Origin of the sequence: Corynebacterium sp. ACRPJ (assembly GCF_022347345.1) — a bacterium.
Classification (GTDB): domain Bacteria; phylum Actinomycetota; class Actinomycetes; order Mycobacteriales; family Mycobacteriaceae; genus Corynebacterium; species Corynebacterium tuberculostearicum_D.
In genome coordinates this window covers 1-115,343 of record NZ_JAKRNC010000006.1, presented here as the reverse complement: position 1 = coordinate 115,343, position 115,343 = coordinate 1, and the positions used below count along the sequence as shown (strand labels likewise).

The following is a 115,343-nucleotide window of genomic DNA, read 5'->3' as shown; positions in this document are numbered from 1 at the left end:
CCGGCATCGAGGGCCTTATCCACGGCGTCGGCAGCCGCGAGGGCTTCTTCCGCCCCCACGTGCAGGAAGGAATTAAGCTCCCCATTGGTCTCTGCAATGCGATCCAGGAAGGCCTGGGTGACCTCGCGGGAGGTAATTTCGCGGGAATGAATCTTTTCCGCCAGCTCGGCGGCAGTCAGGGAGGTCAAGCCCTCCGCGGGAACGGTCAGGTTAGACATTTATTCTCCTCCCAAAATCTGTGGCACGACAAAGCGCTCATCTTCTACGGCCGGCGCCTGGTCCAAGGCCTGTTCTGCAGTAAGGGTGCGCACAATAGCGTCCTCGCGCATCGGGGCGTCCACGGAGTGCGGGTGGCTCATCGGCTCCACACCCTCAGCATCCACGTTTCCTACCGCGGAAACGGAATCAACAATTTCATCAATCTGCGTTGCAAACTGGGCTAGCTCTTCCTCACTGAGGGCCAGGCGGGAAAGCTTGGCGAGGTGGGCTACCTCATCACGCGAAATCTCAGACACGCGAACTCCATCCTTTATCTGCATAATCGACATGCGGGTGAAAAATATTCACACAATGCATGTACTATGTGAATTGCTAACGACCCATGGTACTGCACCTAACGCGACGGCTGCCGCGTCACCCCAAATTTGCGTTGCTTGAAGCCCGCATTGTGACGCACGTATCATGTTTGGGACTACAAACTACCGAAAGCGTGCGAGACCATGTCCTTTTTGATCCGTGTACTGCTCCCCGATGCCCCTGGCAGCCTGGGCCAGCTTGCCGACGCCTTTGGACTCGTCGACGGCAATATCCAATCGGTCGACATCGTAGAAAACTTCCCCGATGGCACCGTTATGGACGACATCGTCATTGAGCTGCCCCAAGGCACAATGGCCGATGTCCTCATCACCGCCGCCTCCTCCGTGGACGGCGTGGAAATTGATTCCATCCGCCCGTTTAGCGGCCGAGTAGACCGCCGCGGCCAGATCGAGCTGCTCGCGCGTGTAGCTAACGCCACCAATGTCACTGCGGCCATGGAAGAGGTTGTCGCGGCGATCCCGAAGGCACTCACATCCACCTGGTGCATCGTCATTGACAATAACGAGCCCATCCGCCGCTTGGCCTCCTCCAATGCGGCGCCGGAAGATGACGGCACCGTTCCCCACGACATTGAGGTGGAAAGCGCCCGCGTCCTCAGCCCCGAACGCGACGAGTGGGTGCCCGAAAGCTGGTCGCTGCTTGACTCCGCACTCGCCGCCGCCCCACTCGGCGATACCGGATTAGTCATCGCCATGGGTCGAACCGGCGGCCCTGACTACCTCGCCTCCGAGGTCGAGCACCTGGGCCACATCGGCACTATCTTGGGCAGCTTCCTCAAATAGCCACTGCGAACTAGGCTTCGCCGGTCTCTAGTAGTTGCTGGAATTGCGCCTCGTTGAGGATCGGGATGTCTAGCTCGCGAGCTTTATCCTCCTTCGATCCGGCGTTTGCACCTGCTACTAGATACGAGGTTTTCTTCGACACCGAACCGGTGGCCTTGCCGCCGCGAGAGACAATAGCCTCTTTCGCGGAATCCCTAGTGAAGTTCTCCAAGCTGCCGGTAACCACAATGGTCAAGCCCTCGAGGGTCTGCTCTTTGTGGTCCTCGGCCGCTACCTCCATGGCCACGCCCGCAGCAGCCCATTTGTCCACAATCGTGCGGTGCCAATCCACCTCGAACCAATCGTGGAAGGATTGCGCGATGGTCATGCCGACGCCATCGACCTCTGCAAGCTCCTCCGTCTTCGCAGCGCGCAGCTTGTCCATGGATCCATAGCGGGAGGCAAGCGCCCGAGCCGCAATCGGGCCTACATGACGTATGGACAGCGAGACCAAGACTCGCCAAAAGTCGCGACCCTTGACCTCCTCCAGGTTGTTCAGCAAGTTCTGGCCGGCCGTATTGACCTTGACGTTGCCCTCCTTCTTGGAGCGCTTGTCTTTGGTGTCCTTCTTTGCGGTATAGACATCTGAGGCCAAGAGCTTTTCCGCCGTGAGCTCAAAAAGCTCCGACTCATCGACGAGGATGCCGTTGTCGATCAGGTCCATCGCACCCTTCTCCCCCAAAGCCTCAATATCCAGCGCCTTGCGGGAGGCCAGATACTCCAATCGTGCCGAGAGCTGCGCCGGACAGGACTGCGTATTGGGACAACGCCAATCCGCGTCACCGTCCTTCTGCGGGGCCAATTTCGTACCGCATGCGGGACAGTTCTCCGGGAAGGTCCACTCGTACTCGCTACCATCGCGCTGCTCGCGCACCGGCCCAAGGACCTCCGGAATAATTTCGCCCGCCTTGCGGATAATGACGGTATCCCCAATGAGCACGCCCTTGCGCTTGACCTCGGATTGGTTGTGCAGGGTAGCCATCTCCACCGTAGATCCAGAAACGAAGACTGGCTCCATCACTGCGTACGGGGTTACTCGCCCGGTGCGACCAACACCCACCTCAATGTTTTTGAGCTTCGTGGTCACTTCCTCCGGCGGATACTTGTAGGCAATGGCCCAGCGCGGCGCGCGGGAAGTCGCACCCAGCGCTCGCTGCGACGCCAAATCATCCACCTTGACCACGAGACCATCCATTTCAAAGATGGCGTCGTGGCGGTGTTCTGCCCAATGCGCCACCTCGTCCTGAACCTCTTTGGCTGAGTGCACCTGCTTGGTATACGGGGAAACGGGCAGCCCCCAGGCCGCAATCGCCTTATAGGCATCGTGCTGTGAGGTGGGCGAGAATCCCTCGCGCGCACCCAAGCCGTGGCACACCATCTTCAGGCGGCGCTTTTTCACCTCGGCGGGGTCCTTCATGCGAAGTCCACCGGCCGCGGCATTGCGCGGATTAGCAAATTTATCCTTGCCATCAGCCGCGCGTTCCTCATTGATCTCCTCGAAATCCTCGGGTCGCATATATACCTCGCCACGGATCTCGATAAGCTCCGGGACAGGGTATTCAGCAGTTCCCGTCAACCCATGCGGAATATCCTCGATTACGCGGGCATTGGCAGTGATCTCCTCGCCCACCGTGCCGTCGCCACGAGTAGCAGCGGTGGTCAAGCGCCCATTGCGATAAACCAAGTCGATAGACAAGCCATCAATCTTCAGCTCGGTGAGATAGGTCTTAGCCGGTGTTCTATCCAGCCAATCCTGCATCTCGCCAGCGCTAAAAACATTGTCCAAGCTCATCATGCGCTCAAGGTGCTCAATATCCTCGCCGGCGCTCGGGGCAGCACCCACCTGCTGGGTGGGCGAATCAGGCACGGCAAGCTCTGGGTGCTCTTCTTCTAGCGCAAGTAGGCGCTGGAAAAGTGCATCAAAGTCGGCGTCGGGAATAGCCGGCTCACCGTTGTAGTACAGGTTGCGGTGGCGGCGCACTTCCTGCGCGAGGTCATTCCATTCACGGTGCAGATCAACTGGATTAGTCACGCTGCCCAAGTGTAGCTATCCCTCGTGTCGGGGCTAGCTACTAAGGTATGGATCATGAATTTCGACGCCTCCCGCATGCTCGCCTTCGACCTTGAGACCACCTCGGCTAACCCTAAAGAAGCCCGCATTGTTACCTCCGCCCTAGTCCGCATTGACGGCCGCGATGTGCAAAAAATTGAGCACCTAGCCGATCCCGGAATCGAAATTCCGCAGGAAGCAACCAATGTCCATGGAATTACTACGGAAAAGGCCCGCGCCGAGGGCCGCCCGCACGAGGAGGTGCTAAAAGACACGGTCGAAGCCATCAAGGCCGCATGGGAGGATGGCCTGACGCTGATCGTCTACAACGCAGCATTTGATCTCACCGTATTGCGCAGCCTCACCGGCGATTTTACGGTGACCGGCCCAGTCTACGACCCCTACGTGATTGACCGCGTCAGCGATAAGTGGCGCAAGGGAAAGCGCACCCTTGGCGCCGTGTGCGAGCACTACGGCGTCGAGTTGGGTAATGCCCACGAAGCTACTGCCGACGCCCTCGCGGCCGCCCGCGTGGCCTGGAAGCAGGTTCGCCAGCACTACCCCAACCTGGCACAGATGGAGGAAAACGAACTCATGGAGTTCCAGGCCGTCAAGTGGTACGAGGACCGCGTCGCCTTCAAGAAGTACCTAGAAGGCAAGGGCCGCGATGCCTCGGATGTCTCGACGGCGTGGCCGCTGATTTCTTAAACCCATTGCCATAGTTCTAGAGTTTTGGAATTCTAGAACTATGGAATCTTTAGAATCCCGAGTTTCAGCTCTCGAGGAGCGCGTCGCCAAGCTCGAAAACCCCACACCAACTCAGGCGGAAGCTCCCACAGGCGAGTCCACCATGTGGCTTGCGGACACCCTCGAGCCTTCTGAAGAGCTTCCCGAGGGGTCCGTAATCTTTGGCGGCAACCTCACTATCGGCGAGAGCTCTTATACCTACCAATGGCAGCGACCAACAAGGGCAGTAACCAATGGAGACTGGTCCGAAAACCTCGACCGCCTTGCTGCTCTGGCCCACCCCATTCGTGGCGAGATCCTGCGCCGACTCCTTACCGCACCGGCCAGCGCCACAGAACTTGCCGAAGAAGAAATCGTCACGTCTACCGGCACGGCCTATCACCACCTCAGCGCCCTCACTAGCGCGGGCTGGACCACCAAAACAGGCGGAAAATACGCACTTCGCCCCGCCCGAGTGGTGCCCCTCCTGACCATCATTACCGCAAGCGAGGCCCACTAATGCGCAAATTAGCCCTCGCCGCCGTCGTAACCGTGGTATCGGCCACCTTCTTACTCATTGTTGGACCCCAGCGAATCTCGATGGCCGATACCGCAACCGGAGATCTAGGACTCTCCACGCACCTACGGGAACACTCAGAAGCTGGTTTCAACAACCTCACCGCCTTCACACTTGATCAGGGAAAGGCCACCTTCGCCGGACTCGGCGCCAATGAACACACCGAGGTAGAGATCGGTTCTGTCACCAAGATGTTCACCGGAGAAATTGCCCACCAACTGGTAGAAGAGGGAAAAATTCGCCTCGACACCACGATGGGTGAAATCCTCGAGGTTGGTGACTCACCAGTCTCCGACGTAACAGTTCGGGAGCTACTCGATCACACCTCGGGCTTACCCAGACAGGCAAAAGCCATGACTTTCTCATCTGCTGTCTCTAGCATCACCGGTTCAAACCCGTACGCAGGTGTATCCACACAAGATATCGTCGATTCAGCAACCGAATCGGAGCTTGCAGATCGTGGCACAGAATCCTATTCCAACTTGGGCTACGCGCTGCTCGGCCACGCCTTAGAAACGGCTGCCGATACGCCATACGAACAATTACTCCACGAGAGAATCCTAAAGCCCGCCGGAATGAAGGAAACCTACCTCATGACACCAGGTTCCGTCCCCGACGAAGCCCCTCGCGGACTCACAGCCGCAGGCCGAACTGCTGAGCCTTGGGAAATGGAAGGCTGTTCCGCCGCAGCTGGAGCCATTCGGTCCACCGCTCATGACATGGCAGCTTTCGCTACATGGTTTATGGAACATGGCGACACTAGCTATGGATGGCAGGAGAATGATGACGGCAAGAGCTTTTGGCACAACGGCGGCACCTACGGCTACTCCACAATGCTCATCATTGATCCGAAGGAAAATCGCGCAGCCTTCGCAAATAATGACTCGCCGGCGGGAACTGAAGACCTCGCAGAAGCACTTTTCGAGAGGATTTAGGAAACCACAATGCTCCTCACATTAATCCCTGCCGCTATCACTGCGTTCGAGCTCTGGTCTGCATGGAAGACCCTAAAGAAGCCAGTTTCTTCCCCTATGCTGGTTATAGACGCAATCTTCACGGTCGCCATCATTGCTCTTGTCGGCATCGCAATGCCGTGGTACCGAGCAGTAGATTTTGGATGGTGGTACGCGATTGTTACCGCTGGCTCCCTGCACATCGGTGCCATCGCTTGGCGCCTAGACTCTCTCCACAGTAAGAAACCTACAAACCACAGTAAGAAATCTACAAAGTCTCCCAAATCTCCACATTGAGCCGAAAGTCTCCCAAATCTCCGGCAAACGGGTTACACTAGCCGCATGGACAACCCATTCCGCCCGACATTCGGCGCCCCTCCTTTGTTCTGGGTCGGCCGCGGCGTCGTGCTCGATAGTTTCCGCACCGCCCTCGATGGTTCAGCAGGCAATGCCTCCCGTTCCATGGTGCTAAGCGGCGCTAGGGGCATCGGCAAAACGGTCCTCATCAACGAGTTGGAAGATATTGCTGAAGCGCGCGGTTGGGTAACGCTACGCGCATCCGGGCGCTCCACCATGGTGGAGGAACTGGTCAACACCACGATTCCGAGGCTTCTCGAGCGGCTTTCGCCCAGCGATAAGAAGAAGGTCAGCCGCATCGGCATCGGCGGCGTAGGATCGATTGGCTTCGACCACCAGAAGGAAGACCGCTTCACCCCCACGTTGAATACCCGCCTACGCGAGCTTTCCGCCGAGCTAAAGGGAACCGGAATCCTCCTCACCATCGACGAGGTCCAAGACGCCGACGTCGAAGAGCTCACCACCATCGCCGTGGCCTACCAGGACTTAGTGCGCGATGAAATCGACATCGCCTTGGTGGCCGCTGGCCTGCCGCAGGGAGTCAACCACTTGCTAGACCTGCCCGGGGTAACCTTCCTGCGCCGGGCCCAGAAATTCGTGCTCGGACCCTTGTCGCCGGCCAATGCCGAGCAGGCGCTCGAGCATACTGCCTCGGGCTCAGGGCTGGAGTTTAGCCAGGACGCGATTACGGACGCCGCCGCGCTCACCCGCGGCTACCCATACCTCGTGCAATTGGTCGGCTCACTGGCGTGGGAGCGCAGTCGCCGGAACCAAGAAAGCGGGATTTCCCAGCAGACAATTGCCTCCATCGCCCCGGATGCAATATCTATCATGGGCGCGCAGGTGCACCAGCCTGCGACGCTAGCCCTGCCGCCGGCGCAGCGGGAGTTCTTGGAAGCGATGGCCGCAGTCGAAGTCAATGGCATCGCCACCATCGCAGACATCGCGGGCCACATGGACCGCACGGTGCGCTCCTTGTCGGCCACCCGCCAGCGGCTTATCGACGCCGACCTCATCGAACCCACCGCACACGGCAAGCTGCGCTATGTCATTCCCTATATGGGCGAATACTTCACCACCACGGATAGCCGCGGGCGCGTCGATTAAAGATCGCCGGCGTCGCGAATGAGGATGCCCGCCACCTCAGCGGCAAAAGAATAGCTGGGCGCGGCCTTTTCCACCGGCCACGGGAAGATATCAACCTGTTCTGGAATTCGCTCCCGCGACAATCCCATGCGGTCGAAGTGCTGTGCAATAGAAATAGCCTCCGTGCGAGCATCGTGCCCTGCCACGCCCAATCCGATGCGAGCGCCGCCATCAATCCACTGCCCCAAGCCATCGAGGTGCTCGGGCGAGGCTAGACCAGCAAAATCGAGCAGCACCGTCTTCGCCGCCACTTCCCATAGTGGCTCGCGAAGCCGTAAGTAGTCCGCGCCAAACTCCGCCAACGTCGCATTGACCTGGTCCGCGGGAACAGCCCTAATCGTATCGAAGTCGGTGGTGCCTGGAAGGGTGCCAGAAAGGACGTCGGCAAGCAGGGGCTCGTCCAGCTGGACCCGCACTTCTGCCCCAAAGCGCTGTGCCACCTGCGCCGTGTGTTCCTGAATTCCGGCCAACAGCGCACCACACAAGTCCCGGAACGCACCCGAATCAGTAATCGCGCGGTGCCCGTTTCCTAGCTCCACAGCGGCCGCCAAACTCCACGGGCCTACCGCTTGGACCTTAACGCGCGGAACAGACTCGCCCCACACCTCCTGAATCTCGTCCAGGTCCCGGCTCATCTGGTCACCAATCCGATGCGAGATGAGTTGCGGCCGATCACTGAGCACCCACGAGCGCGGACCGCGGTCAATGGAGACTGCTTCCAACAAGCCCGCGGTTCGTCCAATAGCCCCGGCATGAATCCCGCGGTCCGGCAACTGCGGAAGGTGCGGGAGATCACCCGTCTCGCCCATCACGATGTCTGCCGCCTCACCCATGGAGTACCCCGGCATGGGCCCTAAGCCAAAAGCGTCCATATTCACCTCGGCGCTACTATTATTTCTCAAAATTTTCTATTCGATACGCGACGTATCACTTGGAAAGGAACCTTACTATGGGCGTGGAAAAATACTCCGGCTGGACCTTCTACAACGAATGCGAAATCCCTCAGGACATTTCCACCGTCTTGGCCGAACAGGAATACCCCGTATGCGCTTTCAAGACCGTCCGTGATGCCGCCGTATTTACCAATAGGCGCCTCATCATCCGAGACGCGCAAGGCCTTACAGGCAAAAAGGTAGAGATGTACTCCCTGCCCTATTCCTCCATCACCATGTGGTCCACGGAGAACGCAGGAAAGCTCCTGGACGTCAATGCGGAACTGCAGCTGTGGACTAGGGCCGGCGAGTTCAAAATCAACATTGGCCCCAATATCGATGTCCGAGCGCTAGATCGGCTCATTGCCAACTGCGTGCTTAATTAGTTCCGCAGATGGTGCCGGAGCCAATGACGATGTCTCCCAGCTCGTCCGGCGAAGGCAAGTACAGCACCGCCGCTTGGCCGCGCGCGACACCAGATAGCGGCTCCTTGAGCTCGAGGCGCATCTCGTCCGCCTCGCGGTCAACATGGGCGATACAGGGCACTACGGAACCGTGCGCGCGCACCTGAACCTCGCACTCGAAATCCCCATCCATGCCCGGGTGGAGGTACTTCAGGCGATCGGCCTGAATCGAGGTTACGGCCAAGTCCTCGCGGGCGCCGACGGTAACCGTGCCGGTAGCAGCATCAATATCGGTGACGTAGCGAGGGCGGCCGTCGGCAGCCGGCGCCTTAATGTCCAGGCCCTTGCGCTGGCCGATGGTGTAGTTCCACGCGCCATCGTGCTCCTTGAGCTCCGTACCCTCTTGGTCCACGATCATGCCGGGGCGCAGCCCAATGCGGGCACCCAAAAAGGCCTGCGTATTGCCGTCTGGAATGAAGCAGATATCGTAGGAATCTGGCTTCTTCGCGGTGGAAAAGCCATGTGCCGCAGCCTCTTCGCGGATCTGTGGCTTGGGAGTATCGCCGATGGGGAAAAAGCAGTGCTCCAACTCTTCGGCAGAAATCACGCCGAGCACATAAGACTGATCCTTATTCTCGTCCAAGGACCGGCGCATATATCCGTCCTCATCGAGGGTGGCGTAGTGGCCCGTCGCAACCGCATCGAAGCCAAGCGCCATGCCCTTTTGCAGCAGCGCCCGGAACTTAATCTTCTCGTTGCAGCGCAGGCAGGGATTGGGTGTCTCACCGCGGGCGTAGGAATCCACGAAGTCCGTGATGACCTCTTCTTTGAATTCTTCCGAAAAGTCCCAGACATAAAATGGAATTCCCAGCTTATCGCAGATACGACGGGCGTCGGCCGAATCCTCCAACGAACAGCAACCGCGGGCCTTTTCCCTGGTCTGCTGTGCGTCTTTGTGCAGGGCGAGGTGAACGCCAATCACCTCGTGGCCGGCTTCTACTGCGCGGGCGGCGGCAACCGATGAGTCCACGCCGCCGGACATGGCAACCAATACTCGCATTGTGCTCCCCATTTCACCTTGACTACAGGCCCGAAAGTCTACTCCCTAGCCCCAACGCGGTTTAAATCGAATCCATTCCCTAAGCTTGTGTGACATGGGCAGAAAGCGAGCTTCCACCGATCCGGGAATCACCGGCACCTACGACATTTCTACCGGCACGGCCGAGGTTGTGCCGGATGAGTTCCGCGATGGTGCCTATATCCTCAACGTTAATGGCGTGCCAAGCAGCCACATTGTGCTCGGCGAACCGGAGGAGCTCGAGTTCGAGTACATGCGCTGGATTGCGGCGGCGGTTGAGCACCTCAATACTCGGCCCGCGAATAAGCTCCGCGTCACCCACCTAGGCGGCGCGGGTTGCTCCCTTCCGCGCTACTTCGCTAGCAGGCTCCCAGGCAGCCGTCACACAGTGGTGGAGCTGGATGCCAAGCTGGGCGAATTGGTGCGTACGCTTTTCGACGTCCCCCGTTCCCCTACCGTCAAAATCCGCGCCGGCGAAGCACGCAAAGAAACCGAGGGGTTCCTGCCGTCCAGCCGCGACATCATCATCCGCGATGTCTTTGCTGGCGACAAGACCCCGGCTAACCTCACCACCGTGGAGTTCTTTCAGGCGGCAAAACAGTCGCTGGCGTCGGGTGGCCTCTACGTAGCCAACTGCGGAGACCATTCCGATCTACAGCTGGCAAAGAGCGAGCTGGCGGGACTGGATAAAGTATTTGACCACCTCGCCGTCATTGCGGACCCACCGATGCTCAAGGGCCGGCGCTACGGGAACATCATTTTGGTGGCCTCAGATCAAGAAATGCCAGCCGAGGGCTCCGTCGAAGCCGCCCAGCTGGCAAAGGCACTCCTTGGCGGGGCAGTGCCCGCCCATTACAAAGACGAGGCCTGGACCCGCGCGTTTTTCACCGGCGCTACTGCAGCACGCGATTAAGCAGCGTAGCTACCTGCGCCGCGTCGAAATCAGGCACGTCAGCGCCGGCGTTCTTGGCGGCATTCTTAGCTTCCGATACCTCCGACTCGGAGACGTTGCCTGACTTAACGTTGTTCACGTGACCGGCATTGTCCAGCAGGATAGCTAGGTCGCTGACGGAGAAGTTGCCCTTGGCCATATCGCCCAGGTCCTCCACTGGAAGGGCGTCCTTGTCTTGCAGGGTCTTTACGAAGCCAGCCAAGCCCTCCGCCGCTTGGGGATCGAGGCCGGACTTTTCGGCGGCGTCGGCAAGCTGCGGAATCGCAATCAGCCCCGCCGCCAGGGCCAAAATAGCACCGATGAGCGGCGTACTATCGGAGCTCAAATCAAGCCCATCGCTCACAACCAGCTGCTCGAGCGCACCGCCCACGTCTACGTAGTTGCCGTCGCTGAAGGACTGCAGTTGCTGCTTGGAACCATTAAACAGGTTCATGTCGACATCGGTAGAAATGCCTGCTACCTTGCCAGAACCAGAACGCTGCCAGAAAGATAGCTCGTTCCATCCGCCCACCGCTTCAGGCGCTTGATCCTGGTATGCCGCGAGCCACAGTGGCATATCCGAGAACTTCTGGGAGTTATTCATCTGGCCCATCCAGAAGTACTTGTAGGTGTAGATCATGGGCGTGCGACCAGTAAGACGCTTGAGCTCGCTAGTAAATTCTTCAATCCATTGCTCCAGCTGTGCCGCAGACTTTCCTTCCGCCACCTCGATATCAAGTGCAGGAGGCAATGTCTGATCCGGGGCTAGGGCGATCTGCGCGGCAAAATTGGCCGCCTGAGTCTTGGCGTCGCCAGCCGGACGTGCGTAGTGGTATGCACCGGTCTTGAGTCCAGCAGCATTAGCCGCCTGAATATCCTCTACATAGTGGGGGTTTACCCAATCACCGCCCTCGGTAGCCTTCACGAATGCAAAGGACTGACCGTCGGTACGCACCTTTGACCAATCGATAGGTGTACCGCCTGGATGCTGGTGCGCTGCAACGTCAATGCCCTTAGGTGCACCGAGGCTCACCGCCTGGGCGACGGCGGTACCACTTACGGCTAGTGCAGCCACAGTAACCACCGCAGTAATGCTCTTTCGGAGTGCCTTCTTTGATGTCATGCGCGTGAGTCTAGCAACGCCTTCACTCGTGCCACATCTTTAACACGCGCCACTTGAAATAATTTTCTTTACCTCCATTTCACCCCCTCTTGGAATACATCTCTTTAGAACATATTTTTGCCCACACCCCTTGCAAAGGGGCAGGGCACGCCTTAAAATATTCACCATGGAGTTAAGTACACATGTTCTACAAATCGGGGGATTTCATCTTGGACGCCTACTACATAGTCAATGACCCCAACGATCCGCTTGCAGTTAAAGCCACAGAAATCAGAAAACAAGATTACCTATTCTGGAATGAGGTGAAGCCAGACCTAGAAGAAGATTTCGACATATCTTGCCACACACTTTCCACCCGCACGGGCTTAAGCGAGCGGCGCATGCGAGACATAACAATGGCCCTTTATCGACTCGCAGAGCTACCACTGACAAAGGCGCTCCAGGAAACCTATTACTTCCTGGATTTCTCTCGTCTTATTACTATCGACGCCGTGCTTAGCAAGCTGGGCGACATCCCGACCGAAATTCTCGAGCGGATAGACCAAGAGCTTGCGCGTTACCTGACCCCCACGAAGCCCGGCCAGGTACTGCCTTCGAATACCAATTTGCGGCGAAAGCTAAATGGCCTCATCGCTATGGAGGACCCACACCCCAATGAAGATAAGGAGCCTGATGCAGGGAACGACTCCTATTTCACCTACCACAGTTTCGGCGGGAAGGCTGGGCTAGCAGTGGAATTCGATGAAGCTACCATGCTAGCCATCGATGAACACGTTAGTAAGGCAGCCGAAGAGCATAACCTCACGAAAGCTGAAGCCCTAGCCAAGCTAATTCTGGGCGAAATTGAGTCGCGGGCAAAAGTGGTTCTTCATATGTACCGCGCCCACGACCAGGAGGCTGCTCCCGCATTTATCCGGGGATTCGGATGGGTAAGCCCTGAGACCGCTGACAGCCTGCGTCCCACCCAAACGCGGGATATGGACCTTGCAAAAAGGATGGAGAGCGAAAGCTACGTTACTCCCCCACTCGTTGGCGCCTACGTGGAAGGCCGCGATGGCGTGTGCCGCTGGCCAGGTTGTAATCGCCCCGCAGAGAACTGCCAAAAGGACCACCGGATTGACCATGCACAGGGAGGGAAAACGGCGGGGAGCAACTTGGCATCACTCTGCCAGCATCACCACAACATCAAAACCGATGGTGGTGCCTTCTACATCATGGATCCGCATACTGGAGACATAGTATGGCTCTTTGACGATGGCCGCTGGGAATATGATGAGCCCCAAGGACCGTTAGCGCCCAAGAACAAGAACTGGGCGCTTACGGTAGGCCAAGCTATCGCCGCCCGGCGAGCTGCGGCGAAAGAAAGGAATGATAGCTAGACGGAACGGGCTCGTGAAATAACCTCCGGAAGATGAGCCAAAACGTAGTCAACATCCTCTGCCGAAGTAAGCCTGCCGAGAGTAAACCGCAGGGAACCGATTCCTTCCGCCTCACTTACGCCCATTGCCTCGAGGACATGAGACATGCGGTTTACGCCAGCGCTGCAAGCACTGCCGGTAGAGGCCTCGATCTGCAAGGAATCCAGTAGCATGATGAGGCTATCGCCATCAGCACCGGGAAATGAGACGTGCAGGTGGGAAGGCAAGCACGGCTCGGCAGAGTTGACCACTACGTCGTCGATGGTGGCGAGAATTCCGTCGCGCAGTTTATTGCGGAGAGCGGCAATTCGCTCACCCTGGGCGGCGATTTCGGAGACGGATTCCTCCAATGCCGCAGCTAGACCGGAAGCGCCCGCCACGTCCACGGTGCCAGGGCGGATGCCCCGTTCTTGGCCACCGCCGTAAGCAATCGGCTGGGGCGCAGGACTGCGCTTGGCCAAAAGCAGACCGATGCCGCGGGGGCCGCCGAACTTGTGGGCGCTGGCGGCGAGGCTGGCGATCCCTAGATCAGAAAAATTGATGGGAACTTTGCCCACGGCCTGCACCGCATCCACGTGCACGGGTGTGCCTGTCGCATTCGCACGTGTGGCTATCTCTTCGATGGGCTGAATGGCGCCGGTTTCGTTGTTGGCCCACATGCAGGTAGCGACGTCGGCAAGCGTGTCTAGAGCCGACAGATCTGCAATGTGCCCGGAACGGTCGACGGGAAGGATATCGACAGCTGCTCCGGTTTTCTCCAGCTTAGAGACGGTATCGCGCACGGCCGGGTGCTCAATCTCGGTAGAAATAATGCGGTTTGTGTGCCCAGCCGCGTAGAGACCCTGAATGGCGATATTATCCGACTCGGTGCCAGAAGAGGTAAAGATGACCTCGATGGGCTCGCAGCCAAGGAGGGAAGCCACCTTTTCACGGGCATCGTCCAGCACGGACCGAGCCTTGCGGCCAGAACCATACTGCGCGCCGGAGTTGAGGGAGCCGGCCGCCGCCACCCACGCGTCAATCGCGCTCTGGCGCATCGGCTGGGTAGCGGCATAGTCGAAGTAGTGCGGCATTACTGGCGCGCCTTCAGTTCCTCGGTCAGGGCCGGTGCGATTTCATGCAGGTCACCCACGACGCCGAGATCGGCGATCTGGAAGAAGGGCTCATCCTGGTCTTGGTTGACCACCACAATGGTGCCGGAAGTCTGCATGCCGGAGGTGTGCTGGATAGCGCCAGAGATACCCAAGCCGATGTAGAGGTCGGGCGAGACGGTAACACCGGTCTGGCCGATCTGATAGGCGGCGTCATAAAAGCCTTCATCGACGGCGTCGCGGGTGGCGCCGACTGCGGCTCCGAGGGCGTCGGCAAGCGGCTCGACGACGGCGCCGAACTCGTCGCCCACGCCACGGCCACCTGCGACGACTGCCTTGGCCTCGGTAATTTCCGGTCGTGCGGACTTCTGTGCCGGAGTAAAGGAAGTTACCTTGACGTCTTTGCCCGTGGCGGCCGGCAACGGCATCGGCGCCGGCTGCGCCTCCACTTGCTGTGGCGCAGCCTCAACCGCGCCTGGGCGGAGGGTGTAGATCGGGCACTGGCCAGCGGCGGTGGAGGTGGTCTCATAAGAACCACCGAAAATACTCATCTTGGCGGAGCCATCAGCGGCGATGCCATTGACATTGACCAGCGCGCCAGAGGCGAGGCGAGCCGCGAGGCGGCCGGCAATCTCATTATTGGCCGGAGTTGCGGCCAGCACGATGGGCGCTGGGTTTGCAGCGCCAAGCGCATGCAGGGCATCGACCTCCGGGGTAAGGAACCGCTGGTCATAATCCTCGGCCGTTGCCTGAACTACCTGTGCGGCGCCGAGGGCGGCAAGGTCGGCATCGAACTTATCGGCCTGCTTGCCGACGACCACTGCGGACACCGTACCCAATTCCCGCGCGGCCGTAATCAGCTCGCCGGTAACGGGAAGGAGGTTGTCCGCGTCGTGCTCAACTAGTACGTAAACGTGCGACATATCTACTCCTAAATCAAGTTCTTTGCGGACAGGAAGTCAACGATCTTCTTCGCTGCGTCCTGCGGGTTGGGCTCCGAAATAACTTCGCCGGCGGTGCGCGGTGGGCGCTTCTCAGCGGCCGACACGGAGGTTGTCGGCGCGATGGCCTCGATGCCCAGATCAGCCAGGGTGAAGGTGGTGATTTCCGCCTTCTTAGCTGCCATAAGACCCTTGAAGTTGGGGAATCGTGGCTTGTCGCTCTTATCGTTCACCGTAACGATCGCTGGCAGCGGCGCCTCGAGTTCCCAGGTGCCGCGCGCATCATCGCGGGTGCCCTGCAGAGTGCCGTCAGCTAGCTCTACCTTGTGCAGGCCGGTAAGGGCCGGCAGCTGGCGGTATTCGGCGAGCAGGCCGGCAAGCAGGCCGGTGGAGGCGTCGGAAGCTTCGGTGCCGGCGGTGATCAGCTGGACGTCGTCAAGCTGATTGAGCGCAGCATTGAGGGTCCAAGCGGTCGATAGCGCGTCCGCTCCGGCCAAGGAAACATCGGAGACGAGCACGGCATCGTCGGCGCCCATAGCCAAAGCCTTACGCAGTGCCTCGTCGGCCTGGGCCGGCCCCATCGTCAGTGCTACGACTTTGTAGCCCGCATCGGGGTTATTGTCGCGCAGTCGCAGGGCTTGTTCCACGGAGTACTCATTAACCTCATCAATGACGTTATCCACGGAAGTGCGATCCAGGGTGTGGTCATCGTTCAAAGACTTGGTAGACCACGTATCCGGCACGTGTTTGACCAGAGCCACGATAGTTGGCATTGGGCACTCACCTTTCCGATATATTTATGTTGCGTAATTATCCTCGGACGATGATACTCGGGGTTGACACAGCAAGGCGATTCCCTGTGAGCCAATTCGCGTAATGATGACCGCAAAAGGTTTCTTTCCCTTCAGCTTCATCTTCTTCCGCAGCTGGTCAGGGTCCACTTCTACCCCGCGTACGAGGATTTCGAGACTTCCCGCGTCATAGGATTTAAGTACGGATTTTAATCTCTTTAGGGGGACTTTTTCTATGAATGGAAATCCCGAAGTTCCCTCGGGAATCCGCTCGCCCGTTAGATACGCGATGCGCGGATCGATTTGGTGAAGCCCTTCCCGTGCCGCGTAATGCTGAACCAAACCAGCGCGAACGATGGCTCCATCGGGGTCAATGAGATAGCTCCCGATATCTCCGGCCTCAGGCAGGTTGCTTTCTTGGTCATCTAGGACATCTAGCTTGTGTCCGCGAATCATTACTGCCCTTCGGCCGGTTCCTAAGCCTTGGGTATAAAGGCAGGCTTCTTTTACTGCCCCATCCACGCTCGCGACGGTGACAAGGCCGCTCCATTCGCTGAAATCCAGACCCGGTGCGCACTTGATGGCCAATTCCTTGTCGCGTTGCTTGTCGACGACCTCTGGGAGCGGCGGCACCAAATCCTCCGGCCGCGTGATTCTTCTACCACCGGCCCGACGCGCGGGGTCCGCTAAAAGGACCTCGGCAGTCGTAGTTGTTGTGAGCGCATCCGCCCGGAAAATCTTGGCCGATGAGAGGTTGTACCGCGCCATTTTCACCCGTGATTCATCCAGATCCGAGCCGAAGTAGTCGAGCGGATTATTATATCCTTCTGTGCCGATGGAACAGGTGATGTCATGGACGCTACCTACTCCCTGTTCCGCCAGAAATGCCGCCCGGTATGCCGCAACCTCGACGGGGGTTGCTTGTTGAGCTGAGTCTGCATCCATTAGCCAGCCACTGGGAAGTTTGCCCGAACTGCGGGCCGTCACCAGCTCCATGACCGCGCGGCCAAACTCGCCGAACTTCTCCTTCAAGATTTCGGTATCTTTGAGCCGCGAAGACTTAGTTAAGGCAAGGTCGAGGCTGGCTATTTCCTCTTGGTGTTCGGCAAGGAAGCTAACTTCTGCGGGGGTATAACTCATATGCGGTCTAAAGGGGTGGTGGAAAAGAATTCTCGGTAGCGGGGATCCTCGCGCGGATCCCCAATGACGGGGCGCAGGTCCGAAAAGGAGGCATCATCTATGACCTCTTGAACCGAGGTATATCTGCTCAGCCTTTGCATCTGCGCCCAAGTGGGAATGACTAGGCGCACCAGCCCGGCGCGCCAGCCGTCCAAGATTAGTTGTGGGGAGAACCATCCAGCATCGTCTGCTTCATCAGTATCCCCATCTGGTTCTTGGCCGGAGGGCAGCACCCCTACGAAGAAAAAGGTATCGAACCAGTGGCTCTTTCCTTTTCCTACCCACCGCGCCCAGGGAAGGAGCATATCGGCGTCGACACGCATGCCGTTATTACTCAGGAACTCAGTAAAGGAAATGGTGTGGTTTTCGAGTAGTTTTCGCTCCTTGTGATAGCGCCGCGCATTGGAGACGATGCCGTCTTCACGGATAGCGAAGAGGGTGCCGGCCTCCTCGAAGAGCTCGCGTGCCGCGGCGAATACAAGGGCATGGGCTTTGTACTTTGTTACGCCCATCCGCCGGGCCAGGGAGATGACGGATTTGCCGGCCCATAGTTCGCCCGAGTCCCAGGAACGCGGTGGAAAGTCGCGAGGGTCTACACCGCCGCCGGGAAACACTGAGTGCCCTGGGTAGTTGTGCATGGTGTGGACGCGCTCTTGAACCCAGACTTCAAGACCGTCGGCGCCATCCCGTAAAAGCAGGACGGTTGCCGCCAAGCGCCCACCGTTGAAACCGGTGGTATCGCTGGCGTCAACGGCATCGATACGGTCATGAAAAGGGTTGGTCATAAAGAAGCTCGGCGGGCGAAGTATCGCTGTCCAATGCGGTCCACCTGAATGGGCTGGTGGAAGGCGCGAGTCAAGTTTTCTGAGGTGAGAACGGAATTAATCAGTCCTTTTGCCACTACCTTACCCTCATCCAGCAGCATGGCGTGGGTGAAACCGTAGGGGATCTCTTCCACGTGGTGGGTGATCATGACAATCGCTGGGGCATCTGGATCCATTGCTAAATCACCGAGATATCCCACCAGGTCTTCGCGACCTCCCAGGTCCATTCCGGCAGAAGGCTCATCCAAGATGAGCAACTCTGGGTTAGTCATGAGAGCGCGGGCGAGGACGACGCGCTTCTTTTCTCCCTCAGACAGGGTTCCCCACGTGCGCTCTTTGAGGTGGGTGGCACCGACCTGTGCCAAAATCTCGTCGGCGCGAGAGAAATCCATGTCTTGGTATTCCTCCCGCCAGCGGCCGAGCACAGCATAGCCGGCAGATACGACAAGATCGTCCACACGTTCATTTTCTGGGATTCGCGATTGCACTGCCGCGGAGGAGATGCCGATGAGTGCGCGCAGATCTCGCATATCAGTTTTGCCAATTTGCTCCCCCATCAAAAAGGCGGTGCCTTTCGAAGGGAACTCTTCGGCCGCGGCCATACGCACTAGCGAGGTCTTGCCCGCACCATTGGGGCCAATAATGACCCAGCGCTCATCGAGTTCTACTTGCCAGTCCACAGGACCGACAAGGGTCTTGCCGCCGCGGCGCAGCTCGACGCCGCGAAAATCTACAAGCCAATCTTGATCAGTGGGAGTTACGTCGTTCACGCCTTCCATTGTGACTGATTTGTTCTTTGCCCGGTGAAATTGACACAGCTGCATTAGTCTTATGGGCATGACTACTCGCCTTGGTATTGATGATGTCCGCCCGCTGATCTCCGCCGGTTCTGCAGCCTCCAAAGCCGTTGTAGGCGAGGTAATTCCTGTCACCGCCCTAGTGTGGCGCGAGGGGCACGACGCGGTCTCTGCCACCTTGTCCGCTTGGGCGGCACGGTCCACGGCTACCTCCTCCGTTACCATGCAGGTCGACCCTAACGATCAGGATCGTGTGCATGGTGTGTTTACCCCCGGCACCCAAGGCACCTGGTATTTTCGTGTCGATGCTTGGTCCAATCCCATAGCTACGTGGAAGAACGCAATAACCAAGAAGATGGCGGCCGGGCAATCCGCTGCCGAATTGGCCAATGACCTCCAGCATGGCGCGGACCTATTTTCTCGCGTGGCGCTGCAGACTCCTTCAGATTTTGTGACGCCCCTCTTTGCTGCCGCACGGGACTTGGAGGATAAGTCCCTAGACGTCGATAAGCGCGTGCAAGTAGCGCTTTCGGACGAGGTTGCAGACATCCTGCACTCGCATCCCCTGCGCGATCTCTTGGTGGAGGGTTCAATCCACGAAGTATATGTGGAGCGTCCAGCCGCGCTCTATAACTCGTGGTACGAGCTTTTCCCGCGTTCCACGGGCGGCTGGGACGAAGAGGGCAATCCTGTTCACGGCACGTTCGAAACCACAGCCAAAGAACTCGAGCGCGTGGCCGATATGGGCTTCGATACGGTGTATTTTCCGCCCATCCATCCCATCGGTGAGGTGCACCGCAAGGGCAAAAATAACTCGGTCGTTGCTGAGCCCGGCGATGTAGGAAGTCCGTGGGCTATCCAGGACCACTCCACCACCCACCCCGACTTGGGCACAATAGAGGATTTCAAGAAGCTGGTCTCTCACGCCGAGGAACTGGGCCTAGAAGTAGCGCTTGATTTCGCGCTGCAGGCATCGCCCGATCACCCGTGGGCCACCAGCCACCCAGAATTTTTCACTGTCCTTCCAGATGGCACCATCGCCTACGCTGAGAACCCACCTAAGAAGTATCAGGATATCTATCCACTCAACTTCGATAACGCGCCGGATGCCATCTATCACGAAATCTATGAAACGCTCATGATTTGGGTAGAAGCAGGGGTAAGCACGTTCCGCGTGGATAACCCTCACACCAAGCCGGCTAACTTCTGGGATTGGTTGATTACCCGCGTACACGCCACCCACCCAGATGTCATCTTCTTGGCAGAGGCCTTTACCCGCGCCCCTCGCCTTTTCGGACTAGCAAAAGCGGGCTTTTCGCAGTCCTATACCTACTTCACCTGGCAGACCACTAAGCATGAGCTTACCCAATTTGGCCAAATGCACGTAGAGCAAGCAGATATCTGCCGCCCCAACCTCTTCGTCAATACGCCGGATATCCTGCATGAATCTTTACAAACCGGGGGGCGCGCCATGTTCGCCATACGCGCTGTCCTCGCTGCCACCATTTCGCCGCTATGGGGCGTGTATTCCGGCTTTGAGCTCTATGAGCACACTCCGGTAGCTCCGGGGTCCGAGGAATATCTCGACTCCGAAAAGTACGAGCTGCGCCCGCGCGATTTTGCTGCTGCGGCAGCGTCTGGTGATTCCCTCGAATCCTATATCCGGCTGCTTAACCAGATACGCCGGAATAACCCCGCATTGCAGCAATTGCGCACCTTGCGTTTCCATGACACCGACAATGAAGCCATCATTGCCTATTCCAAAGCGGATCCGACCACCGGCAACGTCGTCCTCGTCGTGGTTAACCTAGATCCGCGCAATGCGCAGGAAGCTACCGTCACGGTAGATATGCACGCTATCGGTCGCCACCCTGGCGAGTCCTATACCGTCCAGGACACGATCACCGGCTCTGCCTACCACTGGTCCGAGCGCAACTTTGTGCGTTTAGAGCCGCTTCGCGATGTCGCCCATGTCTTCGTTCTCCCCCCTGCCGACCACGCCCTCCAAGAACAGCTCACCTGGCGCAAGGTCACCGACTATCGCCCATAAACATTCGCCCACAGGACTGCACCCAATCTAGGTACTCTGATTGTATGAACATCCCGGCCACTGATCTCGCTCGCCTCAATGACTGCCGCCACCATGACCCCCACGGCTTCTACGGCTGGCACGAAGGTACCGTCCGTACCCGCCAGCCGGGTGCTACCGCGGTACGGCTTCATACCCCCACGCAATCCTTGTCCATGGATTTGGTGGGCGACGACATCTGGGAGGCGGAGGTAGGCGATAACTGCGATTACCGCCTAGAAATCTCCTACCCCGAGGCCCCTATCCGCACCGTGGCTGATGGATATCACTTCCTTCCCACCATCGGCTCGCTGGATCTGCACCTTATCGGCGAAGGCCGCCACGAGCGCCTCTGGGATATCCTTGGTGCTAATCTGCGCTCTTATGACACAGAGATGGGGCCCGTAAGCGGCGTGTCCTTTGCTGTGTGGGCCCCCAATGCCCAAGGTGTAGCCGTCGTGGGCGATTTCTGCGGCTGGAACCCAACCCAATATCCAATGCGCTCGCTCGGCTCTACCGGCGTATGGGAGGTCTTTGTTCCGGGCATCGGTGCTGGCGAGCACTATAAATTCGCCATCTTTAGCCAGGAAGGACGCAAAGACAAGGCCGACCCCTTAGCCAAGCGCACCGCCTGCCCTCCGGAAACTGACTCGATCGTGGATTCCACCAGCTTCGCCTGGTCCGATTCCGCCTGGATGGACAAGCGCACCGGCAACCTCGATGTCCCGATGAGCATCTATGAGGTCCACGTTGGCTCGTGGAAGGTCGGGGCGAATTATAACCGCCTTCGCGAGGAGCTCATTCCTTATCTCAAGGAGCACGGCTTCACCCACGTCGAGCTCTTACCCGTGGCCGAGCACCCCTTCGGCGGATCCTGGGGATACCAAGTCTCCGGCTACTACTCGCCGTCTGCGCGTTGGGGCTCGCCGGATGAATTCCGAGAGCTGGTCAATGCCCTGCACGAGAATGGCATCGGCGTCATCGTGGACTGGGTGCCAGCACACTTCCCCAAGGACGATTGGGCACTCGGCCGCTTTGATGGTCAGGCTCTCTACGAGCATCCCGATCCCCGCCGCGGCGAACAGGCCGATTGGGGAACTTACGTCTTTGATTTTGGCCGCAATGAGGTGCGCAATTTCCTCGTGGCCAACGCCCTGTATTGGGCCGAAGAGTTCCACATTGACGGCCTGCGTGTAGACGCCGTCGCTTCCATGCTTTACCTGGATTATTCCCGCGATGAATGGCTACCGAACCAGTTTGGCGGTCGCGAGAATCTCGAAGCCGTGCAATTTTTGCAGGAGACCAACGCCACCCTCAACCGCACTCATCCAGGCGTACTCACCATCGCTGAAGAATCCACCTCCTGGCCGGGCGTTACCGCCCCAACCGCCGAGAATGGTCTGGGCTTTTCCCTGAAGTGGAATATGGGCTGGATGAATGACACCTTGGAGTACTTCAAGCACGAACCCATCCACCGCTCATATCACCATGGCGAGCTCACCTTCTCCATGGTTTACGCCTATTCTGAGCGCTACGTGTTGCCCTTTAGCCATGACGAGGTAGTTCACGGCAAGGGTTCGCTGTGGCAGCGCATGCCGGGCGACGACTGGAATAAGGCCGCCGGCCTACGCGCGCTCTACGGCTACATGTTCTCTCACCCCGGCAAGAACCTCCTCTTCATGGGCCAGGAATTTGGCCAGACTACCGAGTGGGCCGAGGGACATTCAGTAGACTGGGGCAACCTCGATGGGTGGGGCAACGAATGGCACCGCGGTATCAAGAGGCTCGTGCGCGATATCAACCTCATCTACCGTGGCACCCCAGCTTTGTGGAGCCAAGATTTCAGCCAGGACGGCTTCCAATGGGTCAAGGCCGATGACTCGACGAATAATGTCCTTGGTTACGTCCGCTACGGCGCAGACGGGTCTGCCTTGCTCGCCGTGTGCAACCTTTCGGGTTCTTCCATTCCAAACTACGGCCTCTGGGTTCCGCATGACGGCGAGTGGCAGATGGTGCTCAACACTGATGATGCCGTGTATGAGGGCGCTGGGAATCCGCTTCCCCTGCACATTCACGTGGCGGATAATTCCGTCACGCTTCACCTACCGGCCAACTCGGTGCAGTGGTACGTACTGCAGCGATAGATGCCTATCGCTGCGCGCGTAGGAACTCCACCACGCGCGCTTCAATATCATCGCGAAGCGCATCCATGCGCTCTTCACCCTCCAGACCACGCAGCGAGGGATCCTCGATGTCCCACCGCTGCGCTGGCCCCTCATATGTCGCATCACCAACCACGATGACGTGGTCGACAGCGGCCGCAACGTGGGGATCCACTAGAGCAGGAGTACCAGTCATCTCTGCTCCCACCTTCGCCAGGGAGGCTTTAGCCTCTTGATTGATGCCCTGCTGGGTATGCTCCGGTGTAGTTTGCACTCCAGCCGAGTAGATTTCCCATTCGGGGGCATACTTGGCGGCTAACGCCGCAGCCATCTGCGACTTGCCGCGATTTGTATTGCACAGGAAAAGCACTGAAGTCATGCTTTCCCATCCTACCCAAACTAGTACAGGGCACTCGCCAGCTTGGTGCGTGCTTCCAGGACACGCGGGTCATTGGCGTCGAAGAGGCCGAAAAGCTCTAGCAAGCGTTCTCGGACCTGTGCCTTCTTGTCACCTGCTGTTGCCTTCATCGTTTCAATGAGACGTTCAAATGCTTTCTCCGGTGCTCCCGCCACTACCTCGGCATCCGCAGCACGCATTTGCTTATCGACGTCCTCCTTATCCCCTTCCGCGGCCGCAATCGGATCCTCGGTTTGGTTGGCGGGGTCGAGGCGCTTGAGCAAGACCGTGGTGTCACGCGCCTGCTTGATCTGCACATTATCGGGCTCAGATTCCAAGATGGAGTTGTAGACGTTGAGAGCGCCATCAAAGTCGCCGGCGTTCAAGAAGCTTTCTGCTTCCTGGAGCCGCGGATCCTCTTCTTCCTCCTGTGGCTGTTCCGATGCCTCATTGCCTTGCAAGCCCTTCAGCTGTGGACCAACATTCTGCACCAAGGTATCGACCCATTGCTTTAGGGCTTCTTTGGGTTGCGCGCCCTCAAAATTGGTCAGCGGCTGTCCAGCGCCCAAGGCCACGACTGTCGGCAGATTCTTAACGCCAAAGGCCTGCGCAACCTGCGGAGTAGCATCCGCATCCACGTAAGCAACCAAGAAGCTCAAGTTTCCTTGCGCGGCCAAATCCGCAAGGTCAGTCTTCAACTGCTCCGACTGGGTAGAGCGAGCAGTACCGATGAGGACCACGACCGGAACTTCCGTAGACCGGCGAACCACATCTTGGTCGAAGTTGGCCTCGGTTACCGCGAAGAAGGGTTGGATGCCGCCCGCATTTGCCTGCGGCGACTCCTGTGCCTTTTGCCGGGCCTCGGCTCGCGCCTTGACTTGGCTGAGGTCGAGCGCTCCTCCTACATAAGCATTATTTGGTGAAGTCATCTAGTCCTCCTTTGCAAGGCGGCGATTAACCGCATCTACCTTATCCGTTAGCTGGTTAGTTACGCCTTCGCGAATATCGGCCTTAACCACCAAAGAAGTGCGCGGGGAAACCGCACGCACTGCATCGGTGGCCTTCTTAATCGTGTCAAAGACCTCGTCCCATTCGCCTTCGAGCAAGGTGAACATGGCATTGGTCTCGTTGGGCAGGCCGGATTCGCGGACCACGCGCACGGCCTCGGACACAGCATCGGCCATTTCTTGGGAGTCATTATTGACCACCGCAGGGGCTACAGAAAATGCAACAATCATGCCCGCCAGTCTACCTACGCTCCCAGCAGTGGCGGTGCCAGTGCCGGCGATCGTCGCCCTGGCGGCCCACGTCCCGCGGCCAGGCAACGATGTGTGCCACCCCGGGTGGGATGTTCTGGTTACACCCCGGGCACACGTAATACTTCTGGGCCCGAGCAGAACCGATATGCCGCATGACATAGGGTTCGCCGTGCGTCCAGCTTGGCCCCTCGACCGTTTGCGAGCCGAGGAAAGTTGAGCCGTCCTTAGGCAGGGATCGGATCTCTACGGGTTTGCGCCTATTTCGCCGTGGCATTAGAACAGCCGCAATTCATTCGACTCGAGCCCACGCAGCTCTTGGTAATCCAGTACGACGCACCGAATCCCGCGGTCCTCAGCCAAGGTACGTGCCTGCGGCTTGATTTCCTGGGCCGCGAATACACCGGACACAGGGGCGAGAAGCTCATCGCGGTTAAGCAGCTCCAGATACCGCGTCAGCTGCTCTACGCCATCGATGCCACCCCGGCGCTTTACCTCAATCGCCACATTATTGTTGTTTTCATCCTTCGCCATAATGTCTACGGGGCCGATGGCGGTGGGATATTCGCGGCGCACCAGGGTGTAGCGCTCGCCCAAGGTATCGATCTGATCTGCCAAGAGCTCTTGTAGGTGAGCCTCGACGCCATCCTTGACTAAGCCTGGATCCTCGCCCATGTCATAGGAGATTTCTTCATGAATCTCAGCAATGGTGATGCGCAACTGTTCGCCCTTAGGGTTTTCCACCAGCCACAAGACCTCGCCCGTATCTTCACCGTCGAGGTCCTCAATCGCGGACTCCTTCAGGGTGCACGGGGGTGTCATCCAGTTGAGCGGCTTATAAGCGCGGTCGTCGGCATGCACGGACACGGAACCGTCCGCTTTGACGATGAGCAGGCGGTCTGCCATCGGCAGGTGGGCATCCAAGCGGCCCACGTAATCTACTGAGCATCGGGCGATTACTAAACGCATGCTCTCTACCCTAGCGGGTGGGCCTATCGCTTGGATTGACGGGTAGCGCGCTCGCGCAATTGCCGGAAGTCAAAGCGCTGCTGGCGCTTGGATGGAGCGGCCTCGACCCACGCCCCGAAGGCCATGATGCCGTGGGCGTCGGAAGCCAGCTCGTACTCCCTGCCCTTGACACGAAAGCGAACGACCTCAGTGGCGGCAGACATAAAAGAAGCCTCGGCATCATCGAGCGAGCGGGTGCTTACTACTTCGATGTCGAGGCGGTTGATACGCAGATCACAGCGCGGAGAAACGGAGCGGAGCTTAAAATACTCCACAAATTCGCCTTCATAACGCAACGAACCATGGCGCCAAGAAAGAGAATTTCTAGCGGGTACTCGGCGCAGGAGAACGGAAGTGCCGCGTGCACGCACGGTAAAAAAGCGAAGCGCAGCCAAAAAGATAACCAGCAATAGGGCCACCCCAAGGGCCCACAGAAGCACTGCAACCACTGTTGAATTCATGGGCCTTTCACGCCATCCTCGCTTTGTGGAGAAACTGATTGCTTGAATTGTAGCGCCTTGAAGGTCCTGCACGCCAATAAGAATAGGCAAAGAAAACATGAAGAAGGCGCCCCGGCCATAAACCGGAGCGCCTTAAGAGAGCAGGAAGGGCGGCTATTGCTGCCCTCTCCTACCAATCCAAGGTATTAAGCCTTGGCGCGGCGAACTGCACGCTGTGCGGCCTCGCCACGGGACTTGGTGAGCTCGTGCTCAGAAGCAAAGTCCTTCTGAGCCTTCTCCTCATCCACCTCATCGGACCAAATGGCCCAATCAGCGAGGACGGTGATCTTGTCCTGGGTAACGGAGAGGAAACCACCCTGAACGGCGGCGACGCGGCGCTCGCCGTCCACCGGGTGGATGGTCACCACGCCATTGTCGATCAGCTGACCGATCATTGGCTCGTGACCGGGAAGCACGCCGATCTCACCCTCGGTGGTCTCAGCCGTGACCATGGAGGCCTGTCCAGACCACAGCAGGCGCTCGACAGAAACCAGTTCGGCGGTGATGTCAGCCATGTGCCTCTCCCTACTTCTCGTTCAACTTCTTGTATGCAGCCTCGACGTCGTCCAAGCCACCCAAGCCGTTGAAGGCCTGCTCTGGGTAGTGGTCAAACTCGCCATCGCAGATTCGCTCGAAGGCATCGATGGTCTCAGACAGCGGCACGTAAGAGCCCGGCAGGCCGGTGAACTTCTGTGCGACGAAGAAGTTCTGGCCCAAGAAGCGCTCGATACGGCGGGCACGCTGAACGGTGACCTTATCTTCCTCAGACAGCTCGTCCATACCAAGGATGGCGATGATGTCCTGGAGCTCCTTGTTCTTCTGCAGAATACCGATGACGCGCTGTGCAACCTCGTAGTGCTTCTCGCCAACGATACCCGGCTCGAGGATACGAGAGGTAGAGGTCAGCGGGTTCACTGCTGGGTAAATACCCTTGGAAGCAATAGCACGGTCCAGCTCGGTAGTGGCGTCCAAGTGAGCGAACGTCGTTGCCGGGGCCGGGTCGGTGTAGTCATCGGCAGGAACGTAAACGGCCTGCAGGGACGTAATGGAACGGCCCTTGGTCGAGGTAATGCGCTCCTGCAGAACACCCATCTCATCTGCCAGGGTTGGCTGGTAGCCCACGGCGGAAGGCATACGACCCAGCAGGGTCGAAACCTCAGAGCCGGCCTGGGTGAAGCGGAAGATGTTGTCGATGAACAGCAGCACGTCCTGGTTCTGCACATCGCGGAAGTACTCCGCCATGGTCAGGCCGGACAGAGCCACGCGCATACGGACTCCTGGCGGCTCATCCATCTGGCCGAAGACAAGTGCGGTATCTTGCAGCACGCCCATCTCTTCCATCTCCAGGAAGAGGTCGGTGCCCTCACGGGTGCGCTCGCCGACGCCAGCGAAGACGGAGGTACCGGAGAACTCACGGGCGATACGGGTAATCATCTCCTGAATGAGAACGGTCTTACCCACACCTGCGCCGCCGAACAGGCCAATCTTGCCGCCCTTAACGTACGGGGTCAGCAGGTCAATGACCTTAATGCCGGTCTCCAGAATCTCGGTCTTACCCTCGAGCTGGTCGAACGCTGGCGGTTCGCGGTGGATGCCCCACTGCTCACCATCGCGGCCGAGACCCGGCTCGTCGAGGCAGTCACCGAGGGCGTTGAAGACGTGGCCCTTGACGACGTCGCCGACCGGCACGGAAATTGGCTTTCCGGAGTCGATGACCTCGGCACCGCGGACGAGGCCGTCGGTCGGTGCCATGGAGACGGTACGGACAAGGTTGTCACCGAGGTGCTGAGCGACCTCGAGGGTGACGGTCTTTGCAACAGCTTCGAGCTTAATGTCGACGTGCAGTGCGTTGTACAGGGCCGGCAGTGCCTCACGTGGGAATTCCACGTCCACAACCGGACCGATGACGCGCACGACACGACCGGCGACTGCCGAAGACTGTGCATTCTGCTCTTGCAGAGCTGTAGTCATAATCTAGTCACTTTCTGCGCTGTCAGATAGCGCGCCAGCGCCACCGACGATCTCTGAAATTTCCTGGGTAATCTGTGCCTGACGGGCCTGGTTAGCCACGCGAGAGAGGTCCTCGACCATCTCGGTTGCGTTGTCAGTAGCAGACTTCATAGCTGTACGGCGTGCAGCGGACTCGGAAGCGGAAGCCTCCAAGAACATAGCAAACAGGATACGCGAGACGTACTGCGGAAGCAGGGCTTCCATGAGCGTATCTGCGTCTGGCTCGAACTCGAATCCTGCGGCAACGTCGTCCGCAGACTCGGAGTCAGACAGAGCGGAGTCACCGAGGTGGTACTCCTCATCCTGAATAACCGGCTGAACTGGCAACAGCTGCTGAGCACGCGCGGTCTGGGTCAGCATGGACTCAAACTCGGTGTAGACAACGTGTACCTGGTCAAAGCCACGTACACCGGCGCCCTCACCCTGCGCATGCAGGCCGTCGCGGCCCTTGGTAGTGCCATGGGAACCAGCAATAAAGCCATCAATCAAGTGACGGCGCACATCGTGGGTGGTCTCCCAGGTTGGATCCTGAGAGAAACCGCCCCAGCTGCCAACTACCTCGTCCTCGCGGAACTTGTAGTGGCCGATGCCCTTATTACCAGTAACGTAGCGAACTACCTCGTAGCCCTTGCTTTCCAGGAGAGCTTGCAGCTGTGCAGCCTTCTTGAAGACGTTGTTGTTATAGCCACCGCACATACCGCGGTCAGAAGTGACCACGAGAATGGCGGCGACGTTTCCGTCTTCACGCTCACGCAGCATGTCATGCTCCAATGTAGAGGCGGCAGCCAGCTTGTTCATCATGCTGGTCATCTCAGCCGCGTACGGCTGAGAGGCCTCTACCCTAGCCTGCGCCTTGGTAATGCGCGAGGTAGCAATGAGCTCCTGGGCCTTGGTGATCTTCTTAGTCGAATTAACGGACCGGATGCGGTCACGTAGTTCGCGAAGATTAGCCATCGTTTCTCCTCCCTTCTTTAATCTAGACGGTTAGTTGTGAGTTCTGAACTCTACTTAGCCGTCTTACGGGAGACGTTGAGCTCGGTGTTCTTTACGTCGCTTTCATCCAAAGGCTCTACCGGCGCCTCGGAGCCCAAGTTGTGGCCCTCGGAGGTGCGGAAGGTCGGCTGGAAGTCCTTAGCTGCCGCAACCAATGCGTCCTTGGACTCATCGGTCAACGGCTTGCCGCCGGAAATCTGCTCAAAGACCTCTGGGGTATTGGCATTGAGGTACTCGTGCACCTCGTCCTCGAAGCGGCGGACGTCTTCAACGGGAACGACGTCGAAGATGCCAGCCTCGGCGAGGTAGATGGACACCATCTGGTACTCCACCGGCTGCGGGGAGGACTCCGACTGCTTGAGCAGCTCGACCAGACGGGAACCGCGCTCCAGCTGAGCCTTGGAAGCAGCATCCAGGTCAGATGCGAATGCCGCGAAGGCCTGCAGGTCACGGTAGGAAGCCAGGTCCAGACGCAGGTTACCGGCGACCTTCTTCATGCCCTTGGTCTGTGCAGCGCCACCGACACGGGAGACGGAAACACCGACGTTAATAGCCGGGCGAACGCCCTGGTTGAACAGGTCGGACTCCAAGAAGACCTGGCCGTCAGTAATGGAAATGACGTTGGTCGGAATGAAGGCGCCGACGTCGTTTGCCTTGGTCTCGATGATCGGCAGGGCGGTCATGGAGCCAGCACCCATGTCGTCGGAAAGCTTTGCAGCACGCTCCAGCAGGCGGGAGTGCAGGTAGAACACGTCGCCTGGGTATGCCTCGCGTCCCGGCGGACGGCGCAGCAGCAAGGAAATGGCACGGTAGGCCTCAGCCTGCTTGGTCAGGTCATCGTAGATAACCAGGACGTGGTTGCCCTGGTACATCCAGTGCTGACCCAGCGCTGCACCGGAGAACGGTGCCAGCCACTTGAAGCCGGCGGAATCGGAAGCCGGTGCGGCCACGATGGTGGTGTAATCCAGTGCGCCGTGCTCCTCAAGGGTGCGGCGCACGCCAGCGATGGTCGAGCCCTTCTGGCCGATAGCGACGTAGATGCAGCGTACCTGCTTGTCCTTGTCGCCGGACTCCCAGTTAGCCTTCTGGTTCAAAATGGTATCGATGCAGACCGCGGTCTTACCGGTCTTACGGTCACCGATGACCAGCTGGCGCTGGCCGCGGCCGATCGGGGTCATTGCGTCGATAGCCTTAATGCCGGTCTGCATTGGCTCTTCAACCGGCTGGCGCTGCAGCACGGATGGTGCCTGCAGCTCGAGGACACGCTCCTCTTCAGCGTTGATTGGGCCCATGCCGTCAATCGGCTGACCCAATGGGTTAATTACGCGGCCGAGGAATTCCTCGCCCACTGGGATGGAGAGAACCTCGCCGGTCCTCTTAACCTCGTCGCCCTCCTTGAGGGACTCGAAGTTGCCCAGGACCACGACACCGATGGAGTTAGTGTCAAGGTTCTGTGCGACGCCAATCACGCCGCCTGGGAACTCGAGCAGCTCATTCGCCATAACGGACGGCAGGCCAGAAACCTGCGCAATACCGTCAGCTGCCGAAATGACCACGCCGACCTCCTCACGGGAGGCCTCCGCGGAGTAGCTCGAGGTGTAGTTCGCAATCGCACTACGGATCTCGTCGGAGGAGATCGTCAGCTCCGCCATGTTCTTCCTGCTCTCGGTAGTATCTTCCAGCACTTACTTAAATCGTTTCTGTCGTTTCGGCTACGCCATCTGGGCACGCAGGCGGGCAATCTTGCCTGCCGTGGAGCCATCAATGACTTCATCGCCGACGCGGATGCGCATGCCACCGAGGAGGCTGGTGTCAACCTCAGAGTGAATGGACATCGCACGACCATAAATTTTGCCCAGCTTCTCAGCGAGTACTGCTTGCTGGCCTTCGTTTAGTTCACCCGCCGCGGTAACGCGCGCAATGGTGCGGTCCTGCAGGTCAGCTGCAGAATCAGCCAGAGCGGCTACGTCATCGGTCGGGTTCTGCTCTGGGCGGGAGATGGCCTGAAGCACGAGGGCCTCAGTAAACATCGTGACCTTGCCGTAGAGCACGTTTGCCAGCAATCCGCGCTTGCGGGCGGAATCAGCAGTTCGGTCGGAAAGCAGCTGGGTGAGCTCGCCCTCACGGTCAAGGATCTGGGACAGGCGGAAGAGCTCGTCTTCTACCTGGCCCAGCTGACCCTGCGCCTCAGCACCGCGCAAAAGTGCGCGGCGACCCAGGGACACCAAGCCCTTGACAAAGTCCTTCGGGGTGGACCACTGTACGGCCGCAGCTTCCTGGATGATGCGCAATGCGCCATCGGAAATCTTGGAACCAAACAGGGTCTCAGCCAGGGACTTGCGTGCCTCGCTCGGGGCGGCGATATCGGTGAATGCGACGCGCAATTCGCGGTCTGCATCCAAGACATCGACAACCTCGAAGATATCCAGGCCCGCCTGCGCGGCGGTCGCGACATTGTTGTCGCCTGCCAGGATCTCATCCAAGCGGGTTTGCGAGGTTGCGAGTGCTTCGCGGCTAGCTGCCTTCATAGTTGCCTACTTTCCGGCCGGTGCCACAGAGTCGAGCTCGGACAAGAAGCCATCAATGGTGGAGGACTTCTTAGAGGCGTCGGAAAGCTCGCCGCCCAGAATCTTCTCCGCCAGGTTGATGGAGTTCTGGCCCATTTCGGAACGCAGCTCAGTAACAACCTGCGAGCGGGAAGCCTCCAGCTGCTTCTCGCCATTGGCGACGATGCGGCGGGACTCTTCTTCCGCGTTGGTCTTAGCCTCGGCCTCAATCTGCTTACCGCGCTCGCGCGCCTGCTCGCGGATCTCGGCTGCCTCTGCACGGGCATCGGCCAGCTGAGCATTGTACTTTTCCAGAGCGGCCTTAGCCTCGGCCTGCTGGGCCTTGGCACGCTTCAAGCCGCCCTCGATCCGGTCTTCACGCTCCTGCAGCATCTTGTTGTACGCCGGAAGAACAAACTTCCAGAACACAATCAGGATGATGGCGAACGGAATGATCGACCAGACCAAGTCGTACATCTTGGGCAGGAGGATGGAGTTGCCGCTCTCCAGCGGCAGGTGCTCACTTCCTTCTGCTGCAAGGTAGTAAATGACGTTGTTCATGGGTCTCCGTTCTTAAAGTTCGATTTACTTGTGTAAAGCGTTCTTTAGAACAGGAAGCCTGCAACGAGGCCGATGAGGGCAAGTGCCTCAACGAAGGCGATACCCAGGAACATGGTGGTACGCAGCTGGCCGGCCATCTCAGGCTGGCGTGCCATGCCCTCAACGGTCTTGCCAACGAGGATGCCGATGCCCAGGCCCGGGCCGATGGTGGCCAGGCCGTAGCCGAGGGACTGAAGGCCGTCGAAGGAGGTGGTTGCTGCGTCCTGAGCCAGGATGATCTCGTTCATGTGAAAGTCGTTCCCTTTCAATGTATATCCCGCGGGAGTGTCCTGCGGGGCGGTGTTGGTTTGCTTTTGGGGTATTTAGTTAACCGCGAGGTTCGCGTTGTTGTTAGTGCGAATCTGCATGCAACGACAATTCGATGTATACCGCCGTCAGCAGGGCAAAGATGTATGCCTGCAAGAAGATGACGATAAGCTCGTAAAGCGTGAACAGAACCGCTGCGACCAGGGTCAAGCCACCCACTGCGGTCCAGGCGTTGAACTGGAAGAAGAAGAAGTTCGTAGCCGAGTACAACAGGACCAAAATGAGGTGACCAGCCAGGAAGTTCGCCATAAGACGAAGAGCCAGGGTGACTGGGCGCATAACAAACGTAGAGAATGCCTCAATCGGCACGACAAGAATGTGCAAGGCCGGCGGCAGGTTAGGAATAACCACCGAGGACTTGATGAACTTGCCAAAGCCATAGCGCTTAGCGCCGGCGTAAATCATGGCGATATACGCGACAGCTGCCAAGACGATTGGCATACCGATACGGGCGTTCGGAGAAATGTTCAGGCCCGGCACAATAGTTGTGAGGTTCCAGAACAAAACTGCAAAGAAGATAGAGGCCAAAAGTGGAAGGAAGCGACGTCCTTCCTTCTTGCCCAAGATGTCTTCTGCGATCTGAACTCGCACGAAGTCAATCGCATGCTCGCCTACGTTTTGAATTCCTTTAGGAACCAGCTTGGGGTTCCTGAAGGCGACAACAAATAGGAGCACCAGCACGGCCGCCATCAGAAGGCGAACGAGCATGATGCGATCCAAAGCGAACCAACCGTTGGCAAAGTCGCTCAACCAGAGGTCAACGACTCCGCCATCATCGGTTACGTGCCCCGGGAAAAATTCTGGGTCCAGTTCGGGTGCGTGGAAGCTACCCTTCATGGCCAATGTTGTAACGCTCAGCGTTCTCTCCCGTGTTCGGGCCACACAGCTTGTCGAAGGCCGTGTGGTGCGATGGACGTCTCAAACTCTCTGCCTCACACACGGACTCCGTCGCACATCAGCGTGCGCAAGACAGGGATTCACCGCTGCGAAAGCCAGCTTTTGTGCTAGCCCGCGGTAACCCGAAGAAAAGCGTATCAGTTAGATCAAGAGTTTTCGCACGTGGGGGACCACTAACGCCCCTAGTTTCACCGCTGCGGGCTCAATTCCGCCACAAATTCACAACAAAAAGGCCACATTCTGCCTAAATCCTGCTACGTGGAGTTCATCACACTTGCCTATTTCCCCACCTTGACGGGGGTAACCACAACAGAAACGATTGCATGCACGCAAAGCAAAAGGGCCCACCACCTTTCCTTCCAGAAAAGCGGTGGGCCCTTTAAGAGGCCACTTCCCTACTACGAGACGTAGGTGACGCGCGAGGTTACTACAGCCCACACCTCCGTACCCAAGGTGGCAAAAAGGGCCAGCATGACGGTTACGAACAGCGCCACGGTGTCATAAAAATCCATATCCCGGATTACGAGAAGCACCATGACCAAGACGATGACCTTAAGTAGCCAACCGCCCAGCACCACGGCCATGGTGTTGGCAGGAGTGGTATTGGCGGTCAGCAAAACCGACAAAGCGGTGAACAAGACGAAGCCGCCACCGATAGCGGCACCGACCAGGACTCCCCAAATGCCTGGGAGACCACTGATACCGCCCCAGACGGCTAAGGAGACCACCGTGATAACCAGCAGGGCAAGACCACCCAGCTTGACCGCCCTTTGCATGGGACGGCGGTGGTCATCAAATTCCGAGGGTTGCGTAGTCGCTTGTGCTTCACTCACGGCTACACACCCTACCTCACGAGGGCTCAGATTCCTTCACCACGACGGTCTCTCGCGCGGCAGGCCCAATCTTTCCTTGGCGCAAAGGCACGAGGGTCGCCGCGAACGCGAGGAGCAAGGCAACGATGGTGACGCCAATGGCCACCGGCGCGGGCACGATGGAAAAGGACACCGCGCCGAAGGCTACGGCGGAGACCCACAGGTAAAGAACCAGCACGGTCCGGCGGTGGGTATGGCCGAGCGAGAGTAGGCGGTGATGGATGTGCGCCTTATCCGCAGAAAACGGTGAGCGGCCCTGGGACAGACGGCGAATGACGGCCCAGACAAGGTCTAGGACTGGAATAAACACCGCTGCGGCCACCACGATGATGGGAGACATCAAAGCGACAATGTCCACCGTGCCGTAAAGCGACATGTTGATCTTGCCAGACGCGGAAGTCGAGGCCGCAGCGAGCAAGAGACCAATAAGCATCGAGCCAGAATCGCCCATGAAGATGCGCGACGGTTCGAAGTTATGCGGCAAGAATCCAGCGCACATTCCCACCAAGGCAGCGCTGATGATGGCCGGTGGGTAGGCCGAGACTGCACCGCCCTGGTCATGGAGAACGGTCAAGGAAAAGACCAGAATTGCCCCGCCCGCAATCATGCCAAGGCCTGCCGCTAGGCCATCGAGTCCGTCGACAAAGTTGATGGCATTGATCAGCAGAACGGTAAAGAATGCGGTAAGCAGGGTGCTTTGCAATTGGTCCAGGACGACCGTGGTGCCGCCGCCAAAGGGGATGAAAAGCAGCGTCCAGGTAAGCCCCAGCCCGCTCATCAAGGTGGCCGCGAAGAGCTGGCCAAAAAGCTTCACTATGGCACTGAGTTCCACCAGGTCATCGACCACTCCGACAAGCACGAGCGCCAGGGCCGCCCACAACACCGCATTCATCTCCGGAGTGACGGGCATAAAGCCCCGAGTCAAGGCTGGAAGCTGGGCCGCGAGGAATATCGCCGCCGCGAAGCCGGTAAACATGGCTACCCCACCCATGCGCGGGGTGGGCTGCGTGTGGGCGTCGCGCAGGCGAATCTCCGCCACCCGGCCGGTGCGCACCAAAAAGGAGCGCACCACACCGGTGGTGAGATACGTAAATGCTGCTGCAACGAGGATGACGAGGGCCAGCTCGCGCAGCGGGACACCACTGCCGCTCACGCGAATTCCCCCTTAAGCCTGTGGGCGGGTGCGCAGGGTCTGCGCGTCGACGCCGATAACCTCGCCGATTTCCTCGGCCGAAAGCGCGCCTTCGCGCAGGAGGTATGGGCGCTCACCGGAGAGGTCAATGATGGTCGAGGGCTTGCCGACGGCCGTCTCTCCCCCATCCAAGTAAACCGTCACGGCTTTACCTAGCTGCTGCTTGGCCATAAGCGCCGTGGTTGGTGGCTGATGGCCAGAAATATTGGCGGAGGAGACTGCCATGGGGCCAACCTCGCGCAGCAACTCGATGGCGATGGGATGCAAAGGCATGCGCAACATCACGGTGCCGCGGGTATCGCCAAGGTTCCACGGCAGGGACGGCGCTTGCGGGACGACGATGGACAGGCCACCGGGCCAGAAGGCCTCCACCAAGTCACGCGCGGTATCGGTATAGGAAGCAACCAGACCGCGAACGGTATCCCAGGAACCCACCAAAACCGGCACCGGCATATCCGGGCCGCGATGCTTGGTGGCCAAGAGGTTGGCTACAGCATCGTTATCGAAGGCATCGCAACCGAGGCCGTAGAGCGTATCGGTGGGCATGACCACAAGGCGACCGGATTGCGCAGCCTTGACCGCAATGTTCATGCCCTCTTCGCGCTCGGCATCATCGGCGCAGTTAAAAATCTTTCCTTGCATATTCTTTTCCCCTTCTTGCCCTCAATGGTGTCTTAGTCTACTCCGCGCACCGCAGTGACAAAGCGGGGCGTTCCCGTCAGATCCTGCAGCGCGGCGATCTGTTCGAAGCCGCCGTGGCGGGCCAATGCGGCTTGGACGGCCTCGCTCGTGGAGTCGTCGTGTTCGATGGCCAGCTTGCCGCCCGGGCGCACAAGGCGCGCAATGGTCGGGATAAGGCCGGTAATGACCCCCATCCCATCCGCTCCGGCAAAAACCGCGTTATGCGGGTCGTGATAGACCTCCGGATCAAGATCCGGGGTTTCTGGCACGTAGGGCGGGTTAGTCACGAGCAGGTCCACGGTCCCATTCCATTCCGCCAAAGTATCGTCGGCCGTGGCATCAGCCTGGATGACTTCTACCCCGGTATTACGAGCATTGGCTTGGGTGTAGGCCAGGGCGGCGTCGGCAAGCTCCACTGCCTTCACCAGCGCGTCAGGCAGATAGTGGTGCAGGTAGAGCGCTAGCGCGCCCGTGCCGGTGCACAGATCTACCAGCCGCGGGCCGTCCGCATTGCGCACCGCCCAGTCCGCCATAACCTCGGTTTCCGGCCGCGGGATAAACACGCCCGGGCCCACCTTGAGCTCCAGCGGGCCGAACCAGGCGCTGCCAAGGACGTACTGCAAAGGCTCGCGGGCCTCCCGGCGGCGCAGCAGCGCATCGAAGGCCACGTCGAAGCCGGGCATAGGAGCCTGATCGAGCGGGATATCCATGTGTCCGCAGTGGATGAGGTGCGCGGCCATGATGCGTGCATCCCATTCAGGGCTGGCCACCCCGGCAGCACGAAGGCGCTGCACCCCGCGGCGCAGCGCCTGTCCATACGTGTTATCCACGCTGGTTTAGCCCTCGGCCTCGAGGCGCTCGGCGCGCTCTTGATCCTGCAGGGCCTTAATAAGGTCATTCATGTCACCGTTCAACACGGAGTCCAAGTTATTGGCCTTATAACCAATACGGTGGTCCGTGATGCGGTTTTCCGGCCAGTTATAGGTGCGGATGCGCTCGGAACGGTCCATCGTGCGCACCTGGGAGGCGCGCTGCTCGCCAGCCTCGGCCTCGCGGGCCTCGCGCTCCCTCTGATCCAGGCGGGCCTGCAGAACCTGCAGCGCACGCGCCTTATTCTGAATCTGGGAACGCTCCTTCTGGCAGGTCACGATAAGCCCGGTGGGCAGGTGGGTAATACGCACCGCGGAGTCGGTGGTGTTAACGCCCTGTCCGCCCTTACCGGAAGAGCGGTAGACGTCGACGCGAATATCCTTGTCATCGATATTGACGGACTCGACCTCTTCCGGCTCCGGGTAGACCAGCACGCCGGCCGCAGAGGTCTGAATGCGGCCCTGGGACTCGGTTACCGGAACGCGCTGCACGCGGTGCACGCCGCCTTCAAACTTGAATACGGACCATGCCCCATCGCGCGACGGGGACTTGGAACGGAAGGAAATGGTCATATCCTTCACACCGCCCAGATCGGACTCATTGAGGCCCAAGACCTCCCAATTAAAGCCCGTCTTATCCGCATAGCGCTCGTACATGCGGGCCAGATCGCCGGCAAAGAGGGCTGCTTCTTCGCCGCCCGCGCCGGCCTTGATTTCCATAATGATGTCCTCGGAATCCTGCTCATCACGCGGCGCGAGCAGATCAGCGAGCTTTTCTTCCAAGCTCTCCACGGACTTTTCTAGGCGGTCCGCTTCCTCCTGGAAGTCATGGTCCTCATAAGCCATCTCCTTGGCGTCAGCGAGATCCTCGCGCGCCTGGGTCAGCTCATCATTGACCATGATGATGGGGCGCAGTTCCGCGTAGCGCTTGGAAAGCTTGCGGAATTGCTTCTGGTCGCCGGCTACTTCCGGATCGGCCATCTGCATCTCAATGCCCTGGTACTCGGACACGATGTCATCAACGAGTGAAACCTGATTAGACATAATCTTCTTCATCCTTATCCGCAGCCATCGGGGCCGAGGAGGCCACCTGCATCAAGAACTCGCCATTGGAGCGGGTCTTCTTCAGCTGCTTAATGAGCAGGTCAATGGCCTGGTGGGAATCCAGGGCGGAGAGGATGCGACGCAGCTTGGTCATGATGCGTGCCTCCTCTGGAACGAGCAGCAGCTCGTCCTTACGGGTGCCGGACGGGTTGACATCCACGGCCGGGAAGACGCGGCGCTCGGAGATGCCACGATCCAGCTTCAGCTCGGCGTTGCCCGTGCCCTTGAATTCCTCGAAGATGACTGTATCGCCGGTAGAGCCGGTCTCCACCATGGCGGTGGCGATAATCGTCAGCGAACCGCCCTCTTCGATATTGCGGGCGGCACCCAGGAAGCGCTTTGGTGGGTAGAGCGCATTGGAGTCCACACCGCCGGAGAGAATGCGGCCAGAAGCCGGGGAAGAATTGTTATAAGCGCGGCCCAGGCGGGTAATGGAATCCAGCAGGACCACGACGTCCTTGCCCTGCTCCACCAGGCGCTTGGCGCGCTCGATAGCCAGCTCCGCCACGGAGGTGTGCTCTGATGGCGGGCGGTCAAAGGTGGAGGCAATTACCTCACCGTTGACGGAGCGCTGCATGTCCGTAACTTCCTCAGGACGCTCGTCTACGAGGACGACCATGAGGTAGCACTCCGGGTTATTGGTAGAAATCGCGTTGGCGATATTCTGCAGAATCGTCGTCTTACCGGCCTTTGGCGGGGAGACAATAAGCGCGCGCTGGCCCTTACCAATCGGCATGATGAGGTCAATGACGCGGGTGGTGAGGATCTTCGGATCCGTTTCCAAACGCAAGCGCTTATTCGGGTACAGCGGGGTGAGCTTATTAAAGTGCGGGCGCTGCTTTGCGCCTTCCGGATCGATGCCGTTGACGGTATCGACCTGTACCAGCTGGTTGTACTTGCGGCGGTTGCGGCCATTGCCGTGCGTATGCGTCGGGCCGGAGACCTTGACCTGGCCGGTGATAGCGTCACCAGAGCGCAAGCCCAGGCGGCGGACGATGCCGTTGTTCACAAAGACGTCGGAAGCCGCGGCACGGTAGCCCGTGGTGCGCAGGAAGGCGACATTATTGTCTACGACGTCCAAGATGCCGCCGACGGCTTGCAGCTCATCGCCCTCGCGGACCTGCAAATCGTTGCCGCCGTTATTGTCATTGTTATTTCCGCGGCCGCGGCGGTTGCGGCGGTTGCGGCGCCCACGGCGGTTGCCGCGCTCGTGGTTATTGTTGTCCTCATGGCGGTTGCCGCGCTGCTTATTATCGCCGCGGTCATTCTTCTCGCCCTGACTATCGGAGCCGTCCTGGGAGTTTTTGTCGCGGCTGTCCTTAGTGCCGCCCTGCTCCTCGTTGCGGTTGCGCTCCTCGCGCTCTTGGCGTTCCTGGCGCTCCTGACGCTCTTGGCGGCGGGCGCGGTTGCGGCGAGCGCGGCGGGCCTGGGAGCGCGACTCATAGCGCTGCTCCTCACCAGAGCCCTGCTGGCGATTATCCTTCTTCTCGCTGGATTCTTCCTGCTTTTCCGCCTTGTGCGGCGCTTCATCCTGCGCCTTATTGCGCGGCTTATCTGCCTTCTCAGGCTTCTCTGCCTTGTCCGCCTTTTCTACCTGAGCGGCCTTTTCCACCTTGGCCTTGGCCTTGGGCGGAACCTGTCCGGTCTTGATGGCGGTGATGAGATCCCCCTTGCGCAGGGCAGAGACACCACGTAGGCCGCGCTCTGCGGCCATTTTGCGCAATTCCGGCAGCTTCAGGGATGCAAGATCCTGTGCTGCGGTGTTGTCCGTTTCGCTCACGGATATCCTTTCGTTGCTTGACCAGGTCCGATTATGCGGGAGCCGCCGCAGCCTATGCTCGCGGCGTTGCACTGGAAGCCAATGTGTATTTTTCTAGGACTTCTCGCCCTCGTGCCAAGGCGCATGTGCGTCCTGCCGGGCAATAAGTATGAGGCCTCTTCCGTGTCCTCGAGGAGCCTTCGCACAGCTAGTGCGCGAACCGGAAGAAATCAAGAAACGACTGCGGGCAAAAATACTTCTCTGGGCCCGAATGCATAGGAAAGGGGAGCTAAAACTTTCCGGTTTCCTACCAGTCGCGAACAAGTATAACGCATAGGGCGCAACGCCCGCACCATGACACCGCTACAGTAGAGGCATGCTTTCCACGATGATGGATATCCCCCTCTCCCTGACCCGCATTTTGGAATACGGTGCCTCGGTACACGGGGACACCACGGTTACCACCTGGCACGGTGAGGGCACCGGCTCGGAATTCGATCCGGCCGAGGAAGTTACCTTCCGCGATATCGCCGCCCGCGCCGCCGCGTTCGCCCACGCCATTCACGATGAATTGGGTATCACCAGCGATGAGCGCGTGGGCAGCTTTATGTGGAATTGCGCCGAGCACTTAGAGGTAATGTTCGGCACCGCCTGCAAGGGCGCGATTTTTGCCCCGCTGAATAAGCAGCTGATGAATGACCAGATTCGCCACATTATTAACCATGCGGAAATCTCCGCCATCGTGTGCGATCCCCGCCTGGCGCAGCAGCTAGGCAAGGTGCTCGTGGGCACCAACTCCGTGGGAAGCGTCATCATCACCGGCGCCCAACCAGCGCAGCAATTTGCCCACCTTTTCCCCCGCGGGGTTGAGGTGTATTCCTATGAGGCTCTTATCGACGGCCGCTCAACCGTCTATGACTGGCCCGAACTAGATGAGCGCACGGCCGCGGCGCTGTGCTATTCCACGGGCACCACGGGCGCTCCCAAGGGAGTGCTGTATTCGCACCGGTCCCTCTACCTGGAGGCCATGCAGCTGCGTTCCTCGGACTCGCTGTGTATTACCCACGGCGAGACCTTCCTGTGCTGCATTCCTATCTGCCACGTGCTCAGCTGGGGCGTTCCCTTCACCTGCTTCATGACGGGCACCCCGCTGGTGCTTCCCGACGCCGACGTGTCCGCCCCCACCCTAGCCAAGGCCATCGCCGCTACCTCTCCGCGCGTGGCACACGGCGTGCCCACCATCTGGATCCAGCTCTTTGTCCACTACATGCACCATCCACCAGAGCGCATGACGCTCACCGAGATCTACGCCGGCGGCTCCCCCGTCCCGCCGACGCTGATCAAGATGTGGGAGGAGCGCTACGGCGTCGATGTGGTCCACGTGTGGGGCATGGTGGAAACCTCCACCGTAGGCAGCGTTGCCCGCCCGCCCCAGGGCGCCTCCGGCGATACCCGCTGGGCCTACCGCGTGTCCCAGGGCCGCATCCCCGCCTCGCTGGAATACCGCGTGGTCAATGATGGGCAAGTCGTCGCTCGCACCGACCGCAATGCCGGCGAGCTGCAGGTGCGCGGCAACCTGGTCACCGGTTCCTACTACCACTCGCCCACCGCTGAGCCGGGCGAAATCGCCTCCGAATTCCGCGGCAGACAAGTCGAGGCCGCGGAGGATAAGTTCACCGCCGATGGCTGGCTGCGCACTGGCGACGTCGGCTCTGTGACCAAGGATGGCTTCCTTACCGTGGAGGACCGCGCCCGCGATGTCATTCGCTCCGGCGGCGAATGGATCTATTCCGTGCAGCTAGAAAACCTCATCATGTCTGACGAGCTTGTCGTCGAGGCCGCCGTGATTGGCTATCCCGATAAGCAATGGGTCGAGCGCCCACTCGCCGTCACAGTATTGGCCGAGGGCGCCTCGCCCACCATCGAGACCGCGGAGCGCCTGCGCGCCAGCATGCGCAAGGAGCTGCCAAGCTGGATGCTGCCGGAGTATTGGACCTTTGTGAAGTCCATCGATAAGACATCCGTGGGCAAGTTCGATAAGAAAGATTTGCGCGCCCACCTGGCAGAGGGCGAGTACAACATCATCCGGCTCAAAGGACCGGGTGAATCCCAGCGCCTCGATGCCACCAACGCCGCCGATTTAAGCCGGGAAAACTAGGAATAAATTGGCGTCAGTCGCCGTAGCAGCTTGGTGTACCTCGTCCCCTCTCTTAGACTGGCACCAATGACCCCTTCCTCCCAGCAGCCCGTGGTTTCCCTGCCCCTGCCTACCGTGGGCCGAGCGAAACCGCCGGCGGATCTGCCTACACCGGCCGCTGATGGCACGCGCGCACTGTTGGATCGCTATGGACGCCAGGCCCGTGACCTGCGCGTCTCGCTCACGGATCGCTGCAACCTGCGCTGCACCTATTGCATGCCGGCCGAAGGCTTGGAGTGGATGCCCACAGAGCAAACCTTGAGCGATGAGGAAACTATCCGGCTGATCCGGATAGGCGTCGGCAAGCTAGGCATCCGCCAAGTGCGCTTTACCGGCGGCGAACCCCTGCTGCGCAAGTCGCTGGAGAAAATTATTGCCGCGACCAAGGAGCTGCGCACCGACCAGGGCCGCTCCCCGTCCACCGCGCTGACCACCAACGGGCTTGGCCTAGAAAAGCGCGCCGGCGCCCTCGCCGCGGCCGGGCTCGACCGCATCAATATCTCGCTCGACACCATCGACCGCGAGCGCTACGCCGCACTCACCCGCCGCGACCGGCTCGACCACGTGTTGCAGGCCATCGGCGCCGCGGATGCCGCGGGCCTGCATCCCATCAAGATCAACGCCGTGGTCATGCCCGGGGTCAACGAAGAAGACATCGTTCCGCTGGCGGACTATGCCGTCCACCACGGCGCCCAGCTCCGTTTCATCGAGCAGATGCCGCTGGGTCCCCGCGAGCAGTGGCGCCGCGAGGACATGGTCACGGCCGAAGATATCCTCGCCCGCCTGCGCACCCACTTTTCCATGGCGCCGGCACGCGAACCTCGCGGTTCCGCCCCCGCCGCTCTGTGGGAGGTCAGCGCTCCGGATGGCACGCGCGGCACGCTAGGCATCATTGCCTCGGTCACCCACCCCTTCTGCGGCGATTGCGACCGCACCCGCCTTACTACCGATGGCGCCATCCGCAATTGCCTCTTTGGCAATTCCGAAACCCCACTGCGAGACCTGCTGCGCTCCGGCGCGAGCGATGAGGACATCATGGAGGCTTGGGCCGGGGAAATGTGGACCAAAAAGCCCGGTCATGGCATTGATGACGAGGGCTTTCTCCAACCAGACCGCCCGATGTCCGCCATCGGCGGCTAACCTGAGTCTTATGTCCACGCCCCGCAGCATCTCCGCGCACCTCGATGCCGTACTCGCGCTGGCTTCCACGCCGCCGGCCGAGTCCGCGCCCGTCGACGCCTCCCTCGTCGGCCGCGTCCTCGCCGCCGACGCCACCGCGCGCTTCCCCGTGCCGCCCCATGCCAATTCGGCGATGGATGGCTTCCTCGTCCATGCCGCGGATATTTCCTCCTCCGCGCCATGGACCCTCCCCGTCGCCGGCGATGTACCGGCCGGGGCGGCTCCCATCGCTGTGCCCGCCGGCCACGCCGTTCGCATCATGACCGGCGCCCCGGTGGCCGATACCGCAGGAATGCTCGTCATTCCCGTGGAAAACACCACCACCCCGGCCGGCCCGGTAGCACTTCCGGACGAGGTCACCATCACGGAGGCCCCCACCAAGTCGCATATCCGCCCCGCCGGCGAGGACATCCAGCCCGGCGCGCCAGTCGCCACCGCCGGCACGCTTATCGACGCCGCCGTCATCGCCGCCCTCACCTCCGCCGGCGTATATACCGTTACGGCCTACCGCCGCCCACGCATCGCGGTCATCTCCTCCGGCGAAGAACTCGTCTCTTCCCCAGTAGAGCTCGCCCCCGGCCAACTACCGGATTCCAATGGCCCGATGCTCGCTGCCCTCTCCGGCGCAGATACGCACGTGCACGTGGGCGACAACCCCGCCGAGCTGTCCGCTGCGCTCGATCAGTTGTCCCCGTCCCACGACCTCATCCTCACCTCAGGTGGCGTGTCAGCCGGCGCCTTCGACGTCGTGCACACCGTACTCGGGCGCACGGATTCCGCGTGGTTTGGGCACGTCGACCAGCGCCCGGGTGCCCCGCAGGGCTACTCCCTGTGGAATGACACCCCGGTGCTGTGCTTGCCCGGCAATCCCGTGGCAGCCTTCGTCGATTTCCAGCTTTATGCCCGGCCACTTATCGCCGCACTGTCCGGACACCCCGCGCCACGCCAGCGGGTCAACCTGCACGCTCGAGTGGAGTCTCCCCTTCCCGCCTCCCGCGGCCGGCCGACCATTGTTCCCGTCACCGTAGACTTTCAGGCAGCGCCCGCCATCACCTCGCACCTACCCCACGGCAGCCACCGCGTGGTGTCGCTGGCCGGCACCAATGGCTTCTGCCTCATCGACTCCGAGCCGCCGGCCATGGGCGAGGACATCACCGTTTATCTGTATTAAGGAGCAACCATGGAATTTACCCACCTGAACTCTGACGGCGCCGCCTACATGGTCGACGTCACCGAGAAGCAGCCCACCGTGCGCACCGCCACCGCTGAGGGCGAGGTAGCCTGTTCCCCCGAGGTCATGGCCGCCCTGCGCGATGGCACCGTACCCAAGGGCGATGTCCTCGCGGTAGCCCGCATTGCTGGAGTCTCGGCCGCCAAGAAGGTCCCCGAGCTACTTCCCTTGGCACATACCATCGGCGTGCACGGCTGCACGGTAGAGCTCACGCTTGCCGACGACCACGTGTCCATCTCCGCCACCGTCCGCACCGCCGACCGCACCGGCGTGGAAATGGAGGCGCTGACGGCCGTGAACGTTTCTGCGCTCGCCATCATCGACATGGTCAAGGGCGTGGACCGCTCCGCGTATATCCGCCGCTGCGGCATCGTGGCGAAATCCGGCGGCCGCTCTGGCGACTGGTCCCGCACCCTCCCGGAGTCCTAATGCTCGGCGCGGTCATCCTCGCCGGCGGCCACGGCAGGCGCATGGGCGGCGCCGATAAGGCCTCCCTTTCCGCCCACGGCACGCGCTTTATCGACCGCCTGCTCGCCCAGCTTCCCTACGGCACCCCGACCGTGGCCGTCTCCCCGCATCGCCTCGGCGTGCCCCAGGTGTGCGAGTCACCGCTCTACGGTGGTCCCGTCGCCGGCATCGCAGCCGGCGCCCAGGCGTTATCCCACTGCTCCGAGCTCGCCCTCTTCGCCGTGGATGCCCCCGATTCGCCGCTACTGCTTCCCCGCCTGCACTCGGCCCTCGTCTCCTCCTCGGCCGATGCCGTATTCACCCGCGCCGCCGACGGCTACCTCCAGCCGCTGTGTTCCCTCTGGCGTGCTCCCGCGCTCCACGCTCAGCTCGAATGTCTTCCCACCACCCGGAACGTCTCCGTCCGACGCCTCATCCGTGCCGCCAACTTCATCGAGATTCCCGGCACCGGCGCTGAACGCGACTACGACACCCGTGCGGAGCTGCGCGAGGTCCCTGCTTTGCCTCCCCCACCGCCCTTCACGCTCACCGGCAGCCGCTTGGTTAGTCCTCCACCTACGCCCGTGAGCGCCAAGGGAGAAGTCTCCGCCTCCCCGCCCTTCGCGCTCACTGGGAGTCGCAGCAAACGCGAAATCGCCGCCCCGGTGAGCGCGAGGGGTGGACGAACACAGAAACCCGCCCTTCGCGCTCACGGTGGGCAGGAAACGTGTCCACGAACGGTGGCTGGTGAGCGCGAAGGGCGGGAGGAGCGGGAGGGGTCGAACGGCGGGAGGGCTACTCGGTAACGATGAACTTGCCGTGCTGACCCTTCTCGGCGTTAGTCATGATGTGATTGACAAAGGAATAGGTACCGGGCTCGTTGAAGGTCATCTCGACGAATCCGCCTTGCGCCGGGAGGAGGTCCAGGGCTTGCGAGCCGGTCGAGTCCTCATTCTTGATGAGGTAAGCGCCTTCCTTGTAGGCGGTATCGAATTGCTCGCCCACAACGTGGAAGCTCAACGGCTGGTCGGGGCCTAGGTTGGTCAACCACAGGCGGACGGTATCGCCTACCTTGGCCTTGATGGGCTCTGCATCGTACTGGCCAGGGTAGTAATTAAAGGCCATGAGGTCGAAGCGGCCGTCGGCAACGCGCTGGGCGTCGGCGCCGGTGGATTCCTCGCCTAGGAAGACATCGGTAGCCATGAAGTTGTACTCCGCGTCCACGGGCTTGAGGTCCGGCGGATCGATGATGACGTTGCCGGCCATGCCGTTGGCGATGTGAAGGGACATGGGCATCGTGGAGCAGTGATACATCCAGATGCCGGAGCGGTTCGCGGTGAACTTGTAGGTCAATTCCTCGCCCGGCTGGATGGATTTCATGGTCTTATCTGGGTTGACCTCGCCGGCGTGGAAGTCAATGGAGTGGGCCATGGAGCCCTCGTTCTTGATGGTGATTTCGAACCTATCGCCCACCTTGCCGCGCAGGGTGGGGCCAGGGGCTTGGCCGTTGAAGAGCCAGCGCATCTGCTTGATGCCGGGGGCGACCTCCACGACTTCCTCGGTCATCGTCCAGGTCTCTTTGTGCGTCTTCGTCTCAGCGGCCGGCTGCAAGGTGGCGTCGAAGGCAGAAAAGTCGTCGCGCTGTGCGCCGAGTTCGGCGGCGGTGGGCACGTCCACATGCGGATTGCTAGCTGAGGACACCGCATGGTCATGTCCTGCAGCGGCGCCGTCTCCCACGTTGACTTGGAAGGTCATGCCCTGCATTTTGTGGCCGGCGATGGTGCAATAGCCTTCCTCGGAGGAGTCGATGACTCCGGCATCGAGTTGGACGGTCTCACCGGGGTCAACGCGGCCGGTTTCGGCGTCGCCAATCTTAAGATCGTGGACTTGGTCGCCGGAGTTGGTGAAGTTGACCACCAGGTGGGTGCCGGGGTCGATATCGATGGACGAGGGGGTAAAGGCCATGCCGTCTACGCCCACGTCAATGGTCTGCGTTTCGCCAGAGGATACCGGTGCCGCAGACTCCGAGCCCTTGCCGGTGGAATTGACCACCGCGAGCGCGATGACCGCTGCCAGCGCGATGCCGATGAGCAACCACGAGGCCCACGATGAATCCTTCGGCGCGGGTTTGTCCGCAGGTTGTGAGGAAGAAACGCTCAGCATTTAACTCTCCAGTCTTTTCTTAAGGTAGATGGCTCGGCCGACGGCGATGACGTTGGCGGCAAGGCCTATCCCCATCATGATAAGCCCGGCCACGGTAGCGCCCAGCAATGTCAGCAGTCCGCCTAAGTTGATGAGCAACAGGCGGGCGTAGCCGGTGCGCTCGGTGGTATTAGGGCGTGCGCCGGTAAGGATGGGAAGCAGGTGGTGAAGGACACCGGTGACCAACTGCAAGAGGCCGGCGCCGAGGAAGGCGGGCAACAAAACCAGCGTGATGGCGCGCGGGTAGGCGCCCACCGCTGCGGAAATGGCGTCACCAGCACACAGCGCCAGCATCCACAGCAGTCCGGCGATAACGGCAACGGTGGCGGTGGTCAGCCGCGGCGAGCGCCCCATGACGGTGGCAAGCACCGGCTGGATGATAAGCACCGCCGCGACGACCACGAGCAGTTGGGCCACGCCTGCGACGCGGGTAAGGCCCACCGCGTACAGCGCCATCGCCAAGGACAGGCCAACGCAGTGCACGATGAGCGCGCGAGTACACCGCGCGCGAGCGGTGGGAGAAATCGCGGTAGCCGATAGCGTGGGGAGCAACGTGACCACCGTGCCGATGACGGTAAGCCACGCGAAGCCCCAGATCATGCCGCGCGAGTGGGCGCCGACGAGGAGGGAATACTCGCCTACCCCATTTCCGCTGAGGATGACCAGCACCACGGAGGCAATCATGAACACGGACGCCGCGATATAAAAAGGCACGGTCACGGCAAAAGAACCAGACAATGAGCCGCGCAGGCGCCGCGCGATGAACCACAGGTGCCAGGTGAGGGCGGCGATGATGAGGGCAGAGGCGGCGTCGGCAAGCGGGCCCCAGTCATACCCCGCCCTATCAATGAGCAGCAGGATAAGCCCGAGCTGCACTAGGCCCACGCGACTGCCGACGCCCCGATAGTCCCCGCCCGCAGTCCGGGTCAAGGCCTCGGTGAAATGGGTGGAGAAGACGATGATTGCCGTGGTCAGAGCACCAATGGTGAAGGGATGGATGATATCCCACCACACCACAGGAGCGCCCAAAGAGCCAGCGATGAGTAGGCCGAGACCAATAAGGATCCACAGGCCAATAATGGCGCCGCTCAGGGTATGCCAGCGGCCCCGCGCGGCTAGGGACACGTCATGAATGCGCACGGCGCGCCTCCTTTCCGGTCAGGACAATCCCGCAGGCGAGGAAAACTAACACGGCGATTATCGTAACCACCCCGCCGGTGCGGAGGGCAGTGGTGTGCTCGGCGCAATCGGCAAGGATGCGCAACGCAAGGCCGCCATGTAAGAGCGCCACCGGCACATAGAGCACCGGGTGGTACGGCAATCGGCGGCGGATAACGGAGGTGAAGATGATGGGTGCGTGGGCAAAGATCATGGACATGACAAAGCCCAAGAAGATGGCGTGCACTGAGGCGTCATAGGCAAAGCCGGTGGACTGTCCGTGCAGCAGCCAGAGGTAACCGCCGAGGGCGAGCCAGCCGTAGCCGGCCAACATGCACGCCGCCGAGTAGCGCGGCAGGCCTTGCGAGCGCACCAGATTCTTGGCCACGTCCACCCGCGCGGTGACCGCAGCGATGGCGATGAGCACCAAGCCCATCGCGCGATAGCCCACCGCAGGGGCAAGCACGTAGATGACGCTGGCCGCCGCCAGCCCCAGAACCAAGAGGGTGAGGTGGTTTTCGGCGCGGGTTCCGGCCATGGTGACGCGCGCTAGTTCCATGCGCTCGCCGATGATGGTGGCCACCGCATAGAGAACGCACAGCGGCATCGCCGCGGCGAACCCCGGGCCCATGGCCCACAGGGCAGCTGCTGCTATTCCCCCGATAACTCCGGCTGCCTGCACCAGGATCGCGAGGCTCGCCTGACGGCGATAGATGGTGGCGTAAATGAAACCAAGGACAAGGAAGCTGGCGGCAAAACACACGGCCGGGACCGCCCGCGGCAGGCCGGCGAGAATGCCCAGCACGCCGGCAACGTGGCAGACGGGCCCGGCCCACGCCCAGGAGGTGCGCACGGCAACGGTGCGCTCAAGGCCGATGGCTCCGCCCACGAAGCCGAAGACCATGAGTGGTCCGTGGTCGGCGGCGAAAGACGCTCCCGGGGTAACGTTCAGCCCCAAGAGGGTGGCACCCGCAACCAGACCTACCAGCAGGGACAGTCCTGCGAAGGCGAGGAAGATGAGGCGATGCGCCACGCTATTGTTTTGCACGGGTTTTATCGTACTAATATTGCTAACAGAGCGAAACTCGCACCCCTTAAGAAAGGACCACTCGCTATGCAACTGCCCATCTCCGATGCCAATAAGCCACACTCCATCCCAACTCTGAATGCCTCCGAAATTCCGCACGCCGTTCGCCACGGCGCCATCCACGGCGCACTCGGCACCCTCAACGTGGGCGAAGCAATGATCCTCATCGCCCCGCATAATCCGGTTCCCCTGCTCAAGGAGGTCGAGGCTCGCGAGGAGAACTTCGAGCTGGACTACCTCAAGGAAGAAGAAAACGATTTCCATATCAAGTTCACCCGCGTGAGCTAAACCATTGCCGGGGCGGAGGGCTATCCTGGATAGGTCACACTCTCCGCTGTAGAAGGAGCCCTCCGCAGATGAAGAAGCGCGCCGCCGCACTCCTCGCCGCCATCGCATTCGCCCTTGCGGCCTGCGCTCCCCCAACGTCAACGACCTCCGCCCAGGACGCGGATGCTCCCACGCTCAATGTCCTGGCTGCATCCTCCACCCGCGTCATCAATGACGAACTAAGTCAGCGCGCAGGCCAGCTCACGCCGCCGGTAAATCTGAACTTTGAAAATGGCGGCTCCTCCGATTTGGTAAGCAAGCTGCGCGAAGGCGCCCCGGCTGATCTTCTCCTCACGGCATCGAAAAAGACCATGGATAAGGCGGTGCAGGATGGCACGGTTGCCACGCCCGAGGTGCTTGCCACCAATGTCATGGTCATGGTCGTGCCCAAGGGCAACCCGGCGGGAATCCAGTCAGTGGAGGATCTCCCCCACTCCCACCACTTCGTGCTTTGCGATCCCCAAGTTCCCTGTGGCGATATCTCCTCCCAGATCATCGACGATAAGCGCCTTGACGTCCATCCTTCCTCCCAGGAGCGCCAGGTAGCAGACGTTTTAGGAAAGGTTGCCTCGGGTGAGGCGGATGCTGGGTGGGTCTATTCCACCGATGCCGCCGCGGCCGCCGATGATGTCGAGGTGATTGACATACCTGGAGCAGAGAAGTTCTCTAACCAGATCCTTGGCGCCGTCGCCAAGGAGACTTCCCACCCGGACCAGGCTCGCGCGGTGCTCGATATCTTGAGCGGCGACTTTGCGTCCACCTGGCGCGAGCGCGGCTTCACCCCGGCGGAGTAGACTATGTCCGCCCCACAGCCTATTCGCCCCAAAGCCCCGCTTCTTATCGGCCTCATTGGTCTCATTGCGGTAGCCACCATCATCGTCCCTGTTGCCGCCCTTGGCCTGCGCGTGCCCTGGGCGCGCATCGGCGACTACCTCGCGCGCGACGAGATCCGGGACATGCTGCCCATCTCAGTGGCGGCCGCCTTCCAATCCATGATCCTTGCGCTCGTGCTGGGCTTGGGGCTGGCCCTGTGGGTGCAGCAGCTCGGCCGCGGCAGCGCCGTAGTGCGCCTCTTGGTCTACCTGCCCTTGGCCATGCCACCGGTGGTGGGCGGCTTGGCCCTTACCGCAGCTTTCGGCCGCAAGGGGTACCTGGCCCCGCTTCTCGACGCCCTCGGCATCCACTTCGCCTTCGCCTTTCCCGGGGTCGTTATGGCGCAGACCTTTGTGGCGCTGCCTTTTGTGGTGGTGGCGGTCGATTCGGCGCTGCGCCAGCTGGACCAGGAAATCCTCGCCTCTGCGCGCGGCGTCGGCTTGGGCCGGTGGGAGGTCCTGGGCAAAATTACCCTTCCCTCTATCGCACCGGCCCTGGCCACGGGCGCGGGGTTGGCCTTCGCGCGCTCGCTGGGTGAATTTGGCACGACCCTGACCTTTGCCGGCTCGCAGCCCGGTGTTACCCGCACCATGCCCCTAGGCATTTACTTAGAGCGCGAGGTCGATGCGGATGGCGCGTACGTGCTCTCCGCGCTGCTAATCGGGTTGGCCTTGGCCTGCCTGGCGCTTGCGGGCTTGCCCGTGCTGCGGCGGCGGAGCTACCATCCGCAGGCCAAGAGGTTGCATGGGATGGACGTCGATAAGCTCCGCGCCCTTACCCGGCCCACTGATGCGCCGGCGCTGTCTGTGACCGTCGACGGTGTGCGCACGGATTTTTCCCCGCGCGCCATTACGGCCGTGGTGGGCCCGAATGGTTCCGGCAAGACGACCTTGATGGGGCACGCTGCCGGGCGCCTGAGCGGCGGGGAGATCTCCCCGGAGGGCGCCGACGTCGTCTTGCTCACCCAGCGGCCGGGATTGCCACCGCGGTCGACGGCCGTGCAGGCGGTCGCCATGGTCACCCGCGATAAAGCCCGTGCGCAGGAACTCCTGGCTGCGGCGGGATTGCACGAGCTTGCCGACGTCCCCGTGCCCGCCCTGTCCGGCGGCCAGGCCGCCCACGTAGCGCTGGTGCGCGCGCTAGCCGCACGGCCGGCCGTCCTGATTGTGGACGAACCCCTTGCCGCAGTCGATGTGAAATCGGCCGAGAGGTGGCGCCGCTTCTTGCACGCGGCCCGCGCAGACCGTACCACGCTGCTTGTCACCCATGATGCGCTCGATATTGCGCACCTGGCGCAGGACATGCTGGTCATGGAATCCGGCCAAGTGCGGGCCCACGGCGCAACCGCGCGGCTACTTGAGGCACCGCCGACAGGCTTCGTTGCGGCTCTAGCGGGGCTCAACCGCCTCGAAGGAACCGTAACCGAGATCGGCGCGTCCGCGGTAGAGGTCGCGTGCGGCGATATTACCGTTCTGGCGACCACAGAGGATGCTTCTTTTGAGCCCGGGCAGAAGGTGGCGGTGACCTTTGCCCCGCATGCGTCCACAATTGGCTCGGCACAGGAACCATGCAATCAGTGGGCGGTGCGAGTCCTTGCAGTCGAGGCCACCAGCCTCGCGGCGATGCAGCTGCGCGTTGATCTGGGCGGCCAGGAGGCTACAGTGCCGGTAGACCGCGAGTTCGCTTTAGGCGTCGCGGTGGGTAACATCGTATCCTTAACAGTGTCTAAAGCAAACGTTTTTGTCCACCCCAACTAGTTTTTCTGTATTCGCAGACCCCAAGGCGGATTTCTACTATGCCTGATTCACTTCCTCGTCCCACCACCGAACTCTTTCCGGAGGCCCTCAACCTCTCGCCCAAGCAGCGCGAGGTGCTCACCGCTGTGCAACGCCACCCCGAAGGCGCCAAGGCCGGCACCGTGGCCGAGGAACTAGGCATGCACGTCAACACCGCCCGCGGACACATCGATGAGCTGGTCAACGCTGGGGCCGTCAACGTAGTCTCCGCGCCGAGTAAGGGCCGCGGGCGCCCCTCCCTCATCTTCCAAGCCCGCATTCCGGATAATAAAGCGGTGGCAGAGGAATACATCACCTTGGTGGAAGTGCTGACCACGATGCTGGCGGATAAGGAAGAGCTTGATGACGCCGCCTCAGCCAAGGCCCTCGAGATCGGGCGACGCTGGGCGCGCGCCGCGGGCGCGGATGCCTCCAATGGTGCGCTCGATACGCTTTTTGCCACCCTGCGCGATATGGGCTTTGATCCTGCCACCAAGCCGGACTCGACCGACATCGAGCTTCATGCTTGCCCCTTTGTCTCTTCGGGTCTTGAGCCTTCGCCGTTCCTGTGCGCGGTACACGCTGGCTTCCTGCAAGAAACCAGCGATGATGACACCTCGATCACCTTGGTACCGCGCCAGCACCCCAACGTGTGCCGGCTAAAAATTAAGCCTGCGTAAGCTCCACGCGGACGGGGCCGGCCACGGTGAGGTCGATGACGCGGAGGTTCTGCTCGCGGGCGTCGGCAAGAATGCTCTGCTCAATATCCTCGGTGTGCAGCACCATGACGGTGGGGCCGGCGCCGGATAGGTAGGCCGCATAGCCGCGGTTGCGCAGGCGGTTGACCCACTCCGCGGTCACGGGAAGCACATCCGCGCGGTACGGCTGGTGCAAGCGATCGCGGGTTCCCTCCCACAGGAGATCCGGGTAGTTCTGCAATGCCGCCACTTGCACCGCGGTGCGCGAGACGTTGAACGCCGCATCCGAATGCGTCACGTGTGAAGGCAGGACGCGGCGCACCGCCTGGGTGGAGGCGTGGAAATCAGGCACGAGCGCGGTGGCGCGGATATCTTCGTGCACCTTGATGGACGCGGCGCGGTAGTCCGGCAAAGAATGGCCGTCGACAGGGACATTTGTCCACGACACCACGGCGTCGCCCAACACGGAGGCGGCCGCATTATCGGGGTGGCCCTCAAAGGCGGAAGAAAGCTGCACCACTTGCTCTCGGGTCAGGGGGCTTCCCGCCAGCGCATTGCCGGCGGCCACGCCCGCCACCGCGGCGGAAGCGGAAGAACCCAGGCCGCGCGACTGCGGGATATTATTATGCGAGACCACCCGCAGGCCGGGCACGGTGGCGTCGGCCGCCGAGAGTGCGGAGCGAATCGCCTTGACCACCAAGTGGGAGCCATCGCGCGGCAGGTCTTCTGCACCCTCGCCGAAAATCTCCACCGTAAGGCCCGAGGTGGTGACCTCTGCCTCGACGGTGTCATACAGGCTCAACGCCATGCCCAAGGTGTCATATCCTGGGCCCAGGTTCGCCGTGGAGGCGGGAACGGTCACGATGGCTTTAGTGCCGACTTCAACTTCGATGCTCATAGCTATCCAGTCTATTTGGCTGGGCTAGCTGCCGAGGCGGATTACGGAATGAACGGCATTGACCTCTTCGAGCTCGCCCAAGGCAGCCACAATGGTGTCCAAGGTGGCCTCCTTCGCGGCGTGGGTGACCACGATGAGGCGGGCGGTGTCCTCGCCGTCTTCCTGGCGCACGGTGCGCAGGGAAACGTCGTTGTCGGCAAAGACGGCGGAGATGGCGGCCAAGACGCCGGTGCGGTCCTGGACTTCCATATCGATGTGGTAGCGGGTTTCTACCTCACCAAAGTCTGCAATAGGCAGGTTGGCATAGGTATTCTCGCCTGGGGCGCGGCCGCCGTGGACGATATTGCGGGCTGCCCCGACGACGTCGCCAAGCACGGCAGAAGCCGTAGGATTGCCACCCGCTCCATTGCCGTAGAACATCAGGGAACCTGCGGCCTCGGCCTCGACGAAGATGGCATTATAGGACTCGCTCACGGAGGCCAACGGGTGCTCCTTGGGCACCAACGTGGGGTGCACGCGGGCATTGACCGCCTCGGAGCCGTCCTCACGCTTAAGGCGCTCGCAAATGGCCAGCAGCTTGATGGAATAGCCGGCATCATTGGCCGCGGCGATATCCGCGGCGGTGACCTTGGTAATGCCCTCGCAGTGGACGTCCTCAAACTTCACGCGAGTGTGGAAGCCCAAAGACGCCATGATGGCGGCCTTGGAGGCGGCGTCATGGCCCTCTACATCCGCGGTGGGATCGGCCTCGGCATAGCCCAGGCGGGTAGCCTCCGCCAGCGCTTCATCATAGGAAGCGCCCGTGGACTCCATCGCGTCCAAGATGAAGTTGGTGGTGCCGTTGACGATGCCGGAGATGCGCTCTACCTGATCGCCAGCCAAGGAGCGCCGCAGCATGCCCACTACCGGAATCGCGGCGGCTACGGCAGCCTCGAAGTAGAGATCTACACCGGCGCGGTCGGCGGCCTCCGCCAGCTCGTCTGCGTGCGCGGCAACCAGGGCCTTATTGGCGGTCACCACGGACTTTCCGGAATTAAGTGCGGCGAGCACCAGCTCGCGTGGGAAGTCGATACCGCCGATAACCTCAACCACAAGGTCGATATCGTCGCGGGCGACGAGCGCCTTGGCGTCATCGGTCAACAACTCCTGGGGCACACCCGGGCGCAGCTTATTTTTATTGTGGATGGCGATGCCGCGAATCTCGGCTGGGCCACCGATGCGGTGAGCAAAGGCATGAGCATTCTCTCCCAGCAGGCGAAAGACCTCAGCACCAACGGTGCCAAAGCCCAGCAGCGCGATACCAACGTTCTCGCCCTCGCCCTTGCCGGAATGCTCGTGTGCCTGAAGCTCGCTAGTCGATGCAGCCATAATCCGTCTCCATTGTGCGGTTGGGGTAAAGGTTTAGTGCCCGCTAAAAGCGGATACAGGACACTATACAGAACAAGCTGTCTACTTTCGCCGTAAATGGGTCAACAGATAGAAAAGTCCCCGTCACAGGCCCTGAATTAAATTAGGCGCTGTGACGGGGGCCGAGTGGCCGGGCTAGTCCACTTCGAGGGAAAGAAGATCCTCGATGGTCTCGCGGCGCAGCATGGGCTTGGTCTGGCCCACGCGCGTGGCGACGACCGCCGGGCGCACCGCACCGTTATAGCGCGAGGACATCATGTACTGGTAGCCACCGGTAGCAGCAAAGGCGATCAAGTCTCCCGGCTGGATATCATTGGGTAGCTCGCCGTCTTCAAGGAGAATATCGCCGGACTCGCAATGGAAGCCCACCACGCGGGAGGGCACCTCTTCCCCATCGCTAAAGCGGTTGACCACGCGCACGTCATAGGCCGAACCGTAGAGTGCCGGGCGGATATTGTCTGACATTCCACCGTCGACGGAGATATAGCGGCGCAGCGGCAGATCCGACTTGCCGGTTTCTACATCCTTGACGGTACCCACGCGGTAGACGGTCACCGCCGAGCCGGCAACCAAGGAGCGACCGGGCTCAACCAAGAGGAAGGGCGCCTCAATGCCCAGCTCCTCTGCGGTGTGCTTGACCGCGCCGAGCATATCGCCGGCCACGCGCTCGATATCCAGCGCCTCCTCATAAGTCATGTAGGGAATACCAAAGCCGCCGCCCAGATCGAGCTCTTCCAGCGTCACGCCCAGCTCGGTATAAATCTGGCGGTACAGCCCCATGACGCGCTCTGCGGCAAGTTTGAAGCCCTCCGCATTAAAGACCTGGGATCCCACGTGGCAGTGCAGGCCGCTCAGGTGCAGGTTGTCCGCCTCCAAGCAACGCTTGGCCGCAGCAAAGGCCGCACCCGTGGCGAGCGAAATGCCGAACTTTTGGTCCTCATGCGCCGTGGCGATGAATTCGTGCGTATGCGCATCAACACCCGGCTTGACGCGGATCATCACCGGCTGGACCTTGCCAGCCTCGCCCGCAATGCGATTGAGTTCTTCCAGCTCGAGCTCGTTATCAATGACCACGTGGCCCACGCCGGCGTCTACGCACAAACGCAGGTATTCATCGTCCTTATTGTTGCCGTGCGTGGTGATGCGCTCGGCCGGAAACTCCGCGGCCAAGGCAATCTTGAGCTCATTGAGCGAGGCCGCATCCAAGCACAGGCCTTCCTCATTGACCCAGTTCACGATCTTCTTCGAAATGAATGCCTTGGAGGCATAGTGCACGTGCTCGGGTCCACCGAAAGCGCGGGCCATATCCTGGCAGCGAGACCGGAAGTCATCTTCATCGAAGACATAGAGCGGGGTCTGGAATTCCTCCGCCAAATCCGGCAGCGGAACACCAGCAATGGTTACTACGCCGTCTTCCTCGCGCTTTGCATTGCGCGGCCAGACGTGGGCCGGCAGCTCATTGAAATCCGCCACTTACATCTTCTCCGGAGTGCTCACGCCCACCATGGTCAAGGCATTGGCCAAGACCACGCGGGAGGCTTGTGCCAGCGCGAGGCGGGCACCATGGATAGGAGCTTCGTCCTCGCCAGCCTTGGGCAGAACCTGGCAGGAGTCATAGAAGCGGTGGAAGACTGCAGCGAGGTCCTCGGCATAGCGGGCGATGCGGTGCGGCTCGCGCAGCTGCGCGGCTTCTTCCACCACGGCTGGGAACTCACCCAGGGTGCGGATGAGGTCGCCCTCGCGATCATGGGTGAGCAAGGAAAGATCCGCGCCTTCCGCATCGACGCCCAGCTCGGCTGCCTTGCGGCCGATAGAGCACAGACGGGCGTGGCCGTACTGCACGTAGTAGACGGGGTTATCGGAGGACTGGGATTCCCACAGGCCTAAGTCAATATCGATGCTCTGGTCCACAGAGGAACGCACCAGGGAATAACGGGAAGCATCCACACCGATGGCGGACACGAGATCCTCCATGGTGATGACCGTGCCCGCACGCTTGGACATGCGCACTGGCTTGCCATCGCGTAGGAGGTTAACCAGCTGGCCAATGAGCACCTCGACGGCGTCGGCATTGTAGCCCAAGGCGGCTGCGGCAGCCTTCAAGCGTGGCACATAGCCGTGGTGGTCAGCGCCGAGCATGTAGATATTCAAATCGTGTCCGCGGTCGAACTTATCGGCCACGTAGGCAATGTCACCTGCAATATAAGCTGCATTGCCATCGGACTTGACCACCACGCGGTCCTTGGAATCGCCGTAAACGGTGGACTTGAGCCACCACGCATTCTCGGCCTCGTACATATGGCCTTCGGCCTTGAGCTTTTCCAGCGCGGCATCGACCGCACCGGATTCGAAGAGGGAGTTCTCGTGGAAATAGACACCAAAGTCCACGCCAAACTCGTGCAGGGACTGCTTGATCTGCGCAAACATCATCTCCACGCCGTCTGCGCGGAAAGCTTCCTGGACCTCTTCGTCGCTGCCCTCTAGCGCGGATGGGTTCTTCTCCACGACGGCCTGGGCAATGTCCTGGATATAGGCTCCGCCGTAGCCATCCTCCGGAGTAGGATCGCCCTTCGCAGCAGCCACCAGGGAACGGGAGAAACGGTCAATCTGGCCGCCATGGTCATTGAAGTAATACTCGCGGGTGACCTCCGCGCCAGAGGCCTCCAGCACGCGGCCCAGGGAATCGCCCACGGCCGCCCAACGGGTACCGCCGAGGTGGATCGGCCCGGTCGGGTTAGCGGAGACAAACTCGAGGTTAACCTTCTTACCCGCAAAGGAATCGTTAGAACCGTACTCCTTGCCGGCGCGAAGGATCTGCGTGACGATCTCTCCCTGGGCGTCGGCAGCTAGGCGAATATTAATGAAACCAGGGCCCGCGATGTCGGCCTCTGCAACAGCATCATTGTCCGCCAAGGCCTCTGCCAACCAGCCGCCCAGCTCGCGCGGGTTTGCACCTGCCTTCTTAGCCACCTGCAATGCCACGTTGGTGGCGTAATCGCCGTGCTCAGGATTGCGTGGGCGCTCTACGGTTACCGTTTCCGGCAAAACGGAGGAATCAAGCTCATGGCTTTCCATGACCTTAACGGCAGTTTCTTTAATCAATGTGGCCAAATCAGCTGGTGTCATGTCGCACGATTCTAGTGGACTGAAAAGTCAAGTGTGAAAAGGGCCGGGCCAGAAAACTCCTCTTTGCAGGACAAACGTTTGATAACAACTTTTTGCAACATTGATATTGCGAAATAATCGCTGGTCAACAAAGGGACGCATTACGCACGTACTGCTTAAAAGGAGTAGGGTTGTGCCTACCCCCCATGTCAAGAATCAACGAGGAGCACCGTATGCGCATTGCGCTATTTTCCACTTGCATTGGTGACGCCCTTTTCCCGGACGTACAAAAGGCAACGGCACTGGTTCTCTCCCGCTTGGGCCACGAGGTGGTCTTCCCGGAGGAACAGACCTGCTGCGGCCAGATGCACATCAATACCGGCTACCAGAAGGAAACCCTGGGCATGATCCGCTCCTATGCGGATGCCTTCGCAGATCCCTCCATCGACTACGTCGTTGCTGCCTCTGGCTCCTGCGTGGGTGCCGTTCGTGAGCAGCACGAGCGCATCGCCGACCGTTACGGCAACTCCGCCGACGTCGACGGCGCCCGCAAGACCACCCAGAAGACCCTGGACCTACCGGAATTCCTGGTAGACGTGGCAGGCGTTACCAACGTGGGCGCATTCTTCCCTCACCGCGTGACGTACCACCCCTCCTGCCACGGCCTGCGCTTTTTGAAGCTGGGCGACCGCCCACTGCAGCTACTGCAGGAAGTCGAAGGCATCGAACTGGTCACCCTTCCGAATAAGGAAGAATGCTGTGGCTTCGGCGGCACCTTCGCCATCAAGAACGCAGAGGTATCCCGCGCGATGGTCACCGATAAGACTCGCCACATCAAGGAAACCGAGGCGGAGTTCGTCACCGGCGGTGACTCCTCTTGCCTGATGAACATCGGCGGCGCCTTGAGCCGCCAGCGTTCCGGCGTCCGCGCCGTTCACATGGCTGAGATCCTGGCTTCCACCAAGGAGCACCCATGGACTCCGACCTCCGCCGCTTACTCCAAGGAGACGATGCTCTAATGACCTCTTTCCTCGATACCACCCCACCGCGCGCGCCGGAAGGCTACGGCAACCTGCGCGGCAGCAAGGCCTTTGTTCCCCTGGCACACGTTGGCCTGAATAACGCCACCCAGCGCCACAACCTGCAGCACGCCACCACCTCCATTCGTGAGAAGCGCTCCAACGCTGTGGAGGAGCTGGACGATTGGCAGGAGCTGCGCGCTGCAGGTTCCGCCATCAAGGAAGACGTTGCCGCCCGCATGCCAGAGCTGCTCGAGCAGTTCGAAGAGGCAGTCAAGGCTCGCGGAGGCGTCGTCCACTGGGCACGCGACGCCAAGGAAGCTAACCAGATCATTGAGGGTCTGATTCGCGCCACCGGCGAGACCGACGTGGTCAAGGTTAAGTCCATGGCCACCCAGGAAATCGGCATGAACGAGCACCTGGAGGCAGCGGGCATCAACGCACGCGAGACCGACCTGGCCGAGCTCATCGTGCAGCTGGGCGAGGATAAGCCGTCCCACATTCTGGTTCCGGCTATCCACCGCAACCGCGCGGAGATTCGCGATATCTTCGTCAACAAGATGCCAAATACCGATGACACCCTGCAGGCTAATCCAGCAGAGTTGGCCGAGGCATCCCGCCAGTTCCTGCGCGAGCAGTTCATGCAGGCCAAGGTTGCCATCTCCGGCGCCAACTTCGGCGTGGCAGAAACCGGCACCATCAACATCGTGGAGTCCGAGGGCAATGGCCGTATGTGCCTGACCCTGCCGGAGACCCTCATTACCGTGATGGGCATCGAAAAGCTGGTTCCTACCTTCCAGGATCTGGAGGTCTTCCTCCAGCTGCTGCCGCGTTCCTCCACCGCGGAGCGTATGAACCCGTACACCTCCATGTGGTCCGGCGTTACTGAGGGCGATGGCCCGCAGAACTTCCACTTGGTGCTGCTGGATAACGGCCGTACCGCGGCCCTGTCCTCCCCGATCGGCCACCAGGCTCTCAAGTGCATCCGTTGCTCGGCTTGCCTGAATGTTTGCCCAGTCTACGAGCGCGCCGGCGGCCACGCCTACGGCTCTGTCTACCCTGGCCCGATCGGCATCTCCCTGACGCCGCAGCTGACCGGCATGAAGGATCACAACGATCCTTCCGCCAGCCTGCCTTATGCGTGCTCGCTGTGCGGCCGCTGCGACGAGGTGTGCCCGGTGAAGATTCCGCTTTCCGACGTCATTTTGGAAAACCGCCACCAGAAGGTCACCCACGCCACCCCACCAATCGAGCCGAAGCTCTTCAAGACCATTCAGCTACTGTGGAGCAACCCGAAGCTGTGGAACAAGGCAACTCACATGGTCGCCTTGGGCCGCATCTTGGGTGGCACCAACAAGACCATCGAATCCCTGCCACTGTTTATGTCCGGTTGGTCCGAGGGCCGCGACACCGCGGTTCCGCCAAAGAAGTCCTTCCGCCAGTGGTTCGAGTCCGAAGAAGGCAAGGAACTTCTTGCCGAGGCCCGTGAGGAGTCCAAAAAGTGAACGCAAAGCAGGAAATCCTAAGCCGCATCCGCTCCGCCCAGAAGCAAGCTGGTCTCCCCGACCACGTTGATGCCCCGCGCGACTACCACCACGAGGGCACCCTGAACGCGGACGAGCTGCGCGATATGCTCATTGACCGACTCGAGGATTACAAGGCCGAGGTGCACGTCACCGAGGAACGCGAGCTCAAGCAGACCATCGCCACGATCCTCAAGGACCGCAAGTGCAACGACATTCGTTACGCCGAAGGCATGGACGCCACCCTTTTCGAGGGCTTCGACGCCAAGCCGGACGATAAGTCCGTCGATCCGCGCACCCTGAACGAGACCGACGCTGTGGTCACTTATTCCCACGTCACCTCCGCGCAGACCGGCACCATCGTGCTCGAGTCTGACGAGCGTTGCGGTCGCCGCGCACTGACCCTGGTTCCGGACCGCCACCTGTGCATCGTCCACCAGGATGAGATCGTCTACGGCATCCCCGAGGTCATCTCCCGCATGAACCCGGAAAAGCCCGCAACCTGGATCTCTGGCCCGTCCGCTACCTCCGATATCGAGCTCACTCGTGTCGAGGGCGTACACGGCCCGCGTGACCTCATCGTTGTCATCGTCAAGTAGGTTGCATAGCCCTCGCCCCGACCGGTGAGGGCACCCACCTGCTGTGAAAATGATGCTAAAAGCATCAAAAAAGCATAGGCTAGGTCTACCAATCATTTTTATTCTGGAGACCTAACCTATGCTTTCTTTTTCTTCTAAGCTTGCGGCCACGCTCGGAGCTGCTGCGGTCGCCCTTGGTGTCACCGCGCCGATTGCCACGGCCGCTCCGCAAGAAACCAAGCCCGCCATTTCCTGGGAAGACTGCCCCGAGCAAGTGGACGTCGCCAATGCCGAATGCGGCCGCATCGACGTGCCTACGTATTACGACAACCCACAGGCCGGCACCATTAGCGTCGGCTTCGTGCGCGTTCCCGCCGCAAAGCCAAGCGCCCGCCGTGGCGCATTGTTTACCAACCCTGGTGGCCCAAGTGGCGATGCCTATGGTTGGGCCGGCAATAGCGCTAATCCATGGCCACAGGCCGTGCGCGATGAGTGGGACACCATCGGTGTACAACCGCGTGGCTTGCCCGGCTCCACGCCAGTAAAGTGCGATGCCACGGCCACCAGTAATCCGCTCCAAGAAAGCCTCCAGGTAGGTAAGCTCACCCGCGATGCCTGCGAAAAGCACACCCCGGGCTATACCAACTCGCTGACCACCGCGAATACTCTGCAGGACTGGGAAATGGTGCGCCGCGCCTTGGGCGAAGAAAAGATTGACATTGCCGGCACCTCCTATGGCACCTACCTCGGCTCCGCCTACGCCACCAAGTATCCGGAGCATACCGGCAAGGTCCTGTTGGATTCGGGCATGAGCCCCAAGCTGGCGTGGAATGGCATCTTTGCTTCGCAACAGCGTGGCTATGAAAAGGGACTGCATGATCTCTTTGGGTTCATTGCCAAAAATGACGCCAAGTACCACCTCGGCACCACCCCGCTGCAGGTCTATGAAAAGTGGTCTCAAAAGGTAGCTCGTGAGGCAGGTGTACGCCCTACCGTCTTGCCACCGAACGCCAAGATTGGTGACCTACCTCCAGGCCTCGAATTTGCCGGTCAGCCCGGTGCGGACATTATGACCGCCACCGGCCCATTGCGCGTGCAGGCGGAGTTCCTCAGCCAGAAGATTCAAAACCCCAACGCCCTGCAAGTAGCCTCCCCGTTACTGAACATGACGCGCCTCCTGGTTGTACCGACCCCTTCGCAATGGGATGCCTTTGCCAAGCACTTGAATGGCAGCGAGCCCATGGACACCGAGCAGCCTGACCCAGAGACACTGCGCAAACAGCAAGAATTCCTCGCTCAGGCGTCGAATATGCAGAACCTCATTGTCTGTAATGAAAATACCGTGCCTGGAAATCCGCTGCTATACCCGAGCTACCTGTGGTCCAACTTCGTCAGCGCTGATCCCTTCACCCAATTCAACTCTCTCTACGGCTCCGGCGCAGGCTGTGGTGGACGTGCGCCGGTCACGGGCCAGGCACCTCTCGACGGCTCCAAGCTCGCCACCAAGCCCCTCCAGATTCAAGCAACGGGCGACCCACAAACGCCGTACCAATACCACACGAGCCTCTCCAAGCCGATGCAGTCGCGTGTAGTCACCGTCCACGGCCCTGGCCATGGGCACTTTGCCTCTAAGAATAAGGTCGTTGATGACATTGGCGTGCACTACCTGCGCACCGGCGAAGTCACTACTGCCGACGCCCCCGGGTTGATTTAGTCCCCCACTACCCCATGCGCTAAAATCACATCGTTGGGAATTTTCCCAGCGATGTCTCCGTAGCTCAGCGGATTAGAGCATCGGTTTCCGGTACCGAAGGTCGCAGGTTCGATCCCTGTCGGGGACACGGTTACCGCTGACCACTAGACCTTTCTAGTGGTCAGCGGCTTATTTATCTTCCGGCCCGCTAATTATTTCCACTCCGGGTTTACAGTATCCACTCCTTGCGCCTTAGCCGCATGCTCAATCGCGTCCGCCAACCACTGGGCCAGCCCCTCCTGCTGCGCCTCATAATGGGCACGGAAGCGCTCGTCAGCTACGTAGCCGCGCGAGATTAAGAAGTGCTTTGCCGGCGTGACGGGAAAGAAGGCGCTTAATGCTTCGCGGTGCTTTTCGACGAGCCCCTGCGCCTCCTCCGACCACACATCCGCACCGCTCGCTACGGCCTGGGTCAGCTCCTTTTCCACCTCAACCACGCCGGCTTGCGCATCGCTCCAGTTTTTCTTCGACCAGCCGGCAGTGCGCTGCTGATACACAGCCCAATCCTCACTCGATCCGTAGGCCTCCTCGGCTTCTTGTTGATGCGCGGCGAAGTTGGCATCGCCGACAATCTGTCCGATTTCTTCGGTGGTGAGCTTTCGGTTATTCATTGCATCCTCCATCAAGGTGTCAATTGCTGCCAGCATGTCAGTAAGGCTGTCGCGCTGCGCGAGCAGGCTCTCCTTTTGCCTCCGCAAATGTTCTAAGTCGGAGGCACCGCCATCTAGCAGCTGTTTAATATCGGTCAATTTCATACCGGTGGCGCGATAGATCAGAATCTTCTGCACACGGGCGCAGTCTTCTTCGGTGTACAGCCGGTAGTTGGACCAACTGCGCCACGTTGGAGACAGCAAGCCTTGTGCCTCCCAGTGATGCAAAGTGCGCACCGTGATGCGGAAGAGCGCTGCTACCTCGCCAACGGTATAGAGAACTTCATCGATGTCGTCCATGGCTTCATTGTCGCGCCTTACGCTGCGTCAGGGTCAACCTCAAAGAAAAATCTGCAGAAACTGTTGCCAGAGTGTTGGGTTTATGCAACACTTGGGTGCATGACAGCAAATGACGCCCCAGTTTCAACAACGATCCGCGCCGAACGGTTCCGCAGGCCCGGCCCTACCCGTGGATTAATCGCGTCAATGTATGGCTGCGTGGCCGTATCCGCGATTTTCCTCATCATTGCCTTAGCATTTTCCGCCTATTGGGCCCTCTTTGCCATGTCGATAACAATCGCGCTCTCGTGCGTACCGTGGACCATTCTGCGAATTTCCATCGACTCCAAGGACACGAAGCCTCTGGCCTCTCTCGATGAATATGAGGCCCAGGTGCTGGACCACTGGCGGCAAAAGGCGTTCAAGCTGTCTACGTCATTGCTTATCGGCGGGAGCGCGGCTGCTTTCATATCCAACTTTGGGTTCCTGGGCGCAGATATCTTCGAATTAAATAGCACCAAATTTCTCTTAGGAGTCGGCTACTACCTGCTCTTTAGTTATTTCATCTCTGCCACCCTGCCCGCTGTCGGCTACGCACTGACCTTCAACCAGAACTCGGAGGACTAAACATGCCCACTTTGACCATCGATCACCTCAATAAGTCCTTCGGGGAGACTCAAGCCCTGCGGGATATGACCTTTAGCGTTGGCGAAGGCGAAATCTTCGGCTTCGTCGGCTCCAACGGCGCCGGAAAGTCCACCACCATGCGCATTGCGCTTGGTGTGCTGGCGAAAGACTCCGGAGAAGTCTATTTCGATAACGCCCCAATTAATGACGATAATCGCCGCCGCATAGGTTATATGCCTGAAGAGCGCGGCCTCTACGGCAAGGAGCCGTTGCTGAGCCAGCTAGTCTTCCTCGGCACGCTGCACGGCATGGATAAACCCGCTGCCAAGCGCGCCGGCACTGAGCTCCTTGAGCAGCTTGGCCTGGGTGAGCGTATGGACGATAAGCTCGATGACTTGTCTTTGGGCAACCAGCAGAGGGTGCAGCTGGCGGCCTCCCTTATCCATGATCCTGACATGCTGATTCTGGACGAGCCTTTCTCCGGCCTAGACCCGGTTGCGGTCAACGTCATGTCAGACATGCTGCGCGAGCGCTCCAACCGAGGTGTGCCCGTCATTTTCTCCTCGCACCAGTTGGACCTGGTGCAGCGCTTGTGTGACCGCGTGGGCATTGTGACGAAGGGGCATATGGTGGCTGAAGGGGGCGTCGATAAGCTGCGCAGCCAAGGCCCGCCTCGCTTCGAGGTCGCTACCCCAGCGCGCGGCTGGTATCCGGAAGGCACGGAGCTGGTGGCAGAAACTGCCGATGCCGTAGTGCTCCAAGCCGATCCCGCCGTAGATGACCAGACGATCCTGCAGTCGGCCTTAGCCGCTGGCCCGGTGCATTCCTTCGGCCGCAAGATCCCAGATCTCACCGAACTTTTCCAGGACGTCGTCACCAGCAACCAGAATGAGGAGGCCTAAGCCATGCAGTATTCCGCAATGAAGACCATCGGGGTTGTAGCCAAGCGTGAGATGGCAGTCGCGCTGAAGTCGAAGATGGTAGTGGGCACTATGCTGCTACTCATCCTCGGCGCCATTATCGCGCCACTTGCTATCAGCTTCTTCAGCGGCGATGACGAACCTGATTCCGTAGCCGTCGTGGGCATGGAAGCGTCTGCCTTTGATGATTCCGGTATCGATGCCACAGAGGCAAAAGACCGCGCAGAAGCACAGCAATTGGTGGAAGACGACGAGGCCGATGCCGCCCTAGTACCGGCAGAGAACGACGGCTGGGATCTCCTCAGCAAGGGCGATACGCCTGCCGCGGTAACTACCACGGTCAACCAAATCGTGTCTTCTCAAGCACAAGCAACGGCGCTGGATAAGCTCAATATCGACCCACAGGACTTAGCAGACGCTACCCCATCCACCACAGTCAACCAGGTGAACTTAGAAGAAGAGGACGGCTCAGAGCAAAAGATGGCCGGCGTAGCCACGGTCCTCATTGGCGCAATGGTGGTCGTCTTTTCCGTCATGACCTTCGCCGGCCTCATTGGCGGCCGCGTCACGGAGGAAAAGTCGTCTCGAGTGGTGGAAATTATCTTGTCTTCCGTGCGTCCGGTGGACTTTTTGGCCGGCAAGATTCTGGGCAATACCATCGTTGGATTCCTAGCCACGCTGCTCATCTTGGGCGGCGGTGCTATCTCTCTTGCTACGACTGGATTGGCTAGTGACATCGAGCTGGACTACGGCTTGGTAGCCGTCCTCCTTGTTGGCGAGATTCTCGGCCTGCTTTTCTTTGGCAGCCTCTACGCTGCAGCCGGCTCGATGGTGCAGCGCACCGAGGATCTCCAGTCCACGCAGGCACCTATCCTGTTCCTCGTCTTTGCCACCATGTATGTACCGATGTTCGGCTGGATGCACCTGGATGCCACGTGGATGCAGGTAATGACCTGGTTGCCGCCGGTTTCCATGTTGGTCGCTCCGATGCAGGTGGCCGGGGGCAACCTCAGCTGGTTAGGCTTGCTAGCTAGCTATGTGCTCATGGCTGTGGTGACCGCACTGATTATCGTGCTGGTCGGTCACATCTACCGCCGCGCCATTTTGAATAATGGACGCAAAATGACCTGGCGCCAGGCGCTGGGCAAGTAAAAAATAATCCGGCTTCCCGCCGTAGTGCGGGAGCCGGATTCTTCTATGTGCCGAAGCTACTGAGTGATGAACTCGTTGGTGATCGGCTGGGTGATGTCCAAGGTGCCGTGCTCGATGTAGTACATACCGAAGAACATGGCAGCAACCATTACCAGTGCCAGCAGCATGTTCGGGATCCACTGGACGAAGACGGAAACCCAGCCCTTGCTCTTATCCCGGGCTGCTGCTTCGCGCTGTTCCTGAGCCTCACGCTCGTTCATAATGATAAAACCTTTCGATCCACCGAGGATTAACTACGGATATCTTAACAGTTAAGCGCCCAGAAGGCCGCATTCCTCGCACTTTTGATTGACACCGAAAATCGGCGATTAAATTCCTGGGTCCTCATCATTGAGCAGCGCCTCTACGAAGGACTCGCGGTCACCAAGCATGCGCTCAATGTCCTCTTCCGCGCCGACGATCCACAGCTCGGTGTCTTGGTCATAGGTGAGAGCGGAATCTGGGTAGGCCTCTAGTGCCTCCTCCATGGCGGCAACCTGGTCCTCGCTGGCGGCGTCGTCCAAGTGCACCTCTGGATCGCCGATGCGCGGGCTAAGCTCCTCCAACGCGGTGATCCCGTAGGTCTTATATTGCTTCTTCGGGTGCTCAAAGAGCTCTTGTCCCATCATGGAGCTTAATCCTTTCCGTGTAGTAGCGAATCTGGCACGTACCCCTCATAGCCCGGGATGTTATCGACCTGAAGAACTCCGGCGAAAAAGCGCCGCAGCGCCGGTACGTCCTCGGGTTGCAGGTGGTCAAAGACCATGCGGCGCACGGATTCCACGTGCTCAGGAGCGGCACGCCGCAGGTGTTCTAGGCCTACGTGGGTCACGCACACGTTGATGCCGCGTGCATCTTCCTCGTCCGGTTCTTTGGTGAGCAGGCCGCGCTTTTCCATCCTGGTTACTTGGTGGGAGGCGCGGGAGCGGTCCCACTCCAGCTGCGTGCATAGCTCGTGCAGGCGCAGGCGTTGTTCCGGTGCCTCGGACAGGGCAACGAGGACGGCGAACTCGGAGGCAGATACTTCGCCGCCGGCCTTGAGCGTTTCCTCCATTCCCCTATCGATCTTGCGCACGGCGCCAAGGAGCAGGCGCCATAGCTCCTGCTCTTCGTCGTCTAACCAGCGAGTTTGATAAGGCATGGCACTAGATTACCCCTTTGAGCGCGGCAATGTCGCGCTCACTGCGTCCCGGCACGCGGGAGTAGCGCTCCGGCATGCAGGTAAAGACCAATACCTGGTTATCTCGTCCCACGTGGGAAAAGAGCGTGGCCATAAGCTGCAGGCGGTGTGCATCGGTAGAGCCCAGCGCATCATCCACGATGACGGGAACCGACTCCGGCCCTACTAATTGCGCGATGGCAAAGCGGGTGAGGATGGCCAGCTGCTCGCGGGCACCACCGGAGAGGCTGGCCAGGCTCACCGTCTCATTGTCCTGGGTGCGGGTGGTCACGCGGAGGTCGTCATCGAGCTCGAAAGTGATGTCGCCGCCGTACACGGTGCGGGCCAGCCGCGACAGTGCAGCCACGAAGGGCGCGGCGTAGCGCTGGCGGGCGGCGTCGCGGTGCTTGAGCAAAAGTTCTCGCAGATAGCGAGCGGCTTGCGCACGCTTGTCCACACTCTCATATACCGCCCGAGCCATCTCCACCGCCGCGGTGGCCTGTTGGGCGCGCTCGGCGGCACCGGAGTGGAAATTCACCTCGCTGGAAAGCCGGCCGAGGTCTACCTCGCAGCGTTGGATACGGTCGGTGAGGTAATCCAGGTGGGACTGCGCGCCTTCTACCAAGGAGTTGGCGGTCTCAAGGTCTACAGCTTCCATCTGATCCAGCTGCCCGCGCAGGTCTCCCACGACACTTTCTAGGCGGGTGACCTCGGCACGCAGGTCCTCGTCGGCGGCGCGTTCACGCGCGGAGGAAAGGTCTCGAGTCACGCGCTGCGCGTTTTCGCGGGCCGCGGCAAGTTCGGCATCGAGGCGCACAGCCTCATGGGCCAGCCTGCTTTCGCGGTACGGCACGAGTTCGCGGTCGAGCGCATCGACCTTTTCGCTAGATTCTTCCTCCGCGGCTTCGGCGGCGGCGAGGTCTAGCTCCTCCCCGGCCGCAAGGTCCGCGACTTTCTCAGCCAGTGCGGCATGCTGGGCGCGCAGCTCGCCCAAATCATCCGGTCCCAGTTCCGCGGCAAGGGCGCGGGTGGCGGCATCGAGGGCGTCGTTCTGCGCACGGTGCGTCTCATGGGCTTCCTCGGCCGCGGCCACTGAACCTACGCCCAGGGTATCGAGCAGCTCTTGCAGCCGGGTGCGGGCCTGTTCCACATCGCGTTGGGTGTCCTCGGCGGAATAGGAACCGGCCGAGAAGCGGGCGGTGATATCGCCGATGGTGATTACGCGGGAATCGACAAGCTCGATGGCGGTGTCCTCCCCCACCTCGATGTCTTCGCCATCGACGCGGATGGTGGAGCCAGCAGGTCCTGAAAAATGCACCTTGGCGGCGGCGGCCTCGTGCAGGCGCTCGGCCACCGACAGAGCCGAATCTGCCTTGTGCAGGCCAGTGATATCGGCCGCGGTGACCTCGCGGCCGCGTTGGGCGATGATCGCACGGGCCTGGTCTACCTCGGTGGCTAGGCCGTCAAGCGATTCCAGCCGGGCGCTGAGTTGCTCAAACTTCTGCTTATCCTGCAGGCGTCGTGCCTGCTTTAAAGTGCTGCGGGCCGCGGCATAGTCCGCTTTGGCCTCTGCCAGTTGCTTCTCCAACGAGTCTTTGGACGCGGCTTCTTCCTTCGCCTTGTCCTGGGCGGCGGTGAGCTTGTGCTGGGCGGCCTCGGTGGCCGTGGCAGCTTCCTCGGCCGCGGTGACGAGCCCGGCGCGCTCGGTAACGGCGGCTTGCGCACGGGCAAGGTCTTCTGAAGCACGGGCGAGGGTGGCCTTATGGGAGTCCAGGGTGGCCTGCGCGGTGGCGGCTTCCTCGGCCTGCACCTGTTTGTCGGTGAGGTCGGCGCGGGCGGCGGGGAATTCCGCTTCGGCAGCGGCTTGGTCGCGCTCGAGTTGCTCGTAGCGCTCGACCACGGAGTCGAGCTCGCGCAGGACGCGGGTGGCTTCTGTGTATTCCTCTTCGGCGCGGGCTAGGGTTGCGGCGGCGTCCTTGTACTCGCCAGCCGGGTTACCCTTCGCCGCGGTGAAGTAGCGCTGATACTCCTTGTCCACACGGGCCAGCAGCGCGGAATCATCGCCGGAAACCTCGTCCTCGGCCAGGCCGGATTCGCGCTCGAGCGCGCGGGTCAGGCTGGGAATGCCAACGGCAGAGATGGCCTCGCCGGTGTCGTCTTGGCGCATAAAGAGGGCGTCGACAAGCGAGCGATCCAAATGCTCCGAAAGGATACGCTCCAGCTCATCGTCGGCCTGGCTGCCGGTAAATTGCGCCGGCCGTGGGGAAGAAATATTCAGCTCGCAGGACTTTTTGGACAGCCAACGCTTGGCAATGCGGAAGCGGTACTCCCCTACGCTCAGCTCGGCCGCAACTTCAGGGGCAACGTCCTTGCCCACCGGCTGCAGGGCGCGAATGCGCTTGGAGCGGCCGCTGTGCTTTTCGGTCAGCACCACATCGAGCGCCTCCACGATGGTGGACTTGCCGGCTTCGTTCTCGCCATGGATGACCACGACGCCGGTCTCGGGCAGCTCATCAAGGACCAGGTGCTCAATGCCGCGAACGTTGGTGAGTTCTAGGCGGTGGATGCGCATTAGGACTGCCCCTCCAAGCGGAATAGCAGGTTGGCGGCGTCGCGGGCGACGGGATCCTCGCGGTTGTCCAATAGTTCATGCAGCGCTTCGGCCGCGTAGCCGGAGATATCGAGGCTGGCCAATTCCTCCTCGCTGGGTTTCAGGTAAAGGTCCATGGTGCGCTCGCGCGGGCGCAGGGAGGCAAATACGGCTTCGTACTCGTCCAGGCCGCGCTGCAGACGGGCGTGGGCCTCGACGCCGAGCGTGCCGCGCAGGCTATATTTCACGGCCGTGCGTACCTTATCCGTGTACTCGCCCAGGCGCGCGAGGAAGCGCTCCACGTCTTCGGCAGAATCCACGGCAGCGTCGAGGGCTTCAAAGGTCCAGCGGCCGATGCGGCGCTTATCGACGTCCACCTCATCCCCCACGCGCACCACCAACGCATTGCCGGAATCGGATTCGCCGCCGCCAGTGCTCGTTTCCTTATAGTCCGTGGTCTCCGGGCTACCGGAAAACCACACCCGGCCGGTCGTGCCAAGGCTCGCGGTGGAGTGGGTATCGCCGAGCGCGAGGTAGTCGATCACCCCGCGGTCTAGGCAGTCCTCGACGAAGGCAAGGTCAATGGTATCGGCGTCATCCTCGCCGGAGCGGGAATCCACCTGGCCGTGGCCGACTGCGATGCGGATGCCCGCGGCCGGCTCCAACGGTTCGAGCGCTTGGCGGACCAAGTCGTGATTCGCGCGCTTGGAAAGGTACGGCGCGCCAACCAGTTCCACGCCGGGTGCGACCTCGATGGGCTCCGAGTCTGCTATGACGTAAACATTGTCCGCGCTGGCCTTATAAAAGACCGAATCCGCCACCAGCGGGTCGTGGTTTCCCGGCAGGACATAGACCGGCACCGGCAGGCGCTTGAACATCTCCGTGGCGCGGGCGAGGATTTCGCGCGAGAGGGCATTGTGCTCAAAGACGTCGCCGGCCACGACTATGAAGTCCGCACCCGTGTCTTGAGCCAGCTCTCCCAGCCGGACGATGGCGGCCTCGCGGTCATCATTAAAGCGGCCTTGGGCCTCGCCCTTCAAGAACCACCGGGTCATGCCCAGCTGAAAATCGGAGGTATGGATAAACGTGGTAGCAGTCATTAGTGCGAGAGGTGATAGTAGAGGTCTTCAATATCGGATACCGCGCGCAGGAGATCCAGATTGGTGTGTGAAACCGAGCGCATGGCCTTGCGCAACAGGTCCGGATCGGAGTCATCGATGGCTGGGGCTACCTTGGGCTGCGGCAGCTTCGGCAGCTCGCGCCCGTTCCAGAAGATGTCATTCTTTTCTTCCTCGGACAGGTCGCTCGGGGTGAAGCTTTCGCGGCTGACCGCCTTGGCCTGTTCTAAGACCATGCGCTCGAGCCGGGCAAAGTCCAACCCGCGCATATTAAAGATGACGGCCGGGTCCGCATCGGCGCGGGTGGCGAGCTTATCGCCCACCGCCACGATGTGCTTGCACACGTACTCGCCATCGGGGCAGTCGCAGGTCAGGCGCAGGTCTTCGGCCTCGGGGGCGAAGAGGGTGTCTAGGGCGGCGTCGGAAAGCAGGCCCTTGCGCGCATTGGCCACGGAATTGGGGGTGCGGGCGAACTCGGTGGCCAGCTGGGCAATATCGTCGTTATTGCGGTACGGCAGCTGGATGAGCACCGCAAAGGGCTCGTTCTGGGAGCCTGCCACGCGGCCATGGATGGCACCGTTGCGCACCTCGAGGCCCACGACGTGGCCGCCCTCCGCGTACTGGCGGCCGCGGGTAATCCGGCCGCGATCCGCGCCATGCGAGGTAAAGGCCGCGATGCGCGAGGCCGTAGTGGACAGGATGCGCCCGCTGCGGTCTACGTGATTGACCTCAGCCGGGGTGCTTACTCGTTTGCGGGTGCCAAAATTGGCATAGATGACGTTGTCGTCGCCTTTGACGGCCATGGATTACTCCCTCCCCCGGTAGCTCATGAGTGCGGCCAACTGATCTGGGTCCAGCTCGGTGAGCCAGCCCTCGCCTTCGCCCACCACGGCGCCGGCCAGCTGCGTCTTACCGTCCAAGATATCCTGGATGGATTCCTCCAGCGTACCTGCGGTGATCATCTTATACACCTGCACATTGCGGCGCTGGCCAATGCGGAAGGCACGGTCCGTCGCCTGGTTTTCCACCGCCGGATTCCACCAGCGGTCCATGTGCACGACGATAGAGGCGGCCGTGAGGTTCAGACCGGTGCCGCCGGCTTTGAGCGAAAGGATCATCGCCGGCGGTCCGTCCTCGGACTGGAAATCTTCCACCATCTGGTCGCGCTTATTCTTGGTTACTCCGCCGTGGAGGAAGGGAATATCGCGGCCCAGCTGGTCACTCAGATAGGGCTGCAAGATATCTCCAAAGGCCTTGTACTGGGTAAAGACGAGGAGTCGCTCGCCGGATTCGGTGGCCTCGTCCACGATGCGCATGAGCTCTTTGACCTTGCCGGAGCGGTGCTTGCCCTTCAGCGTCACCGGCGAGTTATCGCCTAGGTAGTGCGCGGGGTGATTACAAATCTGCTTAATGCGGGTTAGCGAGGCCAGCACCAAACCGCGCTTATTGATGCCCGTAGCCTCCTGCAGGTCCTTCTTCACCTGGTTGACCAGTGCCTTATACAGGGCGGCCTGCTCGGTGGTCATGGATACGGTGAGGATCTGCTCGGACTTTTCTGGCAAGTCATCGATGATATTCGGGTCCGTCTTGACGCGGCGGAGGATAAACGGTGCGGTGAGTTGGCGGAGGCGCTCGGACATCTCCTCGTCATTATTGCGCTCGATGGCCTTGGCAAAGTGATTGCGGAAGAACGAGGCGGTGCCCAGCACGCCGGGATTGCAAAAATCCAGGATGGAGCGCATCTCGGAGAGTCGATTTTCCACCGGGGTGCCGGTCAGTGCTACGCGGTGCTCTGAGGGCAGCGAGCGCACGGCCTTGGACGAGCGCGTCGCGGAATTCTTGATGGCCTGGGCCTCATCGAGGACAACGCGCTGCCAGCCCACCTCGCCCATGTCATTAAAGTCGCGGCCCACGGTGCCGTAGGTAGTGATAACGAGATCGCTCACGCCGGCCTCCTTAAAAAAGTCCTCGCCGCGCGGGCGACTCGAGCCGTGCTGCACCATGACCTTAAAATCTGGAACGAAGCGTTGAGCCTCGCGGGCCCAGTTGCCCACCACGGACGTTGGTGCCACCACGAGCGTGGGACCGGTCTGCTCACCGCGGTCTTTCTCTACCGCGAGGAGGGACAGTAGTTGAAGGGTTTTGCCGAGACCCATGTCGTCGGCAAGCACTGCCCCAATGCCACTGCGCGACATCCAATACAGCCAGTCGACGCCGCGGCGCTGGTACTCGCGGAGCTCCGCCTTCACAGTCGTAGGGATCTCCACGCGCTCTGGCGCGACCTTATCCACCCCGCCGAGCAGCGCCGTGTGCCAGGTGCTGCCGGTGAACTCGATGGGCTCTTGGGTCATGGACTCCAGCGCCAGCTCGCGCAGCTCAGCCACGGTGACCTGCTCGTGCTCCTCGCCGCCCTCATTAAACTCCTGGCGACGGCGTTCCACGTCCGCCATCAGGGCTTCCCACCCTGGCTGGTCGAGCTGCTTGGCCATTTCCGCGGAGGCAGCTAGCTGCTCGAGCTCCTTCTTCTTGCGCGCGATGGACTTTTCCCGCAGCGCGTCCATGTAGCCGGAGACTTGGGAAACGACCTGCTTATCGGCCATGACCCACTTGCCGCGCAGCTGAATGAGGCCGGACTTGGAATTGACCAGGTCCTCCATCTCTTCTTCGGTCAGCTCCACATCGCCTACGGACATGCGCCAGTTATAGTCCACCAGCTTATTCATGCCGATGTGTTTCTTCGTGGCGGCCTCGGCCGGATCGCGGGCCTCGTGGGTTTCCAGCTTGGCCTTAGTCTCCATCTGTGCCCAGGCTTTGGGCAGCATGACGGTCACGCCGCTGGCCTTGAGCTTATCCACCTCGTGGGTAATAAAGTGGGTGAGCTGGTGGGTTTCAAGGTAGACGTCCCAGTCGCCGTCGCCAGGCTGCGGCAGCTGCGCGGTCTCCCCCAGCGTGGGTGCGATGCGCACGGCTTTGCGGTGAGCCTCGCGCAGCTTTTCCACACTCGCCCTATCCAAACTCTGCGCCGACACCGGCCGCGGAGAATCCGTGCCCGAGCGCACCCGCACGCGCACTGGCCACTTGGCCGTATCCGGGTCAACGTCAAGCGGCTCCTCCACGATGTAGACCAGCTGGAGCTCAACCTCGTAGATGGAATTCTTCCACTCATTGAGCCCGCGCAGCAGCTGCGAGCGTCCCCGCCGGATTGGCCGCGTATCGAGCAGGGCGCGGGCGAACTCGTGCCATGGCATCGGCCGCGGCGCCTCCGCCACGGGCCGCAGCTCGCGAAAGGCAATCCAGTGGGTGAGCTCATCGGCCATGTCATCCGAGAGCGCCCGATTATTCACGTGCAAAATGCCCGGCGCGGCCGCCATCATCTCCGCGAGCCAGCCGCGCTCGCCCAGGCCGGAGGCCAGCTGCCACATGGGGAACCACTCATTGGCTTGGTAAGCCAGCCGGAAGGTCACGCGCCCGGCGCGCACGAACTTGCACAGGCCGCTGTAGGCATGAATCAGCCACTGAAGGTCGGGGGCGATGGTGGCGGGCGGCTTGTGGTTCAGGTGCTCCATTTGGGCGAGCGCCGCCACGGCCTCTTCGGGGCCGAACATCGCCATGGGCACCATCAGGGAGACATCCTTGCCCTTTGGCGTACGCAGCGATACCCGCGCTCGGTTGCGGAAGGATTTCTTCGCCAGGATGGACTCCACCGCTGGCGGGAAGGTGCCCTCAGGAACGGCATTGGGCATGACGATCTTGTGTCCTTCTACCTGTTCAATCCATAGACCTAGTCCCGTAACGGGGAGCCACAGTCCATGCACGAGGTAAGAAGCCATAGCCGCCAGCATAGCAGCCCCTTTTGGTTTTGTTACAGGCTCGTTATGTTCCACCCTTTTCCCAGTTGAACGACAGAAAATCGAAACGGAGATCTGCGCCACACCTGTGTTTTCGCTTGGGTTAACCTTGTGACCCCGTTAACGTGAGAATGTCATCACACACCTACAAGGAGTAAAACGTGCAAGATTCAACTTGGTACGTCATTGCGATGATCGTGTATCTCCTCGCAATGGCAGCCATTGGCTATTGGAGCTACAAGCAAACCGATCAATATGACGATTATGTTTTGGGCGGCCGTGGTCTGCACCCATTCGTAGCGGCCCTCTCCGCAGGCGCTTCCGACATGTCCGGCTGGCTGCTCATGGGCCTGCCTGGCGCGCTCTTCCTCTCCGGCATGTCCGAGCTATGGATGGCCATCGGCCTGCTCGTCGGCTGCTGGGCAAACTGGAAGTGGGTCGCACCGCGCCTGCGCTCCTACTCGGAGATCGCGGCCAACTCCATTACCGTGCCGTCCTTCTTTGAAAACCGCCTGCACGATAAGTCCCGCCTGCTGCGCATCATCTCCGCAGCCATCATCATCTTCTTCTTTACCTTCTACGTCTCCTCCGGCATGGTCTCCGGCGGCCGCTACTTCGAGTCCACCTTCGGTGGCGACTACCTCACCGGCATGCTTGTTATCGCCGCGGTGACCATCTTCTACACCTTCGTCGGCGGATTCTTGGCTGTGTCCTACACGGACGTCGTCCAGGGCGTGCTTATGTTCGTCGCCTTGATGATCGTGCCAATTATGGCAATCGTCTCTCTCAGCGATCCTGCTTCCATCTTCTCTTTCGCAAGCAATAATGCCTACGGCACCGATGGCGTAGTGGAAAATGACAACTACTTCTCCATGTTCGCGGGCGTTTCCGCTGGCGTCATCATCGGCAACCTGGCCTGGGGCCTGGGCTACTTTGGCCAGCCACACATCGTGGTCCGCTTCATGGCGCTGCGTAAGCCTTCCGACGCCCGCCAGGGCCGCTTCTACGGCGTTACTTGGATGGGTCTGTCCGTTATCGGCGCTATCTTCGTCGCTCTCTCTGGCACCGTCTACTTCACCCAGACCGGCCACAGCATCACCGACCAGGAGAACTTCGAAACCATCTTCCTGGATATGGCGCAGGCCATGATGCACCCACTGCCCGCAGGCTTCGTCCTGACCGCGGTTCTGGCCGCCATCATGTCCACCATGTCGTCCCAAATGCTCGTCGTCTCTACTTCCCTCATCGAGGACCTCTTCCTCATCTTTGCTAAGAAGAAGCCCAGCGAGCAGGTCCTCATCAATCTCTCCCGCACCGCCATCGTCGCCATCGCGGTCATCGCCGCCCTGCTGGCAATCAACCCATCTGACTCCATTTTGGGTCTGGTTGGCTTCGCTTGGGCAGGCTTTGGTTCTGCCTTCGGCCCGATCATCTTGCTCTCCCTGTACTGGAAGCGCCTCAACTCCGCCGGTGCCATTGCCGGCATGCTTACCGGTGCAATCGTTGCTATTGGCTGGGGCATGTCTCCGCTTTCCGACGTCCTCTACGAAATCGTCCCAGGCTTCTTCCTGGCCCTCATCGTGGCGGTTATTGTCTCCAAGCTCACGAAGGAGCCTAAGCCAGAGGTTGTTGCCGAATTCGAAGAGTCCACCAAGCTGGCCAAGCTCGTGGAAAATGACTCCAACCTCGACTTTGAGGAAGCCGCAGAAAAGGTCACCGATAAGTAATCGGAACCAACGCGTCCTCCTCGCAGTCCAATAGGACATGAAGTCCTATTACCTGGCCGCGCTATCATGCATCACCGTCCTCATCGGTGCATGGTATGCGTGGCCTTTTCCGCGTTTTGACGTCACCACGCTCCCCTCCCGCCCCGAAGCCGCCGGCTACAACCGTGAAGACTTCGGCATCTGGCAGCCCCACGGCGCCTGCACCACCCGCGAGGTCATTCTAGAAAGCCAATCCAGCGAACCCCTCCACGCCTGCCACGCCCGCAGCGGGGCCCTTTATGACCCCTATAGTGGCACCACCATTCCCGCTACCTCGCCCATTGAGATCGACCACATTTTCCCCCTCTCCGCGGCCTATGACCTTGGCGCTTCCGAGTGGGACCGCGAAACCAAGGTCCGCTTTGGCAACGACCCGCTCAATCTCGTAGCCACCAGCCGTGAGCTCAACCAAGAAAAATCAGACGCCCTCCCCGCGGAATGGCTACCTCCCGCCAACCGCTGCGACTATTCCCGCCGCCTTGCTGACATAGCCCGAAAGTACGCCCTTCCCCTGCCTTCTAAGGACGTGCGGGCGATGCAAAGGCAATGTCGGTTAGCCGTACTCACCGGAAATTGATTAGGGTTGACGTGGCAACTTTCCGCGATTGAAGGGTTCATTCAATGACTTCTTTCCTTGTATTTCTCCACGTGGCCGCAGCCATTCTCTTGATCGGCCCGGTATGCGTATCCACCTCCAGCTTCCAGACCCAAATGGTCAAGGCAGCACAGGGTGACCACGCGGCGCTCGGCTCCGCTCGCGTCCTGCACAACATCACCAATACCTACGGCTACATCTCTGCCATCGTGCCTATCCTCGGCCTCGGCGTATTCCTTTCCGATATCAGCGCTTACAAGTCCGAAGTGAACTTCCACATCGCCATCTTGGTTGCCATCATCGCATGGTGCCTGCTCTTCTTCGTCATTCTGCCAAAGCAGAAGAAGGCGATGGCCGCCCTCGAATCGACTGAATCCTTCGACTACGCGGCAGCTAAGAAGCCACTGTCCGCATTCGGCGGCGTATTCAACCTTCTGTGGATCATCTGCCTCATCCTGATGTACGTCCACTTCTAAGTGGCCTTCTAAAAAGCCATTTACTCCTCTGGGACAGTGTCTTCACTGTCCCTTTTCTCGTTTTCTAGCTCTTCCTTCAGCTTTTGCGCATCTTCGTGCGCATTCTCTCGACGCCGCCGCGTCGCCTGCGCCACAGTCTGCGCCCACCTCCGATTCTTCGGCGCGAGCGGCCCGCTGGCTTCGTCATAGACCCAAGTCGAATCTTCAAAGAGCCAGACGACGTCCCCGCTAATCGGATCCTTGATATAAAACGCCCGTCCATCAGTCTTGATGTTGTGGTGATGTTGACACAGGCAGGTCAAGTTTGCCGCCGAAGTAGGTCCTCCGTCAGCGAAATCATGCCGGTGGTCCATCTGGGAAGCCATCGCCGGCCGCGTACATCCGGGCCACCGGCAGGTTCCATCGAGCCCTTCCACAAAGGCGCGAATATGCGGCGGGGTGACGTAGTTTCCGCTTTCATCTTCTGCCGCCTTCTCCATGTCGCGCACGGTCGTGGCCCGCGACTGCATTTCATCGGCAACCTCCGGCGAAACCCACCCCAAGCTTTGGACGAAGGCGGGAGCATCCGGCAGATCGCAGCGGTACATATTGAGCACCACCTTCGCCTTAGCCTCAGCCTCGCCAGTGAGCAACTCGACCGCAGCCTGAGCCAAGGAGATGTCCTTCTCCGAGGCCACACCGCGAATATTTCGGTCAATGATTTCGGCAGTCTCTAGGCCCACGTCGAGACAAACAGCGGCCCACTCCCCGCCCGTAGGCTCGAGGTGATAGGACTCCTTGCGCCGCGGATCGCGTGCGGCGATGGTCGGATCAAGGCGGACAATGAGCTCCCGCAGCTTTCGCCGCAGGTTGCGATGGGACGGTAATTTTTGGTTGGGGCGTTTGGGGGTGAGGTAGGTGGTTAATTCGGCGTCGATAAGCAGGCGTTTTTCGGTGTCAATCTCGCCCAACTTGGACAGCGTCTGGTCAATAGTAATTAAGCGGTCTAAATCTAAGTGGTAGTGCTCTTCCTGCCGGGCTTTAAGGCGCGGCAGCTCCTGCAATCGCTCAAAGGCGAAAATAATATTTCTAATTCGGGACTGCCGCGTTCCGGTGAGATCCGACAGTGATTGGCTAATTATTTCGATATCGTCATCCGGGCCTGGATGCAGGCGTTTCCAAAGGAGGTATTCGGCCTTGCGAATGTCTGTTGCTGCTTGTGAGGTGGAATTTGCTGGATTGGTATTGGCAAAGTAGGGCGCATTCATGGACTTCCCCCGCAGAAGTTTCTCTAGAACATGTTTGCGCTTTCAGTATACAAAACCCCTCCGACACACTACCCCCGTTTATAGTAAAACCGCAGGTCAAATGGCACGAAAAAATGGGCCTCCAAAGAGGCCCATCGAGTCGAAAATGCTAGTCGCGCCAGCGTCCACCGCGCTTGCGTCCACCGCCGTGGTCACGGCGAGGTGGGCGGCCGGTGTCCTTTTGAATCTTGATCAGCTGGCCGGAAATGCGGGTATCTTTCAGGCGGTCCAGCACTGCTGGGTCGAGGTTCTTTGGCAGGTCAACCAGGGTATGGCCCACCGCGATAGTGATGCGGCCGAAGTCCTTGGCAGACAAGCCACCCTCGTTAGCAATAGCACCCACGATGGCTCCCGGGCGCACATTCTGCCGCTTGCCGACGTCCAGTCGGTACGTCTCAAAGTCTCCGTCCGGCCGCTTGGGGCCGCGGCCCTTGCCGCCGCCCTTGAAATCGCGCTTGCGATCGTCGCGGCGGTCGCGGTCGCGCTTCGGCTTGGGAAGCGGCTTGTCTTCCATCAGGAAGTTCTTGCCACCCTGCAGCATGACGGCGAGGGCTGCAGCGATGTCATCCATGGCCGCATTATTGTCCTCGGAGTACTTGCGCACCAAGGTGCGGAAGAAGTCCGCCTGCTTATTGTCCATGGAGTTGGTAATGGACTGCGCGAACTTTTCCTTGCGCTTTTCATTGACCTCATCGACGGACGGCAGTTCCATCTCTTCTAGGCGGGCGTTGGTCACGCGCTCGATGGAGCGCAGCATGCGGCGCTCGCGCGGGGTGACGAACAGGATGGCTTCGCCGGAGCGGCCCGCGCGGCCGGTGCGGCCGATGCGGTGCACGTAGGACTCGGTATCGTTCGGGATATCGAAGTTGACCACGTGCGTGATGCGCTCGACGTCGAGGCCACGGGCGGCGACGTCGGTAGCCACGAGGATGTCTAGGCGGCCATCCTTGAGCTGATCGACGGTGCGCTCACGCTGCGCCTGCGCAATATCGCCGTTGATGGCGGCGGCGCTGAAACCGCGGTCACGCAGGGTCTCGGCCACCTCTTCGGTCTCGTGCTTGGTGCGGCAGAAGACGATGATGGCGTCGTAATTGATGACCTCAAGGATGCGGGTGAAGGCATCCATCTTTGCGCGATGCGGAATGAGGAGGAAACGCTGCGTGATGTTGTCATTGGTGCGGCGCTCGGACTTCACCGTGACCTCGGCGGGGTTGTCGAGGTACTGCTTAGAAAGGCGCCGGATAGCGTTCGGCATGGTGGCCGAGAAAAGCGCCACCTGCTTGCGGTCCGGGGTGTCTTCCAGGATGCGCTCGACATCCTCTTGGAAGCCCATGTTCAGCATCTCATCGGCCTCATCGAGGACGAGGAACTGCAGCTGGGACAGGTCCAGCGAGCCCTTCTCCAGGTGGTCGATGACGCGACCCGGGGTACCCACGATGACCTGTGCACCGCGGCGCAGACCGGATAGCTGAATGCCATAGGCTTGACCGCCGTAGATAGGCAGCACCTCGACGCCCTTGAGAGACTCGGCGAAGGATTGGAAGGAGTCCGCCACCTGCAGGGCCAGCTCGCGGGTGGGAGCGAGCACGAGGGCCTGCGGATGGCGGGCCTTGGTGTCAATCTGCGACAGAACCGGCAGCGCAAAGGCTGCGGTCTTGCCGGTACCGGTCTGGGCGAGGCCGACAACGTCGCGGCCTTCCATCAAGATCGGGATGGTTTCTTCCTGAATGGGGGACGGCTTGGTGAAGCCAACTTTCGCAACGGCCTCCAGAATTTTCTCTGGCAGGCCAAGATGCGCGAACCCCTGGGAGTTGTCGTTGGCTGAATCTTGGGACTCAGCGCCGGTGTCCTCAGAAGTATTCGCAGCCCTGGTGTCCTTGGTGACACCTTGCGAGTTGTCCTGAGATTCCGACTTATTAAAATCTTCCGGCTCGTTGACGCCGCCGGTGGCGTTATCGGTAATGCTCATTGCTTCACCAACCCTACGCGATTGCCGCCCCAAACTCCATATCCTAAGCGCCCGCGACGAAAGTGCGGTAGCTCATCGGCATGCCTGGGCGGTAGGCCAGGTGCACGGCGCTGGGGGCGTCGAGCACGTGCAGGTCCGCGGCGGCGCCCTCCACGATGGTGCCCTTAGCGGGGCGGCCCTGCGGGTCGAGGCCGTTGCCAACGTTGTGGCGGCGCAGGGCGGTCGCTCCGCCGGTGGTGGCGGCGTGGATGGCCTCATCGACGGAGAGGTGTTGCTGCAGGACCGCGGTGGTCACGCAGTAATTCATCGACGAGGTATAGGACGTGCCGGGGTTGAGGTTGGAGGCGATGGCCAGGGTAGCGCCGGCGTCGAGAAGCGTGCGGCCCGGGGCGAGCGGCTCGCGGGTGGACAGGTCGCACGCCGGCAGCATGGTGGCCACGGTATCGGAATTGGCCAGCAGCTCGACGTCCTCGTCGGTTAGGTGATTGACGTGGTCTACCGAGGCGGCACCCAGTTCGACGGCGAGGGCAACGCCCGGTCCCTCGCCTAGCTGGTTGCCGTGCACGCGCAGGCCAAGGCCCAACTTCTTACCGGCCTCCAGCACGCGGCGGGATTGTTCCTCGTTGAAGGCGCCGCGCTCGCAGAAGACGTCGATCCACTGCACATAGGGTGCAACGCCTTCGAGCATGGGGCCAACGACCTCGTCGAGGTACTCCTCTGCGTCCGCTCCCGGCGGGACCAGGTGCGCGCCCAAGAAGGTCACGTCATCGACGTGGCGGGAGGCTACCTTGGCGGCCTCCACCTCGGACTCGGTATTGAGGCCGTAGCCCGTCTTGGTCTCAAAGGTGGTGGTGCCTCCGCGGCGGCCGGCGGCCACGCGGTCCGCCACCAGCTTGTCCAGGCGGTCGGTACCAGCCTGGCGGGTGGCGTCCATGGTCACGGCAATGCCGCCTGCCTCATAGGAACCGCCGGAGATGCGGGCCTCGAATTCAGCGGAACGGTCACCATCGAAGACCATGTGGGTGTGCGAATCTACCCAGCCGGGCAGGACGGCGCGACCGCCCAGATCCACCTTCTCGTCGGCCGCCGGCGCCTCGGAGGCTGGGCCGACCCAGGCGATGGTGCCGGATTGGGCGATAATGGCGGCGTCGTTAAGCGTGCCACGCTCGCTGACCGTACGGAGTTCTGAAATGCCGGTAAAAAGTGTGCTCATCTAGTCCCTTGCCTTGAATTCCATCGGAATGCGGACGCCGCGCTCGTCGGCGACCTCCTGCGCGCGAGTGTAGCCGGAATCAACGTGGCGGATAACGCCCATGCCCGGGTCATTGGTGAGCACCGCGCGCAGCTTGGCCGCGGCGAGCTCGGTGCCATCTGCAACGGTGACCTGACCTGCGTGGATGGAGCGGCCCATGCCCACGCCTCCGCCGTGGTGGAGGGAAACCCAGGTCGCGCCGGAAGATACGGCAGTCATGGCATTGAGCAGCGGCCAGTCAGCCACGGCATCGGTGCCATCGAGCATGGCCTCGGTTTCGCGGTATGGGGATGCCACGGAACCAGAATCCAGGTGGTCACGGCCGATGACGATCGGCGCCTTGATCTTGCCCTCGCGCACCAGGTCATTAAAGAGCAGGCCGGCCTTGTGGCGCTCGTTGTAGCCCAGCCAGCAAATGCGTGCTGGCAGGCCCTCGAATTCGACGTACTCCTCGGCGGCGTCGAGCCAGTTGTGCAGGTGCTCGTTGTCCGGGAAGAGCTCCTTGAGTGCTTGGTCGGTGACCTTGATGTCCTCTGGGTCGCCGGAAAGCGCGGCCCAGCGGAAGGGGCCCAGGCCCTCGCAGAAGAGCGGGCGAATATAGGCCGGAACGAAGCCCGGGAACTCGAAGGCGCGCTGGTAGCCGGCCTTGCGGGCCTCATCGCGGATGGAGTTGCCGTAGTCAAAGACCTCGGCGCCCTCATCCTGGAACTCGACCATGGCCTGGACCTGGGCAGCCATGGACTCGCGGGCCTTCTTGGTAAAGGTGGTCGGGTCCGCCTTGGCCTCGTTGTGCCAGTCTTCCATGGTGATTTCAGAAGGCAGGTAGGACAGCGGGTCGTGCGCGGAGGTCTGGTCCGTGACGATGTCTACGGTAAATTCCCCGGCGCGCTGGCGGCGCAGGATCTCCGGGAAGACCTCGGCGGCGTTGCCCACGAGGCCGACGGACAGGGCCTTCTTGTTTTCCTTGGCGTCTAGGACCAGCTTGAGGGCCTCGTCGAGGTCGGTAACAACCTCATCCAGGTAGCGCTTGTGCTGACGACGCTTCAGGCGGGTCTCGTCCACGTCCACGATGAGGCAGGCGCCGCCGTTAAGGGTGACAGACAGCGGCTGTGCGCCGCCCATGCCACCGCAGCCACCGGTCAGGGTGAAGGTGCCGGCCAGGCTGCCGCCGAAGCGCTTCTTCGCCACAGCAGCGAAGGTCTCGAAGGTGCCCTGCAGGATGCCCTGGGTGGCGATGTAGATCCAGGAGCCGGCCGTCATCTGGCCGTACATCATCAGGCCCTCGTCCTCGAGCTTGCGGAAGTGCTCCCAGTTAGCCCAGTCTCCCACGAGGTTGGAGTTAGCGATGAGCACGCGCGGTGCCCACTCGTTGGTCTTCCAGATGCCCACCGGCTTGCCGGACTGCACCAGCAGCGTCTCATCGGACTCGAGGTCTTTGAGGGATTCTACGATGGCATCAAAAGCTTCCCAGCTGCGCGCTGCACGGCCGGTGCCGCCGTAGACCACGAGGTCCTCGGGGCGCTCAGCTACCTCGGGATCGAGGTTATTCATGAGCATGCGCAGGGGTGCTTCGGTCTGCCAAGACTTGGCGGACAATTCGGTTCCGCGCGGCGCGCGTACTTCGCGTGGTTGAGACATGGCTTCCTTTCGTCGTGCTTTTCGACGCCCTCCCAAGCCCCCTAGGCCGGTTTCCCGGGGCTGTCCCCGAGGGCTTGCTCGGCGTCACATGTCATAAGGTACTGTGACCCAGCTCTGTGCACCATGCCACACAAACCCTAACTGTCTCGCATATGAGACAACCTCACAATGATCTAGGATGGCCTGCATGCGTCGGTTCATCCCCCTCCTTTCCGTGGCCCTCCTCGCCGCTTGTTCCACCCCCGCCGAGGAACCGCAGCCACTCCACTATGTGGCGCTGGGAGATTCCTATGCGGCCATGGGCTCGACCACGCTGCCGCTGGACCCTCCCAATACCTGCGTGCGCGCACAGGATTCCTACCCCGAGCTCGCGGCCAAGGAGATGGGCGCAAAGCTCACCAATGTGGCCTGCCAGGGCGCCAGTACCCTCGACGTGCTTTCCTCCGCCGGCGAGCACCCCGCCCAGGTGGACGCCCTACGCGAGGACACCGACCTGGTGAGCCTATCCATCGGCGGCAATGACGCCAGCTTCGTGCGCCTTACCCAGTGCGCCACGGACGATATCTGCCAGGCGGAATCCGGCGCGCAGATTGACCTGGAAATCCGCGATCTGCCGCGCCGGCTCGACAAGGTCTACGAGGAGATTCACCGTCGCTCCCCTAACGCGAAAATCCTCGCTACCGGCTACCTTCCCCTCATAAAGCGCGGGGAGACCTGCCCCTACATAGAAAAAATCCCGGCCACTGACCGGGAATGGGTGGCTCGCTCCATCGAGCGCATCAACCAGGCGGTGCGCGAGGCCGCCGAGCGCAATGGGGCTACTTACGTGCTTGCCGACGCCGCCCTAGACCACACCGCCTGCTCCCCCTCGCCGTGGGTGGATTTTACGGGCAAGGAGACCGATTCCTTCCCCATGCACCCCACCCACGCGGGACAGGTGGCGATGGCCCAAGCCCTTAGCCGCGCAGCTGGCCGGTAGCGTCCTCGACGGCGTCGATAAGAGCGCCCTCCTTGACTAGGCGTACAGTTTCCTCGATTTCCGGGGACAGGTAGCGGTCCACGCCGGGACCCTCCACAGTCTCGCGCAGCTTCTCAATCACCGCGCCGGTTCCCTTGGCCGGGGTGCCCTCGCGTATGTCGATGGCGCGCGCGGCGGTGAGGATCTCTACGGCGAGCACCCGCTGCAGGCCGTCGACAGCCTTGCGCAGCTTGCGGGCGGCGGACCAGCCCATGGAGACATGGTCTTCCTGCATGGCCGAAGACGGAATGGAATCGGCCGAGGAGGGGTTGGCCAGGCGCTTCATCTCACTAACGATGCCAGCCTGGGCGTACTGCGCGATCATGTGGCCGGAGTCAACACCGGGGTCATCAGCAAGGAAAGCATTCAACCCGCGGTTGCGCGCTGGATCCAGGAAGCGGTCGGTGCGGCGCTCGGAAATGGACGCCAAGTCCGCGGTGACGATAGCGAGGAAATCGAGCGCATAGGCCACCGGCGCGCCGTGGAAATTGCCATTGGAGACCACGCGGCCGTCCTTGGTCACCACCGGGTTATCCACGGCGGCGGCCAGCTCGCGCTCGGCCACTTGGGCGGTGTGGGTCAACGTATCGCGGAACCCGCCGGCAACCTGCGGAGCGCAGCGCACAGAGTACGCATCCTGCACCTGGTTCTTCTTGAACTCCTCGAGCGCGGCCTCCAGGATCTCCGAGCCTTCGGCCACCTGGAGGATATTCGCCGCGGCATCGGCCTGGCCCGGGTGCGGGCGTAGCTGCTGCAGGTCATCGGCAAAGACCACGAGGGTGCCGAGCAGTCCTTCCACGGTCATAGCAGTAGCAATATCGGCGGTCTTTGCGGCCGCTCGCAGGTCAGTAATGGCCAGGCAGAGCTGGCCGAGCATGCCATCGGTGCCGTTGATAAGCGCGAGGCCTTCCTTCTCGCGCAGCTGCAGCGGTTCGATGCCGGCCGCGGCCAGGGCGTCGCCCGCATCCTGCAGCTCGCCGTTTACGCGCACCTCGCCCTCGCCCAGTAGAGCCAGCGCGCAGTGAGCCAGCGGCGCCAAGTCGCCGGAGCAGCCCAGCGAGCCGTACTCGCGCACCACCGGAACGATGCCAGCATTCAGCGCCTTGGCATAGGTTTCTACCACCACGGGGCGCACGCCGGTACGACCAGTGCACAAGGTGGACAGGCGCAGGAGCATAAGCGCGCGGATGACCTCCTCTTCCACCTCCGGGCCAGTTCCTGCGGCATGCGAGCGCACCAGGGAAAGCTGCAGCTGGGCGCGCATTTCCTCTGGAATGTGGCGGCGCGCTAGCGCACCAAAGCCGGTAGAAATGCCATAGACCGGGGTGGGATCCTGTGCCAGTTCTTCCACGCGCTCGCGGGTCGCGGCTACCTCTTCGAGAGCCTCGGGCGCAATCTCCACCTTCGCCCCATTGCGGGCAACGGCAACGACGTCCTCGATGCTCAGCGCACCGACATTGACGGTCACGGTGGATGGGTAGGCGTTAGGCATGGAAAAAACTCCTTGGAGTAGGGATTGATAATCAAAAATGTGTCGCGCGACAACCCAACGCGATAGATGTATGCTACATCACTTTCTTCGATTGCGGTACATTTTCCCCGCCACCTTGTCTGACGCCTCCTGCAGTGCCCGAATGGCGGCATCCACCTTTGCATCTGGCGTCCCTACCGGATACGTCACCGCCACCGCCGCCGCCGGGCGGTCCAGATGGTCCAGAATAGGCACCGCTACAGAAGCCTGGCCGCGAGTAATTTCCTCCACCTCTTGGTCCCAACCCCGCGCGGCCACCAACCGCAAGCGCTCCTTCAAAGCAGAAAAGCCACTACCACCCGCGGTATCGAATGCGGCGCGCACCTCCGCGTCAGGAAGATGCGCCAGCATTACGCGCCCAGACGCCGTCTTATGAGCTTGCAAACGCACACCAACCTCGGTCACCAAAGAGATTGCCCCTGCAGCACGGACCTCCTGCAAATACAAGATTTCCGATCCAGCCATACGAGACAAGTGCCCCGATCCACCCACCAGATCCGCACACCTTTCCAAGTCCCGAGTAGCCATTCGCACCAAAGGCTGTTGAGTTACATAGGCCGAAGCCATGGAATAGGCCGCAAGGCCCAGGCCATATGTCTTATGTTCCGGCAAGTGCGCCACAAAGCCGGCATCCACCATCTCCGCTAGCAAGTGGTACGTAGAGGACCGTGGCAGTCCCAGTTCACCTTGTATCCTGGCAGCAGAAATTGGTACGTCAATCGTCGATAACAACTTAAGAATCTCTAACGCGTGACGGGCCGCTGGAACTCGATTTGTACTCACACTTAGTGATTGTAGGCAGAATTTTCCTGCCATATCCCGCGTTCTTGCCTACCCTCGGTAACCATGAACACCGAAAAAGCTGAACTTTTCACCCCCGCCCCCGAATGGTCCGGCCGCTCCGATGGCCCTGGCCCAGAGCACGCCCGCTGGCATAGCGTTATCAATCAGTCCACCGACTCCCCCGCCCCGGTAACCCTCCTGGGCTTTGCCTCCGATGAGGGCGTGCTGCGCAATGGCGGCCGCCAGGGTGCAGCCGCAGGCCCAGCCGCGCTGCGTTCCGCGCTGGGTTCCTTGGCGGTGCACCATGCGCATGCGCTTGCCGACGCCGGCACAATCACCACCCAAGCCGACGACCTCGACGGCGCCCACGATGCGCTCTCCGATAAGGTCCAGGAACTCGTCGAAGCCGGCACCCTCCCCATCATTCTGGGCGGAGGTCACGAGACTGCCTTCGGCTCGCACCGCGGCCTCTACCGCGCGGTGGGCGCCACCAAAATCATCAACCTGGACGCCCACTTCGATCTGCGCCGCGCCGATCAAGCCACTTCCGGCACCCCGTTCAAGCAGATTTCGGAGCTCACCGATGACTTCGACTACACCGTTCTGGGTATCTCCCGCCCCAATAACACCGCAGTGCTTTTCGACGAAGCCGAGTCCCTCGGCGTAGCCATCACCCTAGACGAAGAGCTGGTTAACCTCTCCCCGGCCGAATGCGGCGAGCTTGCCGCCCGCGCTACCAAGGGCAAGGACAAGGTCCACCTGTCCATCGACCTCGACGTTTTGCCAGCGTCCACCGCGCCGGGCGTATCCGCCCCGGCGTCGCTGGGCGTCAGCTACGAGCGCATCCGCGCCATGGCCGTAGCTATTGCGCGAACGGGCAAGCTGGCCCTGGTGGACGTCGTCGAGCTCAACCCCACCTTTGACATAGATAACCGCACCGCCAAAGCAGCGGCGCGGTTAATCGATGACATCGTCACGGCCCACCTCGGGGCCTAGCTCCTACCTCAAAACAGCAGGTGGGCAATCGGCGTGGCGATGAGGATGGTCAGCGCCACGCGCTCAAACCAGATGATGACCAGGTGGGTGAGCTTCACCGGAATCTTGGTAGCCAGGATGCACGGCACCAGCGCGGAGAAGAAGATGATGGCGGAGACTGCCACCACGCCGATGACGAACTTGAGCACCATGCTGTCGCTGCCTGCCACTGCGGTGGCGGGCAGGAACATCTCCGCAATACCCATGGCCGCGCCCTTGCCGGCTTGGACCGGTTCCGGCAGCTGCACTACCCACGCGAATGGGTAAAACAGGTAGCCAATCCACTCGAAGATGGGTGTAAAGCGCGCGAGCAGTAGGCCGATAAGGCCCACCGACATGATGGAAGGCACGATGGCCGCCGCCATGCGCACGCCATCGCGCAGGTTCTCCCAGATGGACTCCCACAAGGACGGCGCGCGCTGCAGTGCCAGCATTGCTTCGCGCCACGCGTTCTTGATACGCGAGCCCTCCACCGGCTTTTCCGGGTCTGGGTGTGCTTCTGCACAGTACTCATCCGGAATGGTGCGCAGCGGCGGAATGCGCACGGTAATGGCCGTCACCACAAAGGTCACGATGAGCGTGACAATAAAGTAGGTGCCCCAGATTTTCATCAGGTCAAGCTGCTTGGCCACAATAACCATGAAGGCCGCAGAGACCGTCGAAAAGCCGGTGGCAATAATGGCCGCCTCGCGCCCGGTATAGCCACCCTTTTGGTAGACGCGGTCCGTCACCAAAATGCCCAGCGAGTACGAGCCCACGAACGAGGCCACCGCGTCAATGGCGGAGCGCCCCGGCGTCTTCCACAGCGGCCGCATGATGGGCTGCATGAGCACGCCAACAAATTCCAGCAGGCCAAAGCCAATGAGAAACGCCAGGAACGCACCACCGATAGGCACGATGAGGCCTACCGGAATCGCGATGGAGTTCCACAGGAACGGCACTAGGTCTTCATCGCCCAGCACCCACGGCAGCGCATCGATGACCATGAGGAAGGAGACCACCGCGCCCACAATGTTGAGCACCGCAAAGACCGCCTGCAGCGCGCTTTCCTTAAACGCCCCGGTGGTAAAGCTGCGCACCGTGCCATAGACGGCAAGGGCAAAGATAATCCACGGCACCAGCGCCGGAATCCCTTCGCGCACCATGGTGACCATGTGGTCCAAAGGAATGGAGCGCTTATCCTGGTACGTCACCGGCAGGAAGAATACGAACGCGCCAATGGCGCTATATAAAAAGAGTTTCCACCGTCCCCCAGGCTGCGGGATCTCCCCGTCATGGCTCTGGTGAGAGGTATAGACAGATTCGGTAGAAGTCACAGTAAAACCGTCCCCTCAAGCTTGCATACAAAAATCAAGCCCGCGTGACAGCCTTACGCGAACATTGGGGATATGTTATCTAAGTAACAGTTCACTGTCTAGATGTTTCCGAGATCCAAGGCACAATGGAGTCATGTCTAACCCCATTCGCGTCGTTGGCGCCGTCTTCCACGACGGCGAGCGGTTCCTCGCCTGCCGCAAGAAACCAGGCAAGCCACTGGAAGGCCACTGGGAATTTCCGGGTGGAAAGATCGAGCCTGGTGAAACCCCTGAGCAAGCCCTAGCTCGTGAAATTCGCGAGGAGCTTAACCTCATCGCCGAGGTCGGCCAGAAAGTGACGACAACAACCTACGAGTACGATTTTGCGACGATTGAGCTAACCACTTTCTACTGCACGCTTGTCGACGGCGACCTACGCCTGACCGATCACGACCGTACAAAATGGGTTACCTCCACAGAGGCCGCGCACCTGACGTGGGCTCCCGCAGATATCCCGGCAGTAGAAGCTATTGCTTCTAGTCACAGCTAAGAAAAGAAAGATTCTTCCTTTCGTATTTTCCTTCTGCCAGCATGCGGCGGATATCCTCCGCCAAACGCACTACCAATTGCGGATCGGATTCCGCCAACGCTGCGATTTCCTGCGTTGCCTTGCCTCCGTTTGTCGTTTGTCCTTCATAGGAGGGGCGCGCCGAGTAGAGATCAAAGTATTTCCGGCTCACGCCATTGACATTCCTAAATTTAGGACCTGGCTGGAATTCATCTCCATACATGACTCCCCTGGCCAGAAGGTTGGAAACCCGAGATATTTCCTCCTTAGGTCCTGTAGCTGGCCATCCTAAACGGATTCCAATTTCGGCGACCAAAAGAATCTCATCTCGTAGCCATTTTGGACTTCTCAATCCAGTCTCCAGTCAACAGGGATAAAAATTTAGACTGCTGGGATTGCACTTCTTAATCGAGTTCAAAGTCTCTGGGGAATGCGAATAATGAAGATCACTGAAGGGCAACACCGTCTGGAGAAAATTTACTTCGCCAATCCTTGAATCAGCCAATTTGCATACCGAAGCCTTTAGAATTTGGTCATTATGAGTACCAACCCTGACTCTTCCCTACCTTTCGGCGTTTACGAGACCCCTATTACGGCCCGAATTCGTGAACGAATGAACGAAACGCTAAGCCAACATCCTGCTGCAGGATTCGGTATTGGAAGAAGCTCCGATGAAGAGGCTCATGGCCGCTATACCTCGGCGGTTTCACAACACATTGGTTCACTTCTAGAGCGACGGCTATACGGTTTAAAGTCACCCGAAGACCGGGTTGCCCTAATCAACAACATCGCGCTTCTACTGGGTGAAGATGAAGAGATTGATTCCGAAGAACTCCTCTACGCCGTATACAACTCCGGGTTGGCAGAGCCTCCTCTGCTTCCGGATGTTTCACTCACCAAGAGTGCACTATTCACCAATGCCCAGGGAGAATCTAGTTTAACCAGCGAAATCGAGAGAGAAATTAAAACTGCTGATTCGGTTGATTTGCTCTGTGCGTTCATCAAGAACTCCGGCATCAGCGTTCTTGATAGACAACTCGAGTACCTTCGCGATAACGAGATCCCTTTCCGGCTACTCACTTCTACCTACTGCGGTGCGTCCGACGCAGCTGCGCTCGAGCGATTGGTTGAAAAGTATCAGGCCGAAGTAAAGATTTGCTATGAGCACAAATCCACTCGCCTTCATGCCAAAGCTTGGCTATTCCGCCGAAAGTCCGGATTCGATACTGCCTTTATCGGCAGTTCCAACCTTTCCCGATCTGCTCTCGTCGATGGTTGGGAGTGGAATGTCCGCGGGTCCAATACCGCGACTCCTGAAGTAATCGATAAGTTCATCAAGACTTTCGATAGCTACTGGCACGACAGTCATTTCAAGACCTTCTACCCAAATCGCGACATGGAGAGACTCGAGCGGTCTCTTCGCGTTGCCAAGGGTGGCGAAAACTCCGGAGCACTTCGCCAACTGGAGTTATCTGGCCTTGAGGTAACTCCTTACCCCTACCAAGAAGAAATGCTCGAGGCGCTACGCTCAGAGCGTGAGGTAAAAGATCGGCATAGGAACCTCCTGGTTGCTGCTACAGGAACAGGAAAGACAGTAGTTGCCGCATTGGATTACCGGAACCTATGCGAACAATGGAAGCGACGCCCTCGGCTGCTTTTCGTTGCACACCGGAAAGAAATTCTTCAACAAGCCCGCCGGACATTCCAGGAAGTGCTTAAAGACGCGGACTTTGGCGAGCTGCTAGTCGACGGCGCTCAGCCTCGCCGCTGGGACTATGCGTTCGCCAGCGTGCAATCTCTCAGCGCTTCCCGTTTACAAAACCTAAATAGCAAGCATTTTGATGCCGTAGTAATCGACGAGTTTCATCACGCACAAGCCCCCACTTATAAAGCACTTTTGGACCACCTCCAGCCACAAGAGCTCCTGGGTTTAACGGCAACACCAGAACGTGGTGATGGCGAAAACGTCCAGAAATACTTTGACTATCGCGTAGCACATGAACTGCGTTTGTGGGATGCCTTGCGTCTACAGCTCTTAGTCCCTATGCATTACTACGGGATTGCCGATGGAACGGACCTTTCCTCATTGACTTGGAGCCGAGGAAAAAAGGACTACAACACCGAAGAGCTCTCCGAGTTTTACATCAAAGCGGGAGAAAAGCGCACCCGCTTCATTGTTAACGAGCTAAACCGGCGCATCTTCGACCTCTCAGATATGAAGGCTATCGGGTTTTGCGTCACGATTGCTCACGCAGAATATATGGCGCAGCAGTTCCAGCAATTCGGAATCCCAGCGCGAGCGGTAACAAGCAATCTCACAGCCACCGGGCGCGCTCAGGCCATTAAAGATCTGGAGACTGGCGACGTCAGAGTCCTGTTCTCTGTAGATATATTTAATGAGGGTGTTGATATTCCTGCTGTAAACACCCTTCTTTTGCTCCGCCCGACACAAAGCCCTGTGGTCTTTCTACAACAACTGGGTCGTGGTCTTCGTCTTTCGCCGGGCAAGGACTCCTGTGTCATTCTCGATTTCATTGGACAGCAGCACGTCGATTTTGATTTTGAGAGAAAGTTCCATGCCTTAACCCGGAAGCGGGGCAAGCGCTTAGCTGAAGAAATTGAGCAGGGCTTCCCCACCACCCCACCGGGTTCGCATATCCAGTTCGACCAAACGACGACCGAGCAGGTTCTTCGAAACGTCAAGAAGGTCTCACGGAATTCCTTACGCAAAGTGCGTGCATTGCTCTCTGAGATTCGAACCACGAATCTCAAAGAGTTCCTTGAGGATTCGAACCTGCAATTAGAGGATATCTACCGGCCATCCAAATATTCATGGACCCGGCTACTTCGAGAAGAAGGGCTACTACAGCAAAACACGGATGAGACCGAATCGTTTTTGCTTAACCGAATTCGGGTCTTCCTTCACGTCAACGATCCACACCGAATCGATGCCTATCTGCGTATCCTTTCCTCCTCAAATCTTCGCTACTCCGACATGGGGCCATCAGACCAGGCCTTCACCCGAATGCTCGTACTCGGATTCTGGGCGAACTCAAATTCTCCACACCCTGGTTCCTATGACGCCGCCCTGACGATTTTGCGCCAGCATCCACAAGTTGCTTGGGAGTTGGAGCAGGTTATGCAACTGAGCAGCGACTCCTCGCGCATCGTTCCACAGCATAGCGATAGTTCAGTTTTGGAAACGCATGCGGATTATTCGTTGGCCGAGCTTATTGGTGCTTTAGAGTCAGGAAGCCTTCAGCAGCTTGTAAACCTGCCACGCGAAGGTGTGAAATATTTTCCCGATATCAACACTGATCTTTTCTTGGTGACGTTTCAAAAGGACGAGCAAGTCAGTGCCTCCACGAATTACCGAGACTATCCAATATCGCCCGATCTGTTGCACTGGGAATCTCAATCAACAACGACTTTGAAATCACAGGCGGCTAAGCGATATATCGGCCATCAGGAGCGTGATGGAAAAATTCTCATTGCTTCGCGCTTTACCAAGAAAAACGAAGTAGGGACAGCGAGCGCATATACCTACCTCGGTGCAGTGGATTATGTTTCCCACCATGGGGAAAAGCCGATCCAGTTTGAGTGGAAGCTCCAGAGGTCAATGCCCAAGGCTCTCTATGCTGCGGGAAGAACGGTGGCTTAAATCTCCGCTCGAGGAATTGAATTCCTCGTTTTCCTGATACTAGGCAGCACTCTCCCTATAGTGATTAGAAACACAATCAATCGAGAGGGTGCTATGAGCCAGACGAGCGAATCGAATTCCGCCCGGCCTGCAGGGGGCAAGCACGACACAGAATCAACCGACCAGACAAAAGTGAAATGGACCCTGGTTGGTCCGGGACTAGTTGCGGCAGCGACGGGTGTCGGCGCAGCCGACCTAGTTGCCACCATGATTGCCGGTCAACGTTATGGCTACGCACTCCTGTGGGCGGTCATTATCGGAACAATTATGAAAATTGTGCTGGTCGAAGGCGTCGGTCGGTATAGCCTTGCTACCGGAAACACTATGTTCCATGGCTGGCGCGAGTTGGGACGGTGGACTTCCTGGTATTTTGCCCCTTATATCGTTATCTGGGGTCTTGTCTACGGTGCTGCATCGATGTCCGGCGCTGGTCTCGCTCTTAGCGCTCTTTTCCCAGGTACCAGCCTAGAAATGTGGGCAATTATTGCCGGAATATCCTGCTTTACTCTAACTTGGCTTGGGCGGTATCAGCTTTTCGAGAAGCTATCAGCCATCTTGGTCGGAATCATGTTTGTCACCGTGGTGGGCATCGCAGCCATTACGGCCCCGAACCTTCCCGAGGTCATCGGCGGTTTGGTACCGCAGATTCCGGATGGCTCCTTCGTCTACGTGTTGTCCATCGCCGGCGGAGTGGGCGGCACAATCACGCTTGCCGCTTATGGCTACTGGCTGAGAGAAAAGGAATGGTACACACCGAAATGGATGCAGGTTATGCGCATGGACAATGCGGTGGCTTACGCAGTTACCGGTATTTTTGTTCTGGCTACACTCGCGCTGGGCGCTGAACTCCTTTACAGCGCCAACGTCGCGGTCTCCGATAATGATCAGGGGCTCGTTGATATGGCGGACGTTCTCGAGGACCGCTACGGAACGTTCATGTCTAAGTTGTTCATCGTCGGGTTCTTCTCCGCCGCATTCTCTTCCTGCCTTGGCGTTTGGAACGGTGTATCCCTGATGTTTGCTGACTACATCGGTCACCTCAAAAAGATTCCGCAAGGCGATCCCCGAACCAGCACTGGTGGAAAGTACTACCGCGCTTACCTCATCTGGCTGACCTTCCCACCAATGCTGCTTTTGCTCCTTGGAAGACCAACCGGACTCATCATCGCCTACGGCGTCCTGGGCGCTTTGTTTATGCCGTTCTTAGGCCTTACGCTTTTGGTCCTGCTGAATACCAAACACACCCCAAAGCAATGGAGAAACGGTTGGATCGTCAACACCTTGATGGCGGTAATCTCCGTTGCCTTCGTTTATCTATGTGTTTCCCAATTGGGTGAAATTCTCTAGCCGAGAAAAAGAGCCTACTTTCCCTGCGGCACTCGCTTCGGCTTGTTCCCCACCCCGGCGTGCGGGTCGCGACCGAATGCCCAGGCAATGATGCCGATGAAGGCGATGGCACCGCAGACGGTGAAGGCGAGGGGGAAGCCGGAGGCGTCGGCAAGCAGGCCAATGAGCATGGGGCCCAAGATTTGGCCAAAGTCTCCGGCCATCTGGAAGGTGGATAGCACCTTGCCGCCGGAGCGGTCATTGCCCACGATGTCGCCCACCGCGGCCTGCTGGGAGGGGTTGATTAGCCCGGAAGAGGCGCCGGCGAAGGCAGAGACGAGCAGGAGGAACCACACGCTGGTGGCCATGCCCATGAGCACCATGAAGATGGCGGAGCCGACGAGGCCGATGAGGATAAGTGGTTTGCGGCCGTGGATATCGGACCACTTACCGGAGAACTGCAACACGATGGCGTTGCCGGCCGCAAAGACTGCGAGCGCCAGGCCGGAGGCGGCCGCGCCATTGTGGAAGATGGAGGCGGCAAAAAGCGGCAGGACGGATACGCGGACGCCCATATTGATCCAGCTATGGGCAAAGTTGGAGGTCAGCACCGCGCGATAAGCGGTATCGCCCCAGGCCTCCTGCAGGCGCATGGGCGGCAGCTTGTCCTTGCTGGCTTGTTTGTGGTTCACGCGAGGCATTTGCCACCAGACGACAAACGCGGCCAGCGCCACGCCCACGCCGTAGATGAAAAATGGCCAGCGGAACCCCAGGAAGGACAGGCTGGCACCAAGAACGGGGCCGGCGACGTTACCGAGCAGAAAGGCAGTGGCATAAGTGGCAGAGCACTTGCCGCGAATCGTCGGCGGGGACATGCGCACGATAAGGCCCATGGCGGAGACGGTGAACATGGTCGAGCCAATGCCGGCCAGGGCGCGCAGGGCCACGATGTGCCAGTAGCTTTGCGCAATGGAGACTAGGCCCGTGGTCACCGCGACGGTCATGAGTCCGATGAGGTAGACGCGGCGCGAGCCGACGCGATCCACAAGCGATCCGGACATGGGCGCGAACATCAGGCGCGAGGCGGCGAAGATGGAGACTACAAGGCCCGCGGCAGCCATGGAAACATCGAAGCTCACCACGAACTGCGGAAGCAGCGGGGCGATGAGGCCGTAGCCCAAAGCGATAATAAAGGCGGCGGTAACCATGACCCAGATTTCGCGTGGAATCTTGGGCGCTTCCTCGAGTTCTACTTCCCCACTGCGTGCATTCATCATATCGGCTGCAACTCTAATCCTTGGCGTCAGCGAAAGCCATTTGCAACTTATGTTCGCACAAGTGTGCGTTTTTGGTGGGTCTGTGTCCGCGCTGGGTTCTAGTGTGATGGCCATGCACAACGTACAAAAGAAGTTTCCCCAGCCCACCGCAATGAACCTGCCCCAATCCGCTTCCGAGATTGCGGCGGACTTGCTCTACCACGAATATGACACCATCAATTCCATCGCCGCCATCATGCACCACCCGCGCTCCCTGGCGCGCCCCACTCCCACCTGGCGCCCACCGATAAAGCAACTGCCGACGCCCGCCGGTGGACCGGGCGGAGAGTATTGCATGAGCATTACTCGCCACCGCGTGGGCGCGCGCGTGAAGGCCCGCGTGCGCGGCTTTGGGCAAGACCGCATTCCGGCCTATCTGATTACCATCCGCATTACCGAGAACTTTGGCCAGCCGGTAGATCCGGCCGTGGCAGAGGGCTGGGTGCGGACGCTCGTGCCGGCAGAGATGGTTGGTGCCGTCCACGAGGTCTCCCGTGGCCCGAACGCCACTTATGTGTGGCTCGTGGATAGCTCCTATCAGCCGGTCCACTCCCCCGAGTCACTCTTCGCCGGTTTCAGCCAAGCCGCCTAGGCGGTCGCTCGCTGGTTTGTTGACTGCGCAGATGCGTCTGGCTCTGCATGCGGGTCAGGAGCGTGGAGCACCTTCCTCATCACTTCGTGGTTGAAAGTCACCGTGTAGTGCCGGGCGATTGCCTTTGGCATAAAGCGCAGGACCAAGCAGGCGATGAGGACGGTAAAGACCTTATCCAGAATGTCCGAGGTAAGGCCTTGCAAGATGATGGCCAGGCGCTCGTCTTGGAAGATCATCTCGTAGAACTTGGTGAGGTTTTCTGGCCCCTTGCGCGGGCGACCGCTGAAGGAAAAGATGAGCACGTACACGCTCATCACGCCGGAGCCGATGCCCATTCCGAGGCCGGAGAAAATAATCCACGACAGCTTGTTGAATACCCCGCGGCGGGCCAGCAGGCCTACTGCGGCACCGATAAAAATGCCTACGGGCGCAAAGGCGAGATCATAGGCAAAGTACACTCCGCCCAATACGGTGGTGGTAAGCCCCGTGGCCATGCCGAGCACGGGACCGGCGATGATGGCGACGATGGCGGTGCCGACGGTGTCGAAGAACATCGGCACCTGCGTGCGCACCGTCAACGAGCCCAATAGCAGGTTGATGGAGGCGCCGAAGATGGGATACAGGAGGATGCAGTTAGGCACCAACCCATGCTGCGAGGAATATAGCAATACCGCCGCCACTAGGAGGAGGACCCAGACGCTGGCGGTCAGGTAGGACTCGAAAGTCACATTCACCGTGGAGTACACCCCAAGGACGGTACAAAACCACGCGGCAAGCGAGAGTGCCACGGCTACTACAACAAGGACGTAGCGCCACGTGGTATCGCGGGTCATTGCCATGGTCTTCTCTTCCTCATAAGGCTTGGTTTAGGGCAGCTTTCCAGCTGCAGGCTGGGAATGTCCTAAAGCCTAATTGGCGGCGCGCGAAAGTAGCAACACGAAAGGGCCCCTAAAACGGGAAAGGCCCAGCCTGGCCGCTGGAGGCGGCGGGGCTGGGCTATGGGAAGGTCGGGATTACTTTTCGTCGGCCTCGGGGGCGTCGGATTCGTCGTCCAGGTCGGCATCGTCGCCGTCGAAGTAGTCCTCGTCTTCGCCGAAGATGTCGTAGACGTCAGGCTCTTCGTAGTCCTCGTCATCAAAGGAGACGAGCTGTGCTTCCCAGTCCAGGGCCTGCTCGGAGACGAGGCCTAGGACATCAAAGAGGCGATCGAAGTCGGTGTAGGTGCCAAGCTCAAGGGCCTCGGCGGGAACCTCCACGATGGGGACATCATCAAACTCGGCGTTATCGAAGAGGGCGAGGCGGTCAGCCTCGTCGAGGTCCTCATCCTCTTCGTCCACTTCCCAGGCGAGGGCGACTGCCTCATCCTCCATGTCATCGAGATCGTCTTCGTCGAAGTCGAAGGCAAGGAAGCGCACGATAGCGGACGGAACGCCGTCGATGGTTTCCACGAGCACGCGCAGCTCCGAGTCATTGGCCACTTCGGCCACGACGAGGTGCGGGTTGAGCTCATCTTGGGCAAATTCTAGTTCCGCGATGCGCTCATCGGTGCCCTCCAGCAGGTCCCGCAGAACGGTGACCACCTGGTCGGTAGCGATGTGGCGGGACACCGCCTCCACGGCATCATCTACAGAGAAGGCGACGGAGACGAGGACTGCCTCAAATTCCTCATCGTCTTCATCAACATCCGCCGCGGCAATGTAGACGTTCGCGGCGGGGAGAAGCGGATCGATTTCAATAAATTGGATTTCCAGATCAGAAGTGATTGGAACGAACATGACGTCATCGTTGACGCGGGACTCGATGCCCTCGGCATCCAATGCAGAAGCAATATCTTCGAAAAAGCTCATGGTGGTTTAAAATCCATCCTTCGGAAGCAGAGGTTCCCACGGTAGGCAAGCCGCCGCCCGCGGTCACTGTGGAGTCTACCGTTATTCCCACCCGGATGGTTGGAAGCCCAAAGATCTCACCAGCTCCGGGCGCCCACTTCCCCACTCCAACATGTGGTATCCCTCCCAGGCTTGTCGCTTGAGCTCGTGCGGGGCGTGCTCAATATAGGCCTCGGCATCGAAGATCATGGTGGCGCGGTGAGTGGATCCGTAGCGCGGCCAGCTCATCTCCGGGCGGCCGCCGTGGATAAAGGCGGACCAGTGTTGCTGCATGGTGGCGGTAAGTTCCTCCATCTCCGCGCGCGAGCCCCAATTGGTCAGGAAAGACGCGCGCGAGGAATAAGGGTCACCGAAGACATTGCCGAGCTCCATCGAATGCATCGCGCCGAGGCCGAGCCACTTGAGCACGGCAGAGGCGAAGTCGAAGCGATACATCCACGTTGGCGCCACTTTTGCATGGGCGGTGGCGATGCGGGTGGAGGGTGCCCAAAAGAGGGCGTCGGCAAGCAGGTGCGCAAAGTCCTCCCGGGCCACCGCGCCGTCATAGGCGGCGACGACCTCGGGGGCGTGCTGGGGATCGAAGGAAGCCAGAAGGCGCAAGGCGGCGCGCTCACGGGAGCTTTGCCGCTGGAAGAGGAATTTACCAAAGCTAGCCTCGTCCGAGTTTGTGCCGATGAGCAGCGGAATCTGGTGCTGGTTCCCGTTTTCAAAGGCGGCGATGGGGTGTTCCGGAATGAGCTCATCATCCACCGTGGGCGCGTAGCAGGAATTAAGGTGAATGAGCTCGCCGGCCCGCCACATCATGGATTGGCCCGAGCGCACCAGATCGGCAAAGTTTTCCTGGCGCAGGTCCTCCACCGAGGTGCGCCGGGGCAAGGCCAGGCGGTGAACCAGCTCGCGCGCCCACAAGGTGGACTGGGCGCGGGAATGGATCATCGCAATCGGTGGGGACTGGGCGATGGCGCGGTGGAAGAGGCCCTCCGCGGCCGGGCTCGTCATAAGGGTGAGGACCGCCGCGCCGCCGGCCGATTCGCCCATGAGGGTGACGGAATCAGGATCGCCGCCAAAGGCCGCGATATTGTCGCGCACCCATTGCAGCGCCAGGATCTGATCGGCCACCGCCGGGTTAGCGCTGCAGTCCCCGCCCAGGCTGCGCAGATCCAAATAGCCCAGGGAGTTGAGGCGGAAGTTAATGGATACGTAGACCACGTCCATGCGGGTGGCTAACTCAAAGCCGCGGAGCATAAGCATGTGGGACGAGCCCATTATGAAGCTGCCGCCGTGTAGGTAGACCACCACGGGAAGCTTCTCTTCGGTGCGCGGGCGCACGATGTCGAGGTGCAGACAGTCCTCGGAGCCGATAATGCGGTCGGTCCAGGAATACGTGGTCTGCGGGGCCGGTGGGCCGAACTGGCTGCAATCGCGCACGCCCTCCCAAGCCGGTGCGGGCTGCGGGGCGCGGAAGCGGTTGTCCCCGGCGGTGGTATCGCCGAAGGGGATGCCGCGCCAAGTGAGCACCGGCCCGGCGCTAATGGGGCGATCGGTGCGCAGGTCCTCCTCTATAACGCCGCGCACCCACCCGGAGGTGGTGCGCACGGTGAGCTCATCTGCCAAGGCGTTTTGGGCCTCTTCATGCGCGCGGCGGGCGCGTTCGTGGGCCTGCTCCGCTTTCAGGCGCGCCGCCGCGGAAGACTCCTCCAGAGGGAAACCCTCGGAGTCGCGGTTGTTCTCGTGCGGCGTAACCATGCCCTCTAGCTTAGGTGCCCTGCACGCCCTCGGCGATCTCTTTGCGGCGCGACGGCGTATTAATAGAGCCTTTACTATGCTGGGCGCAGATAAGTTTTAGCGAAAGAAAAGGACACATGGGTTTCTTTACTAAAGACAAGAAGGACAACTCCGCCGAGGTCGACACCGTCGATACCTATGACATCGATCCGGAAGATACCAACCGCTTTACCTCCGCGCTCCTCAATTCCCTGGACCGCGCAGTAGCCGTGCAGTCCGGTGTCATCATCAAGTACGTCGACAACCTGAAAAAGCGCAATAAGGACGCGAGCCCGCAGCAGCTGCAAGAACTCATTGACAAGCACTTCCTCAATATCACCTCCGGCACCGGTGCGGCCGCGGGCGCTTCCGCTGCCATCCCTGGTGTCGGTTTGGTAACCGGCGCAGCTACCATCGCCGGCGAATCCGTAGTCTTCTTGGAGGCGGCCGCGTGGTACATCTTGGCTTCGGCCTACCTGCGTGGCGATGACATCAAGTCCCCCGAGCGCCGCCGCGCCCTTGTACTTTTGGTGCTGACCGGTTCGAAGGGCTCCGCGTTGGTGGATACCTTTGTAGGCGATCTCAATAGTGTGGCGGGCATGCGCTCGGCCGCAAGCCTCTCCCGCTTCTCCGGCCCGACGCTATCTGGCATTAACGGCCGCCTAACCAAGCTTTTTACCAAGCAAATCACCAAGCGCCTGAAGTGGGCGTGGATCGGCAAGCTCATGCCCATGGGCATCGGCGCCGTGCTCGGCACTACCGCCAACCGCAAGCTGGCCAAGCAGGTCATCGAGCACGCCGGCGAGCAGCTTTCTCCCCTCACCCAAGCCTAGGGGTAGCCGGGAACCGATAAGTGGGGCAATTGATACCCCTAACATAGTGAGTTTAGGGGTATGACCCGTATCATGTAGGCAGACTCTTTGGCGAGTGACGCATGCGCTCGTGCAAAGGCCGCACTAAAGTCGAATAAACGACCATTTTAAAGCAGAGAAATGAGGCGAATACCTGCCGTGAGCACATCGAATATCTTCGGCCCCAATGCGTGGCTGATAGACGAGCAGTTCCAGCAGTACTCCAAGGACCCTAACTCCGTAGATAAGGAGTGGCGCGACTACTTCGAGGCAAACGGCGCGCCTAAGTCTAAGGCCCCAGCCAAGGAGGCCGCGAAGAAGCCGTCTAAGCCTGCCGCGAAGAAGACTGAGGGTACTACTACCGCCCGCAAGCAGGAGGCCCGCGAGACTAACGTGGATAAATCCGTGGCCAAGGCGCAGGAAAAGTCCGCTAAGGCCAAGCAGTCCGTGAAGAAGTCCGAGTCCCCGCTCGACCGCATCGCGGATTATAAGGGCGGCGAGGAGCGCCAGCTCAAGGGCATGTTCAAGGCCATTGCGAAGAACATGGAAGAATCCCTGGAGATTCCTACCGCTACCACCGTGCGCGATATGCCGGTCAAGCTCATGTGGGAAAACCGCTCCATGATCAATGACCACCTCAAGCGCACCCGCGGTGGCAAGATCTCCTTTACCCACATCATCGGCTACGCCATGGTTAAGGCCGTTCAGCTGCACCCAGACATGAACGTGCGCTACGAGGAAAAGGATGGCAAGCCATATGTCATCCAGCCGGAGCACATTAACCTGGGCCTGGCCATTGACCTGCCGCAGAAGGATGGTTCCCGCGCATTGGTCGTCGCCGCCATCAAGGAGTGCGAGACCAAGTCCTTCTCCGAGTTCGTTGAGGCCTACGAGGACATCGTTACCCGTTCTCGCAAGAACAAGCTCACCATGGATGATTTCTCTGGTGTGACCATTAACCTCACCAACCCAGGCGGCATCGGCACCCGCCACTCCATCGCCCGCCTGACTAAGGGCGCCGGCTCCATCATCGGCGTGGGCTCTATGGATTACCCGGCCGAGTTCGCTGGCGCTTCCGCGGACCGCTTGGCGGACCTGGGCGTCGGCCGCCTGGTTACCCTGACCTCCACCTATGACCACCGCGTCATCCAGGGTGCAGAGTCCGGCGAATTCTTGCGCACCATTGGCCAGCTGCTTGTCGACGGCGCCTTTTGGGACGACCTCTTCTCCTCCATGGGCGTGCCTTATGAGCCGTTCCGTTGGGCACAGGACGTGCCGAACTCCGGCGTGGACAAGAACACCCGCGTCATGCAGCTCATCGAGTCCTACCGCTCCCGCGGCCACCTGCTGGCCGATACCAACCCGCTGGGCTGGGTACAGCCGGGCCTGCCTAACCCGGACCACCGCGACCTCGACATCGCGACCCACGGCCTGACCATCTGGGACTTGGACCGCACCTTCAATGTCGGTGGCTTTGGCGGCAAGGAGCAGATGACCCTGCGCGAGGTGCTCTCTCGCCTGCGCGCCGCCTACACCTTGAAGGTCGGCTCCGAATACACCCACATCCTGGACCGCGATGAGCGCGGCTGGCTGCAGGACCGCCTGGAGGCGGGTATGCCGAAGCCGACCAACGCGGAGCAGAAGTACATCCTGCAGAAGGTCAATGCCGCCGAAGCATTCGAGAACTTCCTGCAGACCAAGTACGTGGGCCAGAAGCGCTTCTCCCTCGAGGGCGCCGAGACCCTTATCCCGCTGCTGGATTCCATCATTGATACCGCCGCCGGCCAGGATCTGGACGAGGTCGTCATCGGCATGCCGCACCGCGGCCGCCTGAACGTCCTTTTCAATATCGTGGGCAAGCCACTGGCCGATATCTTCGGCGAGTTCGACGGCAACTACAAGGGCGGCCAGCTCGGCGGCTCTGGTGACGTGAAGTACCACCTGGGTTCCGAGGGCCACCACCTGCAGATGTTTGGCGATGGAGAAATCAAGGTCACCCTTGCTGCCAACCCATCCCACCTCGAGGCCGTGGATCCGGTCATGGAGGGCATCGCCCGCGCTAAGCAGGACATCTTGGACAAGGGCCCAGAGGGCCACACCGTTGTTCCGGTCATGCTCCATGGTGATGCTTCCTTCACCGGCCTGGGCATTGTTCAGGAGACCATCAACCTGTCTCAGCTGCGCGGTTACACTAACGGCGGCACCGTCCACATCGTGGTTAACAACCAGGTGGGCTTCACCACCACCCCGGACTCCGGCCGCTCTACCCACTACGCCACCGACCTGGCCAAGGGCTTCGACTGCCCGGTCTTCCACGTCAACGGCGATGACCCAGAGGCAGTTGTCTGGGTTGGTCAGATGGCAGCCGAGTACCGCCGCCAGTTTGGCAAGGACGTCTTCATTGACCTCATGGTCTACCGCCTGCGCGGTCACAACGAGGCCGATGACCCGTCCATGACCCAGCCAGAGCTCTACTCCGTCATCGACGAGCACAAGGCAGTGCGCGAGCACTACACCAACGACCTCATCGGCCGTGGTGACCTTTCCGCTGAGGACGCCGAGGCAGCCGCTCGCGACTTCCACGACCAGATGGAATCCGTCTTTGCTGAGCACAAGGAAGCCGGCAAGGCTCGCCCGAAGGAACAGACTGGTATCACCTCCTCCCAGGAGCTCACCCGCGGCCTGGATACCTCGATTACCGCCGAGGAACTCGCTGAGCTGGGTGCCGCCTATGGCAACCCACCAGAGGACTTCGAATACCACAAGCGCGTGGGCAAGGTAGCCAAGGAGCGCGAGAAGTCCTCCCGCGAGGGCGGCATCGACTGGGGCTGGGGCGAGCTCATCGCCTTCGGTTCCCTGGCCGGCGAAGGCAAGGTCGTCCGCCTGGCCGGTGAGGATTCCCGCCGCGGCACCTTCACCCAGCGCCACGCCGTCACCTTCGACCCGCGCAACGGCAACGAGTACAACCCGATGCACGCCATCGCCACCTCCAAGGGCAACGGCGGCAAGTTCATGGTTTATAACTCCGCGCTGACCGAGTTCGCTGGAATGGGCTTCGAGTACGGTTACACCGTGGGCAACCCAGACGCCCTCGTGGCCTGGGAGGCACAGTTCGGTGACTTCGCCAACGGCGCCCAGACCATCATCGACGAGTACATCTCCTCCGGTGAGGCTAAGTGGGGTCAGCTGTCCAGCCTGGTGCTCCTCCTGCCACACGGCTATGAGGGCCAGGGCCCGGACCACTCCTCCGCCCGCATCGAGCGCTACCTACAGCTGTGCGCTGAGGGCTCCATGACCGTGGCTCAGCCTTCCACCCCGGCTAGCCACTTCCACCTGCTGCGCCGCCAGGCACTCGGTGAGATGAAGCGCCCGCTGGTCGTCTTCACCCCGAAGTCCATGCTGCGTAACAAGGCGGCCACCTCCGCCGTGGAAGACTTCACCGAGGTCAAGCGCTTCCAGTCCGTTATCAATGACCCGAACTACGTCGACATCGACGGCAATAAGGTCGGCGATACCGACAAGGTCAAGACCATCATGCTGGTCTCCGGCAAGCTGTACTGGGATCTGGAGAAGAAGCGTGAGGCCGATGGTCGCGATGACATCGCCATCGTCCGCGTGGAAATGCTCCACCCGATTCCGTTCAACCGCCTGCGCGAGGCATTCGAGGCTTACCCGAATGCCACCCAGGTTCGCTTCGTTCAGGACGAGCCGGCCAACCAGGGCCCATGGCCGTTCTACAACGAGCACCTGCGCACCCTGATTCCGGATATGCCGGAGCTGGTTCGCGTTTCCCGCCGTGCTCAGTCCTCGACTGCCACCGGTAACGCCAAGGTGCACCAGATTGAGCAGAAGAACCTGCTGGAAGAGGCCTTCGACATCTAGTCGCCTCTGCCCCGTTTAAACCCCAGTGAGGACCTCCTCACTGGGGTTTATTCATGCCGACACCAGCATTAGTAAAGCTTCTGTTCTTGCTTCTGCCGGAGCACTTCCTCGGCGTTCTTGCCCTCTCACGTCTTTTCTCATCTCCGATTCCTTCGCGCTCACCAGCGGAACACTATTGTCTTGGCGGTCGCTTTCCCATGAGCGCCAAGGGAGCGGGTTAAGAATTAGCGCGCTTACTCGATATGTCCAATCGTGTCGCGGATGCTTGTCACTCAAACCCGGGAGCAATGAAAAGCACTAGCGTCGGTATTCACCGGCCCAGAATGGTTCCATATCGAGTCACACGTGTCCTTGATCCTGTGGAGGTGTAGGTCTGCCGGTTGCTAACCATCAGGAGCTCCAAGTTGCCAACAAGCCCGGGAAGCTCAAACAAACCTGCCAACGTTCGAATATTAAGAACCAGTGAGATTCGACCCGCCGGAAGAATCGGAGTCGCCTTCTTCATGGGCGATGTCGCCACCGGAGGAATTCATCCAGGAGCGTACGACCTTCTCCGCGCTGGAGTCGTCGTTTTCTACCTCTTCGACCATGTCAGAGAGGTCTTTTTGGGTAATGAACTTAGTCAGCGAGGCCACGGCTTGGCGCTCTTCGCGGTCGAAAAGATCGTCTTGATAGAGCACCACGAAATTTTCTGGCAACTCGGGCTCAGCGTCCTCGCAGCCGCTGGCACCGGAAGGCTCGACCGTGGTGGTATCCGTGGGCAAGCTCGACATGAGCGCAATGTGGGTGCGGGCCAGGTAGTCCTCACCCCCGGGCTCAGAGGATTTCTGTGCCTTTTTGTAATCCTTAGAAATCGCCCGCGCCTCACCGGGGTTAAGGATATTGAGGAACGCGCCGGTGCAGCCCACATAGAAATTGCCGCCCGGGTTCATGGAACGCCCACCCTTGGTGTCTTGGAAGATGTCTTCCTTCACAATGGACGCCTCGCGGCCCTGCCCCATCAGCTCCTGGCGGAAGATTTCCGCAAGGACAAGCTGGTCGGTCTCATTGGTATCCACCAAAATGCCAATGGGCTCGCTCTGGGGACTCTCGGCAAAGGGGTTGGTATCGAACTGGGAAGAGCAGCCGGAAAGCAGCGTTGCGGACAGCACCACACCGACAATGGCGCGGGCGGGACGGGCAAAGCTGCGCATAGCGATACTCTTCTCCTTTTTGGTTAGCGGCGCGTGAGCGTCTAGCTGATTCTACACCGAGGGCGTGTTTACCTCCTGTTGCGGCGTGACTAAGATGGCAAGGGTTATGTCTAGCGTTATTACTGAATCCGCCGTACGCGAGGCACTCTCCCGCGTCGAAGACCCCGAAATCGGCCGCCCCATCACCGAACTCAACATGGTGAAGTCCGTTACCGTCACCGGTAATGACGTGGCCGTGGAAATCTACCTCACCATCGCTGGCTGCCCCATGAAATCCACCATCGAGTCCAATACCCGCGCTGCGGTAGAGGATATCGAGGGCGTTGGAAACGTCACGGTGACGATGGAAGCCATGAGCGACGAGCAGCGCCGCGAGCTGAAGAAGAAGCTGCGCGGTGGCCAAGCCGAGCCGGAAATCCCGTTTGCTAAGCCAGATTCCACCACTCGCGTTTTCGCGGTGGCCTCCGGTAAGGGCGGCGTAGGCAAGTCCTCCATGACCGTCAACCTTGCCGCGGCATTGGTCCAGAAGGGCCTCAAGGTTGGCATCGTGGACGCCGATATTTACGGCCACTCCGTACCCAACCTGCTGGGCTGCACCGACGGCCCCACCGTGCTCGATGATGAGATGCTGCTGCCGCCGATTTCTCATGGCATTAAGCACATTTCCATCGGTCAGTTTGTGGAGGGTAATGCCCCGGTAGTCTGGCGCGGGCCTATGCTCCACCGCGCTCTGCAGCAATTCCTGGCTGACGTTTTTTGGGGCGACCTCGACGTCCTGCTCTTGGATTTGCCACCGGGCACTGGCGACGTCGCCCTGTCCGTAGCCCAGCTCATTCCCAATGCAGAGCTACTCATTGTCACCACCCCGCAAGCCGCGGCCGCCGAGGTGGCAGAGCGCGCCGGTTCCATCTCCCAGCAGACCCGCCAGCGCGTGGCCGGCGTAATTGAAAACATGGGTGCCATGGTGATGCCGGATGGCTCCACCATGGATGTCTTTGGCACCGGCGGCGGACAGATTGTGGCCGATCGCCTAGGCGTCATCTTGGGCCATGAGGTGCCGCTGCTGGCTTCCGTGCCGCTGGATCCCACCTTGCGCAGCGGTGGCGATGCCGGCACGCCGATTGTCCTCGATTCCCCCGAGTCCCCCGCCGCCCAACAGATCCAGACGGTGGCCGATAAGCTTGCCATCCGCTCCGATTCCCTGGTGGGCAAAAACCTCAACTTGGGCGTGAACTAACGCCTTAGGTTACATCGCCCCACAAGCCGCCGCCGGTGGATTCTTCCCCATCGCGCGGCGGCTTTTTCTCTGGCGTGGGCTGCTCCGTCGGCTGGGAGGCTTCGGTGTGTTGCTGCGGCTGAGACTGCGGCTGGGGCTCTGGCTGCGGCTGCTCGGCATAGACCTGGGAGTAGTCGAAGCTCGGGCGGCGCTGCTGCTGCGGTTGAGGCTGCGGCTGCTCCTCCGGCTCCTGTGGAGCGGTAGCGGTCTTGACGTTTTCTGCCATTTTCTTGGGGTTGAAATCGTCCCAGGCGGAATCGTCGCCGTCGAAAAGCGCCTTGGTGATTGCGCCCTTCGGGCCGAGGCGCGTCCACTGGGCGGCTTGGGTGAGCGGGCCGCGGATATCATCGAATTCCGAAGTAATCGACCCCATCTCGCCATTGAGCTCCGCTTTGGCGTTATTGATGGCCTTGCGCGCCGCGTAGATGGCCGCGCGCACGTCCTTAATCACCTCGGGCATGCGCTCCGGGCCGATGACGATGATGCCCAAGAGTACGATGACGAAAATCTCGGGCCAACCAATGGAAGAAAACACGGTTAAATACTAGTCCCTCACTCTTAGCCGCGCTGATTGTGCTTGATTGCGCGAACCACCATCTCCACCTTGTCCAAAAAATCCTGCTGCGGCCGGTGCACGGGCGTTGCCGCATCCGGCCCGGGCGCAACCTCTTCGGTGGCAATGCCCGCGAGCTTTGCCAGCAGGGATTGCGGCGCCTTGACCTTAGCGGAATCCGCGCAGTGGCGAACCCACTCTGAGGCATGGCGCTGCTGATGTACATCCGCGCGGCACTCGGCGCAGTGCACCAAGTGGATGCGCACGCGGTGCATGAATTTCGGCTCCATCTCCCCGTCTACGAAGGCAACGACAGCCTCTGGGCCAAGGTGCCCGATGGTATCGCTGCGCCGCGCCTTGGCTTTCGCCTTATCGCGGGCTTTGGCCTGGGCGGCATCGAATCCGCCGCGCACGCTCAGCGTGGACACGGTCCGGCGTCCTCGCAGCGAGTCCATCGACACCCTCCTCCACTAGTTGCTTGGCCTTCCGTAACACGGAAAGTCCCCGCCGGCAGCGGGGACTATGCAGTTTCTTTAAAGTTTAGCGCGCGGTGCTTTAACGCGTGCGCAGCAGCATGCGGGTTTCCGCATTGGTTTGCGCCTCTTTTTCGAGCGCCGCGCGCAGTTGGGAACGGCCGCGGTGGATGCGGGAGCGCACCGTACCCATCTTGACGCCCAGGGTCTCCGCAATCTCGTCATAGCTCATACCAACCACATCACACAGCACCACGGCCACGCGGAAATCGGGAGCCAGGCCATCGAGCGCGGATTGCAGCGCTGGGTCCAGGTTGGCCACGGTATAGGCCTGCTCCGGCGTCATATCCGTGCCGGGCACGCGCTCATAATCCTCCGGCAGGGCCTCCATGCGGATCTTGGAGCGATGGCGGACCATGTCCAAGAAGAGGTTGGTGGTAATACGGTGCAGCCAGCCTTCAAACGTACCCGCCTGGTATTTATCCAGGGAGCGGAAGACACGCATGAAGGTTTCCTGAGTGAGGTCTTCTGCATCGTGCTGGTTGCCGGAGAGGCGATACGCCAAGCGGTAGACGCCATCGGCATGCTCGGCCACCAGGTCACCCCAGGCGGGCATGTCGGCTTCACCGGCATCGAACGCCGCGGTACCGGTCAACTCCACCTCAGGGGTGGCGGGCTGAAGGGATTCGGCATCGCGCTTCGTTGTTGTCATGCATGTCATCTTTCTACACTTCAAGGTGAAACTCCAGCCACAGTGCTGATAATTTCCTGTGAGTCCGTCACATTATCCCCACCCACCACAACCTCGCTGGCTAGGCGCGTTTTTGCCACATTTGCGGGCACTTTTCCCTAAGGTTTATTACGTGACTACTACCGCATATGAAGCACTGCGTTCTTATATCGAGACCACCAGCGAGCCCTCCGCGGCCCTGCGTGGCGCGCGCGACCACGCCGATGAGTACGGTCTGCCCGTTCCAGATGAATCAACGGGCCAGCTGCTCACCACGCTGACGGCCGCCTCGTCCGGCTCTACCGAACGCCCCCAGTCCGTGGCGATCACCCCGGCCGCCAATGTGGTAGGCCTCTACCTGCTTGCCGGCATGCCCGATAATGGCATCTTGACCTGCATCGACCCCGAGGCGGAGCACCAGCGCAGCGCCAAGACCGCCTTCCGCGAGGCGGGCTATGCACCTTCACGCGGCCGCTTCCTGCCGTCTCGCCCACTCGAGGTCATGGGCCGGCTGGCTAATGATGCCTACCAGGTCATCTACGCCGACGTCGCCGCGCTCGAGCTCCCCGCCATCATCAAGGCCGCGTGGCCACTGCTGCACCAAGGCGGCACCCTGGTCCTGGCTAATTCTTTGCTCGATGGCACGCTTGCCGACGCCTCCCGGACCGACCGCGACACCGCCGCTGCCCGCGAAGCAGACGAGTACCTGCGCGAGCTCGAGGGCGCGAACGTCACCCGCTTGCCACTGGGGTCCGGGCTCACCGTTGTAACGAAGCTTTAGACCTTCTGGTTTTTGCCGACGACAACCACGCCGCCGTCAGAAACCTTGAAGCGCTCCTCATCGCGCTCGCGGTCCACGCCGATAATTGCGCCATCGCTGACGACGACGTTCTTATCGAGGATCGCGCGGCGCACCACGGCACCCCGTCCGATGCGCACGCCCGGCAGGATGACCGATCCTTCGACCGTGGCGCCATCGGCCACGTGGACGTCAGACGCCAGCACGGAATTGCGCACCGTGCCGCCGGAGACGATGCAACCCGGCGCCACCATCGAGGACTGCGCGATGCCATTTTGCACGAACTTCGCCGGTGGGAAATTGGAGTCATCCGTGGAGTGAATCGGCCAATTCCGGTTATAGAGGTTGAAGATCGGGTGCACCGAAATCATGTCCATGTGCGCTTCATAGAAGGAATCGATGGTGCCCACGTCGCGCCAGTAGCCGTGATCGCGCTCGGTAGATCCCGGCACCTCATTGGCCATGAAGTCATAGACGTGTGCCTGCCCGCGCTCCACAAAGTACGGAATAATATCGCCGCCCATATCGTGGGCGGAGTCCTCGTTCTTTTCGTCCTCCAAGAGGGCGTCAATAAGCGCCTGCGCCGTAAAGACATAGTTGCCCATCGAGGCATAGCTCATATTCGGATCATCCGGCGTAGCCGGTGGGTCCGCAGGCTTTTCCACGAACTCCGTGATGGTTCCCATGCCGTCGGCCTGGATGCATCCGAACGCCGTTGCCTCCGAGCGCGGCACGCGAATGCCGGCCACCGAGCAATCTAGCCCTGTGGCGATGTGCTCTTCTACCATCTGCGCCGGATCCATGCGGTAGACGTGGTCTGCGCCGAAAACGATGACGTAGTCCGGCTTCTCGTCATAGATGAGGTTAAGCGACTGCACAATGGCATCCGCCGAACCGTTGTACCACCGCTTGCCGCGGCGCTGCTGGGCAGGCACCGAGGCAATGTACTGCGGCGTCGGCCCCGCCAAATTCCATGCCTGGGAAATGTGGCGGTCTAGGGAGTGGGATTTGTACTGCGTCAGCACCGCAATCTTGAGGTAGCCGGCGTTGACCAGATTGGACAGGACAAAATCAATGAGGCGGTAGGACCCGCCAAAAGGCACGGCGGGCTTAGCGCGGTCTTCGGTCAGGGGAAAAAGGCGCTTTCCCTCGCCGCCGGCTAGGACGATGGCTAGGACATTTGGCAGGCTTCTCACGTTTCCAAACCTAACCGCAAATCCCACATTTCGCAGCAGATATATGCACATTTCTACCCCCATCCCGTATTTCTGCACGCGGCACCAGAGATACGTATTCTGGGTGGGCATGAGAGCCGGAATCTTTTCCAAAGAATACCCGCCGGAAATCTACGGCGGGGCCGGAGTTCACGTAGCTGAACTCACCCGTTTTATGCGCGATATCATCGATGTCTCCGTGCACTGCATGGGCTCCCCGCGCGAAGAAGAAGACGTCTTTGTCCACGGCGTAGACCCCGCACTCGAGGGTGCCAATGGCGCGCTTAAGACCTTGTCCACCGGGCTTCGCATGGCCGATGCCGCCTCTGATATCGACATCGCCCATTCCCACACGTGGTACACGGGCCTCGCCGGCCATCTTTCCGCCCAGCTCTACGATATTCCGCACGTGGTCACCGCCCACTCGCTGGAGCCGCACCGCCCGTGGAAGCGCGAGCAGCTCGGCGGCGGCTATGACGTTTCCTCTTGGTCTGAGAAGAACGCCATGGAATATGCCGACGCCGTCATCGCCGTCTCCGCCGGCATGAAGGACTCCATCCTGGATGCCTACCCGCGCATCGACGCCTCCAAAGTCCACGTCGTCCTCAACGGCATCGACACCGAGCTGTGGCAGCCGCGAGAGGGGGATGTGTTGGACAAGCTGGGCGTCGATAAGCAACGCCCCATCGTTGCCTTTGTCGGCCGCATTACCCGGCAAAAAGGCGTAAAGCACCTGTTGCAGGCGGCGCAGAAATTCGACCCGGATATCCAGCTGGTGCTGTGTGCTGGCGCGCCCGATACGCCCGAAATCGCGGCGGAGACCGAGGCGCTGGTAGATGAGCTGCGCGCCCAGCGCGATGGCATTTTCTGGGTCAAGGACATGCTCCCGCGCAACGAGGTCCAGCAGATTTACTCCGGCGCAGATGTGTTTGTCTGCCCGTCCATCTACGAGCCGCTCGGCATCGTCAACCTGGAAGCTATGGCCTGCGGCACGGCCGTCGTCGCCTCCAACGTAGGCGGCATTCCAGAGGTCGTGGTCGATGGCGAGACCGGTGTGCTGGTGCCCTACGACGCCGCCGCTACCGCCGCCTTCGAAGCCGACCTCGCCGCCGCCGTCAATGACATCGCCGCCAATAAAGAGCGCGCCGCCAATTTTGGCCGCGCCGGCCGCGAGCGCGCCATCCGCGATTTCTCTTGGGCTACCATTGCCGCCCAGACCGTCGATATCTACCGCAGCTTGATTTAAGGAAGGATAGCCGTGACAACTCACCGCCCCGAACTGCATTTTGTCCCCGAAGACGGCGTCCTCGACGCCCCCGCTGGTATCCTGCGCGACGGCGATACCTGGCACCTGTTCTACCAGTACCGCCCCACCGCGGACTCCCCTGCCCGCTGGGGACACACCTACTCCGAAGAGTCTCCCTTTGACTGGTTGGACTGCGACGATGTCCTCGCGCCCGTTGGCGGCGAGCTCTCCCTGCGCGCAGGTTCCGTAGCCCAAGGCCCGGACGATATCCACCTCTACTTCACCTCCGTGACCGCCGCCGGTATCGCCGTTCACCTCGCCCGCTACGCCGACGTGGACGAAATCTGCGAGGTCTCCGATGACCCCCAGGCCCTCGACGCGAATGTCGTACGATTCGGCGAAGTCGTAGGCAATACCCGCAACTTCGATCACTTCCGCTCCCCCTCCGTGGTGCCCGATTGGGCCTCCGAGGACCGCGATGACGGCCACGACGGTTGGCTCATGCTCGCGCTCACCGGCCACTCCGACGCCCCGGTTCCCGTCATCCTCGAATCGGCCGATGGCGTGTCTTGGCGGCTGCGCGGCAGCCTCAAGTTCGACGGCGACCCTGGCTTCCTCGAAGGCGAGGTCCCCGCTACCTCGCCCATCCCGCCGGTCGTCTCGCCGCGCTTGGTCCGCCTGCGCGATGAGGTCGACGGCAATATCTACGACGTCCTCTTCGTCACCCTAGAGCGCGGCGGCCGCGACGTCTCCGGCTACCTCGTCGGCCGGCTGGAGGGCACTACTTTTACCGTGGTCTCCGGCTTCCGCCGCGTAGACTTCGGCCACGACTTCTCCCGTCCGCGCAATACCAATACGACCACCGGCACTCTCACCCCAGAGCAGCGCTACGAGCGGGCCGTCATCGTCGGCCTCCTCAACGGCAACGGCCGCGGCGACGACGCCACCAAGCACGCTTCCTGGGAGGCCGAAGGCTGGGCCAATGCCCTGTCCCTGCCCCGCCGAGTCACCCTCGAGGGCGGCGTCCTCTACCAAGCACCCGCCCGCGGCCTGCCCGATGCCGTCAAGCTCTCCGATTACGCCCGTTCCTGGACCGGCGTCATGGAGGTCCCTTCCGGTTCCTGTGTGACTGTCACGCTTCTCGACGGCGCCGGTGACCCCGCCGCCACCATCTGCCACTCCGGCGATGACATCAGCCTCGATCGCTCCATGAACAAGGCCTTCGACCACTGTTTCGCCGATTCCGAGCCCGCCACCGCCACGCTTGCCGAAGGCGACTCCGATACCCTCACCATCATCCAAGACGGCTCCACCGTTGAGGTATTCGTCGACGGCGGTCTCATCGCCATGGCCTCCCGCGTCTACTTCGAAGGCGGCTGCTCCGGCCTGCGAGTCGAGACTTCCGGCGATGCCGTCATCGAACAGGACTGGCAGCGCTCCGGCTCCAAGCTTTAATCCGCCAGGCTCTCAACGCCGGCCTGCCCCTCCTCACCTAACCCGTCCCTCCCCTGCCC

Annotated in this window: 105 protein-coding genes and 1 tRNA gene (1 of these 106 running past the window's edge); 42 read left to right on the top strand and 64 right to left on the bottom strand. The window is 60.4% G+C overall.

Translation table 11 applies throughout. From position 1 onward, the window contains the following. Both gatA and gatC read right to left on the bottom strand, forming a co-directional pair. Positions 1-218: the beginning of an Asp-tRNA(Asn)/Glu-tRNA(Gln) amidotransferase subunit GatA gene (gene gatA / locus MHY08_RS05880; RefSeq protein WP_239235823.1), read on the bottom strand. 1,270 nt of this gene lie to the left of the window's left edge; only the first 218 of its 1,488 coding nucleotides appear in the window; the start codon lies at positions 216-218; the stop codon falls past the left edge of the window. Then, positions 219-515 carry an Asp-tRNA(Asn)/Glu-tRNA(Gln) amidotransferase subunit GatC gene (gene gatC / locus MHY08_RS05875; RefSeq protein ID WP_239235821.1) on the bottom strand — a complete coding sequence of 99 codons (297 nt, stop codon included), beginning with the start codon at positions 513-515 and terminating at the stop codon, positions 219-221. Positions 516-719: 204 nt separating this feature from the next. Here gatC and MHY08_RS05870 point away from each other — a divergent pair, with 204 nt between their 5' ends. Then, on the top strand, positions 720-1,379 hold the full coding sequence (locus tag MHY08_RS05870; protein ID WP_204609358.1) for an amino acid-binding ACT domain protein: 660 nt from the start codon (positions 720-722) through the stop codon (positions 1,377-1,379). A 10-nt stretch (positions 1,380-1,389) separates the two neighbouring features. On the opposite strand, the gene ligA is transcribed toward MHY08_RS05870, so the two are convergent. After that, entirely contained in the window at positions 1,390-3,459 is a 2,070-nt protein-coding gene (ligA, locus tag MHY08_RS05865) for an NAD-dependent DNA ligase LigA (protein WP_255710362.1), read from the bottom strand. 45 nt (positions 3,460-3,504) lie between these two features. On the opposite strand from ligA, the gene MHY08_RS05860 reads away from it, so the two are divergent. The 4 genes from MHY08_RS05860 to MHY08_RS05845 all read left to right on the top strand — a co-directional run bounded on the left by MHY08_RS05860 (position 3,505) and on the right by MHY08_RS05845 (position 7,188). After that, positions 3,505-4,176, top strand: coding sequence for a 3'-5' exonuclease (locus tag MHY08_RS05860; RefSeq protein ID WP_204609362.1), 672 nt, complete (start codon positions 3,505-3,507; stop codon positions 4,174-4,176). Between the two features lie 40 nt (positions 4,177-4,216). Next, positions 4,217-4,714, top strand: a complete 498-nt coding sequence (locus MHY08_RS05855) for a helix-turn-helix transcriptional regulator (RefSeq protein WP_239235819.1) — start codon at positions 4,217-4,219, stop codon at positions 4,712-4,714. After that, complete coding sequence (locus MHY08_RS05850) at positions 4,714-5,706, top strand: serine hydrolase (RefSeq protein ID WP_239235816.1); 993 nt, start codon at positions 4,714-4,716, stop codon at positions 5,704-5,706. Before MHY08_RS05855 ends, MHY08_RS05850 begins: the two co-directional genes overlap by 1 nt. 360 nt (positions 5,707-6,066) lie before the next feature. Next, on the top strand, positions 6,067-7,188 hold the full coding sequence (locus MHY08_RS05845) for an ATP-binding protein (protein WP_239235814.1): 1,122 nt from the start codon (positions 6,067-6,069) through the stop codon (positions 7,186-7,188). Here the strand turns inward: MHY08_RS05845 and MHY08_RS05840 are convergent. Beyond that, positions 7,185-8,099 (bottom strand): methionine synthase, encoded by a 915-nt coding sequence (locus MHY08_RS05840; protein WP_239235812.1) that lies wholly within the window; start codon positions 8,097-8,099, stop codon positions 7,185-7,187. The genes MHY08_RS05845 and MHY08_RS05840 overlap by 4 nt on opposite strands. 77 nt (positions 8,100-8,176) lie before the next feature. Between MHY08_RS05840 and MHY08_RS05835 the strand changes: the two genes are divergently transcribed. Next, positions 8,177-8,545, top strand: a complete 369-nt coding sequence (locus tag MHY08_RS05835) for a PH domain-containing protein (RefSeq protein ID WP_239235811.1) — start codon at positions 8,177-8,179, stop codon at positions 8,543-8,545. On the opposite strand, the gene mnmA is transcribed toward MHY08_RS05835, so the two are convergent. Continuing rightward, the gene (gene mnmA / locus MHY08_RS05830) at positions 8,538-9,623 is read right to left on the bottom strand and encodes a tRNA 2-thiouridine(34) synthase MnmA (RefSeq protein ID WP_239235810.1); all 1,086 of its coding nucleotides are present in this window, start codon (positions 9,621-9,623) and stop codon (positions 8,538-8,540) included. The genes MHY08_RS05835 and mnmA overlap by 8 nt on opposite strands. A 94-nt stretch (positions 9,624-9,717) precedes the next feature. Here mnmA and MHY08_RS05825 point away from each other — a divergent pair, with 94 nt between their 5' ends. Continuing rightward, positions 9,718-10,554 carry a spermidine synthase gene (locus MHY08_RS05825; RefSeq protein WP_239235809.1) on the top strand — a complete coding sequence of 279 codons (837 nt, stop codon included), beginning with the start codon at positions 9,718-9,720 and terminating at the stop codon, positions 10,552-10,554. Here the strand turns inward: MHY08_RS05825 and MHY08_RS05820 are convergent. Next, positions 10,535-11,695, bottom strand: a complete 1,161-nt coding sequence (locus MHY08_RS05820) for a glycoside hydrolase family 25 protein (RefSeq protein WP_239235808.1) — start codon at positions 11,693-11,695, stop codon at positions 10,535-10,537. The genes MHY08_RS05825 and MHY08_RS05820 overlap by 20 nt on opposite strands. Before the next feature lie 182 nt (positions 11,696-11,877). On the opposite strand from MHY08_RS05820, the gene MHY08_RS05815 reads away from it, so the two are divergent. Further along, positions 11,878-13,074 (top strand): HNH endonuclease signature motif containing protein, encoded by a 1,197-nt coding sequence (locus MHY08_RS05815; protein ID WP_239235807.1) that lies wholly within the window; start codon positions 11,878-11,880, stop codon positions 13,072-13,074. Here the strand turns inward: MHY08_RS05815 and MHY08_RS05810 are convergent. The 6 genes from MHY08_RS05810 to MHY08_RS05785 are packed head-to-tail and all read right to left on the bottom strand — an operon-like array spanning position 13,071 to position 18,718. After that, positions 13,071-14,186: a cysteine desulfurase family protein gene (locus MHY08_RS05810; protein WP_239235806.1), complete on the bottom strand. Its 1,116-nt coding sequence runs from the start codon at positions 14,184-14,186 to the stop codon at positions 13,071-13,073. The genes MHY08_RS05815 and MHY08_RS05810 overlap by 4 nt on opposite strands. Continuing rightward, complete coding sequence (locus MHY08_RS05805) at positions 14,186-15,127, bottom strand: electron transfer flavoprotein subunit alpha/FixB family protein (protein WP_005323364.1); 942 nt, start codon at positions 15,125-15,127, stop codon at positions 14,186-14,188. Before MHY08_RS05805 ends, MHY08_RS05810 begins: the two co-directional genes overlap by 1 nt. 8 nt (positions 15,128-15,135) lie before the next feature. Continuing rightward, positions 15,136-15,918, bottom strand: coding sequence for an electron transfer flavoprotein subunit beta/FixA family protein (locus MHY08_RS05800; RefSeq protein ID WP_239235805.1), 783 nt, complete (start codon positions 15,916-15,918; stop codon positions 15,136-15,138). A 24-nt stretch (positions 15,919-15,942) separates the two neighbouring features. Then, entirely contained in the window at positions 15,943-17,076 is a 1,134-nt protein-coding gene (locus MHY08_RS05795) for an SAM-dependent methyltransferase (RefSeq protein WP_239235803.1), read from the bottom strand. Further along, positions 17,073-17,900, bottom strand: coding sequence for an NUDIX domain-containing protein (locus MHY08_RS05790; RefSeq protein ID WP_239235801.1), 828 nt, complete (start codon positions 17,898-17,900; stop codon positions 17,073-17,075). Before MHY08_RS05790 ends, MHY08_RS05795 begins: the two co-directional genes overlap by 4 nt. Further along, a complete protein-coding gene (locus MHY08_RS05785) occupies positions 17,897-18,718 on the bottom strand; it encodes an ABC transporter ATP-binding protein (RefSeq protein WP_049361370.1) in 822 nt (273 codons plus the stop codon). The genes MHY08_RS05790 and MHY08_RS05785 overlap by 4 nt, the downstream gene beginning before the upstream one ends. 58 nt (positions 18,719-18,776) lie before the next feature. Between MHY08_RS05785 and MHY08_RS05780 the strand changes: the two genes are divergently transcribed. Together MHY08_RS05780 and glgB are read left to right on the top strand one after the other, a co-directional pair. Then, a complete protein-coding gene (locus tag MHY08_RS05780; RefSeq protein ID WP_239235799.1) occupies positions 18,777-20,786 on the top strand; it encodes a maltotransferase domain-containing protein in 2,010 nt (669 codons plus the stop codon). 44 nt (positions 20,787-20,830) lie between these two features. Then, positions 20,831-22,948, top strand: coding sequence for a 1,4-alpha-glucan branching protein GlgB (gene glgB, locus MHY08_RS05775; protein WP_239235796.1), 2,118 nt, complete (start codon positions 20,831-20,833; stop codon positions 22,946-22,948). A 4-nt stretch (positions 22,949-22,952) separates the two neighbouring features. Here the strand turns inward: glgB and MHY08_RS05770 are convergent, their stop codons facing one another. From MHY08_RS05770 to rho, 20 genes are all read right to left on the bottom strand, one after another. Further along, a complete protein-coding gene (locus tag MHY08_RS05770) occupies positions 22,953-23,345 on the bottom strand; it encodes a low molecular weight phosphatase family protein (RefSeq protein ID WP_239235795.1) in 393 nt (130 codons plus the stop codon). Between the two features lie 20 nt (positions 23,346-23,365). Beyond that, positions 23,366-24,292: a tetratricopeptide repeat protein gene (locus MHY08_RS05765; protein ID WP_239235794.1), complete on the bottom strand. Its 927-nt coding sequence runs from the start codon at positions 24,290-24,292 to the stop codon at positions 23,366-23,368. Next, entirely contained in the window at positions 24,293-24,601 is a 309-nt protein-coding gene (locus MHY08_RS05760; protein WP_005323373.1) for a thiamine-binding protein, read from the bottom strand. Positions 24,602-24,611: 10 nt separating this feature from the next. After that, a complete protein-coding gene (locus MHY08_RS05755) occupies positions 24,612-24,896 on the bottom strand; it encodes a hypothetical protein (RefSeq protein ID WP_234447200.1) in 285 nt (94 codons plus the stop codon). Further along, positions 24,896-25,588 (bottom strand): endonuclease NucS, encoded by a 693-nt coding sequence (gene nucS, locus MHY08_RS05750; RefSeq protein ID WP_179386385.1) that lies wholly within the window; start codon positions 25,586-25,588, stop codon positions 24,896-24,898. Before nucS ends, MHY08_RS05755 begins: the two co-directional genes overlap by 1 nt. 23 nt (positions 25,589-25,611) lie before the next feature. Continuing rightward, complete coding sequence (locus tag MHY08_RS05745; protein ID WP_239235793.1) at positions 25,612-26,088, bottom strand: DUF2550 domain-containing protein; 477 nt, start codon at positions 26,086-26,088, stop codon at positions 25,612-25,614. A 185-nt stretch (positions 26,089-26,273) separates the two neighbouring features. After that, positions 26,274-26,642, bottom strand: coding sequence for a F0F1 ATP synthase subunit epsilon (locus MHY08_RS05740; protein WP_238801023.1), 369 nt, complete (start codon positions 26,640-26,642; stop codon positions 26,274-26,276). Between the two features lie 10 nt (positions 26,643-26,652). Continuing rightward, a complete protein-coding gene (atpD, locus tag MHY08_RS05735; RefSeq protein WP_049361377.1) occupies positions 26,653-28,098 on the bottom strand; it encodes a F0F1 ATP synthase subunit beta in 1,446 nt (481 codons plus the stop codon). Positions 28,099-28,101: 3 nt separating this feature from the next. Beyond that, complete coding sequence (locus MHY08_RS05730) at positions 28,102-29,091, bottom strand: F0F1 ATP synthase subunit gamma (protein ID WP_239191478.1); 990 nt, start codon at positions 29,089-29,091, stop codon at positions 28,102-28,104. A 50-nt stretch (positions 29,092-29,141) separates the two neighbouring features. Beyond that, positions 29,142-30,782 carry a F0F1 ATP synthase subunit alpha gene (gene atpA / locus MHY08_RS05725; RefSeq protein WP_023021750.1) on the bottom strand — a complete coding sequence of 547 codons (1,641 nt, stop codon included), beginning with the start codon at positions 30,780-30,782 and terminating at the stop codon, positions 29,142-29,144. 60 nt (positions 30,783-30,842) lie between these two features. After that, the gene (locus MHY08_RS05720; RefSeq protein ID WP_239235792.1) at positions 30,843-31,658 is read right to left on the bottom strand and encodes a F0F1 ATP synthase subunit delta; all 816 of its coding nucleotides are present in this window, start codon (positions 31,656-31,658) and stop codon (positions 30,843-30,845) included. A 6-nt stretch (positions 31,659-31,664) separates the two neighbouring features. Then, positions 31,665-32,237 carry a F0F1 ATP synthase subunit B gene (locus MHY08_RS05715; RefSeq protein ID WP_179386381.1) on the bottom strand — a complete coding sequence of 191 codons (573 nt, stop codon included), beginning with the start codon at positions 32,235-32,237 and terminating at the stop codon, positions 31,665-31,667. Between the two features lie 44 nt (positions 32,238-32,281). Continuing rightward, positions 32,282-32,524, bottom strand: a complete 243-nt coding sequence (locus MHY08_RS05710; protein WP_049361381.1) for an ATP synthase F0 subunit C — start codon at positions 32,522-32,524, stop codon at positions 32,282-32,284. A 103-nt stretch (positions 32,525-32,627) separates the two neighbouring features. Next, positions 32,628-33,440: a F0F1 ATP synthase subunit A gene (gene atpB, locus MHY08_RS05705; RefSeq protein ID WP_049361382.1), complete on the bottom strand. Its 813-nt coding sequence runs from the start codon at positions 33,438-33,440 to the stop codon at positions 32,628-32,630. Positions 33,441-33,898: 458 nt separating this feature from the next. Continuing rightward, positions 33,899-34,276, bottom strand: a complete 378-nt coding sequence (locus MHY08_RS05700; protein ID WP_218840748.1) for a hypothetical protein — start codon at positions 34,274-34,276, stop codon at positions 33,899-33,901. Positions 34,277-34,349: 73 nt separating this feature from the next. After that, entirely contained in the window at positions 34,350-35,525 is a 1,176-nt protein-coding gene (locus tag MHY08_RS05695) for a glycosyltransferase family 4 protein (protein WP_179386378.1), read from the bottom strand. 12 nt (positions 35,526-35,537) lie between these two features. Continuing rightward, a complete protein-coding gene (locus MHY08_RS05690; RefSeq protein ID WP_239235791.1) occupies positions 35,538-36,206 on the bottom strand; it encodes an L-threonylcarbamoyladenylate synthase in 669 nt (222 codons plus the stop codon). A 32-nt stretch (positions 36,207-36,238) separates the two neighbouring features. Next, on the bottom strand, positions 36,239-37,075 hold the full coding sequence (gene prmC, locus MHY08_RS05685) for a peptide chain release factor N(5)-glutamine methyltransferase (protein WP_239235790.1): 837 nt from the start codon (positions 37,073-37,075) through the stop codon (positions 36,239-36,241). 6 nt (positions 37,076-37,081) lie between these two features. Further along, complete coding sequence (gene prfA, locus MHY08_RS05680; protein WP_239235789.1) at positions 37,082-38,158, bottom strand: peptide chain release factor 1; 1,077 nt, start codon at positions 38,156-38,158, stop codon at positions 37,082-37,084. Continuing rightward, positions 38,151-39,998: a transcription termination factor Rho gene (gene rho, locus MHY08_RS05675; RefSeq protein WP_204609421.1), complete on the bottom strand. Its 1,848-nt coding sequence runs from the start codon at positions 39,996-39,998 to the stop codon at positions 38,151-38,153. The genes prfA and rho overlap by 8 nt, the downstream gene beginning before the upstream one ends. 355 nt (positions 39,999-40,353) lie before the next feature. Between rho and MHY08_RS05670 the strand changes: the two genes are divergently transcribed. From MHY08_RS05670 to MHY08_RS05650, 5 genes are all read left to right on the top strand, one after another. Then, positions 40,354-42,135 carry a long-chain fatty-acid--CoA ligase gene (locus MHY08_RS05670; protein ID WP_200435187.1) on the top strand — a complete coding sequence of 594 codons (1,782 nt, stop codon included), beginning with the start codon at positions 40,354-40,356 and terminating at the stop codon, positions 42,133-42,135. Positions 42,136-42,201: 66 nt separating this feature from the next. After that, positions 42,202-43,314 (top strand): GTP 3',8-cyclase MoaA, encoded by a 1,113-nt coding sequence (moaA, locus tag MHY08_RS05665; protein ID WP_239235783.1) that lies wholly within the window; start codon positions 42,202-42,204, stop codon positions 43,312-43,314. A 10-nt stretch (positions 43,315-43,324) separates the two neighbouring features. Next, on the top strand, positions 43,325-44,524 hold the full coding sequence (locus MHY08_RS05660; RefSeq protein WP_239235781.1) for a molybdopterin molybdotransferase MoeA: 1,200 nt from the start codon (positions 43,325-43,327) through the stop codon (positions 44,522-44,524). A 9-nt stretch (positions 44,525-44,533) separates the two neighbouring features. Continuing rightward, the gene (gene moaC, locus MHY08_RS05655; RefSeq protein WP_239235779.1) at positions 44,534-45,013 is read left to right on the top strand and encodes a cyclic pyranopterin monophosphate synthase MoaC; all 480 of its coding nucleotides are present in this window, start codon (positions 44,534-44,536) and stop codon (positions 45,011-45,013) included. Then, the gene (locus tag MHY08_RS05650; protein WP_239235777.1) at positions 45,013-45,837 is read left to right on the top strand and encodes a molybdenum cofactor guanylyltransferase; all 825 of its coding nucleotides are present in this window, start codon (positions 45,013-45,015) and stop codon (positions 45,835-45,837) included. Before moaC ends, MHY08_RS05650 begins: the two co-directional genes overlap by 1 nt. On the opposite strand, the gene MHY08_RS05645 is transcribed toward MHY08_RS05650, so the two are convergent. The 3 genes from MHY08_RS05645 to MHY08_RS05635 are packed head-to-tail and all read right to left on the bottom strand — an operon-like array spanning position 45,827 to position 49,439. Then, complete coding sequence (locus tag MHY08_RS05645; RefSeq protein ID WP_239235775.1) at positions 45,827-47,194, bottom strand: multicopper oxidase domain-containing protein; 1,368 nt, start codon at positions 47,192-47,194, stop codon at positions 45,827-45,829. The genes MHY08_RS05650 and MHY08_RS05645 overlap by 11 nt on opposite strands. Next, complete coding sequence (locus MHY08_RS05640) at positions 47,195-48,373, bottom strand: beta-carotene 15,15'-monooxygenase (protein ID WP_239235773.1); 1,179 nt, start codon at positions 48,371-48,373, stop codon at positions 47,195-47,197. It lies immediately after the preceding gene. Beyond that, positions 48,360-49,439 carry a hypothetical protein gene (locus MHY08_RS05635; protein ID WP_239235771.1) on the bottom strand — a complete coding sequence of 360 codons (1,080 nt, stop codon included), beginning with the start codon at positions 49,437-49,439 and terminating at the stop codon, positions 48,360-48,362. The genes MHY08_RS05640 and MHY08_RS05635 overlap by 14 nt, the downstream gene beginning before the upstream one ends. Before the next feature lie 66 nt (positions 49,440-49,505). Between MHY08_RS05635 and MHY08_RS05630 the strand changes: the two genes are divergently transcribed. The 4 genes from MHY08_RS05630 (at position 49,506) to MHY08_RS05615 (ending at position 53,133) form a co-directional block, all read left to right on the top strand. After that, the gene (locus tag MHY08_RS05630; RefSeq protein WP_239235769.1) at positions 49,506-49,766 is read left to right on the top strand and encodes a DUF2249 domain-containing protein; all 261 of its coding nucleotides are present in this window, start codon (positions 49,506-49,508) and stop codon (positions 49,764-49,766) included. A gap of 68 nt (positions 49,767-49,834) precedes the next feature. Beyond that, complete coding sequence (gene modA / locus MHY08_RS05625) at positions 49,835-50,599, top strand: molybdate ABC transporter substrate-binding protein (protein ID WP_239235767.1); 765 nt, start codon at positions 49,835-49,837, stop codon at positions 50,597-50,599. Positions 50,600-50,602: 3 nt separating this feature from the next. Beyond that, complete coding sequence (locus MHY08_RS05620; protein ID WP_239235763.1) at positions 50,603-52,435, top strand: ATP-binding cassette domain-containing protein; 1,833 nt, start codon at positions 50,603-50,605, stop codon at positions 52,433-52,435. 38 nt (positions 52,436-52,473) lie between these two features. Then, positions 52,474-53,133 (top strand): metalloregulator ArsR/SmtB family transcription factor, encoded by a 660-nt coding sequence (locus MHY08_RS05615; protein ID WP_005323404.1) that lies wholly within the window; start codon positions 52,474-52,476, stop codon positions 53,131-53,133. On the opposite strand, the gene thrB is transcribed toward MHY08_RS05615, so the two are convergent. The 4 genes from thrB to argS form a co-directional block, all read right to left on the bottom strand. Then, a complete protein-coding gene (thrB, locus tag MHY08_RS05610; RefSeq protein WP_239235760.1) occupies positions 53,120-54,049 on the bottom strand; it encodes a homoserine kinase in 930 nt (309 codons plus the stop codon). The two genes, MHY08_RS05615 and thrB, sit on opposite strands and share 14 nt — an antisense overlap. Before the next feature lie 24 nt (positions 54,050-54,073). Continuing rightward, positions 54,074-55,417: a homoserine dehydrogenase gene (locus MHY08_RS05605; RefSeq protein ID WP_239235757.1), complete on the bottom strand. Its 1,344-nt coding sequence runs from the start codon at positions 55,415-55,417 to the stop codon at positions 54,074-54,076. A gap of 174 nt (positions 55,418-55,591) precedes the next feature. After that, entirely contained in the window at positions 55,592-56,929 is a 1,338-nt protein-coding gene (gene lysA / locus MHY08_RS05600) for a diaminopimelate decarboxylase (RefSeq protein ID WP_239191524.1), read from the bottom strand. Beyond that, the gene (argS, locus tag MHY08_RS05595; protein ID WP_239235754.1) at positions 56,930-58,582 is read right to left on the bottom strand and encodes an arginine--tRNA ligase; all 1,653 of its coding nucleotides are present in this window, start codon (positions 58,580-58,582) and stop codon (positions 56,930-56,932) included. Positions 58,583-58,794: 212 nt separating this feature from the next. Between argS and MHY08_RS05590 the strand changes: the two genes are divergently transcribed. The 5 genes from MHY08_RS05590 to MHY08_RS05570 all read left to right on the top strand — a co-directional run bounded on the left by MHY08_RS05590 (position 58,795) and on the right by MHY08_RS05570 (position 63,522). Then, the gene (locus MHY08_RS05590) at positions 58,795-59,580 is read left to right on the top strand and encodes a (Fe-S)-binding protein (protein WP_204611449.1); all 786 of its coding nucleotides are present in this window, start codon (positions 58,795-58,797) and stop codon (positions 59,578-59,580) included. Continuing rightward, positions 59,580-61,085: a lactate utilization protein B gene (locus MHY08_RS05585; protein ID WP_005327611.1), complete on the top strand. Its 1,506-nt coding sequence runs from the start codon at positions 59,580-59,582 to the stop codon at positions 61,083-61,085. The genes MHY08_RS05590 and MHY08_RS05585 overlap by 1 nt, the downstream gene beginning before the upstream one ends. Continuing rightward, positions 61,082-61,702, top strand: coding sequence for an LUD domain-containing protein (locus tag MHY08_RS05580; protein ID WP_239235752.1), 621 nt, complete (start codon positions 61,082-61,084; stop codon positions 61,700-61,702). The genes MHY08_RS05585 and MHY08_RS05580 overlap by 4 nt, the downstream gene beginning before the upstream one ends. Positions 61,703-61,820: 118 nt before the next feature. Next, positions 61,821-63,395 (top strand): alpha/beta fold hydrolase, encoded by a 1,575-nt coding sequence (locus MHY08_RS05575; protein ID WP_239191532.1) that lies wholly within the window; start codon positions 61,821-61,823, stop codon positions 63,393-63,395. Positions 63,396-63,448: 53 nt separating this feature from the next. Then, positions 63,449-63,522 (top strand) — tRNA-Arg (locus tag MHY08_RS05570). A 64-nt stretch (positions 63,523-63,586) separates the two neighbouring features. Here the strand turns inward: MHY08_RS05570 and MHY08_RS05565 are convergent. Next, positions 63,587-64,384: a MerR family transcriptional regulator gene (locus MHY08_RS05565; RefSeq protein WP_239235751.1), complete on the bottom strand. Its 798-nt coding sequence runs from the start codon at positions 64,382-64,384 to the stop codon at positions 63,587-63,589. A 99-nt stretch (positions 64,385-64,483) separates the two neighbouring features. Between MHY08_RS05565 and MHY08_RS05560 the strand changes: the two genes are divergently transcribed. Genes MHY08_RS05560 through MHY08_RS05550 form a run of 3 tightly spaced genes read left to right on the top strand, consistent with a single transcriptional unit; the run spans position 64,484 to position 67,062 of the window. Continuing rightward, positions 64,484-64,990, top strand: a complete 507-nt coding sequence (locus MHY08_RS05560) for a hypothetical protein (protein ID WP_239235749.1) — start codon at positions 64,484-64,486, stop codon at positions 64,988-64,990. Between the two features lie 2 nt (positions 64,991-64,992). Further along, positions 64,993-65,892 (top strand): ABC transporter ATP-binding protein, encoded by a 900-nt coding sequence (locus MHY08_RS05555; RefSeq protein WP_239235747.1) that lies wholly within the window; start codon positions 64,993-64,995, stop codon positions 65,890-65,892. Positions 65,893-65,895: 3 nt separating this feature from the next. Then, entirely contained in the window at positions 65,896-67,062 is a 1,167-nt protein-coding gene (locus tag MHY08_RS05550; RefSeq protein ID WP_239235745.1) for an ABC transporter permease, read from the top strand. Between the two features lie 56 nt (positions 67,063-67,118). On the opposite strand, the gene MHY08_RS05545 is transcribed toward MHY08_RS05550, so the two are convergent. The 7 genes from MHY08_RS05545 to MHY08_RS05515 all read right to left on the bottom strand — a co-directional run bounded on the left by MHY08_RS05545 (position 67,119) and on the right by MHY08_RS05515 (position 75,810). After that, positions 67,119-67,322, bottom strand: a complete 204-nt coding sequence (locus tag MHY08_RS05545; RefSeq protein WP_005323426.1) for a hypothetical protein — start codon at positions 67,320-67,322, stop codon at positions 67,119-67,121. 108 nt (positions 67,323-67,430) lie between these two features. Beyond that, the gene (locus MHY08_RS05540; RefSeq protein ID WP_005323427.1) at positions 67,431-67,730 is read right to left on the bottom strand and encodes a hypothetical protein; all 300 of its coding nucleotides are present in this window, start codon (positions 67,728-67,730) and stop codon (positions 67,431-67,433) included. Positions 67,731-67,735: 5 nt separating this feature from the next. Beyond that, on the bottom strand, positions 67,736-68,242 hold the full coding sequence (locus MHY08_RS05535) for a MarR family winged helix-turn-helix transcriptional regulator (RefSeq protein ID WP_239235743.1): 507 nt from the start codon (positions 68,240-68,242) through the stop codon (positions 67,736-67,738). 4 nt (positions 68,243-68,246) lie between these two features. Then, positions 68,247-70,832, bottom strand: coding sequence for an AAA family ATPase (locus tag MHY08_RS05530; RefSeq protein WP_239235741.1), 2,586 nt, complete (start codon positions 70,830-70,832; stop codon positions 68,247-68,249). Beyond that, entirely contained in the window at positions 70,832-71,950 is a 1,119-nt protein-coding gene (locus MHY08_RS05525) for an exonuclease SbcCD subunit D (protein WP_239235739.1), read from the bottom strand. The genes MHY08_RS05530 and MHY08_RS05525 overlap by 1 nt, the downstream gene beginning before the upstream one ends. Then, positions 71,950-72,771, bottom strand: coding sequence for an SWIM zinc finger family protein (locus tag MHY08_RS05520; RefSeq protein WP_200435167.1), 822 nt, complete (start codon positions 72,769-72,771; stop codon positions 71,950-71,952). The genes MHY08_RS05525 and MHY08_RS05520 overlap by 1 nt, the downstream gene beginning before the upstream one ends. A gap of 3 nt (positions 72,772-72,774) precedes the next feature. Next, positions 72,775-75,810: a DEAD/DEAH box helicase gene (locus MHY08_RS05515; protein ID WP_239235737.1), complete on the bottom strand. Its 3,036-nt coding sequence runs from the start codon at positions 75,808-75,810 to the stop codon at positions 72,775-72,777. A 167-nt stretch (positions 75,811-75,977) separates the two neighbouring features. On the opposite strand from MHY08_RS05515, the gene putP reads away from it, so the two are divergent. The 3 genes from putP to MHY08_RS05500 are packed head-to-tail and all read left to right on the top strand — an operon-like array spanning position 75,978 to position 78,653. Next, entirely contained in the window at positions 75,978-77,543 is a 1,566-nt protein-coding gene (gene putP, locus MHY08_RS05510; protein WP_204609485.1) for a sodium/proline symporter PutP, read from the top strand. A 37-nt stretch (positions 77,544-77,580) separates the two neighbouring features. After that, entirely contained in the window at positions 77,581-78,159 is a 579-nt protein-coding gene (locus MHY08_RS05505) for an HNH endonuclease family protein (RefSeq protein WP_204609487.1), read from the top strand. Between the two features lie 44 nt (positions 78,160-78,203). Continuing rightward, complete coding sequence (locus MHY08_RS05500) at positions 78,204-78,653, top strand: DUF2269 domain-containing protein (RefSeq protein WP_239191570.1); 450 nt, start codon at positions 78,204-78,206, stop codon at positions 78,651-78,653. Between the two features lie 20 nt (positions 78,654-78,673). Here the strand turns inward: MHY08_RS05500 and MHY08_RS05495 are convergent, their stop codons facing one another. The 4 genes from MHY08_RS05495 to hutU all read right to left on the bottom strand — a co-directional run bounded on the left by MHY08_RS05495 (position 78,674) and on the right by hutU (position 84,798). Beyond that, positions 78,674-79,900 (bottom strand): HNH endonuclease signature motif containing protein, encoded by a 1,227-nt coding sequence (locus MHY08_RS05495; RefSeq protein ID WP_239235735.1) that lies wholly within the window; start codon positions 79,898-79,900, stop codon positions 78,674-78,676. A gap of 148 nt (positions 79,901-80,048) precedes the next feature. Further along, entirely contained in the window at positions 80,049-81,908 is a 1,860-nt protein-coding gene (locus tag MHY08_RS05490; protein ID WP_239235734.1) for a DEAD/DEAH box helicase, read from the bottom strand. A 43-nt stretch (positions 81,909-81,951) separates the two neighbouring features. Next, entirely contained in the window at positions 81,952-83,121 is a 1,170-nt protein-coding gene (hutI, locus tag MHY08_RS05485; protein WP_239235733.1) for an imidazolonepropionase, read from the bottom strand. Then, a complete protein-coding gene (gene hutU / locus MHY08_RS05480) occupies positions 83,122-84,798 on the bottom strand; it encodes a urocanate hydratase (RefSeq protein ID WP_239235732.1) in 1,677 nt (558 codons plus the stop codon). Positions 84,799-84,985: 187 nt separating this feature from the next. Between hutU and MHY08_RS05475 the strand changes: the two genes are divergently transcribed. Further along, on the top strand, positions 84,986-85,777 hold the full coding sequence (locus MHY08_RS05475) for an SGNH/GDSL hydrolase family protein (protein ID WP_239235731.1): 792 nt from the start codon (positions 84,986-84,988) through the stop codon (positions 85,775-85,777). Here MHY08_RS05475 and hutH read toward each other — a convergent pair. Together hutH and MHY08_RS05465 are read right to left on the bottom strand one after the other, a co-directional pair. Continuing rightward, complete coding sequence (hutH, locus tag MHY08_RS05470; protein ID WP_239235730.1) at positions 85,755-87,308, bottom strand: histidine ammonia-lyase; 1,554 nt, start codon at positions 87,306-87,308, stop codon at positions 85,755-85,757. The two genes, MHY08_RS05475 and hutH, sit on opposite strands and share 23 nt — an antisense overlap. 78 nt (positions 87,309-87,386) lie before the next feature. Further along, on the bottom strand, positions 87,387-88,130 hold the full coding sequence (locus MHY08_RS05465) for an IclR family transcriptional regulator (RefSeq protein WP_179386340.1): 744 nt from the start codon (positions 88,128-88,130) through the stop codon (positions 87,387-87,389). A gap of 63 nt (positions 88,131-88,193) precedes the next feature. Between MHY08_RS05465 and hutG the strand changes: the two genes are divergently transcribed. Beyond that, positions 88,194-89,126 (top strand): formimidoylglutamase, encoded by a 933-nt coding sequence (gene hutG / locus MHY08_RS05460; protein ID WP_239235728.1) that lies wholly within the window; start codon positions 88,194-88,196, stop codon positions 89,124-89,126. 8 nt (positions 89,127-89,134) lie between these two features. On the opposite strand, the gene MHY08_RS05455 is transcribed toward hutG, so the two are convergent. Further along, positions 89,135-90,481, bottom strand: a complete 1,347-nt coding sequence (locus tag MHY08_RS05455) for a YjiH family protein (RefSeq protein ID WP_239235726.1) — start codon at positions 90,479-90,481, stop codon at positions 89,135-89,137. 133 nt (positions 90,482-90,614) lie between these two features. Here MHY08_RS05455 and MHY08_RS05450 point away from each other — a divergent pair, with 133 nt between their 5' ends. Continuing rightward, a complete protein-coding gene (locus MHY08_RS05450) occupies positions 90,615-91,010 on the top strand; it encodes a (deoxy)nucleoside triphosphate pyrophosphohydrolase (RefSeq protein ID WP_239235724.1) in 396 nt (131 codons plus the stop codon). Here MHY08_RS05450 and MHY08_RS05445 read toward each other — a convergent pair. After that, positions 90,997-91,200 (bottom strand): hypothetical protein, encoded by a 204-nt coding sequence (locus tag MHY08_RS05445; RefSeq protein WP_239191599.1) that lies wholly within the window; start codon positions 91,198-91,200, stop codon positions 90,997-90,999. The genes MHY08_RS05450 and MHY08_RS05445 overlap by 14 nt on opposite strands. A gap of 366 nt (positions 91,201-91,566) precedes the next feature. Here MHY08_RS05445 and MHY08_RS05440 point away from each other — a divergent pair, with 366 nt between their 5' ends. Together MHY08_RS05440 and MHY08_RS05435 are read left to right on the top strand one after the other, a co-directional pair. After that, positions 91,567-94,689, top strand: coding sequence for a DEAD/DEAH box helicase (locus tag MHY08_RS05440; RefSeq protein ID WP_239235722.1), 3,123 nt, complete (start codon positions 91,567-91,569; stop codon positions 94,687-94,689). Between the two features lie 93 nt (positions 94,690-94,782). Beyond that, positions 94,783-96,075 (top strand): Nramp family divalent metal transporter, encoded by a 1,293-nt coding sequence (locus tag MHY08_RS05435; protein ID WP_239235720.1) that lies wholly within the window; start codon positions 94,783-94,785, stop codon positions 96,073-96,075. 14 nt (positions 96,076-96,089) lie between these two features. Here MHY08_RS05435 and MHY08_RS05430 read toward each other — a convergent pair whose 3' ends face one another. Beyond that, entirely contained in the window at positions 96,090-97,331 is a 1,242-nt protein-coding gene (locus MHY08_RS05430) for an MFS transporter (RefSeq protein ID WP_239235718.1), read from the bottom strand. Positions 97,332-97,443: 112 nt separating this feature from the next. On the opposite strand from MHY08_RS05430, the gene MHY08_RS05425 reads away from it, so the two are divergent. Beyond that, positions 97,444-97,962 (top strand): hypothetical protein, encoded by a 519-nt coding sequence (locus tag MHY08_RS05425; protein ID WP_239191617.1) that lies wholly within the window; start codon positions 97,444-97,446, stop codon positions 97,960-97,962. On the opposite strand, the gene MHY08_RS05420 is transcribed toward MHY08_RS05425, so the two are convergent. The 3 genes from MHY08_RS05420 to MHY08_RS05410 all read right to left on the bottom strand — a co-directional run bounded on the left by MHY08_RS05420 (position 97,959) and on the right by MHY08_RS05410 (position 101,594). After that, positions 97,959-98,801 carry a hypothetical protein gene (locus tag MHY08_RS05420; RefSeq protein ID WP_239235716.1) on the bottom strand — a complete coding sequence of 281 codons (843 nt, stop codon included), beginning with the start codon at positions 98,799-98,801 and terminating at the stop codon, positions 97,959-97,961. The genes MHY08_RS05425 and MHY08_RS05420 overlap by 4 nt on opposite strands. A 174-nt stretch (positions 98,802-98,975) precedes the next feature. Next, on the bottom strand, positions 98,976-99,809 hold the full coding sequence (locus MHY08_RS05415) for a DNA primase (protein ID WP_239235714.1): 834 nt from the start codon (positions 99,807-99,809) through the stop codon (positions 98,976-98,978). 81 nt (positions 99,810-99,890) lie between these two features. Beyond that, positions 99,891-101,594, bottom strand: a complete 1,704-nt coding sequence (locus MHY08_RS05410; protein WP_204609519.1) for a carboxylesterase/lipase family protein — start codon at positions 101,592-101,594, stop codon at positions 99,891-99,893. A gap of 116 nt (positions 101,595-101,710) precedes the next feature. Between MHY08_RS05410 and MHY08_RS05405 the strand changes: the two genes are divergently transcribed. After that, positions 101,711-102,445, top strand: a complete 735-nt coding sequence (locus tag MHY08_RS05405; protein WP_239235712.1) for a hypothetical protein — start codon at positions 101,711-101,713, stop codon at positions 102,443-102,445. A 159-nt stretch (positions 102,446-102,604) separates the two neighbouring features. Beyond that, on the top strand, positions 102,605-106,345 hold the full coding sequence (locus tag MHY08_RS05400) for a multifunctional oxoglutarate decarboxylase/oxoglutarate dehydrogenase thiamine pyrophosphate-binding subunit/dihydrolipoyllysine-residue succinyltransferase subunit (RefSeq protein WP_239235710.1): 3,741 nt from the start codon (positions 102,605-102,607) through the stop codon (positions 106,343-106,345). 452 nt (positions 106,346-106,797) lie between these two features. On the opposite strand, the gene MHY08_RS05395 is transcribed toward MHY08_RS05400, so the two are convergent. Further along, complete coding sequence (locus tag MHY08_RS05395) at positions 106,798-107,538, bottom strand: hypothetical protein (protein ID WP_239235708.1); 741 nt, start codon at positions 107,536-107,538, stop codon at positions 106,798-106,800. 106 nt (positions 107,539-107,644) lie between these two features. On the opposite strand from MHY08_RS05395, the gene MHY08_RS05390 reads away from it, so the two are divergent. Further along, positions 107,645-108,775, top strand: coding sequence for an Mrp/NBP35 family ATP-binding protein (locus MHY08_RS05390; protein ID WP_239235707.1), 1,131 nt, complete (start codon positions 107,645-107,647; stop codon positions 108,773-108,775). A 4-nt stretch (positions 108,776-108,779) separates the two neighbouring features. Here the strand turns inward: MHY08_RS05390 and MHY08_RS05385 are convergent, their stop codons facing one another. The 3 genes from MHY08_RS05385 to sigE all read right to left on the bottom strand — a co-directional run bounded on the left by MHY08_RS05385 (position 108,780) and on the right by sigE (position 110,552). After that, entirely contained in the window at positions 108,780-109,349 is a 570-nt protein-coding gene (locus tag MHY08_RS05385; protein WP_239235706.1) for a twin-arginine translocase TatA/TatE family subunit, read from the bottom strand. Positions 109,350-109,372: 23 nt separating this feature from the next. Then, on the bottom strand, positions 109,373-109,822 hold the full coding sequence (locus MHY08_RS05380) for an anti-sigma factor (RefSeq protein WP_034668126.1): 450 nt from the start codon (positions 109,820-109,822) through the stop codon (positions 109,373-109,375). Positions 109,823-109,922: 100 nt separating this feature from the next. Beyond that, a complete protein-coding gene (gene sigE, locus MHY08_RS05375; protein ID WP_204609529.1) occupies positions 109,923-110,552 on the bottom strand; it encodes an RNA polymerase sigma factor SigE in 630 nt (209 codons plus the stop codon). Between the two features lie 151 nt (positions 110,553-110,703). Between sigE and MHY08_RS05370 the strand changes: the two genes are divergently transcribed. Further along, positions 110,704-111,351: an O-methyltransferase gene (locus MHY08_RS05370; protein WP_204609531.1), complete on the top strand. Its 648-nt coding sequence runs from the start codon at positions 110,704-110,706 to the stop codon at positions 111,349-111,351. On the opposite strand, the gene glgC is transcribed toward MHY08_RS05370, so the two are convergent. Beyond that, entirely contained in the window at positions 111,348-112,565 is a 1,218-nt protein-coding gene (glgC, locus tag MHY08_RS05365) for a glucose-1-phosphate adenylyltransferase (protein ID WP_204609533.1), read from the bottom strand. The two genes, MHY08_RS05370 and glgC, sit on opposite strands and share 4 nt — an antisense overlap. A 109-nt stretch (positions 112,566-112,674) precedes the next feature. Here glgC and glgA point away from each other — a divergent pair, with 109 nt between their 5' ends. Together glgA and MHY08_RS05355 are read left to right on the top strand one after the other, a co-directional pair. Continuing rightward, entirely contained in the window at positions 112,675-113,829 is a 1,155-nt protein-coding gene (gene glgA / locus MHY08_RS05360; RefSeq protein ID WP_239235705.1) for a glycogen synthase, read from the top strand. Positions 113,830-113,841: 12 nt separating this feature from the next. After that, complete coding sequence (locus MHY08_RS05355) at positions 113,842-115,284, top strand: GH32 C-terminal domain-containing protein (RefSeq protein ID WP_239228041.1); 1,443 nt, start codon at positions 113,842-113,844, stop codon at positions 115,282-115,284. The last annotated feature ends 59 nt before the right edge of the window (positions 115,285-115,343 follow it).

Coding starts and splice junctions, on each gene's coding strand:
- MHY08_RS05870 (WP_204609358.1), top strand. CDS start 720: ATGTCCTTTTTGATCCGTGTACTGCTCCCCGATGCCCCTGGCAGCCTG.
- MHY08_RS05860 (WP_204609362.1), top strand. CDS start 3,505: ATGAATTTCGACGCCTCCCGCATGCTCGCCTTCGACCTTGAGACCACC.
- MHY08_RS05855 (WP_239235819.1), top strand. CDS start 4,217: ATGGAATCTTTAGAATCCCGAGTTTCAGCTCTCGAGGAGCGCGTCGCC.
- MHY08_RS05850 (WP_239235816.1), top strand. CDS start 4,714: ATGCGCAAATTAGCCCTCGCCGCCGTCGTAACCGTGGTATCGGCCACC.
- MHY08_RS05845 (WP_239235814.1), top strand. CDS start 6,067: ATGGACAACCCATTCCGCCCGACATTCGGCGCCCCTCCTTTGTTCTGG.
- MHY08_RS05840 (WP_239235812.1), bottom strand. CDS start 8,099: ATGGACGCTTTTGGCTTAGGGCCCATGCCGGGGTACTCCATGGGTGAG.
- MHY08_RS05835 (WP_239235811.1), top strand. CDS start 8,177: ATGGGCGTGGAAAAATACTCCGGCTGGACCTTCTACAACGAATGCGAA.
- mnmA (WP_239235810.1), bottom strand. CDS start 9,623: ATGCGAGTATTGGTTGCCATGTCCGGCGGCGTGGACTCATCGGTTGCC.
- MHY08_RS05825 (WP_239235809.1), top strand. CDS start 9,718: ATGGGCAGAAAGCGAGCTTCCACCGATCCGGGAATCACCGGCACCTAC.
- MHY08_RS05820 (WP_239235808.1), bottom strand. CDS start 11,695: ATGACATCAAAGAAGGCACTCCGAAAGAGCATTACTGCGGTGGTTACT.
- MHY08_RS05815 (WP_239235807.1), top strand. CDS start 11,878: ATGTTCTACAAATCGGGGGATTTCATCTTGGACGCCTACTACATAGTC.
- MHY08_RS05810 (WP_239235806.1), bottom strand. CDS start 14,186: ATGCCGCACTACTTCGACTATGCCGCTACCCAGCCGATGCGCCAGAGC.
- MHY08_RS05805 (WP_005323364.1), bottom strand. CDS start 15,127: ATGTCGCACGTTTACGTACTAGTTGAGCACGACGCGGACAACCTCCTT.
- MHY08_RS05800 (WP_239235805.1), bottom strand. CDS start 15,918: ATGCCAACTATCGTGGCTCTGGTCAAACACGTGCCGGATACGTGGTCT.
- MHY08_RS05795 (WP_239235803.1), bottom strand. CDS start 17,076: ATGAGTTATACCCCCGCAGAAGTTAGCTTCCTTGCCGAACACCAAGAG.
- MHY08_RS05790 (WP_239235801.1), bottom strand. CDS start 17,900: ATGACCAACCCTTTTCATGACCGTATCGATGCCGTTGACGCCAGCGAT.
- MHY08_RS05785 (WP_049361370.1), bottom strand. CDS start 18,718: ATGGAAGGCGTGAACGACGTAACTCCCACTGATCAAGATTGGCTTGTA.
- MHY08_RS05780 (WP_239235799.1), top strand. CDS start 18,777: ATGACTACTCGCCTTGGTATTGATGATGTCCGCCCGCTGATCTCCGCC.
- glgB (WP_239235796.1), top strand. CDS start 20,831: ATGAACATCCCGGCCACTGATCTCGCTCGCCTCAATGACTGCCGCCAC.
- MHY08_RS05770 (WP_239235795.1), bottom strand. CDS start 23,345: ATGACTTCAGTGCTTTTCCTGTGCAATACAAATCGCGGCAAGTCGCAG.
- MHY08_RS05765 (WP_239235794.1), bottom strand. CDS start 24,292: ATGACTTCACCAAATAATGCTTATGTAGGAGGAGCGCTCGACCTCAGC.
- MHY08_RS05760 (WP_005323373.1), bottom strand. CDS start 24,601: ATGATTGTTGCATTTTCTGTAGCCCCTGCGGTGGTCAATAATGACTCC.
- MHY08_RS05755 (WP_234447200.1), bottom strand. CDS start 24,896: ATGCCACGGCGAAATAGGCGCAAACCCGTAGAGATCCGATCCCTGCCT.
- nucS (WP_179386385.1), bottom strand. CDS start 25,588: ATGCGTTTAGTAATCGCCCGATGCTCAGTAGATTACGTGGGCCGCTTG.
- MHY08_RS05745 (WP_239235793.1), bottom strand. CDS start 26,088: ATGAATTCAACAGTGGTTGCAGTGCTTCTGTGGGCCCTTGGGGTGGCC.
- MHY08_RS05740 (WP_238801023.1), bottom strand. CDS start 26,642: ATGGCTGACATCACCGCCGAACTGGTTTCTGTCGAGCGCCTGCTGTGG.
- atpD (WP_049361377.1), bottom strand. CDS start 28,098: ATGACTACAGCTCTGCAAGAGCAGAATGCACAGTCTTCGGCAGTCGCC.
- MHY08_RS05730 (WP_239191478.1), bottom strand. CDS start 29,091: ATGGCTAATCTTCGCGAACTACGTGACCGCATCCGGTCCGTTAATTCG.
- atpA (WP_023021750.1), bottom strand. CDS start 30,782: ATGGCGGAGCTGACGATCTCCTCCGACGAGATCCGTAGTGCGATTGCG.
- MHY08_RS05720 (WP_239235792.1), bottom strand. CDS start 31,658: ATGAAGGCAGCTAGCCGCGAAGCACTCGCAACCTCGCAAACCCGCTTG.
- MHY08_RS05715 (WP_179386381.1), bottom strand. CDS start 32,237: ATGAACAACGTCATTTACTACCTTGCAGCAGAAGGAAGTGAGCACCTG.
- MHY08_RS05710 (WP_049361381.1), bottom strand. CDS start 32,524: ATGAACGAGATCATCCTGGCTCAGGACGCAGCAACCACCTCCTTCGAC.
- atpB (WP_049361382.1), bottom strand. CDS start 33,440: ATGAAGGGTAGCTTCCACGCACCCGAACTGGACCCAGAATTTTTCCCG.
- MHY08_RS05700 (WP_218840748.1), bottom strand. CDS start 34,276: ATGCAAAGGGCGGTCAAGCTGGGTGGTCTTGCCCTGCTGGTTATCACG.
- MHY08_RS05690 (WP_239235791.1), bottom strand. CDS start 36,206: ATGCAAGGAAAGATTTTTAACTGCGCCGATGATGCCGAGCGCGAAGAG.
- prfA (WP_239235789.1), bottom strand. CDS start 38,158: ATGTCTAATCAGGTTTCACTCGTTGATGACATCGTGTCCGAGTACCAG.
- MHY08_RS05670 (WP_200435187.1), top strand. CDS start 40,354: ATGCTTTCCACGATGATGGATATCCCCCTCTCCCTGACCCGCATTTTG.
- moaA (WP_239235783.1), top strand. CDS start 42,202: ATGACCCCTTCCTCCCAGCAGCCCGTGGTTTCCCTGCCCCTGCCTACC.
- MHY08_RS05660 (WP_239235781.1), top strand. CDS start 43,325: ATGTCCACGCCCCGCAGCATCTCCGCGCACCTCGATGCCGTACTCGCG.
- moaC (WP_239235779.1), top strand. CDS start 44,534: ATGGAATTTACCCACCTGAACTCTGACGGCGCCGCCTACATGGTCGAC.
- MHY08_RS05650 (WP_239235777.1), top strand. CDS start 45,013: ATGCTCGGCGCGGTCATCCTCGCCGGCGGCCACGGCAGGCGCATGGGC.
- MHY08_RS05645 (WP_239235775.1), bottom strand. CDS start 47,194: ATGCTGAGCGTTTCTTCCTCACAACCTGCGGACAAACCCGCGCCGAAG.
- MHY08_RS05630 (WP_239235769.1), top strand. CDS start 49,506: ATGCAACTGCCCATCTCCGATGCCAATAAGCCACACTCCATCCCAACT.
- modA (WP_239235767.1), top strand. CDS start 49,835: ATGAAGAAGCGCGCCGCCGCACTCCTCGCCGCCATCGCATTCGCCCTT.
- MHY08_RS05620 (WP_239235763.1), top strand. CDS start 50,603: ATGTCCGCCCCACAGCCTATTCGCCCCAAAGCCCCGCTTCTTATCGGC.
- MHY08_RS05615 (WP_005323404.1), top strand. CDS start 52,474: ATGCCTGATTCACTTCCTCGTCCCACCACCGAACTCTTTCCGGAGGCC.
- thrB (WP_239235760.1), bottom strand. CDS start 54,049: ATGAGCATCGAAGTTGAAGTCGGCACTAAAGCCATCGTGACCGTTCCC.
- MHY08_RS05605 (WP_239235757.1), bottom strand. CDS start 55,417: ATGGCTGCATCGACTAGCGAGCTTCAGGCACACGAGCATTCCGGCAAG.
- argS (WP_239235754.1), bottom strand. CDS start 58,582: ATGACACCAGCTGATTTGGCCACATTGATTAAAGAAACTGCCGTTAAG.
- MHY08_RS05590 (WP_204611449.1), top strand. CDS start 58,795: ATGCGCATTGCGCTATTTTCCACTTGCATTGGTGACGCCCTTTTCCCG.
- MHY08_RS05585 (WP_005327611.1), top strand. CDS start 59,580: ATGACCTCTTTCCTCGATACCACCCCACCGCGCGCGCCGGAAGGCTAC.
- MHY08_RS05575 (WP_239191532.1), top strand. CDS start 61,821: ATGCTTTCTTTTTCTTCTAAGCTTGCGGCCACGCTCGGAGCTGCTGCG.
- MHY08_RS05565 (WP_239235751.1), bottom strand. CDS start 64,384: ATGGACGACATCGATGAAGTTCTCTATACCGTTGGCGAGGTAGCAGCG.
- MHY08_RS05560 (WP_239235749.1), top strand. CDS start 64,484: ATGACAGCAAATGACGCCCCAGTTTCAACAACGATCCGCGCCGAACGG.
- MHY08_RS05555 (WP_239235747.1), top strand. CDS start 64,993: ATGCCCACTTTGACCATCGATCACCTCAATAAGTCCTTCGGGGAGACT.
- MHY08_RS05550 (WP_239235745.1), top strand. CDS start 65,896: ATGCAGTATTCCGCAATGAAGACCATCGGGGTTGTAGCCAAGCGTGAG.
- MHY08_RS05545 (WP_005323426.1), bottom strand. CDS start 67,322: ATGAACGAGCGTGAGGCTCAGGAACAGCGCGAAGCAGCAGCCCGGGAT.
- MHY08_RS05540 (WP_005323427.1), bottom strand. CDS start 67,730: ATGATGGGACAAGAGCTCTTTGAGCACCCGAAGAAGCAATATAAGACC.
- MHY08_RS05535 (WP_239235743.1), bottom strand. CDS start 68,242: ATGCCTTATCAAACTCGCTGGTTAGACGACGAAGAGCAGGAGCTATGG.
- MHY08_RS05530 (WP_239235741.1), bottom strand. CDS start 70,832: ATGCGCATCCACCGCCTAGAACTCACCAACGTTCGCGGCATTGAGCAC.
- MHY08_RS05525 (WP_239235739.1), bottom strand. CDS start 71,950: ATGACTGCTACCACGTTTATCCATACCTCCGATTTTCAGCTGGGCATG.
- MHY08_RS05520 (WP_200435167.1), bottom strand. CDS start 72,771: ATGGCCGTCAAAGGCGACGACAACGTCATCTATGCCAATTTTGGCACC.
- MHY08_RS05515 (WP_239235737.1), bottom strand. CDS start 75,810: ATGCTGGCGGCTATGGCTTCTTACCTCGTGCATGGACTGTGGCTCCCC.
- MHY08_RS05505 (WP_204609487.1), top strand. CDS start 77,581: ATGAAGTCCTATTACCTGGCCGCGCTATCATGCATCACCGTCCTCATC.
- MHY08_RS05500 (WP_239191570.1), top strand. CDS start 78,204: ATGACTTCTTTCCTTGTATTTCTCCACGTGGCCGCAGCCATTCTCTTG.
- MHY08_RS05495 (WP_239235735.1), bottom strand. CDS start 79,900: ATGAATGCGCCCTACTTTGCCAATACCAATCCAGCAAATTCCACCTCA.
- MHY08_RS05490 (WP_239235734.1), bottom strand. CDS start 81,908: ATGAGCATTACCGATAACGCCACCGGCGGCGTCAACGAGCCGGAAGAT.
- hutI (WP_239235733.1), bottom strand. CDS start 83,121: ATGAGCACACTTTTTACCGGCATTTCAGAACTCCGTACGGTCAGCGAG.
- hutU (WP_239235732.1), bottom strand. CDS start 84,798: ATGTCTCAACCACGCGAAGTACGCGCGCCGCGCGGAACCGAATTGTCC.
- MHY08_RS05475 (WP_239235731.1), top strand. CDS start 84,986: ATGCGTCGGTTCATCCCCCTCCTTTCCGTGGCCCTCCTCGCCGCTTGT.
- hutH (WP_239235730.1), bottom strand. CDS start 87,308: ATGCCTAACGCCTACCCATCCACCGTGACCGTCAATGTCGGTGCGCTG.
- hutG (WP_239235728.1), top strand. CDS start 88,194: ATGAACACCGAAAAAGCTGAACTTTTCACCCCCGCCCCCGAATGGTCC.
- MHY08_RS05450 (WP_239235724.1), top strand. CDS start 90,615: ATGTCTAACCCCATTCGCGTCGTTGGCGCCGTCTTCCACGACGGCGAG.
- MHY08_RS05440 (WP_239235722.1), top strand. CDS start 91,567: ATGAGTACCAACCCTGACTCTTCCCTACCTTTCGGCGTTTACGAGACC.
- MHY08_RS05435 (WP_239235720.1), top strand. CDS start 94,783: ATGAGCCAGACGAGCGAATCGAATTCCGCCCGGCCTGCAGGGGGCAAG.
- MHY08_RS05430 (WP_239235718.1), bottom strand. CDS start 97,331: ATGATGAATGCACGCAGTGGGGAAGTAGAACTCGAGGAAGCGCCCAAG.
- MHY08_RS05425 (WP_239191617.1), top strand. CDS start 97,444: ATGCACAACGTACAAAAGAAGTTTCCCCAGCCCACCGCAATGAACCTG.
- MHY08_RS05420 (WP_239235716.1), bottom strand. CDS start 98,801: ATGGCAATGACCCGCGATACCACGTGGCGCTACGTCCTTGTTGTAGTA.
- MHY08_RS05415 (WP_239235714.1), bottom strand. CDS start 99,809: ATGAGCTTTTTCGAAGATATTGCTTCTGCATTGGATGCCGAGGGCATC.
- MHY08_RS05410 (WP_204609519.1), bottom strand. CDS start 101,594: ATGGTTACGCCGCACGAGAACAACCGCGACTCCGAGGGTTTCCCTCTG.
- MHY08_RS05405 (WP_239235712.1), top strand. CDS start 101,711: ATGGGTTTCTTTACTAAAGACAAGAAGGACAACTCCGCCGAGGTCGAC.
- MHY08_RS05400 (WP_239235710.1), top strand. CDS start 102,605: ATGAGGCGAATACCTGCCGTGAGCACATCGAATATCTTCGGCCCCAAT.
- MHY08_RS05395 (WP_239235708.1), bottom strand. CDS start 107,538: ATGCGCAGCTTTGCCCGTCCCGCCCGCGCCATTGTCGGTGTGGTGCTG.
- MHY08_RS05390 (WP_239235707.1), top strand. CDS start 107,645: ATGTCTAGCGTTATTACTGAATCCGCCGTACGCGAGGCACTCTCCCGC.
- MHY08_RS05380 (WP_034668126.1), bottom strand. CDS start 109,822: ATGGACTCGCTGCGAGGACGCCGGACCGTGTCCACGCTGAGCGTGCGC.
- sigE (WP_204609529.1), bottom strand. CDS start 110,552: ATGACAACAACGAAGCGCGATGCCGAATCCCTTCAGCCCGCCACCCCT.
- glgA (WP_239235705.1), top strand. CDS start 112,675: ATGAGAGCCGGAATCTTTTCCAAAGAATACCCGCCGGAAATCTACGGC.